The sequence below is a fragment of the Methylobacillus sp. MM3 genome (assembly GCF_001645185.1).
GTDB lineage: Bacteria > Pseudomonadota > Gammaproteobacteria > Burkholderiales > Methylophilaceae > MM2.
This window is the reverse complement of the sequence record NZ_LXTQ01000057.1, coordinates 57,672-173,014: the sequence shown is the minus strand read 5'-3', so window position 1 is coordinate 173,014 and position 115,343 is coordinate 57,672. Positions and strand designations below refer to the sequence as shown.

Genomic DNA, 115,343 nt, shown 5'->3' with positions numbered 1-115,343 from the left:
CCCAGCTGGCGCAGCCCGACGCAATGCTGGGACAAGCGGCGCGCCGGCGGGTGGAGCAAAGCTACAGCTGGGAAAGCAATCTGCAACGAGTAAGTCAGCTGCTCGCACAAGCCCCCGCGGAGCCCACTCCGGCCGGGCAACGGAGGCTGGCGTAATGCAACGCGCCGCCCCATTGCTCACCTCGCGCCCGCCCGGCCGTCATTGGCGCGGCTATCTGACGCTGCTGATCGTGGCCCTGGTCGTTCTGGTATGGATCTATCGGGAAACGGCCTGGTCGCTGGTCGCCCTGTGGCAACGCTCGGAAACCTATGCGCATGGTTTCATGATTTATCCGGTCAGCCTGTATCTCATCTGGCGCGAACGGCGCTACCTGGGCTCGATCACCCCTTGTCCCAGCGCGCTGGCGCTCGCCGTCTTCGCGGCGCTCGGGCTGGGATGGATGGTGGCCCAGTCCGCTGGGGTGCAGGTCGTCGCGCAATACATGTTCGTGGCGATGATTCCCGCGCTCACCGCCGCGATCCTCGGTTTGCGCCTCGCCCGCGCCATCGCTTTTCCGCTGGCCTTCACCCTGCTGGCCGTCCCTTTCGGTGAGATATTCATTATGCCGCTGATCAATTTCACCGCGGACTTTACCGTGCTGGCGCTGCAATTGACCGGCATTCCGGTGTTCCGCGAGGGCAATCACTTCACCATCCCCAGCGGCAACTGGTCGGTGGTGGAAGCATGCAGCGGGCTGCGCTATCTCATCGCTTCACTCACGCTCGGTTGCCTGTACGCCTACCTGACCTATCGCTCCCGGTTGCGCCAGCTTGTGTTCATCGCGCTGTCCATCGTCGTGCCCATCATCGCCAACGGCCTGCGCGCCTACCTGATCGTGCTGCTTGGGCATTTAAGCAACATGCGGCTCGCGGTGGGGGTCGATCATCTGATCTACGGCTGGCTATTCTTCGGCCTGGTCATGCTGGTGCTGTTCTGGGCCGGCAGTTACTGGCGTGAAGACGGACCCGTCACGGCAAAACGCAAGGCGGCTGCGCCCAACGGAACGGCCCGTATCGCCGTGGTTCCTCCCCGGAGAACCGCCGTGATTGCCGTCGCGGCATTGGCAATTGCCTGGGCGCCTCACGCCTATCTGCATCTGCTGGAACGGCAGACCTTCAATCCGGCCCCGGCCGCGCTGGCATTGCCTCAAGCCATAGGCCCCTGGACGGCCGTATCCCCAGTCGCGGAGCTGAGGCCCAGCTCCCCCGGCGCGGCCAGCACCGTAATGCAGGAATATCGCAGCGGCGATCGGGTCGTCGGTATTTACATCGCCTTTTTCCGCAATCAGCACCAGGGGGCGGAAGCGGTTTCCTCGCGCAATCTCCTTGTCGATGGAAACAGGCGAAGCTGGAGCGTGACCGGGGAATCCATGCGCAATCTGGCGTTGGCAAATGCCCCCGGCAGCGTCCGGCAAAGCCGCCTGCTGCGCGGCACGCGCTACCTGCTGGCCTGGCAATGGTATTGGCTGGGCGACGCGCAAACCGCAAACGCGTATCGCGCGAAATGGCTGCAAGCGAAACAGCGCCTGCTGGGCACCGGCAACGACGGCGCGAATATCGTTGTTTTCGCGCCGTATGATACCCACCCGTCACAAGCCGTTTCGACGATGGAAAGCTTTCTTGCAGACGCGGCGCCGACGATACGGCAAAGCCTGCAACAAGCCGGAGAACAGCGATGAGCCGCGCAAACGCTCCGCTGATCGTGCATGTCATCCACCGATTCGGCGTCGGCGGCCTGGAAAACGGGGTCGTCAACCTGATCAACCACATGCCCGAAGAACGCTACCGCCACGCCATCGTCTGCCTGCAAGGCTATACCGATTTCCGCAACCGGCTGACGCGGGAAAACGTTGCCATCCACGACATGGCAAAGCGGGATGGCCACGACCCGGGCGTTTATTGGCGGCTGCTCCGGACTTTCCGGCAACTGCAGCCCGCCATCGTCCACACGCGCAACCTGTCGGCCATGGAAGCCCAGACCGTGGCGGCCCTGGCCGGCATCCCTGGCCGCGTGCATGGAGAACATGGCCGCGACACCTATGATCTTCACGGGCAAAACCGCAAATACAAGCTGCTGCGCAAAACGGTTCGCCCCTTTATCGGCCACTACATCGCCGTCAGCCAGGATTTGCAGAGCTGGCTCGTATCCTCGATAGGCGTCAAGCGCAGCCATATCAGCCAGATCTACAACGGGGTGGACAGCACCCGCTTCCGTCCGGCGCAAACCCCGCGCGCGCAACTCGGCCCACCGGGATTCTTCAATGAAGACAGCATCGTCATCGGCAGCGTCGGGCGCATGGCGGCCGTCAAGGACTATCCCAACCTGACGCATGCCTTTGTGCGGCTGCTGCAACTGGAACCAACCCTGCGCGAACGCCTGCGCCTCCTTATCGTTGGCGAGGGAGAATCCCGCGATACCTGCCTGCGACTGCTGAACCAGCATGGCGCCGGCCAATTGGCCTGGCTCCCCGGCGAACGCAGCGATATTCCCGAATTGATGGCCGCGATGGATATTTTCGTCCTGCCCTCTCTCGGCGAAGGCATCTCCAATACCATTCTGGAGGCCATGGCGACCGGCTTGCCGGTGATCGCCACGCGCGTGGGCGGCAATCCGGAACTGGTGCAGGAAGGGGTCACCGGCCGCCTGGTTCCACCCGCCGATTCCGAGGCGCTGGCGCAGGCGTTGCTCGAATATGTGCACGATGCGAAACGGCGGCATGCGCATGGACGCGCCGCGAGAGAAATCATCGATCGCCAGTTCAGCATCCCGGCCATGGTGCAGGGCTATCTGTCGGTCTACGATCGCCTGCCGAGACGGGAAGGATAAGCAGCATGTGCGGCATTGCCGGAATTTTCGACACCCAGGGCCAGCGGGAGATCGACCGCGAGCTGTTGACGCGCATGAACCAGACGCAGTTCCACCGCGGACCGGACGAAGGCGGCATGCACCTCGAACCGGGCTTGGGATTCGCCCATCGCCGCCTCTCTATCATCGATCTCTCCAGCGGCCAGCAGCCGCTATTCAATGAAGACGGCAGCGTGGTTGTCACCTTCAACGGCGAAATCTATAACTATCCGGAACTAATGGAAGAGCTTGCCCGGCTGGGTCACACTTTCCGCACCCATTGCGACACCGAAGTCATCGTCCACGCCTGGGAAGAATGGGGCGAGCGCTGCGTCGAACGCTTCCGCGGCATGTTCGCCTTCGGCGTCTGGGATCGCAACAAGCGAACCCTGTTCCTGGCGCGCGACCGCATGGGCGTCAAACCGCTGTTCTACGCCCTGCTGGACGACGGTCACCTGATTTTCGGTTCCGAACTCAAGGTGCTGACCGCACATCCAGGCCTCAAACGCGAGATCGATCCCTATGCCGTGGAAGAGTATTTCGCCTACAGCTATGTGCCGGAGCCGCGCACCATCTACAAGCAGGCGCTCAAGCTGCCGCCCGCACACACGCTCACCGTCAAATGCGGCGCACCGCTGCCGGCGCCCAAGCCATATTGGGAAGTCTTGTTCCAAAGCAACGGCCCGATCAGCGCGCAGGACGCCCGGCACGAACTGGTGGAACGCCTGCGCGAAGCCATCGGCATACGCCTGATGTCCGAGGTGCCGCTGGGTGCGTTTCTGTCCGGCGGCGTCGATTCCAGCGCGGTGGTGGCGATGATGGCCGGGCTCATGGACGAGCCGGTGAATACCTGCTCCATCGGCTTCAACGATCCGGCCTACAACGAATCCGAATTCGCGGCGCTGACCGCCCAACGCTACGGCACGCGCCATACGCTGGACATCGTGGACACCGACGATTACGGGCTGATCGACACCCTCGCCGCACTGTACGACGAACCCTATGCCGACAGCTCCGCCATCCCCACCTACCGTGTCTGCCAACTGGCGCGGAAGCGCGTCACCGTAGCGCTGTCCGGCGACGGCGGCGACGAAACCTTCGCCGGCTACCGCCGCTATCGCTGGCACATGCACGAGGAGCGCGTGCGCGATCTGTTGCCTTTGTCGGTGCGCCGCCCCCTGTTCGGCCTGTTAGGCGGGATTTATCCCAAGGCCGACTGGGCGCCGAAAATGCTGCGGGCCAAGACCACCTTCCAGGCGCTGGCGCGCGACGGCATGGCAGCGTATTTTCATAGCGTTTCATCCGTATCGGACGAGCTGCGCGGACGCCTCTTCAGCACGCGCTTCAAGCAGGAGCTGCAAGGCTACCAGGCCATCGAGGTGATGCGCCGCCACGCCGCGCATGCGCCCGAGCACCCCCTATCGGCGATTCAATACCTCGATTACAAGACTTACCTGGTGGGCGACATCAACACCAAGGTGGATCGCGCCAGCATGGCGCACGCGCTCGAAGTGCGCGAACCGCTGATGGATCACAAGCTGATCGAATGGATGGCGAGTCTGCCGCCGGAACTGAAGCTGCATGGCACGGAAGGCAAATACGTGTTCAAGAAGGCCATGGAACCCTATTTACCGAATGAGGTGCTGTATCGGCCGAAAATGGGCTTTGCGGTGCCGCTGGCGAGCTGGCTGCGCGGTCCGTTGCGCATACAGGCGCGCGCGGCGCTGCTGGGGCCGCACATGATGGATTCGGGCTTGTTCGATATGAATTTCTTGAGCGAGATGGTCGATCACCACCAGCGCGGCCTGCGCGATTACAGCACCGAAATCTGGGCATTGCTGATGTTCGAGGCTTTTCTGCGCCAGCAGGCCAGCGCGCCCGTTCAGCCGCTCGCCCGGAAGGAGTATGCATGATGTCCGGGTACTATCTTCTGGATGATGCCAAGCGCTTTTTGCATGCGACGCTCAGCAACCAGATTGCCAGGGTCTCGCCCACGCTGTATGCCCGGCTGACAAAGCAGACCGGACGGGGCTTTGCGCCGGAATCGGTCGAGCAGGCAGCGGATTATTTTCAGACGTGTTTCAAGGATTATTTCGAGACTCTTGGCGTGCCTGAGCATGAAATCAAACGCTACCTGAACGGCAAACAGCTACTGGAATACGGCCCCGGCGATGTGCCGGGAGTGGCATTGCTGATGATCGCCCACGGCGCGGAACGCGTGACCTGCGTAGACCGCTTTGCACTGGTGTCCATGACGCAAAAGAACGCGGACATCCTGCTGGACCTCCTGTGGCATCTGGATAACAGTGCCAGGGCGCGCGCAGCGGAATGTTTTCGCCAGCCCGGCAATCCCTTCAGCGGATTCAACCCCGAGCGCATCCGCTACCTGATCCAACCAGACGGACTATCGGAACTCGAAGGCGAGGTGGATATTGTTTTATCGCGCGCCGTGCTGGAGCATGTCAATGACCTCGACGCCACCTTCGACGATATGGCGCGGGCGCTGAAGACCGATGGCATCCTGCTGCACCAGGTGGATTTGAAAAGCCATGGGCTGCATCGCCGCAATCCCCTCGATTTTTTGACCTGGCCGCCGGCCTTGTGGTCGTGGATGCATTCGCACAAAGGGGTACCCAACCGCTGGCGCGTGGACCGTTATCGCGATGCCATGCAGCGCAACGGTTTCGAAGCCCTGCTGCTGAAACCGACCGATGTGGTGGATGCCAGCGTGGTCAGCGAGGTCCGCCCGCATCTGGCAGGCCCGTTCAAATCGCTGAGCGATGCCGATCTCTCCTGGCTGGGATTCTGGCTGGTGGGCCGCAAAACCGACTCTGGCGGGCATGGCACATGAGCCCGATCAGAATCCTCACGTTCAGCTCGCTCTACCCTAACGCGGCGCAACCCACGCATGGCATTTTTGTCGAAAACCGCCTGCGCCATCTGCTGGAGAGCGGCGAAATCGAGGTCAAGGTCGTGGCGCCTGTCCCCTGGTTTCCGATGGCACATCCGGCCTTTGGAAAATACGGAAAATTCGCGACAGTGCCGGAGCATGAAATCAGGCACGGCATCGAGATCTGGCATCCGCGCTATTGGGTGCTGCCGAAAATCGGCATGAGCATCGCGCCGCTTCTCATGGCGCGTGCCGTAAAAAAAACGGTGCGCAAAATACGGGAACAAGGCTTCGATTTCGACCTGATCGACGCTCATTATTTTTACCCCGACGGCGTGGCCGCGTGCATCGTGGCAAACAGCCTGGACAAACCGTTTGTAGTGACCGCCCGGGGCACGGATATCAATCTGATTCCGCGGCATAGCCTCCCGAAACGATGGATATTGTGGGCGGCCAAAAAAAGCCGCGCGATGATCAGCGTCTGTCAGGCGCTGAAAAATGAAATGGCCGCGATCGGCATCGCCGCGGACAAAGTCACGGCGCTGCGCAATGGCGTGGATCTGGATTTTTTCAACCCCGGCGATCGGGAAGAAATCCGCAGGCAGCTCAACATTTCAGGCAAAACGCTGTTGTCGGTCGGCTACCTGATCGAACGGAAAGGCCATCACCTGATCATCGAGGCGCTGTCCCGCTTGCCGGACGTCAGGCTCTACATCGCGGGGGAAGGCGAAATGTCCGCCCAGCTGCGCAAATTTGCCGCCGACAGCGGCGTGGCCGACAGGGTGGTATTCCTCGGCGCACTGGATCGCGTATCGCTGCGGCGTTACATGGTCGCCGCGGATGCATTGGTGCTGGCTTCGAGCCGGGAAGGCATGGCGAATGTGCTGCTGGAATCCATCGCCTGCGGCACGCCGGTGGTGGCGACGCCATTGTGGGGGACGCCGGAAGTCGTCGCCGTGCCCGAGGCCGGGGTATTGACCCGGGACAGAAGCGCGGCAGGCATCGCGGAAGGCGTGAACCGGCTGTTTGCGTACTATCCAAGCCGGGAAGCCACGCGGCGCTACGCAGAGAAATTCGGCTGGGACGACACCACGCGGGGCCAGCTTGAAATTTTCCATCGGATTCTCGCCGTATGAAGATCCTCTACCACCACCGCATACGCTCCAAGGACGGCCAGTACGTGCATGTCGAGGAGATGATCGCCGCGCTCAAGGCGCTCGGCCATGAAATCGTCATCGTCGCGCCAACAGCGATGGAGAAAGAAGAATTCGGCGCGGATGCCGGCATGGTGGCCTGGATGAAACGGCATCTGCCCCGCATGCTGTATGAATTGCTGGAATTCGCTTATGCGGTATTGGCTTATCTCCGCTTGCGGCGCGCGGTGCGCGAGCATCGCCCGGATTGTCTGTACGAGCGCTATAACCTGTTCCTCCCGGCCGGCATCTGGCTCAAGCGCCGCTACGGCCTGCCCATGCTGCTGGAAGTGAATGCGCCTCTGTATGAGGAGCGCGCGCGTTATGACGGCATTGCGCTGCGGCGTCTGGCGCAGTGGACGCAGCACTCGACATGGCGCGGCGCAGATTACGTATTGCCGGTCACTCGGGTGCTGGGCGACATGGTGGCTGCAGCAGGCGTATCCGAGGCACGTATCCGGGTGATCCCCAACGGCATCGATCCCGCACGTTTCAGTGCCGCGCCCGATACCGCGACGGCAAAACGCATGCTCGGCCTGCAAGACAAACTGGTGCTGGGCTTTACCGGCTTTCTGCGTGACTGGCACGGGCTGGATGGCGTGATCGACTTGATTGCCCGCGACGCCGATGCGGCGCGCCATCTGCTGGTGATCGGCGACGGGCCGGCGCGCGCCACCCTGGAAGCGCAGGCGCGACGGCTGGGCATCGCCGACCGGCTGACAATTACCGGCATCGTCGGCCGCGACGATATCGCACACCATGTCGCCGCGTTCGATGTGGCCTTGCAACCGGCGGTAGTCGCCTATGCGTCGCCGCTGAAACTGTTCGAATACCTGGCGCTCGGCCGCGCCATCGTGGCGCCGGCCCAGCCCAATATCATGGAAATATTAAGCGACGGCCAGAACGCGGTACTGTTCGAACCCGGCAACCCGGACGCACTGGCCGCAGCGATAGAACGCGTGAGCCTCGACGCCGAACTGCGGCAGCGCATCGCCGCCGGTGCGCGCGCCAGCATCGCCGAGCAGGGGCTGACCTGGCACCGCAACGCCGAGCGGGTGAGCCAGCTGTTTCATGAACTGCTAACCGGCAAGGCGGATCATGGCGTGGACAGTGAAGCGGCAATGCCGGAGTCCTTTACCACCATGGGCCGGGGTTGATCATGCGCGACCTGCTTCTTTTTGCCGTTGTGTTCCTGGTGCTGCTGAAGGTCTTTTCCCGCCCGCATATCGGCATTTATCTGTGGACATGGATAGGTCTGATGAACCCGCACCGGCTGACCTGGAGTTATGCCTATGAATTTCCATTCGCGGCCCTGACCGCCGGCGTGACACTGCTGGGTCTGCTGTTCTCGAAGGCACCGAGAAGAATGGTGTGGTCGCGCGAGACCTGGCTGCTCATCCTGTTCATGCTATGGATGATACTCACCACGTTGTTCGCTTTCGATCCTCCGGCGGCCTATGAATATCTGCGCCGCGTACTGAAAATCCTGCTGTTCGCGTTTCTTACCATTTACCTGATCACCGACAAGGAGAAACTGGTCGGCCTGGTGTGGGTCACGGTGGCCTCGTTGGCATTCTACGGCGTCAAAGGCGGCATTTTCACCGTGACCGGCGGCGGCATACATTGGGTGCTGGGGCCCGAAGGCTCTTTCATTGGCGGCAACAACGAGATCGGGCTGGCGCTGATCATGACCATGCCGCTGATGTTTTTCCTGCTGCATCAGATAGAAAAAAAATGGGCGCGCTACGCCATGATGCTCGCCATTTTCCTGACGGGGCTGGCCATCGTCGGCAGCCAGTCGCGCGGCGCCTTTATCGGCGTCATCGCCATGAGCGGGTTTCTGTGGCTGAAAAGCAGGCACAAGATCAGCGTAGGCATCCTGATCCTCGTGCTCGCCGTTGTCGTCGCCCTGCTCATGCCGGAAACCTGGTGGGAACGTATGGAAAGCATCCGCAATTACAAGCAGGATCCTTCCGCCATGGGCCGCATCAACGCCTGGTGGACCGCCTGGAATGTCGCGTCGGATCATCTGCTGGGGGGTGGATTCAAAATGTTCACGATCGCCACCTTCCATCTCTATGCACCGGACCCGCTTGATATCCACGATGCGCACAGCATTTATTTTCAGGTGCTGGGAGAGCACGGCTTTATCGGGCTGGGTATTTTCCTGCTACTCGGCTTCTCGACCTGGCTGAAGTGCGGCCGGATGACACGTCTCGTCCGGAACAACCCGGAGATGAAATGGATAGGCGACCTGGCCGCCATGCTGCAGGTGAGCCTGATCGGCTACGGAGTCAGCGGGGCTTTCCTGGGGCTGGCCTACTTCGACTACTACTACCACTTGATCGCGATCACGCTCATCACCTGGAGCCTGGCGCGGGAAGCGGCCGCCTCCAGCCCGGTGCCCGCAGCACTTCAGCACGGGAAGAATCGCGCGCCTTCCGGGGAGAAAATGGCGCTGGCCGCTGGCTCTCGTGTTTCCCGCGCTCAATCCGCAAGCCGCATGACGCCGGACAAGCGAGGCTGAACAGCTGGCGCCTCTGCCGTTGCGTCAGTGGCATGCCGCTCCGACCATTCCTCCAATATCAGAATCACCCACAGCATTTTTCCGAAATACGTGGCGTGGCCGGTCATATGCTCGGCGCGAATGTGATCGATATAGGTCGGCTGCAACCAGCCGCGCTTCCTGAAATCGGACAGTCTATCCTCGATCCGTTCGCGCAGCGGCGCATAATCCCGCGCCCAGACGCCAAACGGCAAGCCGAAACCGTGCTTGCGCTTGCGGATGATTTCATCCGGCAAATACCCTTTCAGCGCATTCTTGAAGAACCAGCGCAGAGTGTGTCCCCTGACCTTCCAGTCCGGCGGCACTTCTCCCGAAAAAGCCATCAGCGCATCGTCGAGCAAGGGATAGCGCACCTCGATGCCGGCGGCCTCGGTCATGCCGTTCACCTTGCGCAGGTCGTTGTCCGCCAGCGTGAATTTCAGGTCCAGATGCATCATGCGGTTGATGTATGAATCGGACTGCGTGCGGTCGTATGCGTCCCTGAGCCAGGCGGCAGGCAGGCCGGCATCCACCTCTGCCAGAAAATCTGCCGCAAACATCCCATCGAGCGGCTGGCGATAGAGATAGTTGTACGATTCCATGCGCTCCGGCAGCGGAATATTGGCCTGGCGCAAATAACTCTGCAGCTTTCTGGTGGGCGGGAATCGATCCAGCCCCGGCAACGCGGCAAAAGGCTCGATAAGGCCGCCGCGCAGAAAGCTCGGCAAGGCATGGTACGCCTCGAACATCTTTTGCTTCGCATAGCGCACATTGCCGCCGAACAGCTCGTCGCCGCCGTCGCCGGCGAGCATCACGCGAAAGCCGTCCGCTTGCGCCATGCGGGCGCAAAACCAGGTGGGCACGGCAGACTCGTTGGCAAAAGGTTCGTCGTAATGCTGCGCGATGACGGGAATGGCCCTGAGGATATCCTCCGGTTTCAGGTAATACTCGCGCATATCGAGACCGAAATGACTGGCCGCGATGCGCGCGTACCCCATCTCGTCGAAGCCCTCGGCGGAAAATCCTATCGAATAGGTCCGCGCCGGCTTGCCGCGCAATTCGGTCAGCACGCCGGCCACCGTTGAGCTATCCGTGCCGCCGGAAAGAAAGGCGGCGGGGTCATCGCCATCGGCCGCACGCGCGACGCTTTCCCGCAGTATGCTGCGGAATTGCGCCGACATCCCGGCAAAGTCGCTGCGCGACGCGTCGCGGTAGTCGAGATGCCAGTAATAATCGCGCTCCAGCCGCCCATCCGCAAACCAGACATATTGCCCCGGCAGCAATTTCTCTACGCCTTCGTAGATCGTGCCGGGGGCAGGGATGTCATGAAAATAAAAGTAATTGAACAGCGCCTGGATAGAGAGGCGTTTTCCCACTGCAGGATGGGCAGCCACCGCATCGACCCGGCTGGCAAACACAAGGGCTTTGCCGCCGACGGATGCAAACGCCAGTGAGTGCACGCCAACCCGGTCTATCGCCAGCAGCGCGGTGTTCGCCTGCGTATCGACCACGGCCAGCGCAAACGGCCCATGCATTTTTTGCAGCGCCTCCCGCCCATGCTGCCGCCAGAGTGCAAGCACTTGCTGCGCAGGCGAAATCGATGACGATACGCCCTCCATTCGCGGCCGGCCGACCAGGGCAATGCACAGGCCGTTTTCCTCCGCCACGCCGGCCTGCTTGTCCGAAGCGAGCGCACAGCCCCCATGCAGCAATGTTGCCGCCGGCCCGGCGAATCCCATCGCGGCCAATAGATCCCGGTCATTCCGTGTTTCGACGGCATGGCCTCCCAGCCAGCCCCACAGCTTTCCCATGTCCACTCCAGAAGTTGTTATTGCTATTCCGAGTTTCCGACCATATCGATTATCACGGCGCAAGCGCTGCCGCGGCCTTGTGCCGGTAAGCCCATACGCGGAAACCGGACGCAGAATTGCTGATGAAGATATACACATTCGCCACCGGATCGTAATCCAGCGCGTGGTACGCCTGCGTGCCTATCTTGCCCCCGCCTTCGGCCCGGATGGCAGTCGCGGTCCATTCTCCGGTTGCCGGATCGAATGCGTGGAATTGATCCTTGTGCACTCCGCCGCCAATCACCTTGCTGGCGGCATCGTAGGCAAAACCGGTTTCCGGCAGCTTCGGCCCCAGGCCACTGCCCACTTCCTTGACCGCGGCCTGGGTGACCTTGTCGCCACTGCGCGTCAGACTGACTTCCCACACGCGCCCCGCGCTGCTGTGAAAGTAATAAAAACGGTCGTTGGGCGGAAAGTAGACGAGATTGTTGGCGTACCCCATGTTGGCATCCTTGAGAGACAGCAACTTGACGGGCGCCATGCCGGCGACCGGATCGTAGGACCAGATGCCGCTCTTGGCATCCAGTACGATGATACGCCCGGACACGGGATCGAGCTCGGCCGCGGAGTAGCGGTTCCATGGCATTTTGACGGTGAAGCGCCAGGTCTTGGTGTCGATGTCATAGTGCGCGATCCTGCCGGTGCTGGTCGCCGCCTTGTAACGCGGCTTGGTACATTGATTTCCGGGAATATCGCCGGGTTTCAGGATCACCAGCTCCGCGCCATCCCTGGTCACCACGCGCAAATCGTAGGTGTGGCGCGAGGTGGCATGGCCGGTGCTGATCCAGCGGCCGTCGACTTCATCGAAATTGTCCTCCGGCCCGCTGACCCACATGACGTCGCACGTGGTCGAGACATTGGGGTTGCCGCTCGCGCTTTTCCATTTCAGCGTTTTGAAGCTGAATTCGTCCACATCGTCGCGCATGGTTGCCGAGTGGCCGCCCCCGAACATGAGCATCTGGCGGCGCTTGGCATCGTAAGTGAAACCGCTGAAAGAGGTGATGGTGCGGCAGCTGATGCCATCCCGCGCCACATTGGCGCAGTCATAGGCGCCGAGATCGCGCGCGGTGTTGTCGGCTAGCGTGCTCAAGTCCGTGAGCGATGCAGGCGGCGGTGCCGCAAGGGTACCGGCGGACCCCAGCAAGGGCGCCAGAAAAATCATGGCCTGCATCGGGAATGGTCGCATGGCGGATACCTCGGACGCACTTCAACAGAATGAAGCGATACCCTGCAATGTACCTCCACATGATTCACCGCGTCCAGAAGAAGTGGGAGCGCTCCATCTCTCTGCCGGATTCACGCGATGGCAATGGGTGTATACTCGTTCTGTTCGGCAGATTCCCTTGACGGTTCATGCACTTGCTCCGTCGTACCCGGTGATCGTTTCCGGGAATATCGAAGGATAGTCAGTCAACAAAATGAGACTCGCATCTGTTCGTAAAGACGCTTCCCCCGACACCCCGGGATTCGTTCGCCTGACCGGCGCCGTTGAGCGGGAATCCGGCGAGGCTTTCGATATCTGGTACGAAGTGCCGTCCGAACTCGAAGCCGACCTGTCGGAATCGAGCAATCCCTGGCTAGTTGCGATGCTGCCATATGCCTTGCCGAACGGTGAGACCATCGTTTCCGACCTCCCGGCTGACGCCACTCTCTTGGAAAACCTGAAAGGCCTGATCGCAGTGTGGTGCGACTGGTATCCGCAATACAAACCGCCCACGATCCGCATTCCTGCTGCGCCCCTCGCTGCGGAGGAACCCTTCAACCCGAAATCTGCCGCATTTTTTTCTGGCGGCGTGGATTCCTGGTTTACCGTTTTGCGGCATGCGCCGGAACGGGAAAGCGCCGCGATAGGCCGGGTGGACGATCTGATCACCGTGCACGGTTTCGATATCCCGCTGGACGCACAGGATGAATTTGCAAAATTGCATGCAACGCTGGCCCAGGGCGCGCAAGCGCTGGGCCGTAAGCTCATCGTCGCCAGAACGAATCTGCGCAGGAATGGCTCGCTCTGGGTCAAGGGCTGGGGATGGCTGACCAATGGCGCCGGGCTGGCTTCCGTCGCTCTCATGCTGGAAAAACGCTATGGCAAGGTGTTGATCGGCTCTTCCTATCCGTACGGCAGTCTCTTTCCGTGGGGTTCGCACCCGATGACGGACGGCCTTTTTTCGACCCGCTCACTGACCGTGAAACAGGATGGCGCCCCCTTCACTCGAACGGAAAAAACGGCGCTTATCGCGCGTCACGCCATTGCCCTGGCCCATCTGCATGTGTGCTGGAAAAACGGCGCGGCGTCGAATTGCGGCATCTGCCCGAAATGCATCCGCACCATGGCGACGCTGCAACTGTTGGGCGCGTTCGAGATTGCCAACCCCTTCCCCGTGGCGTTCCGGCAGGACAGGCTTGCCGGCCTGTATATCGAAACCGGTTATGAGGAGGCGTTCATCCGGGAAATCCACGCACTCGCCGCCCAGACCGGGCACCTTCCTATCCAGACGGCAGCCGCGCATGCCTTGCGCCGCTCGCGACGCCTCCGGCCTCTGGTCAAGCTGGCGGACAATTTGGGCCGCGTCCCGGTGATGTGGCGCTTCGGGCCGAGAATACGCCAATGGTGCGTGAATTGAGCCATTCCCCTGACTTGCGCCAGATTTTCGAACGCCATCGCGAGCGCCCCTGGCTCTTCGTACGTCCCGGCGGCAACTGGGGGGATTACCTGATCTATGCCGGTGCCGAGAAAATGGCCGATGCGGCGGGCCTGACCTGGTCGAGCTGCGACTCCGCCGAACTGGAACACCAAGCCACGACACCCGACCACTGCATCTACCTCCATGGCAGCGGAGGCTATAACAGCTGGGGCAGCGGCCGCCCTTTCTTCGATCTGGAACGGTCTGTCGCCCGCGAAGTGCATCTCGTCGTGCAAGGGCCGCAATCGAGCGAAGCCGCGCCGGAGAAGCTGAAAAACCGTTTTGAACGCGCGCTCGCCGCCGTGCGCTGCCGCGACCTGATCTTTTTTGCACGGGAAAAAACCTCCTTGCAGGTGTTCCATGACATCGATCTCAGTCGATATGGCGTCACGCCGGGCCTGGACCAGGATACCGCCCTGGCCCTGGAACCAGCCGATCTCTGCGCCATTGCCGGATTGCGTGAAATGCCGCGCGGCAATTACGACCTGATCGTCTTCCGCGAGGATAACGAACGCCTCCCGCCCGCAGTGCATGCATTGCATCCCACCGGCGTGGTCATCGACCCGGCGGGTGCTGCCAGCAGCTTCGCGCACTGGATGCGCATACACCTCTACAGCCGCACCATCACCACCAACCGATTGCACTCGGCCATTGTCTGCGCGATCGCCGGCAAACCGGTCACCATCGCCCCCGGGGCCTATCACAAGAATCGAAGCGTCTGGGAGTACAGCCTGTCGGAGAAAGGCGTGGCGTGGACAGACGCCATCCGTCCGCAGGAAAACCCTTTCTGGGAGCGATTGCCCCCCTTCATACGCAACAGTTACAAGGTCGGCCGCATGCGGCTCATGCTGCATCGCGTACCCATTCGTTAGCCAGGAAAGACGTAGCGGAGGAGATGACCATGCCTTTGCCCGCAGACGTGACCGTAATCGTACCCACCCTCGCCACGCAGGAGCGCGCGAACTCCTTGCTGCGCGCGCTGGACAGCCTGGCTCAGGATGAGGAACAGCAGCCGTCGATCCATGTCATCGTGGTGGTCAACGGCAATCACTATCACGCCCCTTTGCTCGAAGCGCTGTCGCAGTCCAAGGTCGAACTGATCAGCATTCGGCAAGCCTCCCTGCCCGCCGCGATCCTGGCAGGACGCAAAGCCGTGACCTCAAAATATTTCTGCTTTCTCGACGACGACGATCTGTATCTGCCCGAGGCGATACCGTTGCGCATGGCCGCAATCGAAACGCCGCCGGCAGCGGACCTGGTCATCACCAACGGCCTGCGCCGCTCGGCGAACCGCGAAGAAGCCGCCATGCATCGGCTCGACAAGGTGGAAGCCGACCCGCAGCTCGCCCTGTTCCATGAAAACTGGCTGGCTTCGTGCGGCGCGCTTTTCCGCTCGGAATCGGTACCGGTTTCGTTTTTCGAAGACCCGCAGGCCTATCTCGAGTGGACCTGGCTTGCTTTTAGGCTAACGTGCGCCAACTGCCGCATACGCGTGCTGGACCTTCCCACCTTCGTCATCAACGACACGCCGGGCTCGGCCTCGAAGTCGGTAGCGTACGTCGAAAGCCATGTCTCGCTGTACCGGCGCATGCTGAAGCTCGGCGACCGCCGGGATGTGCGAAAAATCGTGCAAAAACGTTTGGCGGCGGCTCACCACACGCTCTCCGGCCAGCAGTTGCGCGCTTTTCATCTCGGCCCGGCCTGGGCTAGCCATTTGCGTAGCCTGGCATGCCGCGGAGGATGGCGCTACATAGGGTTCTCCCATCGGCTTCTCCGCGCCACGCTAGGCTTCTCCAGCAGGAAATAAGGCCCATGGCGCGCGAACCGGGTGTCATGTCGATCGCGCAGGGTGCCGCAGTGGTCGTCGCCATGCGCTGGACCGACAGGCTGATCGGCATCGTCAGCACCCTGATCCTTGCCCGGTTGCTCACGCCGGCAGACTTCGGCGTCATTGCCATGGCATCGATTGCGATTGCCCTGGCGGACGTGTTGCTCGATCTCGGCGTCAATGTCGCCCTCATCCAGAACAGCCATGCCACGCATGCGCACTACAACACGGCCTGGACCTTGCGGTTGCTGCAGACGTCGACCGCCACGCTGATCCTCGTGTTGTCCGCGCCGCTGGCCGCCGCGTATTTTCAGGACGAGCGCGTCCAGACCGTACTGCAAGTACTGCCCTTTTCCCTGATGATCGCCGGATTCGAGAACATCGGAATCGTCACCTACCAGAAGCACATGCGATTTGGCGCCGAATTCCGCTTTCTTTTCCTGCGGCGCATGGCCGGGTTCATCACTACCATCATCCTTGCATGGCTGCTACGCTCCTACTGGGCGATGGTGATCGGTGCGTTGGTCGGGCGTACCGTCGGGGTCGGGCTCAGCTATTGGCTGCACCCGATGCGGCCACGACTCAGTCTCGAAAAATTCGGCGAAATCTTCTCTATATCGCAATGGATGCTGCTGCGCAGCATCGGCAACTACCTACACCAGAACTTGCACAAAATCCTGGTGGGTCGCTGGACGCAGGCCGCGACCATGGGTGCTTACTCACTCGCCGACGATATCTCGGCCATGCCTTCGGGCGAGCTGCTCGCGCCACTCAACCGGGTGCTTTTCCCGGCATTTGCCGCCGCCAGGGAAGACCCGCAGGAACTCAAGCGCATTTTCCTGCTGGCGCAAGGCGTGCAGACCCTGGTCGCCATTCCTGCAGCGGCAGGCCTGGCACTGGTCGCGCATGAAGTGGTGCTTTTTCTACTCGGCGAAAAGTGGATGATCGCCGTGCCCTTCATCCAGATTCTCGCCTTGGTGAATATCATCCAGTCGCTGACGACCAGCGGCGGTTATGTATTGATCGTCCTGGGTAAAATCGGCATCAGCGTCATCGGCATATGGATTCGGGTGGCCGTGTTCGGCGTGCTGGCATTCACGGTCATTCCCGGCAGCGATGCACTCGAGATCGCCTGGCTCAGGCTCTTCGTGGTTGCCATAGGCGTCTGGCTATCGTTCTGGCTCCTGGTAAGAACGCTTCCCGGGCTGCGGTTTCGGGAAATCATACGCTCCTCGATCCGCCCGCTTCTCGGCGCTGCCGCGATGACTGCCGTGCTATCGGCCAGCGTGGGCCATCTCGCCCTGCTGCCGGGAGCGCTGGCCGCTCTCAAGATATCCATGGGTGCAGCGACCTACACTGTCACTGTACTTGGCCTGTGGTGGATGGCCGGACGTCCGCCCGGTGCGGAATCCTATCTGCTGAAGAAATGTCATGCCGCATGGTCAGCCGTGCGCATATGGCGCCCGGCCAACTGAGAGCTGTCTTGAATTCGCAATTCCGCAGGCAACCTCCGCAGCAATAATGGTAAAGACTATCCCTGAGACTTGCGTCCCTCAAGGCTGACGGGCGCACTGGTGGGCAAACCCATCTTTTTTTCATGCGCGAACGGCCGAAAGCAGCATTTGCCAAGTGCCGCCAGTAAATAAAACAAGGGCTTCGGGCGCATGCCCGAATGTTTCATCGACTCGCGGAAAGCGTGCGCGGCGATACGCGGGTCGCCGCAGCGCAAATGCCGCAGGCCATGCAGAAAACACGATTTGGCCAGCCGCGCGGAAACCGATCCCGCCGGCGTTCGCCCATCCGGACCGGCCTCTCCCCAATTGGCGAGGGCACGCGTCAGAATCAGATATTCGTAGTTGATTGCCTTGACGGCGCTCGTGATGTGGTCCGGATGGATGCGGTAAAGCGCGGTCGGCTGCTCCAGCCCCAGCATTTCGATCTGCCGCGACAGCCGCAGCCAGAGATCGTAGTCCTGCCCCTTGCGCAGGCTCTCGTCGAACAGGCCGGCCTTTTCGATCTCGGCTTTTTCCACGAGAACGGACGATGTCCATACGATGCAGTCCAGCAGCAAGTCCGCATACGTCCAGCCCGTCACGATTCTGGCGGAAGTGGTGTCGGGATGGTGCGGAGTCCCGAACAACGAATCCGGCGCGGCATAGCGCCCTTGTGCGTCGGGATGCCAGCGAATAAAGCTGCTGTAGGCCATCTTGTAGCCACTGCGCCGCAGCGCGTCGAGCTGGAGACTGGTTTTATTTTTGTGCCAGACATCGTCGGCATCCAGAAAGGCGATGTATTTGCCATGCGCATGCTGTATGCCCAGATTCCTCGCGGCGCCGGAGCCCTTGTTCTGCTGCGTTAACAAGTGCACCTTGTCGCCATAGCTCCGGACGATATCCCGGGTGTTGTCCTCGGAGCCGTCGTCCACTACCCAGATTTCAAGCGCGGAGTAATCCTGCTGCAATACGCTGTCGATGGCATCGGCAATGTAGCGTTCGCTGTTGCACGCCGGGATGACCACCGATACCAGCGGGAGAGTATCGTTTTCGGCTATGGAGTCGGCGACCTGCATAAGGGGTGGTGACGTTACGGGCAGAAGCGGCAATATTTCTTCGGGCCGGGCGGTTCCGGCGCGGCGGGCTCCGGCAATGGCGAGGCCGCGTCTCCCGGCCGCCGCAACGGTTGGGGCACCGCCGCTTCCTCATCCGCGGACTTTAATTCGCCGGCCGAAGGCGGGGGCAGTTGCGCGGAGGCTTCCGGCTCTTCCGCTTTCGCTGCAGGCTCCGGCGCCGGCTTGGCCGGTGTGGCGACCGGCTCCGACGGATAAGGCTTGGTTCCGCCCAGTTCATCGTACATCTTCTTGAGGGCGTGGGACGCCGGGTTGTGCCTGATTCCCTCCGTGGCCGCTTCGAGCGCCTTGTCTTTCTGCCCCATCGCGATATAGGTATTGACCAGCAGCACGTAGCCCCGGGTGAAAGCCGGATTCAGCTTTATCGCACTGAGCGCCTGGTTCATGGCCTCCGGTAATTTCTTGTCCACCAGATACATTTCGCCTTTTTCCGCATGCATCATGGGCATATAGGGCCAGGCGGGATCGGTGTTACGGATCACGTAGTCCATTTCATCGTAGAAATCTCCCATGTAGGCGCGCCGCTGCTGCTCGGAGCGGGCGGCATAGTAGCGCATCCTGGAAATGACGGCCCGGCACCAATGATGGACGTGGTAAGCGTTTTTCGCCATGCGGTATTCCGGCCGGTCGAACAACGCCGCGTTTTTTTGTTGCGCGTATCTGTCGATGTGCGCGTTGGGCTTGTCGACCACGATCAGCTTGCATAACGGCGGCATGGTCGCCGTTTCGGCGGCGGTGACTGTTTCGCCGCGAACCACGGCGGCCTGGCCGGGAACTGCGACGGCCCCAACGATGCCGACCAGGAAAACAGCGAGGAATGGATAGCTGGGCTTCATAGTGGTACCCGTCAAGTTAGCCTGTTTTTCGTAACGTCCTCACGATGATACGGAACAGCTTTGCGATACAACCAAGAAAAAAGAAAGGCATCGAATACAGGAATGGCATCGGATCCAGCCAGTCCCAAAGTGCATCCTTTTTGGGCCGGATCAGATATTTTGCGCCATCGGCGAGAGACCATCTGCGCTTCAAGAGATTTTCGGCCAGAACCGGCAGCGCGTGTTCGATGTCATGCCAAATGTAGGCCGATGTCTGCATGTTGTCAAACGGCAGGCTGGCACCCGTCAAATCATTGTAGGCGGCCATTGGAATGTTCACGCCATTGATGCCGCACCCCATGATCCACCAGTCGCAACGCCCGACAGTGACTTCAATGAATCGCGCCTCGCCGGGCGGCAAACCTTTGTATTCGATCGAACACAGGCCCCAGCAACCGAGGCCTCTCAGAAAACGGCACCCTTCATCCAGCCGCTCGCCGATGTCGTAGCTTTCGGTCGCGGCGGCATGCCCGGTCAGCGCAGGATAGCTCATCAGCTTTCGCCCGGAGTAACGGGCCAGGCAGTCGCCGTTGCTGGCGATGTAATAGGCGCCGAACAGGATCGCCCGGTCGTCCCCTTCTATCCATTCCTGCACGATGAGGGGCTCGCGCACCAGCGCGCTTACCTCGACCTGCGCCGCCAGCGCGGCATAGTCGTCGCAGCGACGGCTCTTGAAGCTCATCATCGGCATGGCGGGTTTGACGGCGACCGGAAAACGGAGCTGGTTGCGTACCCCCTCCAGCTCGTCCAGCCCGGCAATCGAAAACGAACGCGGCACATCGAGTCCGGCTTCGGAGGCCAGGCGGTTCAGCGCCGGTTTGATGACCAGACGACGCAGCAAATCGCCCTCCGGGAAAGGCAGTCGGAAATGCTCGCTGAGCACGCTGTAGTGCGCCAGCAGCCCCTCCACCATGCGATCGTTGGTGGGGAAGATCGGCGTCGCCGCGGGCACCCATGGCTTGAGCGCCAGCAGCGTGTCGACCAGCGCAGTTCCGTGCAGGTCCGGGCAGAAAATCTTGAATCCGTACCGGGTGTGCGCCGAGGGCTGGCTGAAGTTGCTCTCGATAGCCAGCACCGGGATGCCGTGCCGGGCGAAATTGCGCGTCAGATAGAGACCGTGCTTGCAGAGACCGAGCACAATGGCCGGTGTAAGCGCATGCTTCGCCAGATATGCCCGCGCCTGCTCAGCCCGCGATGTCGTGAGTGCGTATGGCTGCATGCAGTTTGTACCTCGCCTGTTTCGCGACGTTCTCGATCTGGAACCGAACCTTCTGCTGCCTGAGCGTCAGCCAGTACATCATGCCTTCTTGCGTGGACAGGCTGCGCTTGTACTGACTATCGCCCATCAGAAAGTCATATGACTTGTTCCCCAGCATGATATTCATCTCGATGGCCAGCGTGTGGCAGACGAGCCCAGGCTTGAGCTTGGGGTCTTCTCCGTAGACCAGCCCGGCCTGATAGTTGCAAACGTGATTCTGGTGGGTGAAGTTATAGAGAATGCCGATCGTGTCTTCGCCGGCCGTGATCCTGGCGAGCTGTATCTGGTTGTTGGCGAAGCCGTCGGTGACAAGATTGCGATGAAAACGATTGCTGAACCCGGTTGAAAACGCGCCCGGCAGGCCTTTTTTGTTCCAATATGCCTGATGCAACAGTTTCAGCTGGTCGAGATAAGACAATGCCTCTTCCTGCGAACCGGCCAGCGATATTTCGAGCGGCCCTTTTTCGGCATAGAGCTTCATGGCCCGCCGAATCTGCTGCCGCGTATTGCGGCTCAGGGCGCGCAGATACTCCTCCCGGTTCGGTCGCATGCCTTCGAGGTCCACCCAGAAATAGGGCTTGCTGAATTCCGTTTGGGGAATCAGCCCCATGGCCTGCGCATACTGCTCGATCGAAATGCGCGATATGGCGTTGGTAATGCCGGAAATGCGGATTTCATCCCACGCCTGCTTGTGCCTCATCAACTCGTCAATCGCGGCAGGCCAGACGCGGTTTTCCCAGCCGCGGGCAATCAGCAGGTTGTTATGTTCGATAGTGAGCGTATCCAGCGCGGGGCTGCCGGACTCCGATAGCCACAGCACGCGGGAACGGATCAGTTTATGGCGGGTTTGCGTGGATTTGCCGAATAGCCCGATGCCGACCAGTTCTTCACCGTTCCAGATATCGAGCCGGTAGATTTCCGTGGCATCCGGCAGCGCCTCCAGCCACGACTTCATCCAGCTCCAGGACTGAAAAATGGAGGCGTCGCTTCTCGCTTCCAGCGCAGTCCAGGCGGCTTGCAGCCCATCGTCCGGCAATCGACTCATCGATGTCAGCTCGGCGCGCAATGCGGCTCGCATCGGAAAAACTTCGTTAGTGCCTGTCTCCGCATGCAGCGCATGGGTAAAACAGGAGTGCGCCGTCACCTGCGCCACCTGATCGCGGAATTTCCGCGTGGAAAAGGTGTGATCCGCCCCGGGAATATCGAGAAAGGTGGCAGCCTGGCACGCCTGCTGCCAGCGCCGGTCGTGCTCCACCTGGGTACGGAAGATGCCGGCGGTCAGATCTTTCTCGCTCATGATGAATAGCACCTGACCGCCAAACTGCCCGAGTCCGGCCAGCATGTGTTCATCGGCGATGCTGTTCACCGAACTGCCGGACTTCCCTTGCCAGTGGAAAGTCGATTTCAGGTCATCGAGAAAGCCGCGAACAGTAACGGGAATGTCCACCTCCAGCGCCAGCAGTTTCGCCCAGAAATTCATCTGCCCCAGGCGCGCCGGGTAATACAGCCGCAGGCGCGTCCGCGCCACGTTGGGCGAGCTCTGCAGCCAGGGATTGAGCAGGATAAGCTGCTCGACGCGCCCATCCGTGGGCGCATAGCACATAGCCGCGCTGGCGGCATCGCACAAGCCCCAGAGCGCAACGCGCTCGATGGCCGGGGCAAGCTGCAAGAAGGTCTCCAGTGCGGCGCCGATGTCCGCATTGATCTGGTCGAAGGACCGCTTCTCCCCTTCGCTATCGCCCATGCCGCGATAATCGAAGCGCAGCGAGGCGATGCCAAGCCCTGCCAGATGGCGAGCCAGCAGGGTGAATTGCCGGTGGCTGCCGGCACGATACTGCGGCCCGCCGACGATGATGAGCACGCCTGTGGCGGCAGGCCGGGCCGGAAGTGCCGCGATGCCGACAAGACGGCTGCCTTCGCACTCGAAGACGACCGGCGTTTCATTCCATGTCAGCGTCTTCATGGTTCCAGGCTCTTCAGCGTTGCGGTCACCAGTTCCGGACACTCCATGATTTCCTGCGTCGTCCAGAAAGGCTCGCCCGCCAGAACATGGCCGCGCACATCCACGCCCGCGCGGCGCCAGGTGTCGATTACCCCTTGATTGGCCGGGCTCAATACGCCTCCGCCCTGCGGGCTCACCTCGAACCATTCCACCGGACAGGGTGGCGCAAGATGGTCGAGTTTCAGCGCCTGCAACGCGGTGGCCATCTCCGGGGCCAGCAGATAGCCGCCCACCTCGATTGCCACGCCTGCCTTCAGTCTGGCGACGAGCCCATTCGTGCCGCTATGCGACTGGCCTGCGCTCAGCATTTCATTGGCGAGCTTGATGCGCAGAAACTGCTGCAGAAATAGTTCGCCGTTGATCATGGGCTGCCAGAGCAAGAGGCGCGAGACGCCGGAAAGCTCTCCTGCCATCACGACCGCCAGGGCGGCGCCGCTGCGCAGGCCCCACAACATTACCGGTCCGGGAGCCCGCTCCGTCAGCCAGACATGCGCACGTCGCGCATCGTCGCGCCAGGTTTCCCAGCGGGCATCGCCGAAATCGCAGGCACTGTCGCCGCAACCGGTGAGATCGACCTGCAGCACCGCGTAGCCGTTTGCCGCCAGATGCCGGGCTTGCAGCGCCGCCATGCGCCGGGACTTGTGCATCTCTTCCGCAAAGGGATGGAGGTAGAGTATGGCGGCTTTCGGTACACGGCCGTGGGGGGCGAGATAAAGACAGAATAATGCGCCATGCCTGCCGGTCAGAAAAAAGGGTTCCATCTGAAAACCCGGCTGGCGCATATTTATTGCCTGAGTTTCCGGTCGACAAACCTGGTGAGGGAACCTAGCGTGGCGAAAGCCTCGGCAGTGATTTCATCGTCCTGCACCACGAATCCGAACTGCTCCTCCATGGCGGTGATCAGGTTGACGACGGCCATGGAGTCGAGTTCGGGCATGGCGCCCAGCAAGGGAGAGTCTGCCGTGTATGCATCGGCACGCCGTCCGATCTGGAGCGTATGGGCAAGCAGGTCTTTCACGACGCCGATCGTATCCATGTTTGAAGTCCCGCAAGGTGAGTGCGATAATCCTTCTACAGCAATAGTTTATGTCATTTTTCGCGTCCTCACCATTTGGCGTCGGTTTCGATGGCTTCCGGCTGATGAGAGATGCAGATCGCGAGGCCCGGCATGAGCGAAATCTTCAGTTGGCGCGGAGCATCAAACGGATCGATAGCCCGCCCCGGCGGCCCGGCGGCAGCGTTTGCTCGCGCCTTCTGATGGCCATCTCCACCATGACGCGGACGGCGAGTAACTGCGATGAAAACGCCGACTCCCCCAGCGCATTTACCATCCAGCGACTGGACGATTTCAGGTCGCTATCGCCGGATAGCCGCGATTTGTTCGATCAGGCCGAAGCGACCAGTTTCGATCTGGGCCTGGAATGGTTCCAGCTCCTGGCTGCCACGGCCATGCCGCCTTCGACCGAGGTTTGCCTCTATCGGGTAGCGGACGCAACCAGCGGCCATACGGTGGCAATGCTGCCGGTACGGCAAGAGCGAGGCGAGAAGCGACTCCTGGCACTTGCCAATTACTACACTGGCCTCTTCGCCCCCTTGCCGCGAAGCGAATTCGCCGAACCGGCGCTGACCGCATTGTTCCGGGTGCTTCGGACCCAAGACGCCTGCCCTTCGATCACGCTATTCCCGATGGCCGCCGACCAACCGGAATTTTCCGCCACGGCGCGTGCATTGCGACAGGCGGGATGGCTGGCGTTCGAGTATTTCTGTTTCGGCAACTGGTTTCTGCCGGTCGAAGGACGTTCCCACGCGCAATACTTCCAAACCCTGCCGCCGCGCCTGCGCAACACCTTGCAGCGGAAAAGCAGACTGTTTCTGGGCATGGCGGGCGGGCGGCTGGAGATCGTGGCCGGTGGCGACAGGCTTGAGCCGGGCATCGCCGCCTATGAAAAACTTTATCGGGCGCGCTGGAACAAGTCCGAGCCGTTCCCGGATTTCATTCCCGGACTGATCCGGCTGCATGCAGGCAAAGACCAATTGCGGCTGGGATTGGCGTATCTCGGCGAACAGCCGGTGGCGGCCCAGATCTGGCTCGTCAACGATGGGCGCGCATCCATTTACAAGCTGGCGTACGATACGAATCATGCGCACCTGTCCGTCGGGTCACTCCTGACGAACCACCTGATGCAGCACGTCATCGACGTGGATCGCGTGCGCGAGGTCGATTTTCTGATCGGCGACGAGCCGTACAAGCAGGACTGGATGAGCCATCGGCGGGAGCGCTGGGGTATCGTGGCCTACAACCCTCGCACCTCGAGTGGGCTAGCAGGGGCGGCGAACGAAATATCCCGCCGCGTCGCGAAAAAGGCGCTGGCTCTGTTCAGACATTATTTCCGCGCCGCATCGGGCATCATCGGAGGGAGGCATCCACGGTGACAGGCATGTTGATCCATGAGTTGATCCGGCAGCAAGCGGAAGTTGCGCCACGACGCACCGCCCTGCGCGATCACGCGCGTGAAGTGGATTATGTCGCGCTGGCGAAGGAAGTCGCGTGTGCGGCCAACCTGTTTCTCGATCTGGGGCTGGGCCGCCGCGATCGCGTGGCCGTGTACATGGACAAGCGCATCGACACGGTTGCCGCCCTGTTCGGCGCCGCTGCCGCGGGCGGTGTGTTCGTACCGGTCAATCCGCTGCTCAAGCCCGAGCAGGTCGGGCATATCCTCCAGGATTGCAATGTCCGCATCCTCGTCACCACGCCGGAACGCCTGGAATTGCTGCGCCCGGTTTTTCCCGCCTGTCCGGATTTGCGATGCGTGGTTGCGGTTTCCGACCAGGCGCTGCCGCCGATGGCAAATCTGGCCTGCGTAAACTGGTCCGAGCGCTCGAACGTCGCGCCCGTGCCGCCGCACCGAACCATCGACGCCGACATGGCGGCGATCCTGTATACCTCCGGCAGCACCGGCAAGCCGAAAGGCGTGGTGCTGTCGCATCGCAACCTCGTCGCGGGTGCGGATAGCGTTTCGCATTACCTGGAAAACCGGCCGGAAGACCGCATCCTTGCGGTGCTGCCGCTGAGTTTCGATTACGGCCTGAGCCAGCTCACCACCGCTTTCCGTGTCGGGGCCTCTGCTGTGCTGATGAATTATCTTTTTCCGCGCGACGTGATCCAGACCGTGGCCCGCGAAAGAATTACCGGGCTGGCCGCCGTGCCGCCGCTTTGGATACAGCTCGCGCAACTGGACTGGCCCGTCGGCATAGAAGCGCATCTGCGCTATATCACCAATTCCGGCGGCGCGATGCCGATTGCCACGCTGACCGCACTGCGCACCAAGCTGCCCAAAACCCGGCCCCATCTGATGTACGGCCTGACCGAGGCGTTTCGCTCCACCTGGTTACCGCCGGACGAATTGGATCGCCACCCCGGCTCCATCGGCAAGGCGATCCCCGGTGCCGAGGTGCTGGTGGTGCGCAAGGATGGCACGCTTTGCCAGCCGAACGAACCGGGCGAACTGGTACAGCGCGGCGTGCATGTCACGCTGGGGTACTGGAACGACCCCGAGAAAACCGCTGAGCGCTACCGGCCCGCACCGGGGATGCCTATGGGGCTGCCCATGCCGGAAATGGCCGTCTGGTCCGGCGACACGGTAAAGATGGATGAGGAAGGTTTTCTGTACTTCATCGGACGGCACGACGACATGATCAAGACTTCCGGCTACCGGGTCAGCCCGACCGAGGTGGAGGAAGTGATCTACGCCACCGGCCTGGTGGCGGAAGCAGCGGCGGTCGGGATGTCTCACCCCGTGCTGGGCCAATCGGTAGCCGTGGCGGTTTACACGTCGGATCAAGACGGCTCGATCAGCGAAAAACTCATGGCCGCATGCCAGCGGCAATTGCCGGCCTATATGGTCCCGGACCGGATCGCCGTCCGGGAGGAGCCCTTGCCGCGCGGCCCCAACGGCAAATTCGACCGCAGACAACTGGCCGAAGAGCTGGCTGGCCTGTGCGAGAAGGCGCCATCATGAACCGTCCCGTCCACCACCTCCAGAATCCGCCCTTCCCGGTCGAGGATAACTGCCTCAACATCGGCGGCATGCCGCTCACCCTGCTGGCAGAACAGATTACCGGCACGCCTTTCTATGCCTATGACAGCCACCTGATCACCGAGCGCGTTGCCCGCTTGCGCGCCGCATTGCCGCCGGACATTCATTTGCATTACGCGATCAAGGCCAACCCGATGCCGGCCGTCGTGCGGCATTTTGCCGGGCTGGTAGACGGTTTCGACGTGGCATCGGAGGGGGAGTTGAAGGTCGCTCTGGATACGCCCATGCAGCCAGCCGGCATCAGTTTCGCCGGACCGGGAAAGTCGGACCGGGAATTACGCGACGCGGCGATAGCCGGCATCGTGGTGAGTGTGGAATCCGAACACGAGGTGGAGCGGCTGGCGCGATTAGCCGCCCCCCTTGGATTGCGCCCCAAAGTCGTGGTGCGGGTAAATCCGGATTTCGAGTTGCGTTCGTCCGGCATGCAGATGGGAGGCCGCGCCAGCCAATTTGGCGTGGATGCCGAGCGGGTGCCCGCGTTGCTCGCGTGCATGCCGGAATTGCCTCTCGAGTTTTACGGCTTCCATATTTTTTGCGGCTCGCAGAATTTACGCGCCGAATCGTTGATGGAAGCGCAGCGCAACACGTTCGATCTGGCCCGGCGCCTGGCCGCTCATGCGCCAGGGCCGGTGAAACTACTCAACCTGGGCGGCGGGTTCGGCATCCCTTACTTTCCCGGCGAGCAGCCGCTGGACCTGGAGGCGGTGGGAACCCATCTTGCCGGATTGATGCCGGATGCGCGGCGCGATTTCCCCGAAGCCCGGTTCGTGCTCGAACTGGGCCGTTATCTGGTCGGCGAGGCGGGGATATACGTATGCCGCGTCCTCGAACGCAAGTTTTCGCGCGACCAGCTGTTTCTCATCACCGACGGCGGGCTGCATCACCATCTTGCCGCCTCCGGTAATTTCGGCCAGGTGATCCGCAAGAATTATCCGGTCATTGTCGGCAACCGGGTCGTCCCCGAAAGCGCGGCGGCACTCGCGTCCGTCGTCGGACCGCTTTGCACCCCGCTCGACCTGCTGGCCGACAAGATGGAACTGGGGCATGCGTGCGAAGGCGACCTGATCGTAGTCTTGCAATCAGGAGCCTACGGTCTGACGGCAAGCCCGACTGCTTTCCTCAGCCATCCGGCGCCGGCAGAGATTTTTCTATGAGCCGCTTGAAACAGGAATAAACCAGTACTCCCCCACAACTTGACGAAGGAAAATCAAATGCCCGAGACAAAAGTGAGTCGTGAATGGGACGCTACCCGGCATTACAAGAATCCGGATATTGCGCAGGAATACGATCGGGTTCGTTTTTCGAGTCTTCCCGGCCGCGTATTCAACAATCAGGAAAAAAGCATCATTCGCGAGTGTTTCAGCAGCTTGCCGCGCGACACCGTCGTGCTCGATTTGCCTTGCGGCACAGGCCGCCTGGCAGAGACACTGCTTGAATCCGGCCTGCGCGTGCATGGTGCCGACATTTCCGATGAAATGCTGGCGGTAGCAAGAAAACGACTGGCAAGCCATGGCGACCGTTTTACTACCGAGGTCACCGATGCCTTCAAGCGTACCGGTGGCGAACCCCTGTTCGAAGCCACTCTGTGTGCCAGGGTGCTGATGCATTTCCCTTTGGAGACACAGATCGAGTTCCTTCGTGGCGTAGCCTCCATGACGCGCAATTTCGTGGTCATCAATCACTCGCTGAATTCGCCCTACCAGCGTTTCAGGCGTCGGATCAAAAAACTGCTCCACCACCAGCGGCCGGCACGCCATCCCATTACCAACAACGAGATCAAGCGCCTGCTGTCGGAAGCCGGGCTAAGGGAAATTGGAAGGCGTCGTATCAATTCGCTCATAAGCGAAGCGGTTTATATCGTCGCCGAGAAGATTCGTTGAATGTGGCAAAAGCTGCGTGCCCGGCGCTGGGAAAGCTTCGACTTCTGGGGCCTGGCATGCGCCGCATGTGGCAGCCGCAAAGGGTGGCGCGTTTTCAATGGCTCGCGGCGGCTGTATTCCTACGTGGCCGCAGCGACATGCCGGGAATGCGGCGCGAAATATTTTCTTAAAAAATACCGCCGTGCCGGCCCGGAAAAGGAATGCGAAGCGCTGCGCGAATACCGGGTTTTGCAGCAGCTGGAAAGCGATCAAAGCAATCCGCCGCTGGCGCCGCATGTCTACGATATTTCCTCTGCAACCTGCGCCTTTTCCATGGAGCTCTTGACCGGGCAAACCCTGGATGCGCACATAAAACAGATACCCCGGTATCAGGCGCTGGACGACAGCCTCCGCCTCGCGGCAAGCTGGCTGCGCAAACTGCATTCTTCGCCGATTCAGTGCAAAACCGGAAAACCCTATGCGCAACTGCTCGGTCAAATCGAAACGAGCGGCGCCCCACTGGCGGTACGGAACAAAGTGGCCCGCAACGGATTTGAGTGGATGCGCCAAGACCTGGCCGAGATCGAACAGCATCCCGCCGAGCAAGTCCCCTTGCATGGCGATTTCAAGGCATCCAACCTGATCCAGACGAATACCGGCGTCTATGGCATCGATATCGGTTTGCGCTTCATGAACGCGGGCGCCATGGACGCTGCCCAGTTCATGGCAGACCTGCTGCTTAATCGCAGGATAAAACGGTACGGCAACCATGATATTGCGCATATGGTGGAAGTATTCATGCAGGCTTATGGCGACAACTCGCCGGAGAGCCGCCAACGCACGGTATGGTGGCTTTTATACTTCCTGCTCTCGTGGTGGGAAAGAGCACTGGAAGGATGGGCGCCCGCACTGCTGGCGGATAGGCTTTATTCCGGCGCCCTTGCGGAGGTGATCGCATTTCGCGAAGAGTGTGATGGATGCGATAAATCCCGCGCTGCGTGATGGCAGATATTGTCACTCGCTTCTTGACCAAGGAGATGCCCATGAAGCTCTTTTCGTTCATACGCTCCCGCCAGATCGCCGGAGGCGACAATGATTAAGATTCGCACGGGCCAGGCGCCCGCCCAACTCGATCGTGCGGAATTTGGCACCCGGTTTCGGGCCGTCTTCCGGGATCCGGCCTTTGCTGCGGAAGAGCAATCCATCGCAAGACTTGAAGAGATCGCCTGGCAAGCCTATACCGAAGAACGCAAGTCTCCTTTCAAGCAAAAAGCAGGGCCGGGATATGCCGATCCGGACTATGAGTTGTCAGCCGAATGGGTTGCCACGAAACATCGCATCGATGCGGCGCAAGAAAAATGGGCCGACCCGGCCAGCCCCTCACGCGTATTGCTGATCTGCGGCTCGGCGCGCAACGAGGGCACCTGCTCCAGCGAGATGTCCAAAACATTCCGGCTATTGGGAATTGCACGCGAAACGCTGGAACTGGTCAACATCCAGACCGATGTGCTCGACCTGAGCCTGCTCACCTCCGAATACGGCCGCAACATCCACCCTTGCAAAGGCTGCGTGTCCACGGCGATGCCGCTATGCCACTGGCCATGCAGTTGCTACCCCAACCACGCGCTCAACCAGACCAACGACTGGATGGCCGAAATCTATGAGCGCTGGACCGCCGCGCACGCGGTCATCATTGTCACGCCGGTATATTGGTACCAAAGTCCCAGCCCGTTGAAACTGATGATCGACCGCCTGGTATGCGCCGACGGCGGAAATCCCGATCCCACCACGACGTCAGGCAAGGATGCCGACAAGGCGAAAGCGCTCGAAATGGCCGGATGGGACTATCCCCAACATTTGGCCGGGCGTGTATACGGCCTGATCGTGCACGGCGATGTGGCCGGCATTGAAAGCTCGCGTCAGGCTCTCACGGACTGGCTGGACTGGATGGGTTTCATCGATGCGGGCGCGCAAGCGCGATTGGACCGCTACATCGGTTATTACGAACCCTACGCAAGCAGCCACGAAGCGCTGGACCGTGATGTGTCCGTGCAGGAAGAAGCACGCAATGTAGCTCGCGCTGTAGCCAAAGCCGTGGCCGAGTTGCGCGCCGGCAGGCTTCAGGCGGTACAACCTGCGCTATCGCGTCCGCGCCCGAAATAGAAGCTGGTGTCAGCGGGCATTATTATCATTTGAGCGAGAGTGACAAAGGCCCGCACCACATGACGGTGTTGCAAACCAGGAGTTGGTTGCTGAGGAAGCCAAGGCTTACACCCAAAAATCCCACGATTGTTGCTAAAGGGCTGCCAACGAAGACATGGCGCTTTGATATGCTCGCAGCAATGAGGGCCCCGATCAATGCACCGGGCAATGAGAAAAGATGTCCTAATCCAAGTAAGCCATCTGGGCGAGAGGCTCCCCAGTTAATGAGCAAGTAGGAAATAAACGTGATGGATAAGGCGAGAGAGGCACCGAAGAAGAAGAAAGGTTTGGGCCGAATAATTGCGCAGAGGCCAAGAATAGCAAATGGCACAAATAGGTAGTACCAAAGGCCAATGTAGAGAGCATCACCTTCAATTAAGACAAATGCAGCCATGGCGAATGCAACTATAGCCGCAAGGCAGATATCGATTGGGCGGGATGGTGTCATGAAAGGCTAACGTTCGACATAAGGAGCCGCGTTTTAGACGCTCCGCTTGATGGTTGAGTTAGGCATCAATTCATAGCCCTGTGAGGCTAATTCCGAACTTGGCATTTGTAACCACGAAATCTTTATGAATAAGAGCAAGTTGCCATCGCCTGGACACAAGCACTCCCACCAGTTTTTCTAAGTCACAGTACAGGAAATCATGACGACCCTTGATGCCTGAAAATGTACTATTCGGTACCCAATGGCATTTGAAGCCTTTTTCTTCAAGGATAGGTTTCGCTTGTCTCGCATCAGAACCTAATGGGGCTAGCAAGAGAAGCTGATTTTTAGCTTCTGTTTCTTCATGGCTAAAAGGTCCATCACACCCTGCAAGAAGCAACAGCCCCACAATACTTAGCCAAATTCGCATTGGAGGTGCCTAACGTCGAAAGTAAGGGGCTGGCCGCCCGGAGCGATGGCCGGAGCCGAAAGAGTTGAAGTCACCGTTCGCCGTAAAGACGTAGCTATTCGGCCAGGCCCGCTTGACTGCGGGGTTAGGCTGTAACCATGAAGCGACAAGCATGAATAGCCGGAAACGTAGTGGTGCGTACAGAAACATTATGAATATTTAAAAGTAACCAAAATTAATGCAAAAATTAAAGCTACAAATAGTAGCCCAATAATTGCACGCATAATGCGCACCCAACGGTGACGCTTGGCGACCTTGTCAATAGCTATGTCAGCCGATGCTGCGACGGCAATTTCAACTATATCATCAATCATTTGGCGCCTAACGCGGGCATAATGGGGACACTTTAGCGCGTCCCCATTGATGAATGGGAGGCATGCACATCTTCAATTTCTGTAAACCACAGCGAGCCGAATTTCTCCCAGCTGAATGTGTAGCTTTTGTTGAGATTTACCATCACGGGCTTCCCCCCTATGGGAACAGATAGTTGACCACTGGGAAATGTATAGCCATGTGAAATATCGTAAGCCCAGCACTTACCACTCTTTAACTTTGGCGAGCACAGAAAGATCAGCCGCAAGCATTGCAGCATCTTCATGAAAACGCAAGGCGGTCACCAATTAAATTGATTAAATACATTAACTTATGCGTATCGCATAAGCTTGTTGATATCCCAAAAAACACAGATTTATGGTGCGCCTAGTCGATGAATTATGAGAGCGCTGACTCGGTAACCGCTTCATATCTTCGTCGCAAGATTGCCTAACAACGATGGGATGAAACGATATGCGTTTCTGCTCCATGGGGTGAATCGGGGCAACTGGAACGGATCGCTTGTCCTGACGGCGACACCCGGCTGTGTGGAAAGCGCACCCTCGAAGCCCAGCTTGCGGACAATCGCCGCCTGCTCTGGCAAATAATCTTTTCCGGGCTTGCCGTTGGGGTAGGCAAACAGTCGTATCCGCTTTCCCACCGTCGCTTCGAGAAACGCCTTGCCCTCGGCAATCTCCTTGCGCACCGCGTCGTCGTCCATTTTGGCGAGGATGGGGTGGCGGGCGGTATGGGCGCCGATGTCCATGCCGGTGTCATGCAGGCTGCGGAGCTGATTGGTGGTCATCATCATATCTTCCGGAAGCGGGCCGCAATCGGCGAGATCGCAAAGCCGCGCGACGGTTATCTCGCGCTCATCCGGCGGCAGGGGTTTTACCTTGGGCAATATCTGGCCAATGGCACGGGCCCGGGCTTCGGACGAGCCCAGATCGTGCTGTCCCAGGCCGAGTGCATTCAGATCAAGCTGATCGTGCGGGGTGCGGCGGATAGCTTCGATCACCGTATCGTTGAACATGCGGCCGCCATCGAGATAGGCCGTGGCAATGAAAAACGTCGCCGGCAGGCCGTGCCGCTGCAAGATGGGGAGCGCGATGGTGACGTTGTCCGCATAGCCGTCATCGAAAGTGATGCTGGCGGCACGGGCGGGCAGCGAGCCTGTTTTCAGCCGTTCGACCGCCTCGGCAAGCGGCAGCACGTTGAACACGGCTTTCAGCAGGGACATATGGGCGTCGAACGTATCGGCGGTGGCTTCGTGCGGGAAGAGCGGGTCCGGCGTCGCGAGCACGCGATGAAAGATCAGGATGCTGAGACACCCCTCCGGCCCCTCCGGGGCGAGCCGGTTTCCGAGTAATCGGTAGAGCGGATTCGCGAGCGTGTCGATCATCGGCTGCGGAACGGATCACTCATGCTCATACGCCCCCACGTCGATCTTGCCTGCCACGGGGCGCGGCTCACTGCCGGCCTTGTGCACGTATTGCTCGGTGGGTTGCAAAGAGAAACCGTTCGCGGTTCCCGGCTCGATGCCGGCATTCAGGGCTTCGGCTTTCAGTCGCAGGTGGTAGTCGTAGGCCAGGGGTGAAATCAGCTCGTTCTTGTCGCCCCGGACATTGTTCGATTGCTCCGCCCCCGCGGCGTTGATCACGCCTCTTCCGATAAACAGATTATTCACAATGCGCGCCGGGTTGGTGCCGGGTTTGACGAAGACGAACGCCCCGCCTTGCGGACGATCATTGACCACGGTGTTGTTGACGAGATAAAACTCGTTGGCGTCGTATTTCAGGCCTTCCGCGCCGTAACTGATGATGCCGGAGTTCTCCGATATCTGGCCTTGCTGGACCAGGTTACCGATCACGTAGGCGATGCCGCCGTTGGAGATATCGATGTTGTAGCTGGAATTGCCGTCATATTCATCCGTGATGCGGTTGTACAGGATGTAGTTGGTCTGGGCGCGGGTCTTGACGGTGTGGCCGATGCGCGAATGATGGCTGTAGCTGTATTTGAGCGTGAAACTGCGCACCGCGCCGATATACATGTTGTGGGTCTTGCCGTCGCCGGCTCCGTTGTTGGCGAACTCGCTGTTTTCGACCACGATGTCGCTGTTTTTATTCGAGCCGGTCAGGATGCCGTTCTGGTTATCGTGAAAGTAGCAGTTGCGTATCGTAAGGCCGGTACCTTCCGCCCGAACCCCCGAACCGTTTCTGTCCCGCACCCTGGCGCCGGAAAACTCGATGTTTTCGATGGTGATGTTATTGCCCTTGATCAGCCAGATGCCCTTGCCTGCCACACTCGCGCCATCCGCCTGCATATGCGCCATGCCGCCGACCCCGCGCAGCGTGAGGTTGTTATGCTTCCATAGGGCGACATCCTTGGGATAAACGCCGGCATCGATTTCGACGATATCGCCGTCTCGCGTGTATTTCGCCGCAATACTGGGAGACAGGTATTTCTTGCCCACTCCCACTTGCAGCGTGGCGGCGTCCGCCGCATTGAAAAACCCGGAAATCGCCAGCAGCAGGCTGCCGCAAACCAGAAAGCGCATTCGTGCAAGATTTTGGTTCATTTCAAGCTCCTCGATCATTCCCTGAAGGCTCGCGCCAACGCGTATTGCAGCCCATACCAGGCCATGCCCAGCCATTCATGGGCCGCATACCGGGAGCGGCGCAGCCCCTCGGAACCCGGCAGAAAATCAAGCACTTCCAATCGCTCCCGGCTGAAGAACAGGGTGGGAGCGCCGATCACCTCCAGGCCTTCGTGGGCGAACGCCACCCGGGAGCGGCGCATATGCATGGCATCGGTCACCAGCAATATGCGGCGCACGCCGGCTTGCCGAAGAATCGCCGCCGAAAATGCTGCGTTTTGCGCTGTATTGTCCGATTTGTCTTCGATCCATTGCACAGGCGTCGCGAAATCTTCCTGCAGGACGTGCGCCATGCCGCTTGCCAACGATATGTCGCGCTTGCCCGTCTTTCCGTAACCGCCTGAAACCAGCAGCGGGAGACCGGTTTCCCGTTGCAGTTTCGCCGCGTAGCGCGCCCGGGCGAGCCCGATATAGTCCGGGATATCCAGGCCGCCATACTCCGGGCTGTTTTCGAGCCGTCCGGCGGATAGCACGACGATCGCCTGTGCCCCGTTCGCGGATTCCAGCGGCGGTTCGAGGTTTTCCAGCGGGCGCAGCAACAGCCATGCCCCGGCGTTGGTACACAATACAAATAGCAAGGCGAGTGCTCCGCCGCACACGATGCGCCCAAGCCGCAGCCACCAGAATCGCAATATCCATCCTGCGCCATAGAGCAGGAAGAGACTCAGCGGCGGCAACACCAGCATCCGGACGACATCCATGGCGCTCGTGCTCATGGATGCCGCACGGCAGCGCTGCAAAACGATTTACTTGATTCCATGGCGGCTCATCAGGTCGTAAAGCGTCGGGCGGCTGACGCCGAGCAACTCCGCCGCCCTGAGGATATTGCCGTCCACGCGCGCAAGCGCCTTTACCAGCGCCTTGTATTCGGCCTCATCGCGCACTTGGCGCAGATTGATCGGCATTTCCGGCGCGGATACCGTCGGCAGTCCGAGATCCTCCGCAGTGATTTGCGGCCCTTCGGCCATGATCACGGCACGCTTGATGCAGTTTTCCATCTCCCGCACATTACCCGGCCACGGATAGCTCTCGATCAGGGCCAGCGCCTCGGCGCTGAAACCCAGCGCGTAAGATCCTTCCTGGGCACTGAACTTGTTCTTGAAGTGATGCGCCAGCAGAGCGGCGTCCCCCACCCGGTCGCGCAGCGGCGGGATCGGGATCACGATCTCGCTCAGCCGGTAATACAGGTCTTCGCGGAAACGCTTCTCCGCGATCAGCTCTTGCAGGTTCTGGTGCGTAGCGCAGACAACGCGCACGTCGACGGGGATTTCCTCGCGCCCGCCGACGCGTTCAATGACCCTTTCCTGCAAAAAGCGCAACAGTTTCGCCTGCAGGGGCATCGGCAGATCGCCTACCTCGTCGAGAAAAAACGTACCGCCGCTGGCCAGTTCGATTTTGCCCAGGGTCTGCTTGGCAGCACCGGTATAGGAGCCCTTCTCATAGCCGAACAGCTCGCTCTCCAGCAGGTTTTCCGGGATAGCCGCGCAATTGATGGCGATAAAGCGCTTGCTCGCACGAGGGCTCAATTGGTGCAGCGCGCGCGCCAGCACCTCCTTGCCCGTTCCGCTGTCACCCAGCAGCATCACGGCGGCATCCGCAGGCGCCACTTTTTCCACATTGCGGCAGACTTTGAGCATACCCGGATCGCGGCTGATGATGCCGGACATGGGGGAATCCGCCTGCGACTGCAACAGCCCGCGATTTTCCTGCTGCAAGGCATGGAGGAAAAACGCCCGTTCGATCACCAGCCCCAGCAGTTCCGGGTCGCAAGGCTTCTGGTGAAAATCGTAAGCGCCCAGGCCGATGGCCTTTACCGCATTGGCGTGATCCTGATTGCCGGTCAGCACGATCACCTTGGTATCCGGCGCGAGCGCGAGTATCTGTTGCAGCGTGGCCAGCCCTTCGGTGGCGCCATCCGGATCCGGCGGCAGCCCGAGATCCATGGTCGCCACGGCCGGCTCGTACCGCCGCACCATCGCCAGCGCACTTTCGCGGTCCTGCGCCACCTGCACGCTGTAGGCGTCAAAACTCCAGCGCAGCTGCTTTTGCAGGCCCGGGTCGTCTTCGATGATCAGCAGATTTCTTTTGTCCTGTTTCATTTAGAAGCCTATTTCAGTAGTAAACAAAAGTGCGCCGGCCATGCAGTGCGCGCAGGCCAGGCACGAGTCGCGACTCCAGCCTCTTACCCGTAAACGGCTTTCTCGACGGCGTCATTTCCGCTGTACAACGGCAGAATGACACGGAAAGTGGTACCGTTAGTCTCGCTGCTGGCCACTTCAACCTGACCACCCAGCTCATGGATATATTCCCTGCTTTCGAACACCCCTATCCCCATGCCTGCCGCTTTCGTGGACTCGAAAGGCTTGAACAGGCGTTCATGCATGAACTCCGCGCTCATGCCATGACCGGTATCCCGCACCTCGACAATGGCGGTACCCTCCTTTTTGGCAAGGCTTACCACCACTTGCCCGTCCTTGGGCGTCGCTTCAATCGCATTCTGGATCAGGTGTCCGATCACCCGTTCGAGGCTGGCCCGGTTGGCCAATACTTCCAGGCTGCCGTCCTGTATCTCCAGCACCGGCTTCGGCTCGGCGACCGATTTATCGGCCACGGCCTGCTGCAAGACCTTTTCGATCAGCAGCGGCACCGGCTGCTCCATGCTGTTTCCGGCACTGAGCTTCTGCAGCAATCGCCGCATCTTCTGCACCGAGAGGTCCACCGTTTCGAGCATGTCTTTCTGGAACTCCGGATTGGCCTTGTGCTTTTCGGCATTGGATAGCAGCAGCGACAACTGGGAAACCAGGTTTTTCAGGTCATGTACGACAAAGGTCGACATCCGATTAAAGGATTCGAACTGGCGCGCCACCAGCAGCGCATTCGCCGCTTCCTGCTGCGCCAGATAGCTGGCGGCCTGGTTGCCGGCGATCTTGAGCAGGTCGCTCACTTCCCAGTTCAGCTTGACCTTGCTTCTGGGCTGCGTCAGCACCACGAAACCGAACAGTTTCCGATGCAGCATGAGCGGCACTACCAGCCATGCCTTGGGAATCGACGACAACCACTGCGGCATGGGGCAGGCGCCATAGCGCTCGGGGCTGGCCTGATATTCCTGCAGGTCGATGACCCATTGCCGGGTTTCCAGAAACCGGCAGAACGCGCTCTCGGCTGGCTCGATACGCTGTCCCACCGGAATATTCCAGTGCGTCACCGGTTCGTAATTGCCGGGCTCCCGCAATATCCACAAGCCGCCGCCGGGGCTCTCCACCAGCTCGGCAATGGCTTGGACGGCACGTTCGCCCAACCCTTGCCCGTCATCGGACAAGGTACGGGTGAAGCGCAGCCATTCTTCCCGGTAATCGTAGTTGTAACTGTAGAAATGCTTGCTGATGAATACCTTCAGCCAGGAGCGCAAGGTGCCCGAAAACAGCACGCTCGCCAGCAGAATCACCGCGCCGAACAGGAAAACCGCTTGCAGGAAGGTGCCCCAGCTCCCTCCGAAAATCCGCAACAAATAACCAGCGGCGGCCATGGCGAGCAAGTAAAAAGCCGCGCCGAACAAGGCTGCGGAATGAAACAGGATGCGGCGCGATACCGAGATGCCCAACGACCAGCGCGGATTGCGCGCGGCCGCGATAGCAATGAGAGGCACGATCAAGGCATTGACGGCCCCGCGTGCCGCCCAGATTTCAGGATTGAGCTGCCGGAAAAGCATGGCGTCGCTGTACAGATAGAAATCGTAAGCGAACATTCCGCCTATGCCCAGGCAGAGGTATTTGATGCCCCAGCGCTCCTTCGGCGGCGTATTGCGGTATAGCTGCTCCACCAGGATCATGCCGATCACCGCCATCGCCACGCGCCCGACGATACTGGTCACAAAGGCGACAACCCCGTAGGGATTCAATCCCGCCCAATAGAAATAAACGGTCGCAACAATGAGCAACAGGTAAAACGCGGCGATGGCCACCACGAACGGCCGGTGCCTGGCCACTGAAACCGCCTCTGCCGGCTTCAACGGCCCCAGCAGCATGATCAGGAAAACCGCCCAGCCCGCATTCCGCAAAATTCCAAAGGCATCGGTCAGGAAGGACAAAGGCAGACCCGAGGCGACATGATAGGCAATGGCCGTCGCCCAGGCCGCGGACAGCAGGCAGGCCGATGTGAGCATCATGCCGTGCAAGCGGCCGCGCCAGCTGGTCAGCAGCAGCACGGACAAGAACACGAACGCCACGGCCGCCGTGGCGTAGCTGAATACCGCTATGTTGACCAACATGGCATGCTGCGCTCCGGAGTCATCTCCCGCCCTTGCCAAATATCACTACGCGGATGGTATCGATCAGAATAATGATGTCGAGGAACAAGCTGTTGTTCTTGACGTAAAACAGGTCGTACTGGAGCTTCTGTATGGCATCCTCGACCGAAGCCCCATAGCGATAACGTACTTGCGCCCAGCCGGTAATCCCCGGCTTGATGCTGTGCCGCACGTGGTAATAAGGAAGTTTCGCCGAAAGTTGCTCCACAAAATACGGCCGTTCGGGCCGGGGGCCGACGAAGCTCATTTCCCCTTTCAGCACATTGAGTATCTGGGGGAGTTCGTCTATCCTCAACTGGCGAATGATCCGACCAACCCGGGTGGTGCGGGGGTCGTTCTCGCATGCCCATTGGGGCTTTCCTTTTTCCTCGGCGTCATTGCGCATGCTGCGGAACTTCAGAATCATGAAGTGCTGGCCGTCCTTGCCCACTCTTTCCTGCCGATACACGATGGATTTACGGTCTTCGAGAAAAATGCACAAAGCCGTTATCAGCATGATCGGGAGCGTGACGATCAGGAGCGCCAGGCTTGCGAGCAGATCGAACGTCCTTTTGATGCTGATTCGCAACTTGCTCTGGTCGAAGCCATCGTTGAACACCAGCCAGCCCGGCTGGAGCGAATCCATCAACACCTGCCCCATCTCGCGCTCGAAAAATGTTTCCGTATCGCTCACGCGTACTCCATGCAACTTGCATTTGAGAAGCTCCTGAATGGAAAAATGCTCGCTGCGCCGATTCCGGACCGCGACGACGATCTCATTGATGCGATATTTGCTCACCATCGACATCAACGGCGACCCATCCGCCGACAAAACCATCGCGGGCGACACCTGACACACTTCATTCGGCATCGGGATAAAACCGACAATCTGGAATTTATCGAATGTGGGGTTCTTCTCGACCAGGATGCTGCACTCCTTGGCCAGCCGGCCCGTGCCCAACACCATGATTCGATTTTTCTGGAGGTGAGCATTGGACCAGCGGTAAAAGATGAGCCGCGTCAGAAAAATTCCCGTCGCGGTAATCAACATGACGTTTCCCAATATCCCGCGGCCGACATAAGTCTCCGGCACCCAATAGAAAATCAGGACAATGAACCCCAGTCCGAACGCCATGGCACGCATCAGGCGGAGCAGGGTTTTGCGGAAATCTTCCCGGTACCCGAGTTGATACATCCCCACCGCGGCCATGCTCAAGAGCATCACCAATGCAAAGGCACTGGCATATGGAAATATATTGATGAGCGGTTCGGCGACTACGTAGGGAGGGCTAAAGAATAATTCGAAAAAACGGATGGACACACCAAGGTAAACTGCGGCCATCATGATAACGGCCTCGGTTACCAGCAGCATGGTCCCTGTAACGGCTACGTAGTGATGGAAACTTTTATACACTGTTTTCCTCCCGATTGTTTCGGGCTCATCGCAATCCGGCAAAATTGCGATCCATCGCGAGCGTTATTCCGCTTTTTCGCCCGTTAACCGGGCAAACTGCTTTTTATGTAGTTATTTTTGTGTTTTCTGTACTTAATCTATAAGGAAATACATCCCGCTGTTGCCGTAATACATGAAAGCCCATTGCTACCACGTCACAATTGAGCCGTCAATAGCCTTATATAATTTGTGCGTAACCACCAAGGTTGTCGATAGCCGCACCGAATTTCGATTCAGATATCACGGCTCCTTTTTTTTCTGCAGGAAATCACGCAGATAGCTGCTTGGAATGGCATAGGTGATTCCGCTTGGCTGGGCGAGCGCCGACTCTTTCAGGCCTTTGATCAAGACCATGTTGATGATTCCGTAAACGATGCCGGTATCGGGATCGTACAGAGGGCTCCCGCTGTTGCCGGGATATGCGGTTCCATCGAGTTGAAATACCGGGAAGGCCGACTTCTTGAGCTGGAGGATACTTTGCGAATCCAAACGCCTGGAATTGGCAGCAGGCAGAACTATCGGCGTAATCGAAGAAAGCATGCCTCGATGCGTGACCGGATGGAACCCGAGTATCATGCCTATCGGAAATCCGGTAAACGCAAACACTTGCCCCTCCCGAGCCGTGCCGGAATCCCCAATCTCCATCGCGGTCAGGGGCGGGCCGCTGATTTTGAGCAGAAGCAGATCGTGTTCCCTGTCCAGCCCCACCCGCGTGGTAATCCGCAGCTCTGTTTCCGTTTCGTTTTTGGCGACGATGACGACCAGGGCTTCCACCTTGCTGCCCTCCCCGCCATCGGGAATCACATGAGCGTTGGTGATGACCAGCGTTCCATCCCCCACCGCAAAGCCTGTTCCCAGGAAATTCACCGCGGGGCTGCGAGTTTTCTGATAAGTGCCTATGCCAACAATGGATGGCTTGAGCCGTTCGATGGTACGCGGTAACTCATCCCCCCATAGCGAGCCTGCAAAAATAAATCCCTGAAACAAAAATAAATATAGGAAAAAACTTTTAACGCCGAAAGCAACCCTCGCGAAGTCCATAACCTCCCCCCATGCGAATCTGAACCCGGAACACGCCTCCTGCTGTCAATCCTGAACAAAACGCACTGCATACACTGGCGGCAAATGACAGGGCACTGCGTTCCAGGCTACGCCGCCGTTTTCGCTCACCCAGAGATTGCCCGTGGTGGAGCCCATCGCCAGGCATTCGCCCCGCTCATCGACTGCCAGACCGTGGCGATATACCAGATCGTAGCTTTCCTCCTCCGGCAAGCCGGCAGCGAACGATGCAAAAGTTCTTCCGCCATCCTCGGTGCGGGTCACAACCAGTTTGCCATCCACAGGATACCGCTTCTCATCCTTGACCGCCGGGACAAACCACGCCGTATCCGGTTGCCGCGGATGCACGGCGACGGCAAAGCCAAAGCTTGAAGGATGGGCATTTATCTGGCCCCATGTAGCAGAACCATCAGTAGAGCGGAAAATGCCGTTGTGGTGTTGAATCCAGAAATTGTCAGGTGCGCCATGGCATTGCACCATGCGGTGAGGATCCTGGATGGCGGGGTTTTCTTCCTGGCCGGGCGGCATATACGCGGCCCACAAGCCTTTGGTCGCGGTACGCCAGTTGTTGCCATTATCCTCGCTCAACCATACACCGCCGCAGGATACGGCGATAACGATGCGATCGGGATTGCGGGGATCGACACAGATGGAATGGATGCCGGGCTCGTCGTAGCCTCCGCCCACCCATTGCTTGCGCAAGGGGTCATCCCACAGGCTTTGCATCATTTCCCAGCTCGCCCCGCGATCAGTGCTTTTAAACAAACCTCCGGGGATAGTGCCTGCCAAAAGCGTGCCTGGCGCGCCCACTTCCATCGACCAGATCATTTTCAGGCTGGGAGCATCCTCGCCGCCGATAGCGGCATAGGAAGGCACGCTCACCTCTTCCCAGTGCTGGCCATCGTCGTCGGAGCGATGCAGTTTGGTGCCGAAATGTCCAAGCTCCAGCGAGGCGTACAGCGTCTTGTCGTGCTGGTCTTGCAGCACCATGCCCACCGGTTCGCCGAGAAAACATCGATTGTGAATCGCCCAACTTCCCGGCTCGCGCCGACGAATATCGAACAGCCCCTTACGTGTCGCAACCAATACTCGATTAGCCATTGCCTGCTCCTCCACGTTGTTGATCAACCGCCGGATAGCGCCTGCATGATATAGAGATCATCCGCGTCGCCGAGCACGGTATCAAGCACGGTCTCGCGCGGCTGCATGGATCCACCCACAAAAATCGCGACATGCTTGCGCACCCGGCCCTGATCATCCAGCACATAATTCTTCAAGCGCGGGTAATCCACAGCGGCGGCATCGAGTACATCACGGACGGTCTCACCGCGATAAGTAGCCGGTTCCAGCGGGCCGACATCACCAAGCCTCTGCGCACATACGACATTCGCCATGCACTGTCCCTTAGAGCCTATTACAGTTGATCTCATCCCCGCATTGCTTGCACAGGCGCGAAACCCCATAAACGACGAAGCGGAAGTGGAGCAATCTCGCACTTCCGCTTCGCATTGACAACTAATATTCCCTATTTGATTTCAATTTTATTCTCGACAGATGTAACACCTTCCACTTCACGTGCGAGGGCTACCGCCCGGTCGGCTTCTGCCTGACTCTTGGCTGTCCCGCTCAAATACACAACCCCGGCTTTATCCGTATCCACTTTGATATGCATTGCGCTGACGTCTTTTTCCTTAGCCAATTTTGCTTTGATTTTGGTAGTGATGACCGAGTCTTTGACAAACTCCTTGGCGGATTCCTTGGCAGATGAACTGCGATCCGACTCACTACCGCCCCCGGTGTAATCGCTCGTATATCCAGCCACCGGTAACGCCAAGGCTCCCATCAATGCCAGACTGATCGCTAATTTGCTTTTCATGATGACCCTCCTTCTGATTTAACCATTAGGAATTATTTAGAACCTTGCGTTTCGCGGATCGTTCCGCATTGATTTCTTTCTTCTTTCTGCCATAACTTGTGAAAACTCGCACTCATCCAGGCAATTCGGCGTGAAACTCGGGTCTGGCGGAAGCCGCGATTCACTTTCCTGATACTTTCGCCCAACCTTTTATACGTCAGGAAGTTGCCCTGTGAGCTTGAATCCGCGCTATGATTTTTATGAACACTGCAACAGAACATGAAAAACACGATTCTCGCAAAAACTGGGAGTCTGATATGTTATTGCAACCCGTAATTCTCTCAGGCGGCTCCGGCACGCGCCTGTGGCCACTCTCCCGCGAAAAATATCCCAAACAGCTATTGCCGCTGATCGGCGAAGAATCCCTGCTGCAAGGCACCGTGCGCCGCGTCGACGGCATCCGCCTGGAACTGGCGCCGACCATGGTGGTATGCAATGAAGAATATCGCTTCGTCATTGCCGAGCAATTGCGCCTGATGGGCAAGGATGGGGTGCTACTGCTGGAGCCTGTCGGCCGCAACACCGCGCCCGCCCTGACAATGGCGGCGCTGGAAGCGAACCGCGAGGGCAAAGATCCGGTGTTGCTGGTCATGCCGTCGGACCATGTGATTCTCGACACGGCCGCATTTCAGGAAGCCGTCAGGCAAGGTGCCGCGCTGGCGGCGGCGGGCAGCGTGGTCACCTTCGGCATTACGCCGGACTGCCCGGAAACAGGCTATGGTTATATCCGGATGGGTGAAATGCTGGATGGCGCAGGCGACGGGGCCTGCCGCATTGCCAATTTCGTCGAAAAACCGGATCGCGAGACGGCGCAGCGTTACCTCGATGAAGGAAGTTATCTCTGGAACAGCGGCTTGTTCATGATGCGTGCCTCGGTGTGGCTGACGGCTATCGAGCAATGCCGGCCCGATATTCTGGCCGCCTGCCGCGCCGCCTGGCAAAGCAGGCTGGAAGACGGCATCTTCGTGCGCGTCGACGAATCCGCTTTTGAACAATGTCCGAGCGACTCCATTGACTACGCGGTGATGGAGCGCGTTGCCGCCAGGCAGGAGAATCTGCCCGCGGGGGCCATGATCCCGCTGACTGCGGGCTGGTCTGACGTCGGCTCATGGGATTCGCTATGGCAAGCACTGCCCAAGGATGCGAACGGCAATGTATCGCAAGGGGATGTCCTGCTGAGCGATTGCAGCGACACCCTGGTCCTCTCTGGCGGCAGGCTGGTCACCTGCGTCGGCGTCAGCGACCTGGTTGTCGTGGAAACGGCGGATGCGGTGCTGGTCGCGCACAAGGACAAGACGCAGGATGTGAAAAACATCGTCGATACCCTCAAGCGGCAAGGCCGTCCGGAGAGTTTGCTGCACCGCAAGGTGTATCGTCCGTGGGGCTGGTATGACAGCGTGGATAACGGCGAACGCTTTCTGGTGAAACGCATCGTCATCAAGCCCGGCGCGATGCTGTCGCTACAATTGCATCACCACCGCGCCGAACACTGGGTTGTGGTCAGGGGTACGGCCAAGGTCACGCGGGGCGATACCTGCTACCTGGTGACCGAGAACGAATCGACCTTCATTCCGCTGGGAACCAAGCACCGGCTGGAAAATGTCGGGAAACTGCCGCTGGAGATCATTGAAGTACAATCCGGACCCTACCTCGGCGAAGACGATATTGTGCGTTTCGACGATCATTACGGCAGGAAGTGAAGTTGCGGGCGACAGGCAAACCCCGCACCACCCATCATGCGCAGGAAAGCCTTTCGGCCATCCTTTCGTAATAAGCGGCTTCCAGTTGCAGGTTGCCGGAGCGGGAAGCGCTCATCTGCATGGTCAGAAGACGCAGCTTCTTCAGCGCCACGCTACGTTGCATGCCTTCGGATGCATGGACCAGGCGCTCCAGTTCGGCGACATCCTTCAATATCTGCACCTCGGGAGGCACATACCCGGCATTCTTGAGAATGCGGTAGGCGATGCGCAGTTCCTCAGGAATCAGCCTGTCGTCGTCCAGTTCCAGCGGCTGCCCGGTGCCGGGCAGCCCGTCGAAATCGCCGCGCCGTGCAGCCTCGACGATGCGCTGTTCCACGATGGCTTCAAACCCTTGCATGATCCAATCAGGCGGCAGCTTTGGATTTCAGCGAGTCCGTCAGGTGCGGGCTGAGGGTTTGCAGAATTTGTGAAAAGACCTTGGGGTTGCCGGCCACGATGTTGCCGCTTTCCAGCCAGCCTTCGTTACCTTCGAAATCGCCTACCAGGCCGCCAGCCTCATGCACCAGCAAGCCGCCCGCGGCGATATCCCACTGCGACAGGCCGATTTCCCAGAAACCGTCGTACCAGCCGGCGGCCACATAGGCCAGATCCAGCGCTGCGGAACCGGGACGGCGCACGCCGGAAGTTTTCTTGATCATGTCCTTGAACATCGCGACATAGGTATCAAGATGCGCGAAATCACGGAAAGGAAAGCCGGTGCCGATAATGGCTTCCTGCAAGCGGGCGCGCGAGCTGACGCGGATGCGGCGGTCGTTGAGGAAAGCACCGCGACCGCGCGTGGCGGTAAAGAGATCATTGCGATTCGGATCGTAAATTACGGCCTGCGTGATCTGGCCGCGCTGCTTGAGTGCGATGGAGACGGCGTATTGCGGAAAACCGTGCAGGAAATTGGTCGTGCCGTCGAGCGGGTCGATGATCCAGACGTTTTCACTGTCGCCTTGCGCCCCGCTCTCTTCGGCGAGAATGGAATGGTCAGGATATGCATCCAGCAAGGTCTCGATAATCGCGCGTTCGGCCGCGTGATCAACCTCACTGACAAAGTCGTTGTATGTCTTGCTGCGAATCTTGATAGCACCCAAATCCTGGGAAGCACGATTGATGATGGCGGCAGCCTGGCGCGCGGCCTTGACTGCAATATTAAGCATTGGATGCATATTCTGATGTCCGTACCCGCAAGGGGAAAGTTAAAGAGCTGGTAAAATAGAATCCATCTCAGGAATAATCACATGTGCGACGGGATGCTTTGGGATGCAGCGCTAGGCGCGAGCCGCGCGGTTTGGTTATCCAAACAAGCGGTGAGCAACAACGCGATGCGCCCAAAGCACCCCGTCCCTCCGGGTTGCAACATGCGATTATTCCTGAGATGGATTCTAACATTTTACTGCCTACACCCCATGAGCTCCAAACTCGAATCACTTGCCAACATCCGCATCGTTCTCTGCCAGACCAGCCACCCGGGCAATATCGGGTCTACGGCACGCGCGATGAAAACGATGGGACTCACCCAACTGGTGCTGGTACGACCCAAAAAATTCCCGCACGAGATTGCCGAAGCCATGGCTTCCGGCGCGAGCGATATCCTGGCCGCAGCGCGTGTTTGCGATTCGCTGGAAGAAGCGCTGACCGGATGCACCTTCGTCATCGGCCTCAGCGCCCGCAAGCGCGAGCTTTCACACCAGCTGGTCACGGCACGGGAGGCTGCGACAGAGGCAGTACAGCTTGCCGCGACCCAATCCGTAGCCCTGGTTTTCGGCACGGAAATGAGCGGCCTGTCCAACGATGAGCTCATCCGTTGCCAGCTTCTGGCGATGATCCCTGCCAACCCCGAGTACTCCTCCCTCAATCTGGCCTCGGCAGTACAGGTCCTGGCATACGAAATCCGCACGGCAGCATTGGGAGAAGCAACCGATACCGTCGACAACGATTTCAATTTGGCGAGCCATGAAGATGTCGAAGGATTCTACCGTCATCTGGAAGAAACGCTGATCGGCACCGGCTTTCTGGACCCCGCCCTGCCGAAACGATTGATGTCGCGTCTGCGGCGCCTGTTCACACGGGCACGATTGGAAAAAGAAGAGGTCAATATCCTGCGGGGCATTTTGAAATCGATACAGTCGCCTCGATAAGAGGTCTGTATTTATGGCAAAATACTAGACTTTTCATTCAACTAGCGTAGCTAACGCATGTTCAATCATTTGCGCGAAGACATCGCCGTCGTGTTCGAACGGGACCCGGCCGCACGCACGCATTGGGAAGTGCTCACCACTTACCCGGGCGTCCATGCGCTCATTCTCCACCGTTTCTCGCACTGGCTCTGGCATTGCAAGTTGCGCTGGATGGCACGCTTCTCCTCGCACATCGGCCGCTGGCTGACCGGCATCGAGATCCATCCTGGCGCCACCATCGGACGCCGCGTATTCATCGATCACGGCATGGGCGTCGTCATTGGCGAAACGGCGGTGATCGGCGACGACTGCACGCTGTATCACGGGGTGACGCTGGGCGGCACTTCCTGGAAAAAAGGCAAACGCCATCCGACGCTTGAAAGAGGCGTCGTCATCGGCGCGGGCGCCAAGGTGCTCGGCCCGATCACGGTGGGCGAAGAAGCCAAGATCGGCTCCAATGCCGTCGTCGTGAAAGACGTACCGGCAGGCGCGACGGCAGTCGGTATTCCGGCGCGCATCCTGGACCAGGAAAAAGCCCGGCAACGCGACGACATGGCGCAGAAAATCGGCTTTTCCGCCTATGCCGTTTCCGACGATATGAACGATCCGATGGCGAAGGCTATCCACGCCCTGCTCGATCATGCCGCGGAACAGGACAAACGCCTGCAGGAAATGGCGCAACAGCTCGCCAAACTCGGCGGCGACGTCGAGACCGACAAGGAGGTCGCCGAGGCCTTCGACGTCAATTATCTGAACAAGATCGTCGACTGAACCCGGGCCGGTAATAGTTGACTAAATAACTAAGGTTTTGTAGAATTTAGTCCTCTCGCATCCCTTACCGGAGTAACTTTTATGCGCCTGACCACCAAAGGCCGTTTTGCCGTGACAGCCATGCTCGACTTGGCCTTGAACGAAGTCGACCGCCCCGTCACGCTGGCAGGAATCAGCGAGCGGCAGGAGATTTCCCTGTCGTATCTCGAACAACTTTTCAGCCGTCTGCGCCGCAATGGATTGGTCAAGAGCGTGCGTGGGCCCGGTGGCGGCTATCGCATCGCCAAGCCGCTCGACAGCATTTCGGTCTCCGACATCATTACAGCCGTGGACGAGCAGATCGACGCTACCCAGTGCGGCGGCAACGAAAACTGCCACGACGAACACCGCTGCATGACCCATGACCTGTGGGCCAGCCTTAACGTCAAGATTCTTGAATACTTGTCCGGCGTCAGCCTGGCCGAACTGGTAGCTTCGCAAAAGAGCGGCGGCAAGATTGTCATCCCCGAGCCGAAGCGCCGCGAGCGTACGCCGCAGGCAGTCGCTGCCTGAGGGTAGCCGGCCGCATTGCCATGAGCAACTCCGCCGTATATCTCGACCACAACGCCACGACTGCGCTCGACCTTCGTGTTCTTGATGCCATGCTGCCCTTTTTGCAGCATCCGCAAGGCAACCCGACCAGTCGCCACAGTTTTGGAAGGCATGCGCGGCAAGCCGTTGAGAATGCGCGCGCTCAGGTCGCGGATACGGTAGGCGCACATCCTACTCAAGTAGTATTTACCAGCGGCGGAACCGAAGCGGATAATCTTGCCATACAAGGGGTTGCGGCGGCGCAAGCGCCTACCAGCATTGCGGTAAGCACTATCGAGCATCCTGCGGTTTATCGCCCGGCGCAGTACCTGATGGGACGCGGATGGAAGATTGCCAGAATCCAGGTGGATGAAAACGGTCGCATCGCGCTGGATAGTCTGAATGAAGTATTGCAGCAGAAAACGGCTCTGGTTTCCGTGATGGCAGCCAACAACGAGACCGGCGTGCTCCAGGACATTCCGGCCATCGCCGAAATATGCCGTCGGCATGGTGCCTTGTTGCATACCGATGCTGTGCAGGCGCTAGGCAAGATAGCGCTGGATTTCAATGCGCTCGGCGCGAACGCGATGAGCCTGTCGGCGCACAAGATACACGGTCCGCAAGGTGCAGGTGCACTGGTGCTGGACAAGCGGGTAGATATCAGGCCGCTCCTGTATGGCGGCGGCCAGGAAAAAGGCCTGCGCAGCGGAACGGAAAATATTGCTGCCATTGTCGGCTTCGGCCTGGCATGCGAATTGGCGCAGCGCGAACTGAATGATCGCATCGCCACGATCGAAAACCTGCGCAATCGCCTGGAAACAGGGTTGCGCCGCCTGGGTGCCACGATTTTCGGCGGCGAAAGCGCACGATTGCCGAACACCAGTTTTTTTGCCTTCCCCAACATCGAAGGCGAAACGCTGGTAGTAGCGATGGACAAGAAAGGCTTTGCGATTGCGAGCGGTTCGGCCTGTTCCAGCGACAGCACCGAGCCCAGCCATGTGCTGCTGGCGATGGGTGTAGACCCGGAATTCGCACGCGGTGCGGTACGCGTCAGTCTCGGGGCGGACAATACCGCCCAACAGATCGACGGCTTTTTGCTGGCGCTGGAAAACGAGCTTTTACGATTGAAACGAATGGCCGCATTGGCGGTTTGAGGAAGAAGCATGAGTGTAAAGACCCCGATCTACCTGGACTACTCGGCCACCACCCCGGTGGACCCGCGCGTTGCGGAAAAGATGATTCCGTATCTGACCGAACAATTCGGCAACCCTGCCAGCCGCTCGCATCCGTTTGGCTGGGCAGCGGAAGAAGCCGTGGAAAACGCGCGCGTGCAGGTCGCGGCGCTGGTCAATTGCGATCCGCGCGAAATCGTCTGGACTTCCGGCGCAACCGAGTCCGACAACCTCGCGATCAAGGGTGCCGCGCACTTCTACTCGGGCAAGGGCAAGCACATTGTCACCGTGCAGACCGAACACAAGGCCGTGATCGACCCGTTCCGCGAACTCGAACGCCAGGGCTTCGAAGCGACCTATCTGCAACCGGAGCCCAACGGCCTGGTGGATATCGAAAAATTCCGTGCCGCTCTGCGCCCGGACACCATCTTTGCCTCGGTGATGATGGTCAACAACGAAATCGGCGTCATTCAGGACATCGAAACCATCGGCAACCTGTGTCGCGAACGCGGCATCATCTTCCACGTCGACGCCGCGCAAGCCACCGGCAAGGTGGAAATCGACCTGGAAAAACTGCCGGTCGACCTCATGAGCTTCTCCGCGCACAAGACCTACGGCCCCAAGGGGATAGGCGCGCTGTATGTTCGCCGCAAGCCCAGAGTCCGCATCGAAGCGCAAATGCACGGCGGCGGCCACGAGCGTGGCATGCGTTCCGGCACGCTGGCGCCGCACCAGATCGTCGGCATGGGCGAAGCCTTCCGCATCGCCAAGGAAGAAATGGAACTGGAAAACGCCCGCGTCCGCCGCCTGCGCGACCGGCTGCTGGCCGGCCTGCAAGGCATCGAAGAGGTCTACGTCAACGGCGACCTCAAGCAACGCGTGCCGCACAACCTGAATATCAGCTTCAATTTCGTCGAAGGCGAATCGCTGATCATGGCGGTAAAGGACATCGCGGTTTCGTCCGGTTCGGCCTGCACTTCCGCCAGCCTGGAGCCCTCGTATGTGCTGCGCGCGCTGGGCCGTTCCGACGAACTGGCGCACAGCTCGATCCGTTTCTCCATCGGACGCTTCACCACCGAGGAAGAAATCGACTACACCGTAGAACTGATGAAGAGCAAGATCGGCAAACTGCGTGAGCTTTCCCCGCTGTGGGAAATGTTCCAGGATGGCATCGACCTCGAATCCGTCCAATGGGCCGCTCACTAAAAGATTCACGGAATTAAGGAAAACATCATGGCATACAGCGACAAGGTCCTGGACCACTACGAAAACCCCCGCAACGTCGGCGCGCTCGACAAGAACGACCCGCATGTCGGCACCGGCATGGTGGGCGCGCCCGCTTGCGGCGATGTGATGAAGCTGCAAATCCGCGTCGGCGACGATGGCGTGATCGAGGACGCCAAGTTCAAGACTTATGGTTGCGGCTCCGCGATCGCATCCTCATCGCTGGTGACCGAATGGCTTAAAGGCAAGACGCTGGATCAGGCAATGGAGATCAAGAATTCTGCCATCGCCGAAGAACTGGCCCTACCGCCGGTCAAGATTCACTGCTCGGTGCTGGCGGAAGATGCGATCAAGGCCGCGATCGCCGATCTGAAACAAAAATCCGGCGGCGGCGTCGATATCGAACCCGCCAAACAGGAAGCTTGAAGCCATGGCAATTACCCTGACTGAATCCGCGGCCGACCGCGTGCAGAAATTCCTCGCCAACCGCGGCAAGGGCGTAGGCTTGCGCCTAGGCGTGAGAACCTCCGGCTGCTCGGGCATGGCGTATACGCTGGAATTCTCGGATGAAATCCTGCCGGAAGATGTGACTTTCGAAAGCCACGGCGTCAAGGTGCTGATCGACCCGAAAAGCCTGACGTATCTGGACGGCACCGAACTGGACTACACCAAGGAAGGCCTGAACGAAGGCTTCAAATTCAACAACCCCAACGTCAAGGACAGTTGCGGCTGCGGCGAAAGCTTCACGGTATAGGCATAGGGCGATTAGCTGTCAGCGCGCAGCCCGGACGCATCGCTGACAGTGGCACGCGGATGGCTAATTGAATGCTTGATATCCACCAGAACCACTTCGAACTGTTCGATCTGCCGACGAGCTTTGCCATTGACCGGACGCTGCTCGACCAGAGCTACCGCAAGTTGCAAGGCGAAGTGCATCCCGATCGCTTTGCTGCGGCAACGTCCGCCGAACGGCTACGCTCGATGCAATGGGCGACGCACGCCAACGAGGCCTATCAGACGCTGAAGTCTCCCGTTTCTCGCGCCCGCTACCTGCTGCAATTGCAGGGAATCGACACGCAGGAAGAAACCAATACCGCGATGCCCGCGGACTTTTTGATGCAGCAAATGGAGTGGCGCGAAGCCATTGATGAAGCGCGCTCTGCGCTCGACATCTCTGCCCTCGAGAAATTATTGCTGGAAATAAACCGCGAAGCTACCTCGCAGGAATCGGAATTGCGGGCCGCCATCGACGAGCAGCGCGATTATCCGCGCGCCGCAGGCATCGTACGCAAGCTGCGCTTTCTTGATAAAGTGCAAGACGAAATCGAACGCGCCATCGAGGCGCTGGAAGAATGAATATCTTGAATCGTCAACGCGCCGGAAGCGTCAAGCCGGAAACCGAATTGAACTGCAAAAAATCGTACTTTTTCGCGAACCCCTCGATCGCTATCGAGCCCCTGCTTTTCTCGGCGCCCCTGGCGTCCTGGCGGTAAACAAGTTATGGCCCTATTGCAAATCTCCGAACCCGGAAAAAGCGCCGTCCCGCACCAGCATCGCCTGGCGGTAGGCATCGACCTCGGCACGACCAACTCGCTGGTCGCCACCGTGCGCAGCGGCATGAGCGTTGTGCTGCATGACGAAGAAGGCCATGCCTTGCTGCCGTCCGTCGTGCATTACCTCGCATCCGGCGTTGATGTCGGCCATGCGGCGCAAGCCCAGCAAAGCCGCGACCCGCAAAACACCATCGTTTCCGTGAAGCGCTTCATGGGGCGCGGCGTGCATGACATCGCCGACATCGGACACTATCCCTACCGTTTCGTCGATGCGCCGGGCATGTTGCAACTGAGTACCGTCGCCGGCATCAAAAATCCGGTGGAGATTTCCGCCGAAATTCTCAAGACACTGAAAGCCCGGGCCGAAAAATCGCTGGGCGGCGAACTGACCGGCGCGGTGATTACCGTTCCGGCCTACTTTGACGACGCGCAACGCCAGGCAACCAAGGACGCGGCACAACTTGCGGGACTCAATGTACTGCGCCTGCTGAACGAACCCACCGCCGCCGCCGTCGCTTACGGACTGGATAACGCCTCCGAGGGCGTGTTTGTCATCTACGATCTGGGCGGCGGGACGTTCGACGTCTCTATCCTGCGTCTCTCCAAGGGTGTGTTCGAGGTGCTCGCCACCAACGGCGACTCCGCTCTCGGCGGCGACGATTTTGACCGTCGCATCTTCTGCTGGATGCTGGAAAAAGCGCAGGTGCCGCCAGTGGGCCCGGAAGATACCCGGCTGCTGCTGACCAAGGCCCGCGAAGCCAAGGAACAGCTCACCGACCATGCCGAAACGCGCATCACCTGCGTGCTCTCGACCGGAGAGGTCATCGACCAGACGCTGGATAGCGCGACTTTCAACGAACTAACGCAGCATCTCGTCAACAAGACACTGACGCCGACCCGCAAAGCCTTGCGCGACGCGGGCATCAGCATCGAAGATGTACAGGGCGTGGTGATGGTGGGCGGTTCGACGCGCATGCCGCAGATCCAGCATGCCGTCGCTGAATTCTTCAAGCGGGAACCGCTGACCAATCTCGATCCCGACAAGGTCGTGGCGCTCGGCGCGGCGATCCAGGCAAACGTGCTGGCCGGCAACAAGAACGAAAACGAACTCCTTCTGCTCGATGTGATTCCGCTCTCGCTCGGGCTCGAAACCATGGGCGGCCTGACCGAGAAAGTGATTCCGCGCAACTCCACGATTCCCGTTGCCCGCGCGCAGGATTTCACTACCTTCAAAGACGGTCAGACTGCGATGAGCATACATGTGGTGCAAGGCGAGCGCGAGCTGGTGTCCGATTGCCGCTCGCTGGCGCGTTTCGAATTGCGCGGGATTCCGCCCATGGCGGCAGGCGCTGCGCGCATACGCGTGGCTTTCCAGGTCGATGCCGACGGCTTGCTGTCGGTTTCCGCACGCGAGCAGACCTGCGGCGTAGAGGCGCATGTCGTGGTGAAGCCGTCTTATGGCCTCTCCGACGACGCCATCGCCAATATGCTCCAATCCTCGTTTTCTCACGCCGAAGAGGACAAGCTGGCGCGCGCGTTGCGGGAAGCCCAGGTGGAAGCCGAGCGCTTGCTCGAAGCGATTCGCGCGGCCTTGGAGCAGGATGGCGATGCATTGCTCGAAGCCACTGAACGGGCAGAACTGGAGTCTCACATGCAGGCTCTGCACAATGCAATTTCCGGCACCGATCCTCAAGCGATTACCGCAAGCATGGAGGCGCTCAACCACGCCTCCGAAACCTTTGCCGGCCGCCGCATGGATGCTTCCATCAAACAAGCCCTGACCGGCCACAAACTCGACGAAATAAAGGTCTGAAATGCCGCAAATCATCGTTCTGCCGCACGAGGAACTCTGCCCCGAAGGCGCCGCCTTCGAAGCCAAGCCCGGCATGTCCATCTGCGACAACATGCTCGAACATCATATCGACATCGATCACGCATGCGAAAAAGCCTGCGCCTGCACCACTTGCCACGTAGTCGTGCGCGAAGGATACCAGTCGCTGAACGCTCCCGAAGAAAAGGAAGAGGATCTGCTGGACAAGGCATGGGGCCTGGAGCCCACCTCGCGCCTGTCCTGCCAGGCCATCGTCGATACCACCGATCTCGTGGTGGAAATTCCCAAATACTCCATCAACATGGCCAAGGAAGGCCATCGCTAGAGCAACGCCCGCGTTCCCGGCAGTCAACATCACCCCGGCTCAAGGGCTCGCTGCCAGCAGCGCCTGCCCCAAGGCTATGCCTTGTAGGAAGCTCATATCTGGTCTACCCTGAATAAAAACAGTCAGGGAAGACCCATTCATGTTGAACTTCGACTTCATCGTCATCGGCAGCGGACCCGCAGGTCAGCGCGCCGCGATCCAGGCCGCCAAGCTGGGCAAGAGCGTCGCCCTGATCGAGAACCGCAACGTGGTCGGCGGCGTCACCGTCCATACCGGCACGATCCCCAGCAAGACCTTGCGCGAAGCCGTGCTCTATCTCACCGGCTGGACCCAGCGCGGCCTTTACGGCCAGAGCTACCGGCTCAAGCAAAACCTCACCATCGACGATCTGATGCAGCGCCTGCAGATCACGATACGCAACGAAGTCGGCGTGATCGAGAGCCAATTGGCGCGCAATGGCGTGACCGTAATGCACGGTATCGCCGCCTTTCATGATCCGCATACCCTCCATGTCACCGGCCACGATGGCGAAATAAGCGAGCTATCGGCGGAAAAGATGGTCATTGCCACCGGCACCACGCCCTCGCGGCCCGCCGATATTCCGTTTGACGATGGCTACATCATCGACAGCGACGGCATCCTCAACCTTAAAAAGATTCCCAGGACCATGGCCATCGTCGGCGCCGGCGTGATTGGCGTCGAGTATGCCGCGATGTTCAGCGCGCTGGATGTCAAGGTCACGCTGATCGACAGCCGCCCGCAGATGCTGGACTTTCTAGACCGCGAAGTCGTCGATGAATTGATGCACAGCCTGCGCGCGCGGCAAGTCACGCTGCGGCTGGGCGAGAAGGTCGCTTCGATGCGGCGTAACGGCGACGATGACGTCGAGATGATCATGGCCAGCGGCAAGCGCGTGGTCGCGGACATCGTCATGTTCGCCGCCGGGCGGCAAGGGGCCACGGATGCATTGAAACTGGAAAACGCCGGGCTGACGGCGGACGAACGCGGCCGCATCAAGGTCGACTACTGCTACACCACCGAGGTGCCGCATATTTATGCCGCCGGCGATGTGATCGGCTTTCCCAGCCTGGCCTCGACATCGATGGAGCAAGGGCGGCTGGCCGCGTGCCATGCATGGGACAAGACCTCGGCCTGCGTGCCGGAACACTTTCCCTTCGGCATCTACAGTATCCCGGAAATCAGCATGGTGGGTGCGACCGAGCAGCAGCTCACCAAGGACAACATTCCTTATGAGGTAGGCGTGGCCCGCTTCCGGGAAACGGCGCGCGGCCAAATCCTGCGGCTGGAAGAAGGCATGCTGAAGATCATCTGCGGACTGGAAGACAGACGCGTGCTCGGCGTACATATTTTTGGCGAGAGCGCGACCGAGCTGATACATATCGGCCAGGCCGTCATCAGCCTGAACGGTACGCTGGATTACCTGGTGGAAGCGGTATTCAACTATCCGACCCTGGCGGAAACCTACAAGATCGCGGCGCTGGATTGCTGGAACAAGATGCGGGTTTAGAGCACCACCTCAAGCCGCCGTTATCCGCGCAAGATAACCCGGATCGAGCAGCCGGACGAACTCCTCGGCAGGCACGGGCGGACTCATCAAATACCCTTGCACCTGGTCGCACCCCTGCTTGCGCAGGAATTCGAGCTGTTCCTCGTTTTCAACACCTTCGGCAATCACGGTCAAATTGAGGCTATGCGCCATCGCGATGATGGCCTGGGTGATCGCCACGTCATCGCTATCCCTGGGTACATCGCGCACGAACGAGCGGTCGATCTTGAGCGAATCGATGGGGAAGCTCTTCAGGTATCCCAGGGAAGAATAGCCGGTGCCGAAATCGTCGATGGACACCTTCGTGCCCATGTCGCGGAAACGCTGCAAAATCTCGATGGCCCGCTCGGCATTCTGCATGATCATGCTTTCGGTAATCTCCAGCTCCAGATAAGCCGGAGGCAACCCACTGCCGCCGAGTGCTTCGGCAATGGTCTGGCGCAGCCCCTCGTCGCGGAACTGATGGGCGGAAAGATTCACCGCAACACCGATCAATGGCAGCCCGGCATCCTGCCAGGCGCGGTTCTGGCGGCACGCCTCGCGCAACACCCAGGCGCCGATCGGCACGATCAGGCCGGTTTCTTCCGCCAGCGGGATAAACTGCGCCGGCGGTACCAGGCCCAGATCCGGATGATTCCAGCGGATCAGTGCTTCCGCGCCAACCAGTTCATTGGTGGCGAGATCGATCTTCGGCTGGTAATAAAGCACGAATTCGTTGCGCTCCAGCGCGCGGCGCAGGCTGTTTTCAAGCGCCAGGCGCTCGAAGCTGTGGACATTGCTTTCCGAAGCGTAAAACTGGAAGGTATTCTTGCCCCGCTCTTTTGCGCGATACATCGCGACGTCGGCATTTTTCAGCAAGGTATGGAGATCGGTGCCGTCTTCCGGGTACGCGCTGATGCCGATGCTGGCGCTGACATACAACTCCTGCCCCAGCAGGTAAAACGGCTGGCCCAGCGCATTCATGATCTTGCGCGCGACATTGCCGAGATACTGGGTATCGGCGAATTGTTCGATCAGCACCACGAATTCGTCTCCACCTTGCCGCGCAATGGTGTCGGTCTCGCGCAGGCACTGCTGCAGGCGCTCGGCTGCCGTCTGCAGCAGCATGTCGCCGGCGTGATGCCCCAAAGTATCGTTGATGACCTTGAAGCGGTCGAGATCGATGAACAGCACCGCCAGGCGGCCATGTTCGCGCTGGACGCGACGCAAGGCATGCTCGATGCGCTCCTGCAACAGCGTGCGGTTGGGCAGGCCGGTCAGTGCATCGTGATTTGCCAGAAAATGCAGCTGTTCCTCGGACTGTTTGCGGAGAGTGATGTCCGTGAACACGGCCACGTAATTCAGGACATTTCCCTTGCTGTCCTTCACGGCGCTGATCGACAGCCATTCGGGATAGATTTCACCGCTCTTGCGCCGATTCCAGATTTCGCCCATCCAGCGCCCTTCCGCCTTGATGGACGCCCACATCGTCTCGTAATAGTTATCCTCATGTTGGCCCGAGCTCAGTATCGCCGGGCTTTGACCGATGATTTCCTCGCGGGAAAAGCCGGTGATATTGACGAAACCCTGATTCACCTCCAGCACCTTCAGGTTGGCATCGGTAATCATGACGCCTTCGGCGGTGTTCTCGAATGCCTGCTGGGCCAGCGCGAGGCGAGCCTCGGCTTCCTTGCGCGCGGTGATGTCCAGCATGATGCCTACCAGCTCAATCGGTTCGCCCTTCGTTCCCGGAATGACCCGCACGATGTCGTGCAGCCACAGAACACGGCCATCGGCCGCGATCATCCGGTAGTCGAAACTGTGCCCTGCCAGTTTCTCGGATTCTTGATGGCAAAACGCAGGTGCCCAATTCCGGTCGTCCGGATGCATGTGATCCGGCCAGAAGGTAGGCGACTCGGTCCACTCGTGCAGAGGATAGCCCAGCAGGGACTCCGCCTCCGGGCTGACATAGGTAAAACTGCCGCCCGGAACTGCGCGCCAGATAATGGCCTGTGCGGATTCGACCAGTTCGCGGTACATCTGCTCGGTTTCCTTGAGCGCTTTCTCCACGCGAATGCGGCCGCTGTAGGTGGCAGCAAGAAACAGGCTGGTCATGGCCCATATCGCCATGTAGGCCCAGTAATTGATCATCCCGGCGCCCATGACTTCGTTGAAATAGCCACGTTCGTCCAGCAGGCTCCAGATCGCCACGCTGAAAACCAGCGCCGTGGCGAGCACCGCTCCGCGCAATTGAAAGCGCACGGCGGCCCATATCGCCAAGGGGAACAATGTGAAGGATCGCGGCTGATATTCCTCACCGAACGGCAGCCACTGAAAGAAAATCATCAGGCTGCCCAGCAACAGCAACAACCCTAGCAGGCCCGCTTCGAGAATGCGTTCCCGACCAAGTGTAAAGGGATGTCGTTGCGCAAACACCAGCAGCAAGGGCGCAAACACCAGATCGCTCAAGGCGTCCCCCATCCACCAGTTCATCAGCGCTTTAAGCAAGGCATCAGGGGCGATGACTCCAATGGAAAGCAAACTGGCAACGCCTATCGTTGCGCTGATCGTCGTACTGAAGCCTGCGCCCAGCAACACCAGGAGGACAATGTCTTTCGGACGGTCGAGTATTCGCTGGAATCCAAAGCGATTCAAAAGAGTCGCGCCAACCACTGCCCCCAGCGTATTGCCCAGCGCGATGCTCGACGCAGCAGGCAGAGGAATGCCGGTGCCCAATTCGGCGACCAATGCCCCGAGCAGCACGCCCGGCCATAAGCGTCGCCCGAAAATGATCAGTGCCGCCAGGGAAAGCCCCGCTGGCGGCCAGATCAACGTAATGGTCCCGACATTGGAAAAATACAAGCCGATTTTCGAGCCCGCCCAATACAACGCAGCAAGCCCCAGCATCAAGGCGATCTGTTTTTTGCCCAGTTCAGGCAACATGGCCAATATACCTATTCATAGCAGGCTGATTGTAATGGGATTCCTGCACGGAGAGATACTTTATCAAGAAAAAAGCCCGCACAAGGCGGGCTTGAAGACGGCTGGATGCCGTGAGGAGAGAGCTAAACTTTTTTCTTAGAAGTCGAACTGGGCGCGGAAGGTCAGGGACTTTTCGCTATCCTCGGTCACATTCCCGATCGTGACATCACTGTCGAAATCGGTATCTACATAGTTCAACAGGAAGCGGGTATTCGGATTTGGCAGCCACTTCAAACCAACTGTCCAGGAATCAGCCTCGTTGGTACGGCCGGCAGTCAGACGACCAGTAGTTGCAGAATTGGCCACAGTGAAATCGGATGCGTCAAAATCACTGAAGCGGACGCCAACTTCCCACGCGCCCCAACCTTGCCCCTTGGGATTGAAATTGTTCTTGGGCTTGATGCGGTCATACTTGCCACCCTTGTAGGAATCGGCGTAGCTTTCGCCGGTGATCAGCCACAGCGCTTCGGCATACCACGCCTTGATTTCACGCTCGTAATCAACGACGCCGCTCTGACCTTCATATTTGGCCATAGCGTATTCGCCTTGCAACTTGACAGGACCGTATGCGAAGGAGCCTTCAACGCCTTGACGAGTACGCTCTACGGAACGGCCATCGTCCGTCAGGGCGCCGGATGCGAAGAACTCGACACCACGACCTTCAGTGCGCTGCGCACTTACAGACTTGGTAGACGGCTGATCGCCATTCGCATAGCTGGCACCGACATGAATGACGGCATCCTTGATATCGGCAATTTCAGCGAAGTTGGCATCTGCGTGAGCAATCCAGTCTTTGCTGTCTTCACGAACATCGGTTTCATCCGTGTTCTTGCCCTGGCCCGTGGAGTAGGCCAGTGCGTAGTTGATACCCTTGAATGGAGTTCCATGCACCATTACGCCCTGCTCCTTGCCCGGAGTAATGTTGGAGTTGTTCACGAAGGAACGCTCCTGGAAATCAATGAAACGCGAGCTGGTTCGCTCTTCCAGGCTGAACGGCATCTTGAACTGACCGAACTGGAATTGTGCTTCTTTCCACCAGTGAACATTCAGGTATGCAACATCCAGATCAGAGCCGTTTTGCGCGAAGTCAGCAGTGGCTTCGAAGCTGTAGTAATCCCAGAACGTACCTTTGACGCCGAGGTATGCACGGCGGATATCGAAGGTATCGGCAGAGTTAGCGTTGGCTTCGGTACCGCTCGAGCTCTCGCTCCAGTCAGAGGTGCGAGAATCCAGTTGGATACGGCCGTTGACAGACATCTTGGTAGACTTGTCGCCGGATTCCCAGGTAATACCGTCCTTGAACGAAGCCTTCACTTCGCTGGCCTTCTTCTTCTCGGCGGCTTCCTTTTCACCTGCGCGGCCCTTTTGCAGCAATGCGCCTTCTTCTTCAGTCAGCACACCCTTGCCGATCAGCGCATTGATGATGTCGTCAGTGGAATCGGCCAGCGCCAGCGGCGCCGCGCCCAGCAGCAGGGCTCCCGAAACGGCGGCAGCGATACCGCGCAATTGAATACTTTTCATGAATCACTCCCGTTAATAAAAATCGAACAAAGCCTTGGATGGCGATGAGTTTCAACTCGGGAGCGATTGTGCGTTTTGAATATGACATTTTTATGACGATAGACGAAATAGCCACAGCCATGTTGTAAAAATACAACACAATGCGGGGCATGGGCAGCCAGATATTCCCTCTTATCGGTGCGTCGCAATATCCGTCGGCGATGCGATATAGCGCGCGTCTGCTGCGGTACGCTTAGTCCCCAGCCCGCCGTCGGTCATGGCTACGTCGGAAGAAACCGCGTGTGCGGAAACGGCGATAACGGCAAGGACTGCCGCCCAGAACAGGGAAACCTGCATTCGATCACTCCTCAGAAAACAGTCAAGCTAGCTGAGGTGCATTGCCAATTTGTGACAGGCAGCAGGCACGGCATGCCCGCCAGAAACAGATTATGGGTGAGCCAGGCTGGGCTTGATCATGATCAGCCCTTCCGCAAGCACTTGCGAGAGCTCCGAGGCCGGCATGGGCTTGCTGAAGAGGAATCCCTGGATATGATCGCAGCGCCGCTCGCGCAGGAAGTCGAGCTGCTCGGCGGTTTCAACGCCTTCGGCCACGCTCACCAATGACATGTTTTGCGCCAGGCCGATCACGGCGGATGCAATCGCGGCGTCTTCCGGATTGGCAGGCACATTCAGCACGAAAGACTGGCAGATCTTGAGCGTATCGATAGGGAAATGCTTGAGGTAAGTCAGCGAGGAAGCACCGGTGCCGAAATCGTCGATGGCAATGCTGACGCCCAGTGCCTTGATGCGCCTGAGCGTATCGACGTTGTGATCGATGTTGTCCATGAAGATGCTTTCCGTCAGCTCCAGCTCAAGAAATTTAGCGGGAAGGCCGGTATCAAGCAATATGCGCTCGACCTTGCCGGCGAGGTCGGATTGCTGGAATTGACGCACCGACAAATTCACGGCGACACGCACCGGATTGCCCTCATCCAGCCATGCCCGGGCCTGACGGCAGGCTTCGCCCAGCACCCAGTCGCCGACGGGCAGGATAAGGCCGGTTTCTTCCAGCAAGGGAATAAATTCGATAGGCGAGACCAGCCCCAGCTCGGGATGCTGCCAGCGGATCAAGGCTTCGACGCCTATGATGCGGTGCCCGTCCATTGCCACCTGCGGCTGAAAATACAGCAGGAATTCGTTGCGCTCCAGCGCGCGGCGCAGGTTGTTTTCCAGCACCATGCGCTCGTAGGCGACCGCGTCCATTTCCGGCATATAGAGCTGGAAGGTATCCTTGCCCAGGCTTTTTGCGGAGTACATCGCCACATCGGCACGCTGCAACAGCATCTCGGCCATTTCGCCCGAGGGTGGGCAGCAGGCGATGCCGATACTGGCGGTGATATAGATTTCATGGCCTTCGACCTCGAATGCCGGCCGTAGCGAATCCAGCATTTTCTGCGCCACGACCTCAGCATCTTCGGCTTGCTGCACATTGGTCAGGATCAGGGCAAATTCGTCCCCGCCCAGCCGTGCCACGGTGTCCGTACCGCGCACGCACGCGCCGATGCGGCCGGCAACCTGCTGCAAGAGCTTGTCGCCTATCGTATGGCCGAGCGTGTCGTTGACGTTCTTGAAGCGGTCGAGATCGACGAACAGCACGCCCACCAGATCGCCCACGCGTTGCGCATTGGCCAGCGCCTGATAGAGCCGCTCGTTGAACATCAGCCGATTCGGCAAGCCCGTCAATGGATCGTGGTTGGCGAGAAAATGCAGGCGCGCCTCGGTCTGCTTGAGCGCGGTAATTTCGGCGAAGACGATGACGCGATGCGACACCTCCCGCGCCAGCCCCAGCACATCGGTAATGCTCATCCAGACGGGAAAGCGCTCGCCACTTTTCCGGCGCAGAAAGGATTCGCCGCGCCAGCCGTTGCAACCTTCGTGGCTAACGGGCACGGCTTCCAGGACATCGCCCCAGATCATGTTGCGGTGATGCCCCGTGACCTCTTCGCCGCTGAAGCCGGTCATCGCGCAGAACGCGGGATTGACGCTCACCACGCGATTCTCGGCATCGGTAATCACGATGCCTTCCATGGTGCTCTCGAACACCTGCGCAGCCAGCCGCAAGCGCTCTTCGGCGCGCTTGCGTTCGATGGCATATCGCATCGCGCGCGCCACCCAGCGCGCATCGACACTGCCTTTGACCAGAAAGTCCTGCGCGCCGGCTTGCACCAGCTCGGAGGCGAACGCCTCGTCGTCCAGGCCGGTCATGACCACGATGGCGACATTGGGCGCTTCGGCGTACACCTGCCAAAAGGTGCGCTTGCTTTCGGAATCAGGCAGGGAAAGATCCAGCAGGATAATGTCGAAATCATGCTCGCGGATCTGGCGCGTAGCCTCCTGGAGCGATGCGGCTTTTGCCAGCGTATATTCCGGCAGCGCTTCCATCAGCATGAATTCCAGCAGGCGGGCGTCGCCCGCGTTGTCTTCGACCAGCAATACCCGCATCAAGTCTCCCTTGCCAACAGGGCGTCTACCGTTCCGCCGCGGCGCAACAGTGCCGAAGCGTCCGCAGGGACCAGCGGACGGCTATAGAGATAGCCCTGGGCATCGTCGCACGACATGCCGCGCAACAAGCTGAGCTGTTCTGCGGTCTCGATACCCTCGGCAAGCCCCTTCATCTTGAATACATGCGCGACCTGGATGACCGCGCGTGCAAAATTGGCGCCTTCCGCCGAAGAGGATGCATCTTCGATCATGGAGCGGTCGAGCTTGATGGAGTCGAAAGGGAATTTGCACAGATAGCGGAAAGAAGCACGCCCACTGCCGAAGTTATCCAGCGCGAGGCGTACACCGAGTTGATGCAGGCGGTTGAGCACCACCAATGCGCGATCCTCGTTATCGGTGAGGGCGGATTCGGGAACTTCGAGCTCAAGCAGTTGCGGAGGCAGCCCACTCTTTTCAAGAGCCGTGGCAACGACATCGGCAAAGTTGTGCTGCAATAATTGTCGCGACGCAAGGTTGACCGACAGGACGAGCGGCTCTGCGTTTTCTTGCTGCCATGCGCGGCCCTGCTTGCAAACCTCGTCCAGCACCCACTCGCCGACGGCAAGAATCAGATCCGAGCCTTCCAGCGCATGCATGAACTGCCCCGGCAACAGCACGCCGCGTTGCGGGTGCTGCCAGCGCAGCAGGGCTTCCATGCCGATGATACGGCCGCTGGCGATATCCACTTGCGGCTGGTAGTTGACCAGGAATTCCTCGTTCTCCAATGCACGGAAAAGCTGGCCGCGCATACCGCTGCTCTCGCCGGCTTCGATGTTCATCGTAGGCGAATAGAAGCGGCTGGCGCTCAACGCCCCGGATTCCGTCTTGGCCTGGTACATCGCGATGTCGGCATTGCGCAGCAGGTCTTCCATGCCGTCCGCATCATTGGGATAAATGCTGATGCCGACGCTGACATGCACATGCAGCATGCGGTCGTGCACCGTGTAGGGCGATTCCATGAAACCCAGCAACTTCTGCGTAACGGCCATCACATCATCCACGCCGCGTACGTCATGCAGGATGAGCACGAACTCGTCGCCCCCCATGCGCGCGATGAAATCCGTTTCTCGCACGCACTCGCGCAGGCGCTCGGCCACTTGGCACAACAACTGGTCGCCGACGTGGTGGCCGAAAATATCGTTGATCGGCTTGAACCCGTTCAGGTCCATCAGCAACAGCGCGATCTGGCTTTCATTGCGGCGCGACCAGGCCATCGCGTTCTTCAGACGGTCGTAAAGATGCTTGCGGTTGGCGAGGCCCGTCAGGCTGTCATGGTGCGCAAAATAATGCAGGCGGTCTTCAAGACGCTTGCGTTCGATGGCGTACTGCAAGGCGCGCGTCAGCAAATGCGCGCTGATATGGTTCTTGACCAGGAAATCCTGCGCACCGTGCTGCACCGCGCTGATCGCCAGTGCCTCATCGCCTATGCTGCTGAGCACGACGACCGGGATTTCCGGTGCGATGGCGTGAATCTTGAGCAACGTGTCCAAACCGGAACCATCCGGCAACTGAAGGTCGAGCAGAATGACCGTCAGGTCTTGCTCCTTCATGATGCTCATCGCCGCTTCCAGCCTGTCGGCGACATGCAGAACGAATCGCTGGTGCTTGTCGTCCACAAGCATTTCATGCACCAGGCGCACATCGCCCGGATTGTCTTCCACCAGCAACAGATGTATCGGCGTTTGGGTCATGGCAGCCTCGCTGGGAACTAGTCCGACGTCACGCTCGACGGCAGAGTGACGATCGTCAGCCAGAAGGTTTCGATGGACTGGATCACCTTGATGAACTGCTCCAGATCGACCGGCTTGGTGACATAGCAATTGGCATGCAGCTCGTAGGTTCTGAGCACATCCTGCTCCGCTTCGGACGAGGTGATGATGACCACCGGAATCAGGCGCAGATTGGGGTCGGCCTTCACTTCAGCCAGCACTTCGCGACCGTCCTTCTTCGGCAGATTAAGATCCAGCAGGATCACGTCGGGGCGGGGTGCGTTGGCATAGTTGCCCGTACGGCGCAGAAATGCCATCGCCTCGACACCATCCGGCACCACGTTCAGGTTGTTGCTGATCTTGCTCTCGCGCAAGGCTTCCTTGGTCAAACGAACGTCGCCGGGATTATCTTCCGCCAACAAAAACTCAACCGGCCTACCCATTGCTCTTGTCTCCATAGTTACTCCTTCGCTTTAGGGGCGGCGGACAATGTAAAAAGAAAAGTCGCGCCCTTTCCGGATTCGGATTCAACCCAGATTGCGCCGCCGTGGCGCTCTACAATTTTTTTGCAGACGGCAAGGCCGATCCCGGTTCCCGGGTACTCCTGCTTGCCGTGCAAACGCTGAAAAATCACAAAAATGCGGTCAAAAAACTCCGGTGAAATACCGATGCCGTTGTCCCGGACCGAAACTACCCATTCGTCGTTGCGCCGCACGGCCCCGATATGGATTTGCGGTTTTTCGCCGCCGTGAAACTTGAGCGCATTGCCGATCAGGTTTTGCAGAAGCTGTGTCAGTTGCGATACATCCGCCACGACCCGAGGCATCTCGTCATGCGTCACGGTCGCGCCCGACTCCGCGATCGCCATGCGCAAATTGATCAGCGCATGTTCCAGCGCCAGGCCGGATTCGCACGGCTGCAGCGGCTTGCCGCGCGTACCGACGCGCGAAATCATCAGCAGGTCGTTGATCAGCGCCTGCATACGCATCGCGCCATCCACCGCGTAATGGATGAACTCGTTGGCGTCTTCATCCAGATTGTCCTTGTAGCGCCGCGCCAGCAATTGCGTATAGCTGGCGACCATGCGCAGCGGCTCCTGCAAATCGTGCGAGGCGACGTAGGCAAACTGCTCCAGTTCGCGGTTGGAGCGGGCTAGTTCGTCGGTACGGTTGACCAGCGCCTCTTGTGTTTGCTTGAAGGTCGTGATGTCGGAGAACTCGACAATGACGTGGGTCACCACGCCCTTCCCGTCTTTCGCGCCGGTGACGTTCATCCAGGAGGGGAATTCTTCGCCGGAATGGCGCTTGAGGATCGTTTCGCCCTGCCATTGCCCGCCGGCCTGCACGGTCGCCAGTATTTCGTCGAAAGCCCCCTGCGTCGAATCGGCATGCAGCGCGCGCAAGCTCTTGCCGATGATTTCCTGCGGCGTATAGCCCGTCACGGCGGTGACGCTCTTGTTGCCGTGCAGGATCACGCCGTGCAGATCGGCGATCACCACGCCTTCGAGATTGGTCTCGAACACCGTCGAAAAGACGCGCAGTTCTTCGCGGTCGGCGTGCACGAACGCCGAAACGGTGAGGGCGATATCGAACATCGCCAGGCGCGTCAGAACGCGGTAATACTCGGTCAGGCGTTCGGTGTCGCCCTCTGCCAGCTGCAAGACTTCAGGCAACAACCGATCGAGATAGAAGGCGAACGAACCGAGAAACCAGCGCAGACGCAGCTGGTGGCTTTGCTGTATGACGCCGGCACGCACGCGTTTGCGCACGTACTCCTCGTCGAGGTTGCTGGTAATGAATTCTGAAAAATAGTCGCGCTGCTGCTGGCGGATGCTTTCCATGCGCGAGGGATCGTCGAAAACCGCACTGATGCCCTGAAACTTGCCGAGATAATCATAGAGCGCATCGACCAGTGCCGGTTCGCGGCTGGCGAGCTTTTGCTCAAGCTCCTTGATGACGGCGATTTCGTGCTCGCCCAGGCCGAAGATTTCCTTGCGGGCGGCCTGCTCTTCCGCCCCGGGAAAGATACGCTCGATCAGGGCATCAAGTTCGGAGGGATAGTCGGTCATGACCGGATCGGACGAATCACAGCAGACCGTTGAGGTGATTCAGGCGTGGAGATGCTCCGTTTCGCGGCGCGAAAAACGCACAAATAGATAGCCAACCCACACCTCCAGAGAATTCGTAGTAACGTACCGCTCCGGCCTTTGGCGAGGCTCTTGTTTTATTGTTTTTATCAGATCGGCAACGTGGTGTCAGGCTGCCACGCCACTCATTTTTTTCTATTTTTTCACATGCTTTTAGCTACCAAACCCATTCGCGGCTTGCTACATATACCTCAAATGGGGGATTCCGGGCGCATGTGGGGGAACAATATCACATCACGGATACTAGGGGAATCGGTCAAAAGCATGACCAGCCGGTCGATACCGATGCCACAGCCGCCAGCCGGAGGCATGCCGTATTCCAGTGCGCGAATGTAGTCGGCGTCGTAGTACATCGCTTCGTCGTCACCCGCCTCTTTGGCCTCCACCTGCTGGCGGAAACGTGTCGCCTGGTCTTCCGGATCGTTCAATTCCGAGAAGCCGTTGGCGATTTCGCGGCCGGTGATGAACAGCTCGAAACGCTCGGTAATGCCTGGCAGCGTATCGGAAGCGCGTGCCAATGGCGACACTTCGACCGGATAGTCGATGATATAGGTCGGCTCCCACAGCTGCGATTCGGCGGTTTCCTCGAACAGCGCCAGTTGCAGTGCGCCCAGGCCCAGGTGGGGCAGCGCCTCGATGCTCCACTTGCTCTTGAGTTCCGCGCGAATGAATGCCGTATCCTCGAGTTGCGCATCGGTGTATTCCGGCGCGTATTTCTTGATTGCGCCGACAATGGTCAGGCGTTGAAATGGCTTGGCCAGATCGACTTCACGCCCCTGATAGGTCACGGTTGCGGTGCCGCAAGCGGCAATCGCCGCCGCACGGATGCACTGCTCGGTGAAATCCATCAGCCACTTGTAATCGGTGTATGCCGCGTAGAACTCCATCATCGTGAATTCGGGGTTGTGGCGGACCGACAAACCTTCATTACGGAAATTGCGGTTGATTTCGAACACACGCTCGAAGCCGCCCACGATCAGGCGCTTGAGGAACAGCTCCGGCGCGATGCGCAGGAACATCCGCATGTCCAGCGCGTTGTGGTGCGTGGTAAACGGCTTGGCCGCCGCGCCGCCCGGGATCGGATGCAGCATCGGCGTTTCGACTTCCAGGAACTGGTTGCCCAGCATGAAGCCGCGGATCGCCGCGACGATTCGACTCCGCGCGATGAAAGTCTTGCGCGTGTCCTCGTTCATGATGAGATCGACGTAACGCTGGCGATACTTGGTTTCCTGGTCGGCCAGGCCGTGGAATTTTTCCGGCAGCGGACGCAGCGACTTGGAGATCAAGCGCAGCGCGTCGACCTTGACCGACAACTCCCCGGTCTTGGTCTTGAACAGCACGCCTTCGGCGGCGAGGATATCGCCCATATCCCACTTCTTGAACGCGTCGTAAAGCTCTTCGCCGATACTCTCGCGGGAAATAAACAGCTGGATGCGGCTGCTGGCGTCCTGCACGGTGGCAAAACTGGCCTTGCCCATCACGCGCTTCAGCATCATGCGGCCGGCGACGGCGACGCGAATGCCCTGCGGTTCCAGCTCTTCACCCGTTTTCTCGCCGTGCTCGGCATGCAGATCAGCCGCGCGGTGCGTGGGGCGCACGTCGTTGGGGAAGGCCACGCCCTGCTCGCGCAATGCCTTCAGCTTGTTGCGGCGCTCGGCAATAACGTGGGACTCGTCCTGGACTGGTTGATTTTCTTCCATCATTTAACCCTATAAATCTTTAACCACGGAGCACACGGAGAACACAGAGAAAACCTCTAGAGAACAAATCTGCGTAGCCCGTGTTTCAGTAATTTTTCGTTGAAGTTGATTAATAATCCCAGCTTGCAATTGGCAAGCCTCATGTATGTCATCAATTGCGCATCGTGAATCGGCAGTAATGTATCCACTGCCTTGATCTCGATAATCACCGAGTCATTCACCAGCAAATCCAGTCTATATCCGCAGTCCAGTGCCAGCTCCCGATAATGCAGAGGCATTGGCTTCTGACGATCGATCCTGAAACCGGCATGCTCAAGCTCATACGCTAGACAAGTTTCATAAGCAGATTCCAGCAATCCTGGCCCAAGTCGTTTGTGTGCACCTCGATCGCACAACCAAGAATACCCTCGGAAAGCTCCTTGAGAACCAAATCTCGGTGTGCTCTGTGCTCTCCGTGGTTCAAGAATTTACACGCCCTGCTTCAGACTTTCGGTGATGAACGGGTCGAGATCGCCGTCCAGCACGCCTTGGGTATTGCCGATTTCGACGTTGGTGCGCAGATCCTTGATGCGTGATTGATCGAGCACGTAGGAACGGATTTGATGGCCCCAGCCGATGTCGGTCTTGGAATCTTCCAGCGCCTGCTTTTCTTCGTTGCGCTTGCGTAGTTCCAGCGCGTACAGCTGCGCCTTCAGCATGTTCATCGCCTCGTCCTTGTTGCGGTGCTGCGAGCGGTCGTTCTGGCACTGCACGACGGTATTGGTCGGGATGTGCGTGATACGCACCGCAGAGTCGGTCTTATTGATGTGCTGGCCGCCGGCACCGCTGGCACGATAGGTATCGATGCGCAGATCGGCGGGGTTGATGTCGATCTCGATGGAGTCGTCGACTTCCGGATAGACGAAGACGCTGGCAAAACTGGTGTGACGGCGGTTGCCGGAATCGAACGGCGACTTGCGCACCAGCCGGTGCACGCCGATCTCGGTGCGCAGCGTGCCGAACGCATATTCGCCGGAAACCTTCAGACTGGCACTCTTGAGGCCGGCCACATCGCCCTCGGACTCTTCCAGCACCTCGACCTGGAAACCCTTGCGCTCGCAGTATTTCAGATACATCCGCAGCAACATTGATGCCCAGTCCTGCGCCTCGGTACCGCCGGAGCCCGCCTGGATATCGATGAAACAGTTGTTGGGGTCCATCGGGTTGTTGAACATGCGGCGGAATTCCAGCTCCGCCACGCGCGCTTCGAGCGCCTCCGAATCGGCTTGCACGGAGAGCAGCGTGTCGTCGTCGTTTTCTTCGCGCGCCATCTCGAACAGCTCCCGGCCGTCGCGCAGGCCGCTGTCCACTTCAATCAGGGTATTGACCACCGCTTCCAGGTTGCGACGTTCGCGGCCGAGCTCTTGCGCGCGCTTGCTGTCGTTCCAGATGGCCGGATCTTCCAGCAATCCGGAAACTTCTTCTAGCCGATGCTGCTTGTTGGCGAAGTCAAAGATACCCCCTGAGCGCGTTGCTGCGCTCGGAGAGGTCCGCCAACCGATTGGCGATGAGATTGATCTGTTCTGCTTCCATGGTGACAATTTGCGCCGAAAAGGGCGAAATTATACCGCAAAGCCCTGCCACTCCGGGGATATCAAGGAACGATGGCGCCTTTTTCAAGCAAGCGCGCGAAATCGTCGGCAGGAACGGGGCGGCTGTAGAAATAACCCTGCAGCTGATCGCAGCCGAGACGCGTCAGGAACTCCGCCTGCTCGCGCGTTTCCACACCCTCGGCCACGGTTTTCAGCCCCAGGCTTTTCGCCATATTGGCGATCGCGCTGACGATGGTAATGGCACTCTTTTTATCCGGCAGGTCGCAGACGAAAGACTGGTCTATTTTCAGGATATTGATCGGGAAGCGCGTGAGATAGCTGAACGACGAATAACCGGTGCCGAAGTCGTCCACCGACAGCATGAATCCCATACCGCGCAATTCATGCAGCAGGGCGATGGTCAGCTCCACATCCTTCATCAGGGTGCTTTCAGTGATTTCCAGTTCCAGCCATTCCGTGACCATGTCCGATTTGGCAAGCATTTTTTGTAGTTGCGGCTTGAATTCGGGATGATGCAGCTGCATGCCGGACACATTGACCGCTACCGGCACGAGTTGCAGCCCCTGCCGTTTCCATTCGCGGATTTGCTTGCTGGCCTGCTTCAACACCCATTCGCCGATGGGGACGATCATGCCGGTTTCTTCCGCCAGAGGGATAAAGTCGGCAGGCGAAACGAAGCCCATGGCCGGACTTTGCCAGCGAATCAGCGCCTCAGCGCCGATGATGCGGCCATTGTTGCCATCCACCTTGGGCTGGTAATGCAGCACGAACTCCTCGTTTTCCAGCGCCTGCCGCATTTGTCTTTCCATCTCGCGCCGCCGGCGCACGCGGTCGTTCAGGGTTTCGGTGAAATAGCTGTAACGGGCGCGCCCCTCTTCCTTGGCCTGATACATCGCCAGGTCGGCGTTGCGTATCAGTTCATCGACGGAACTCGCATCGTCCGGAAAGACGCTGATACCGATGCTGGTGGTGATGTGCACCGTCTTGTCGTCGAGAGCAACCGGCCGGGCGACGATTTCGAGCAGCTTTTCCGCAACCAGCGCCACATCCTCGATACGCTTGGGCTCGACCAGGCCGATGACGAATTCGTCGCCGCCGAAACGCGAGACCACGTCGCTGCGGCGCACCACTTGCCGGATGCGTTGCGCCACTTCCTGCAACACCTGGTCGCCCAGGGGATGGTTATAGGTATCGTTGACATGTTTGAAGCGGTCAAGATCGAGAAACAGCAGCGCGAATTTACGCTGCGAACGCTGCGAGAACAGGGTTGCCTGCTCCAGCTTGTCGCGGAGCAAAGACCGGTTGGCGAGTTCGGTCAGCGGGTCGAAATAGGCCAACTGTTCGATTTTTCGCTCTCTCTCCTTGGCTTCGGTGACGTCGGTAATCAGGCCGAAAATCCCCACGCGCTCATCGCGCGCGTCGAAGAGTGGCGCGCCCTTGAACAGCCCCAGCCTGGATTCGCCGTTGGCCCCCTGAAAGCCGATTTCAGCGCTGGCGGTACGGCCTTTTTCCAGTTTGGTTACCAGGCCTTCTATCGTTTTCTTGTCGCGACCGTCAAACAGCCGGTCAAAACGGCTGTCCAGCAAATCCATCGCGTTACGGCCGCACATGGCCTCGAAGGCGGGGTTAATATCCGTGATCATGCCGGAAGCATCGATCAGCACATAGCCTTCCGAAGTGTTGTGAAGAATGGACCGCACCAGCCTCTGTGCATCCAGCATCTGCTCCTGGGCACGATTGATCTCGGACAGGTCGCGGAACAGGCAGACGCAGATTGCCGCATCGCCCAGCTCCGTTCTGCATACAAGGAAATCCGCGCGATTCGTCCCGCCGTTGCGCTGGCGTAAGGTGACGGTGCGTTCGCCGTTCGGCCCGCGCGGGATCATCGCGTATTCGGATAACGCCAACTCGACATTGGGGGCGGCGGCCAGTTCCTCGACCCACTCGGCCAGGCTCGCGCCCGCAATTTCTTCTCCGACAATGCCAAGCATGCGCTGCGCCGACAGGTTGATATGCACCAGATGGGCCAAACGATCCGTGACCGCCACCGCTTCGCCCAGCTCTTCAAGCAATGCCACCAGCTGATAAACCGGGTTGTTACGCTGGCGCGCGAGGTCGATCACTTCCATGTTACCCCCTGTCATAACTACACTCCCGAATGCTGGATATTCATAGCAAGAAATGCAATGCCCATGCGCCACCCAGCCCGGCCACCACGGCAATCACTGCCGGCAGGCAAAGACGCGCCAGAGCCATGCTGCCCACGACCGCCACCAGGCCGAGCTTGAAACCCATATTGGCAATGTAGGCAATAATGATGGCGGATACCGTCTGCATTGGGTCCAGCTTGCCTTGCTCGAACAATCTCAGGCTGGATAATGTGATGGCATCGACATCGGTCAACCCGGACACCAGCGCCAGGGCATAAAGCCCGCCAGTACCCGCATAATCGGACAGCCATGCAGCGGTCACCAGAACGGCGGCATAAAACAACCCGAACCCCAACGCAACCTTGATCTCGGTGGGATTGGTAATTTCCGGCATCGGCAATTCACCTTCGCGATTGATTTTTCGCCAGATAAGATAGGTCACCGCTCCGCCCATCACCAGACCGCCCGCCAGCACCGGCAGGAGATAAACCACGATGCGCGGCGAAACCACGCTGCCCAGCACTGCCAGCCTGACCAGCACCACCAGGCTGGCGATCAGGATGACGACAGCCGCCAGCCGGGTGAACTTCTCGCCGCCCTTGCCGTGACGCGCATAGACCAGCGTCGTGGCGGTACTGGAGGCCAAGCCACCGAACACTCCCAGCAAAGGAGCGCCATAACGCTGGCCGGCAATACGCAGCGCCGCATACCCGGCGAGGCTGACACCGGAAATCAGCACTACCATCACCCATATCTGATTGAGATTGAGCGCGTTGTACGGACCGAAATCGCGGTCGGGCAATATCGGCAACACGATGAAGGAAAGCACCGCGAATTGCAGCACCGACTGCACATCGGTGCGCGACAGGCTTTTGCTGAGGTTCTGCAGCTCGGGCTTGTAATGCAGGAGTATGGTGGTGACGATAGCCAGCATGACCGCCAGGGTCGTCTCGCCATACCAGACCATCGCCCCCAGGCCGAAGCAGAAAACAAGCGCCGTCTCGGTCGTGGTGCCGGGGTCCTCGAGCTTGCGGTCTTCCAGATAGGCGCTTACGATCAAATAGGCAACAACAATAAAGCCGGCGACGAGAATCCACGGCGATCCGGCTTTTTCCGCCAGCATGGCGGACAGCGTTCCCAGCAGTGCCGTCAACGTAAACGTTCGCAGGCCCGCCTTTGCCACGGGGCTGCGCTCGCGTTCTAGCCCGATCAGCAGGCCGATTGCCAGACTGATCAGGAATGCCGGGACATGTTGCAAGTCATTGCCTTGACTAAAAAAGTCACCAATATCCATAAGCGCTACGCATATACAGGATGCCTGCAATACTACTTCTTTGCGCTGCGCCGGGAAAGCGCCGGATGTTGGATCGGAAACGCTCAATTAAAATGACAACTTGTCACAAATCTGTAACACATACCCATTACAGTGGCGCAAGTTTCAGTTCCAACACTATCAATCACGGAGATTGCCATGCAATTCAAGTTCGCTAAAACCTTGGGCGTCGCAGCCGCTGTTGCCGGCCTGTATGCCGCTCCCGCAACCGTCCTGGCAGCCGAAAAGATCGTGAAGATCGACGGTTCCAGCACGGTCTATCCGATCACCGAAGCGGTGGCCGAAGAATTCCAGATTTCCAAGAAGGGCGCCGTCAAGGTTACCGTCGGCATCTCCGGCACCGGCGGCGGCTTCAAGAAGTTCTGCCGCGGCGAAACCGATATCTCCGGCGCTTCCCGTCCGATCCTGCAAAAGGAAATGGACGCCTGCAAGGAAGCCGGCATCCAGTACATCGAACTGCCGGTGGCGTATGACGCCCTGACCGTGGTGCTCAACCCGAAGAACGACTGGGCCAAGAACATCACCGTGGCTGAACTCAAGAAAATGTGGGAACCGGCCGCACAAGGCAAGGTGAAGACCTGGAAGCAGGTCAATGCCGCATGGCCCGACAAGCCGTTGAAGCTGTTCGGCGCAGGCGCCGACTCCGGCACCTTCGACTATTTCACCGAAGCCATTGTCGGCAAGGCGAAATCCAGCCGTGGCGACTTTACCGCCTCCGAAGACGACAACGTGCTGGTGCAGGGCGTTTCGCAGGACGTGAACGCCATCGGTTATTTCGGCTATGCCTACTATGAAGAAAACCAGGACAAGCTGAAGGCTGCCGCCATCGTTGAGAAAGCCGGCAAGCCTGCCGTTATGCCTTCGCCTCAAACCGTGATGAACGGCACCTACCAGCCGCTGTCCCGTCCGATCTTCATCTACGTCAATGCGACCGCTGCCGCCTTCAAGCCGGAAGTGAAGGAGTTCGTCAATTTCTACCTGAAGAACGCGCCGGAGCTGGTCAAGGAAGTGAAGTACATTCCGCTTCCGGCCAACGAATACGCTGCGGTCAATGCTCACTGGAAGGCCCTGAAGCCGGGTACCGGTTTCGGCGGCGTACCTGAAGTCGGCGTCAAGATCGAAGAGCTGCTGAAGCGCATCAAGTAAGCCTTTTCCAACCGCCGGGACAAGCGTTCCGGCGGTTGGTCTAACCCCCTCCGTTCCGTTACAATGCACGGGTTAAAACAACTATGAGCATGGCAACCGAAGTGCTGAATAATCCACTGGAACTTCGCATCAGCGACCGTCTCGCCAAGAATTTCCGGCGCCACTTCAAAGAGCGGGTGATTGAGTTCATTCTCATGATGGCCGCCCTGTCGGCTGTCGCCACCACAGTTGGCATTGTCGCCATCCTGCTTTACGAATCCGCCGGCTTTTTCGCGCATGTCTCCATTGTGGACTTCCTCACCGACACGCAATGGACACCGCTGTTCGAAGATGCCCACTACGGTATCCTGCCGCTGGTAATGGGCACTCTGGTCACGTCGGGCATCGCATTGATGGTGGCGGTACCGCTCGGCACCATCGCCGCCATTTATCTTTCCGAATTCGCTTCGCACCGCGTGCGGGAAATCTGCAAGCCCATCCTTGAGTTGCTGGTAGGCGTGCCTACGGTGGTGTTCGGCTACTTTGCGCTGCTGTTCGTCACGCCCATGCTGCAAAAGATTTTCCCCGAACTCCCCGGCTTCAATATGCTGGGCCCAGGCATCGTCATGGGCATCATGATCATTCCTTACATCAGTTCGATGGCGGAAGACGCAATGCGCGCCGTGCCGATGAGCATGCGCGAAGGCTCCTACGCCATGGGCGCAACGCGCTTCCAGACTGCGGTGCGCGTGGTTGCGCCAGCCGCCACCTCGGGGATTATCGCCGCCTACATCCTCGGTATCTCCCGCGCCGTGGGCGAAACCATGGTGGTTGCGATCGCCGCCGGCCAGCAGCCGACGATGACCATCAACCCGATGGAGGGCGCCGCCACCATTACCGCCTATATCGTGCAGGTGGCCATGGGCGATCTGCCGCACGGCAGCATCGGCTATCAGAGCATTTTCGCCGCCGGCCTGGTGCTCGCCTTCATGACCTTATTCTTCAATCTGCTGGGCCACCTGGCTCGCAAGAAATACCGCGAGGCTTACTAAAATGACGACCCAACAGCCAGCCGTGCTGAAAAACCTGGACGAAGTGCGGGCGATGATTCGTCGGCACAAGCTGAACGACTATATTTTCTCCATCATTGGCCTGATCGCCTTGATGGTGGGGCTGTTGACGCTGCTGACGCTGTTTGTCGACCTGGTCATGGACGGCTACCCGCGTTTCAATCAGGAGTTTCTCAGCAACTTCCCATCGCGCCGGGCAGGCAGCGCCGGGCTGTTGACTGCCTGGGTAGGTTCCTTGCTAGTCATGACGGTCACCTTTGTTACGGCCGTGCCGCTGGGCGTAGCGGCGGGCGTCTATCTGGAAGAATATGCTCCGAAGAACTGGTTTACCGACCTGATCGAAATCAACGTCAGCAATCTGGCCGGGGTCCCTTCGATCATCTACGGCCTGCTGGCGCTGGGTCTGTTCGTCTACATTCTCGATCTGGGACAAAGCATCCTGACCGCGGGCCTGACGCTGGCGTTGCTGATCCTGCCGGTAGTCATTGTCACCACGCGCGAATCCATCCGCGCGATTCCGGTCAGTATCCGCGAAGGCGCTTACGCCGTCGGTGCAACCAAATGGCAGGTCGTTTCCGATCACATCCTGCACTACTCGTTCGGCGGCATCCTGACCGGCATCATCATCGGCATGGCTCGCGCACTGGGTGAAACAGCGCCCGTGATTACCATCGGCGCCCTGACGTTCATCGCCTTCCTGCCGCCGGCACCGGTTATGGCCGAACCGCCATTCCTCAATTTCGAATGGCTGCAATCGGGCTTTACCGTGCTGCCGATTCAGATGTTCAACTGGCTGTCGCGCCCGGATCATGCGTTCCATACCAACGCTGCGGCAACCGGCGCGATCATCATCATAGTGACGCTGCTGATGAACGGCACGGCGATCTGGCTGCGCTACCGCATCCGCAAGAACATCAAATGGTAAGTCTGCGCGGCATGTACTGTCTGCGGCTCGCCGTCGCGTCTTCGCCCGATTGCCGCACAGACACACTCTATATTCTGGATTTCCTGAGTTAAGGACGAATTTCATGCAACCCACCGAAACGCCCATCAAGGCCGAAGCCCGCAACCTGAGCTTCTATTACAACGGCGGCCACAAGGCGCTCAAGGGCATCAACCTGCCTGTCCATGAAAAAAAGATCACCGCGCTAATCGGACCTTCCGGCTGCGGCAAATCGACTTTCCTGCGTTGTTTCAATCGCATGCACGACCTCTATCCCGGCAATCAGTACGAGGGCGAGATCGTGATGCATCCGGATAACACCAATATCCTGCAAAAGGCGGTGGACCCGATTGAAGTGCGCATGCGCATCAGCATGGTGTTCCAGAAGCCGAATCCCTTCCCCAAATCGATCTATGAGAACGTTGCCTACGGCCTGCGCGTGCGCGGCGAGACCAACAAGCGCGACATGGACAACAAGGTGGAAGAAGCGCTGCGCGGCGCGGCAATCTGGAACGAAGTAAAGGATAGACTCCACGAAGTGGCGTTCAATCTCTCCGGCGGCCAGCAACAGCGCTTGTGCATCGCTCGCGCGCTGGCGACCGACCCCGAAATCATGCTGTTCGACGAGCCGACGTCCGCGCTGGACCCGATTGCCACCGCCAGCATCGAGGAACTGATGTCCGAGCTGAAGAACAAGGTCACCATTCTCGTCGTCACGCACAACATGCAGCAGGCGGCGCGCGTTTCTGACTACACCGCCTATATGTACCTGGGCGAACTGATCGAATTCGGGAACACCGACACCATGTTTACCAAGCCCTCGCGCCGCGAGACGGAAGACTACATCACCGGCAAGTTCGGCTGATCCCACCGATCACCCAAGCGACAACGCCCGCCTCGCGCGGGCTTTTTTGTATCTGCAATTTGTCCCTGGCATTCATATTCAGTGCATTGGGTGGGTCCATCCTTTGTTACAATTTCGTGACATTTGAGACAGCGCACAAAAAGGGATATTTCGTCATGTTTAGCGGCCTGATGCCAAAACGTAAAGAGTTTTTCGACCTGCTCATTGCACATTCGGACCGGGTCGTTGCCAGCGCGAACGCCACTCTCCGCCTAGTCAACAATCTGGGAGCAGAAAGCCCCGAGGATATCGAGCTCCTCGCCAAGGAGGTCGATTTCAACGAAAAAAGCGGCGACAAAATCAAGGCCGAGCTTATTGCGCTGCTGCACAAATCCTTTATCACGCCCCTGGATCGCGACGAAATCCATAACCTGACGCTGGAACTGGACAAGATACTGAGCGCGCTGCGCAATGTCGCAAATGCGGTCGGCATGTACCACATTCAGGAATCGACGCCGGAAGCACGCGAACTGGCCGCCCTGGGTGCTGACGCCAGCCTGCGGCTCAATCGCGCGATGATCAGCCTCGCGGACAAGGAACGCCGCAAGGAGACTGCGGCATTCTGCCAGGAGATCGACGAGATCGAATCCAAGGGAGACAAGGTGCTGAAAAAAGCGATCACCCGGCTGTTCCAGGAGGGGACCGATCCGTGGATGGCAATGAAGCTGCATGAATTCTATTTCCTGCTTGAAACCGTGCTGGATCGCTGCGAGGAAACAGCCAAGACCATCGAAGAAATCCTGATCGAGAATTCATGATGGAGGCGTTGACTATCAACGTCTGGATCCTGGGGCTGCTGATCCTGGTGGCGCTGGCGTTCGACTTCATGAACGGCTTCCATGACGGCGCGAACTCGATTTCCACCATTGTCGCCACCGGCGCGCTGACTCCCAAGCAGGCGGTGCTGTTTGCGGCATTCTTCAATTTCGCCGCTTTGTGGGTATTTCATCTGCACGTCGCCGCCACCATAGGCAAAGGCACCGTCGATCCGGCTTTTGTCGATTACTACGTGATTTTCGGCGCCTTGTGCGGCGCGCTATCGTGGAATGTTATTACCTGGATGTATGGCATTCCTTCGTCCTCGTCCCATGCGCTGATCGGCGGATTGGTCGGCGCCACGATCACCAAGGCAGGCGGGATCGCCCCCATCATCTGGAGCGGTTTCGGCAAGATTCTGCTATTCATCTTGATTTCGCCGTTGGTGGGCTATCTGTTCGGCGGATTACTGATGGTGCTCGTCGCCTGGCTGTTCCGCAACCGGACGCCCGGTCAGGTCAAGCACTGGTTCGACCGCATGCAGCTATTCGCCTCCGGCGCCTATAGCCTGGCGCATGGCGGCAACGATGCACAGAAAACCATCGGCATCATCTGGCTGCTGATGATCAGCGCCGGTGTCGCGACCACCGATGTCGCCACCCTGCCGGACTGGGTGGTCTATTCCTGCTACTTCGCGATTGCTCTCGGCACCTATATGGGCGGTTGGCGCATCGTCAAAACCATGGGCACCAAGATCACCAAGCTGAATTCGGTCAGCGGCTCGTGCGCTTCGATGGGTGGAGCGTTGAGCTTGGGCCTTGCCACCCTGGGCGGCATCCCGGTTTCCACTACGCACACGATCTCCGGCGCCATTGTGGGCGTCGGTTCGGCACGCCGGACGCGCGATGTGCGCTGGGGCGTGGCCATGAACCTGGTGGTGGCCTGGGTGCTGACCATTCCGGCCAGCGGACTGATTGCAGCCTGCTTCTGGTGGCTTGGGACGAAGTTTCTGTAAATCAGTCCCTGGCCGTCAGGCTCACACCGGAGCGCTGCGTCTTGTATGACGCGCCATAGGCGGTAATCGCCTTCCTGTAGAAATGCGACATGCGATCCGCCATGCTGCCTGCAGACCAGTGCAATGCATAGCCGTGCGCCCGTTCGCCCAGGGTGTTGCGGTAGCCGGAACTGGCAAGCACTCCCAGCACGCGCTCGGCAAAGCCGCGCTCATCCTGCGGTGCAATCAGGGCTCCGTCGCCTTCGCGCAGGATGGATTTCGTCCCCATTTCAGCAATCGCCACAACCGGTACGCCCTGCGCCATGGCTTCCAGCAGCACCAGCCCTTGCGTTTCGGTCAGCGAGGAAAAAACAAATACATCCGCCATCCGGTAGCAGTCGTTCAGCTCGGTTTTACGGTCGAGATAGCCGATAAACAGGGTGTTATCCTGCAAGCCCAGCATTTCCGCCTCCCGGCGCAGGCGCTCCAGAGCAGGCCCTTCGCCGGCGATGACGAACAGGATATCCGGCCGGCTTCGTTTCACCTCGACCGTCATGCGCAGCAGGAAACCGATATTCTTTTCGTGCGCGACCCGTCCGACATACAGCATCACCGGCCGATCCGGCGCAATGCCGTAACGCTGGCGGAAACCCGGCCCATCGCCCGGGGTAAAGCTGTACTCCTGCAAGCCCGTGGGGATCACCTCCGCATGCGATTCCACCCCGTAGCCGCGCAGGGCATCCAGCATGGGCTGCGACGGCGCGACCACGGCATCTACCGCATTGCACTGGCTGCGCGAAAGGCGCCGCGCCAATGCACGCAGCATAGGTTTCGGCAGGACAGGCAAATAGTGATGCATGTAGTCTTCAAAAAACGTGTGATAAGTCTCCACACATGGGATCCGCAACCTGCGCGCCAGGCGCAAGCCGAGGTAATGCGCGACGAAAGGCGTATGTACGTGCACGACGTGGAAATCCTCCTGCCGCAATTCCGCGGTCAGCGATAGCGCCTTGCCGTAGCGCATCAGCCGGTCTTCCGGATCGAACAGCAGGTAATGCGAGGGCACGCGGGTGATCCAGCTCTCGTCCTCGCTCGGGCTATAGTAATCGGGAGCCAGCAAATGCACGCGATGCCCTTGCGCCGCAAGTTGCTGACGCAAGGTGTTGATGGAGGTGGAAACGCCGTTGATACGGGGAAAATAAACATCGGAGAGGAAAAGGATATTCATGCGCCGCCTTTCAAAAAAGGTATGCACATATCCTAGAGCGGCAGTGTGACACTTCGATGAAATGTCACATTCAGATGCGCCGGCAATCTGCCGAGCCCCTTACCGCCCGGTTTCTCGCTGTCAAATTAGTGTCACAAATACTCGCTAATGTGGCGTTTCGAATACCCAGAACGAGTAAATCCATGTCATTACTGGCTGAAGCCTATCCGCGCTTTACCTGTGTCGAAGCCGTTCCGGCTGAAAAAACCACATTGGAGCGCCTCGAAGCCATACTTCGCGGCCGACAGTTATGCGCGATCTTCCAGCCCATCATTCATATGGGAGGTGCCGGAATTGTGGGCTACGAAGGGCTGATTCGCGGCCCGTCGGATAGCCCGCTGCATTCTCCATTGATGCTGTTCCAGGCCGCCCGGGAATGCGGCCTCGCCCTGGAAATCGAATACCTGAGCCGCTGCATCGTCCTGGAATCCTTCGCAAAACTGGGCGTTTCCGGAAAACTGTTCCTGAACGTCAGCCCTGAAACGCTGTTGATGGAAGGCTGGCGCAGCGGCCAGACCCTGAGTTGCATCGCCGAATCCGGCTTGCAGCCTAACCAGGTGGTGATCGAACTGACGGAAAATGCCCCCACGCTCGAATATGCCACGCTGCGCGAGGCGACCCGGCATTACCGTGAAATGGGATTCGAAATCGCGATGGACGATCTAGGCGAAGGGTTTTCCAGCCTGCGCCTGTGGTCCGAGTTGCGGCCGGATTACGTCAAGATCGACAAGCATTTCATCCAGAACATCAACCTCGATCCGGTCAAGCTGCAGTTCGTGCGCTCGATCCAGGAAATTGCGCGCAATGCCGGTTGCCGCGTGATTGCGGAGGGCATAGAAACACACGCGGAACTGCTGATGGTGCGCGATCTTGGTGTGGATTTAGGCCAGGGCTACTATTTTGCGCATCCGCAATCGCGGCCGGAAGTCGTGATGCCGTCCGGCGTTATGGAGACATTGAAAGGCGTGCGTGAAATGGTGCGCTCTTCGCCCTGCCAATACGTCAAGCGCAGCACCACGGTCGCGAACCTGCTGAAATGGGTCGCACCGGCCTCATCGAGCTCGACCAACGAAGAAGTCTTTGCCATGTTCGAAAACGATGCGGGCCTGTACTCGATCCCGGTTGTCGACGAAGGCGTGCCGGTCGGATTGATCAGCCGCTACACCATGAGCGATCGTTTCGCCCGTCGCTTCAGCAAGGAGCTGTTCGGCCGTCGCCCTTGCACGATGATGATGGACGAGACGCCGCTCATCGTCGAAAACACGGTATCGCTGCATGAGCTGAGCAGCATCATTCTCGAAATGGAACCGTATCACCTGACCTCCGGTTTCATTGTGACCGACCGCGACACCTACCTCGGCATGGGCAGCGGGCACGACCTGCTGCGCGAGATCACGCAGATGCAGATTGCCGCGGCACGCCACGCCAATCCGCTGACGCAGTTGCCGGGCAACGTTCCGATCAACGAACAGATCGACCGCCTGCTGCAAAACGGCAGCGGATTCTGCGTATGCTATTTCGACCTGGACAACTTCAAGCCTTATAACGATGTCTACGGCTTCCGCAAGGGTGACGAAGTCATCAAGGACACCAGCAAGTTGTTACGGGAAATGATCCATCCGGAGCTCGACTTCATCGGCCATATCGGCGGCGACGATTTCATCGCACTGTTTTGCAGCGAGGATTGGGAATCGCGATGCCATGCGCTGCTGGAGAAATTCGCAGCCTCCGTCTCCGGACACTATCCGGCCGAGGACATCGCCCGAGGCGGCATCGAAGCGGAAGACCGGCAAGGCCGGCGGACATTCCACGCGCTGCTCAGCCTGTCCGTGGGCGCGGTCCTGATCAACCCCGATCATTTCGCCTCGCATCACGAAGTAGCCGCGGCCGCCTCGCTGGCAAAAAAGGAAGCCAAGAAAACACCGGGCAATGCCTTGTTCCTGGATCGCCGCGACTTGCCGCCCTGCCGTTACGATTGAACTTGCACGCATAGGGCTAGCGAGCGATATCCAACGCGGCCTCAGCCATGAACCTATCGGTTGCCGGCCTGCCATATCTCCATGAAATCGATTTCTTATCGATGCTACCATTACGGTCATTCCCCTGGAGCGCTCATGGATAATCAAGCCACAACCCCATTACTCACGGAAGAAGAAACCCTCGCCATCCATGCCTATTGGCGTGCGTGCAATTATCTCGCGGCGGGGATGATCTACCTGCGCGACAACCCCTTGCTGAAAGAGCCGCTCAAGCCCGAGCACATCAAGGAACGCCTGCTCGGCCATTGGGGTGCGAGCCCCGGCTTGAGCTTCGTGTATACCCACATGAACCGGCTGATCAACAAGTACGACCTCAACGCGATCTTTCTCGCCGGGCCGGGTCACGGGGCACCCGGCGTGCTGGCCCCGGTATATCTGGAAGGCACTTACAGCGAAACCTATCCTGAAAAAAGCGAAAACGAAGCCGGCCTCAAACTGTTCTTCAAGGACTTTTCCTTCCCCGGCGGCATCGGCAGCCATTGCACGCCCGAATTACCGGGCTCGATACACGAAGGGGGCGAACTGGGCTATAGCGTGTCGCATGCGTTCGGCGCGGCTTACGACAACCCTGACCTTCTGGTGACGGTCGTGGTCGGCGACGGCGAAGCCGAAACCGGGCCGCTGGCGACTTCCTGGCACGCCACCAAATTCCTCAACCCGATCCGCGACGGCGCGGTGCTGCCGGTGCTGCACCTCAACGGCTACAAGATCAACAACCCCACCCTGCTCTCGCGCATCTCGCACGATGAGCTGGAAAACCTGTTCAAGGGTTACGGCTGGGCGCCGCACTTCGTCGAAGGCGACGATCCGCTGACCATGCATCGTCTGATGGCGGAAACGATGGAACGCTGCGTGACGGATATCCGCCGCATTCAGCAGGAGGCGCGTGCCAGCGGAAAACCGACACGCCCGCGCTGGCCGATGATCGTACTGCGCTCGCCCAAGGGCTGGACCGGGCCGAAGGAAGTGGATGGGCACAAGGTGGAAGGCTATTGGCGCGCGCATCAGGTGCCTCTGGCCGGCGTGACGAGCAACCCGCAGCATCTGGCGCAATTGCATGACTGGCTTGCCGGCTACCGCCCGCAGGAATTGTTCGACGAAGACGGCACACTGCGCCCGGAGCTCAAGGCGCTTGCGCCAAAAGGCCACCGGCGCATGAGCGCCAACCCGCACGCCAACGGCGGCCTTCTGCGCAAGCCGCTGCATCTGCCGGATTTCCGCCAATACGCGGTTCAACTGCCGGGACCGGGCACCGAAATGGAAGGCAATACCCATCCCCTCGGTCAGTTCCTGCGCGACACGATGGCGGCGAACATGGATCGCTTCCGCATGTTCGGCCCCGACGAAAATACTTCCAACAAGCTGGATGACGTGTACCAGGCCAGCAAGAAAACCTGGATGGCCGATCTGCTGCCTGAAGACCAGGACGGCGGCGAACTCGCGCCCGACGGCCGTGTGATGGAAATGTTGTCCGAGCATACGCTGGAAGGCTGGCTGGAGGGCTACCTGCTGACCGGCCGCCACGGCTTTTTTTCGACCTACGAAGCCTTCGTGCACATCATCGACTCGATGTTCAACCAGCACGCCAAATGGCTGGCCATCTGCAGCGACGTCGAATGGCGCGAGCCAGTGTCGTCGCTTAACCTGCTGATCACTTCCACCGTCTGGCGGCAGGACCACAACGGGTTCAGCCACCAGGACCCGGGCTTTCTCGATGTTGTGGCGAACAAAAGCCCTTCGGTCACGCGCATTTACCTGCCCCCCGACGCCAACTGCCTGCTCAGCATTGCCAATCACTGCCTGGAAAGCACCAATTACATCAATGTGATCGTCGCGGACAAGCAAAAGCATTTGCAATACCTCGACATGGAAGCAGCCATCCGCCACTGCACCAAGGGCATCGATATCTGGGGCTGGGCCAGCAACGACGAAGGCGAAGAGCCCGATGCCGTCATCGCCAGCGCCGGAGACGTCGCCACGCAAGAGGCACTGGCTGCGGTCGCTTTGCTGCGCGAGCATGTCCCCGACATCAGATTGCGCTTCGTCAATGTGGTCGACCTCTACAAGTTGACGCCGACCAGCCAGCACCCACATGGCCTCACCGACGAGGATTTCGACAGCCTGTTCACCGTGGATAAACCCATCATCTTCAACTTCCACGGCTACCCTTACCTGATACACCGCCTGGCTTATCGCCGCACCAACCACAAGAACCTGCACGTACGCGGCTACAAGGAAAAAGGCAACATCAACACGCCGCTGGAACTAGCGATAAACAATCAGATCGACCGCTACAGCCTCGCCATTGACGTCATCGACCGCGTGTCCAGGATCAAGACTACCGGAGCGCACGCCAAGGAGCGGTTGCGTGACAAGCAGATGGAATGCCGGACCTATGCCTACGAGCATGGCGTGGATTTGCCGGAAGCGGACCAGTGGACCTGGCCTTACCAATAATAGTGAGCCACGGAGGACACAGAGAGCACGGAGAAGCGCTTGAGTGGGCTTTGCGCGTGACGAAAATACACGTTATGGATGTTCGCTGAGCGATCCCCATATCTCGATGGAGGTTCTCCGTGTTCTCTGTGTCCTCCGTGGTGAGAAAAGGTTTTAATTTGAACATCCTCACCATCAACAGCGGCTCTTCCAGCCTCAAGGCCAGCCTTTTCCTTGAAGACGGCACGCGCCTGAATTTCCGCTACGAGCACATCGGCCACGGCTTTCCGCACGACCACGGCGAGGCATTCGCCGCCTTGCTGAGTGATCTCGGCGAGCATCGTCCGGACGCCATCGGCCATCGCTTCGTGCACGGCGGGGAAATCGCCGATGCCGCCCGCCTGATCGATGCAGAAGAACGCACGCGTTTGGACAACATCACGCATCTCGCCCCGCTGCATATGCCCGGCAATCTGCTGGGCGTGGATTTGTGCGCCAGGCATTTCGATGCCCCGCAGGTCGCCTGCTTCGACACCGCGTTTCACGCCACGCTGCCCGAACTCGCCTGGCGGCTTCCCATCCCGTCCGAATTCGGATTGCGTCGATTCGGCTTTCATGGCCTCAACTATTCGCATGTCGCGCGTCAGCTGCCCGCGCTGATCGGCGAACGCGCCACGGGCCGTGTCGTCGTCGCGCACCTCGGCAACGGCGCCAGCCTGTGCCTGCTTAAAAATCTGCAATCGGCGGATACCAGCATGGGCTATACCCCGGCGGGCGGCATTCCCATGGGTACCCGCAGCGGCGATCTCGATCCCGGCGTGATGCTGGAACTGGCGCGCCGCATGGACGAAACCGCCCTGATCGACACGGTTTATCACCGCATGGGTTTGTGGGCGTTATCGGGCGGGGAGGAAAGCGAAATGTCGGCGCTGCTGCAGAGCGCCAGCCTTGGCGCCCGCTTCGCCGTCGAATACTTCGCGCAACAAGTGCGCGCCGCCATCGGCGCTTATGCGGCCAAGGCCGGCGGGCTGGATGCGCTGGTATTTACCGGGGGAATAGGAGAGCATGCCGCCGAAGTCCGCGCCATGATTTGTGATCCGCTGGATTTTCTCGGATTCCGCCTCGAACCGGAGGCAAACCACAGCCATGCCGGAATGCTCTCCACCGGGGATTCAAAACCGATATTGAGAATAACTGCCGATGAAGAAGCCGAGATTTCCCGACTGACTTCGGCCTGCCTTGAAGGAAAGTAACCCGCCTCATCCAGCCGCGATCAGGCCGGCCGAATGAGTGCGGGGCCGTCTAGGAAACTCGGAAGTGACTGACGTTTCTGCGCAAGGTTTCTGCGATACCTTCAAGCTCCTCGGTCGCCGAGGTGTTGTTCAGCATCGATGCGCTGGTCTCTTCCGACATCCGTGCAATATTGCTCACGTTGGCGGCAATATCCGAAATCGCCGAAACCTGCTGGGCAGCCGCTTGCGATACGTCGCGCACCTTGGCCAGCGAATCCAGCGCCTGCGTGTGTATCTGATCCAGCACGGCCGTCGCTTCACGCGCCAGCGCCAGCCCGTTTTCAACTTGCGGCACGGCGGTTTCCATCGCGCTCACGGCGGTTTGCGTTTCGTTCTGGATCACTTCGATCATGCGGGCAATTTCCGCAGTGGCACTGCCGGTACGTTCGGCCAGCTTGCGCACCTCATCGGCCACCACCGCGAAGCCGCGCCCGGTTTCGCCCGCACGCGCCGCTTCGATGGCAGCATTGAGCGCCAGCAGATTGGTCTGGTCGGCGATCTCGCGAATCACGCCGGCGATGCCGCCGATATCCTGAGAACGCTGTTGCAACTGCCGGATCTGTCCGGCAGAAGACGTGACGGTCTGCGCGATGCGGTCGATTTCGGTTGCGGCGATGCGTACCGCTTCGCTGCCCTTTTCCGACAACTCGGCCGTCATCGCGGAGTTATCCTCGGTCTGGCGAGCGATCTGGGAAACTTCGTTGATGCTGACCGTCATCTCATCGATACGGGCGACTGTCGCCGAGGACGAGTCCGCCTGACGTTGAGCCGCCTTGCGCGCATCTTCGGAGGCGGCCGCCACGGCCTTGGCCCGCTGCGTCAGCTCGCCGGAAGAGGATGCAATGCCGGAAACGATGGATTTCAATTTATTCTGCATCTCCGAAACCGCGCCCAGCATGCTATCGGGATAATCCGACCGGATGTTGCGGCTGAGATCGCCGCCGGCGATTCGCGTGATCACCTCGGCAGCCTCGTTCGGCTCGCCTCCCAGGGAACGCGTAAGACCGCGAGTGATGATAAATGCCACACCGGCCCCGATCAGGATCGCGAGTCCGCACAGCACGATCATCAATCGCTGGAACCCGCTGGCAACCGCGCGTGCGCTCGGAGTAGCCTTCTGGTTCTTGGCTTCTTCGATATCGATCAGCTTGTTGATCTGCGCCAGCCATGCAACGAAAGCGGGACGCGCTTCTTGCAGCAGGATAGTCTGCGCCTCGGCAACGTTGTTCGCCTGCTTGGCGACGATCACCCGCTGTATGACCGGCAGCGTATGCGCTTCGATGCGCTTGATTTCCGCAAGCACGGTTTTTTCGTCTGGCGTCACGCCCTCGCCCGAAGCAATGACATCATCCAGGGGACCGGCGGATTTGGCATAGAACTCGGCCAGGCGGTCGATTTCACTGATCACCGACGGCAATTCGGCAGCATCCACCAGCACCGCATCGCGCAAGGCGATCGCCCGGTCATGCACACTGCCGCGGAAGTTGATCGCGTAACGCTGCTTCACGGCGTTGACCTCCGTGACCTCCTCCAGCGTATCGTCGATGAAATTGACTTTCTGTATGCCGACTACGGTCAGCACTCCGATCATGGCCAGCACTACGCCAAACCCCAATGCCAAGCGTTTTCCTATTGTTAGTTTTGACTCGCCGTTCATGGTTTCCCCTTTATTACCCATCCCTGCCACAAAAACATTAACGGGAGCAACAAGGCTCCCGTTAGTAGTGATTCCGTTTTATTGAATTAGCGATTGCAAACGTACATCGTCACTTCAAAACCAAAACGCATTTCAGTAGCTTCGGGCTTGGTCCACATGATGTATCTCCTCTAGTGATTTTATGGATGGATCCATTACGATCCGTATTGAAAATCACTATACCCGGCGCGCCGTCTGCAGTACTCAGGCTACTCATTAAAAACACCTCATGATTTTAATGAGCGGAAAATAGCGCCAGGCGCTTACGCCATTGCCAGATCCACCGCCATCGGCCGGTAATCCAGCGCGTTGAAGTCGTCGTGTATGCCGTCACCGAATTCGAGGATGGTGTCGTCCTCTTCGTCGTAATACCAGTTGAGGATCACCCGGTTGCTGGTGCAGGCCGATTCGTTCAGCAACTCGAACATGCTGTAGATCATTTTGGTCGCGGCGCTGTTGAAATACGTCAGGCGGAAATTGAATTCGATGTCGCGGCTGTCCACGGAATTGAGATAGCTTTCAAGCCCCATCAGCAGTGGATGAAAAAATTCGTTGGCGTTTTCCGGATAGGCTTCGCCGGTCAGCGTGAGCGTGTGCTCGGAAAAACGGAAATCAACTTCGGGCGAATGCGTGGTGCGGGCGAGATAGATGTCTTTCATGGTGACTCCTTATACGGTCGCTTTGAGATAGAAATAGGCGAGTTCGCTTTCGTGCCCGTCAACCGGGGTCAGCGAATACTCGATGGGTTCTGAGGCATCGCGTGCCAGCGTCAGGAAACCCAGTCCCGCGCCTTTGCTGACGCCGTCCTCTTCGCTGTGATGGTCGTTCTTGAGTTGCTCGCGATAAGCCTTCTTGATTTCGTCCATGGTCATGTTGCGCAGCGGCTCGATCTTTTGCCGGATGCGCTCCACGTGCTGCTGTTCCACCAGATTGCCGCACACGATGAAGTACTTGTCGTCGCGCTTTCCTACCGCAATAGCGCCGACCTTCTCGCCTGCGGAATCCGGCGCATCGGGCGAATAGTGCAGCGCGTTCTGCACCATTTCGATGAAACTGGAAAACAGCCTGCGCGACTTGGGGCCGCTGGTATCCTGGCTTTCGAGCCGCTGTTTCAGCGCGTCGCCCATGGTCGCAATGACGTTCTGCGACAAGCTACCGTTGTAATAGAAAAGCACGCCGTTGAAGTCGGCGGTGTTGCGGAATACGCTGAATAAATCGAGTTGCATGGTGATCCCTGATTAAACGGTAAAGCCGAGCAGGCTGACGTCATCGCGGCGGCGCTGCGTACCCTGATACTCGTAGAACGCCCGCATGATGATGGCTTCCTGCTCCTCCATCGGTTTGGCGCCGTGCTCCAGCAACAACGCCGAAAAGCGGCGTTTGCCGAACGCGATGTCCTTGGGTCCGCCGATCTGGTCGATGATGCCGTCGGTGGTCAGGTAAACGCGCGTCCCTTTGGACAGGGCAACCTCCCGATTGGTCCAGACATAATCCATCGGCGTTTCGACGTAGCCGACGCCTTTCTTGTCGCCGTCGATCAGCGTCACTTCAGTTGCACCGGGCTGCAGCAGGAACAGCGGCGTCTTGGCGCCGGCGTAAATCATCCTGCCCTGCTCCAGGCTGACCCAGCAGAACGCGGTATCCATGCCGTCGTCGGATTGTTCCTTATCGGTCATCTTGGCAAAACGCGACTCGTCGATAGGCACGATATTCTGTTCGCCGATCTGGCCCAGCGCCGTCTTTACCTTGCGGTTCATCAACGCCAGCGCACCGGCCGGGTCGTGGCGGTTATCTTCCAGCAGGAGGTGATCGAGGAAAGACGCCATGATCAGCGTCATGAAAGCGCCCGGCACGCCGTGGCCGGTACAGTCGATGAGTGCAATGAAAAAACCGTCATCGAATTTCTTGCAGAAGTAGTAATCGCCGCCGACCTTGTCGCGCGGCTCCCAGTGCATGAAGTAGTCGGACAGCGAGGCCGCCATGTCCTCGCGCGAGGCGCGCAGGAAGGATTTCTGGATCACGCTGGCGTAGTTGATGCTCTCCATCACCAGCCGGTTTTTCTCGGCCTGCAAATGCGTTACCACGCGCACCAGGTCTTCGCCGGTACCGACACCCAGGTATTGTCTTGCATCGCCGGTGATCACAAAGCCGTCGTTCAGCGTCTTGCCGCCCGCGCCGACCACCTTGAAACTCAATTCCTGGATGCTCATGTTCTCGTCGACGATCAGCGGCTGCTTGTCCATGAAGGCGATGCAGCTCTTGCGGCCATAGAGCTCGCGGCGAAACGGCTTGGCCAGCCCGTCCATGAAGATGTTGCGGTTGATGAGACCGATGGGCTTGCCGTTTTCCACCACCGGCAGGCCGATCACCTCGGGATGCTCGGTCAGGAGTTGCAGGACTTCGTCGTTGGTTTGCTGCGGGGTAACGATGGGGGCCGCCCGCAGAAGACTACGCGCAATGTATTCCGATTCGATCTCGGCCAGTCCGGCCCGGGATTCGGCAATTGCAGAAGCATTTAACATGAAGACTCCAAGGCGCTAGCGGCCTTAAACAATGAGTCGTCAAGATTAATGGGGAAATGTTACGGAAAAGTTACGGAGCGGCGATGCTACAGGAGACAAGTTAACGGCAATCTGTCGCGCTGGTGTTCGCGCCTGCGCATGCGATGCACTCAGTTCACCCCCATAGCACCAGCCCCCAGACCGCAGCCAGATTGACCAGGCTGACAAATACCGCCGCGCTGCCGATATCCTTGGCCCGCTTGGCCAGCAGATGATTCTCCAGTGAAATGCGGTCCACTGTCGCTTCGACCGCGGAATTCAGCAGTTCCACCATGATCACCAGCAGTACGCTGCCCACCATCAGCGCGCGGCCGATGGCCTCATGCTCAAGATAGAAAGCCAGCGGCAGCAGGACGATCGCCAGCCTGACTTCCTGCCGGAAAGCGTCCTCGTTCTGATAGGCGGCCTTCAAGCCTGCCATCGAATAGCCGAATGCATTGATCAACCGGCGCAGGCCGGTTTTTCCCTTGAACGGACTTTCCATTATCACCCCTGATTTCAATTCTCGCGGAGTATAGCAGCCCCGCGCTGTCACGATAAAATCACCCGCCTGTCACGGTATTTTCACTTCGGCACGGCACATTGCGGCTCATGAATGGACGACGCTATTTGTTGCTATGGCTACCGCCGCTTCTGCTGCAAAGCGCCGACGCCCACGCATGGGGCCTGCTGACACACGTTTATTTCGCGCAGTGGCTATTGTGGACGCTGCCGCTGGCAGACCCCAACCTGCGCCGCGCGGTGCAGAAATTTCCCGAACTGGTGATGGCCGGCGCCTGCCTGCCCGACCTCGCGCTGATTTCCCCCGCATTCCGAGACACCCATCGCTGGGATCATATCCAGGCACTCATGCGCGGTGCGCGCAACGACGAGGAATCCGCCGTGGCGTTGGGCTATGCCAGCCACCTGCTGGTGGATGTCGTGGCCCACAACCACTTCGTCCCGGCGCATGAAGCCATGTGGTTCGATAAGACCTTGCTCACGCATGTCACCAGCGAATGGGCCGTGGATGCGCATATCGCCGACATGGTGACGACCTCGCCGCACCGCCTGTTGCGCGACCATTGCGCCACGTTGGCGCCCATCGTCGCGCGCCGCTTCCGCTGCACGTCGCATCGCGCCGAGAAAGCGATCGTCCGATTGGCAAACGCCGATCGCCTGCTGCGCACCGCGCGGTTGCCTCACATCCTGTATAGCACCTTCCGGCGCCTCGACCGGCGCGTGTTCGAGCATTTCGTTTACTACGTCTCTCAAACGCAAGCGATGCTGGAGAAGATCGACGTCGTGCTTGAAGGGTCTCTCCCCTCCTGGGAAGCCGACCCCAGGCACGCGCCCGAAACGCTGCGCGAATTGCGCCATTTCAGCCTGGCACAACTGAACGAGCGCCATCCGGCGCCCGTGGCCCTGTTCATGCCGCAGGCGGGCGGAGCTGCCTATATCAGCAGGAAAGAAGCGCTTGCGATCAACGCGCCGATGACCGCACCCGCCAGCACATCGCTGGGATAATGCAGCCCGAGCACCAGCCGGGAAAGCGCCACCAGCACCGTAAACGGCAGCAGCAGCCAGGCCAGCGCCGGAAAGTACGTCAGTCCGACGCTACAGAACACCACCGCATGCAGGGTGTGGCCGGAAGGAAAGCTGAATCGGTCCAGCGGCGCGCCCGCCACATGGATGGCCTGGTGCACTTCGTAAGGCCGCGGACGCAAGGTCTTGCCCTTGAGCCATTTGTAGACCAGCGTGCCGCTCAATCCGGCCAGCGCCATATGCAATGCCGGCAGCCATCCGTCAACCGGATCGGCCAGAACGATGCCCAGCATCACGGTGTACCAGAACACCCCGTCGCCCAACCGGCTGATCAGCCGGAATGCCAGGCATACCCAACGGTGGCGACTGGTGCGGTTCAGGCTGACGCAAAGCGAAGCATCGAATGCATGCATGCGATGCAGGTATAGATTTACCCTATTCATTTCGACCTCCTTGCATCGCGAGATGCAGGTAGTTTTCAAAAATTCCCCCGACCGTCTCCCATGAATTGGCCATCACAGCCTCTCGTGCTTCGGCGCCCAGTTGACGAATCTGCCTCGCATCGCTCGCCAGGCCAGAAACGCGCCGCATAAAGGCTTCGGTATCGCCATAGGGCGCCAGCAGTCCGTTTTTGCGATGTTCGATATGCATCGCCGCAGCCGCATAGTCATAGGCCACCACTGCAAGGCCGCTCGCCATCGCTTCGGGTACGACGTTGCCATAGGTTTCCGTCAAGCTCGGGAAAAGAAAAATATCCGCAGAAGCGTAATGCTCGGCCAGATCGATGCCTCGCCGGGAGCCGGCGAAAATGTGCTGCGGATACCGCCGCTGCATTCTGGCAAGCTGTGGGCCTTCGCCCACCCAGACCATGCGGGCGTTGGGCTGACGGAGCAACAATTGCTCGAACGCCTGCGCCACGACGCCCAGATTCTTTTCCGGAGCCATCCGGCCGACATGGATGGCTACCGGAGCTTCACCCTCAACGCCCCAAGCTGCGCGCAATGCGGGATTGCGACGTGCCGGATCGAACAGCCCGGCATCCACGCCGCGCCCCAGCACGACCACATTGCAATAGCCTTCCTGCTGCAATGTCTGTCGCAATATCGCGTCGGGCACCATGGTATAGGCAGACTGGTTATGCAGCGTGCGCAGATGCCGCGTCACGGCGCCGCGCAACCAGCCCAGCCGGTAGTGCCGGCAATAGCGATGGAAATTGGTATGAAACGTCGTGGTGACGGGGATCTGCATGCGACGCGCCACTTTCAGCGCCGCCCAGCCCAACGGCCCTTCCGTGGCGATATGCACCACGTCTGGCCGGCGCGCCGACCAGGCGCGCTCTAGCCGCGCCGTGACCGGCAGGCCGAAACGCAATCCGGCATATCCGGGGATGGGCAGGCCGGGCACCAGCAGATGATTAAGGGCCGCCCCGTTCGGCGCGGCGGCTTCACCGCTCTGGCGTGGCCGGATGATATCGACTTGCCAGTTGCGCGCGACCAGCCCCTCCGCCAGCCGGGAGAGCGTCATGGCAACGCCATTAATCTCCGGCGGCCAGGTTTCGGTAACCAGGCTGAGATTGAGACTACCGCGCGCGAGCGCGGCGATGGAAGTTTCGAGTGTGATTCCCATGGGAGCGAGCATCCCATGGGAGTGTGAACAATTGATGTCGCTTAGAAGAAAGCCTTGTTACAGCAAGGCAGCACTACGAACAGCATCGGCGATCCGCTGCGCCAGGGCCTCGACCTGCTCGCGCTGCTGCCCCTCCACCATCACCCGCACCTTGGGCTCGGTACCGGAAGGTCGCAGCAACACACGGCCGCAGCCATTCAGTTCGCTTTCCGCAGCCATGACGGCCTGTTGAATATCGGCATTTCCATCCAGATCGATACGTTGACGCACCACGACATTGACCAGCACTTGAGGATAAAGCGTCAGTCCGGCAGCCAGCTCATGCAGGGGTATTCCGCTTTCCCGCACGGCATGCAGCACTTGCAGCGCGGAAATGATGCCATCGCCGCTGCTGTGCTTGTCGAGACACAGGATGTGGCCGGAATTCTCGCCGCCGAGCAGCCAGCCTTTTTCGTTCATCAGCTCCAGCACGTAGCGGTCACCGACCTTGGCGCGGGCGAAAGGGATATCCAGCCTCGCCAGCGCGTGCTCGAAACCGAGATTGCTCATCAGCGTACCCACCACGCCGCCGCCGAGCGTACCGGCCTGCTTGCGGTACGCGGCAATGATATACAGCAATTGATCGCCATCGAGCAGATGGCCCGCCGCGTCAACCATGATCACCCGATCGCCGTCGCCGTCGAAGGCAATTCCGAGATCGGCACCATGGCGCAGCACCTTGTCGCTCAGCGCATGCGGGTGCGTGGAGCCGCAGCCGTCATTGATGTTCACGCCGTCCGGATGGTTGCCGATGGAAATGACCTCCGCACCCAGTTCGTGGAATACGTCCGGCGCGACGTGATAGGTCGCACCATGCGCGCAATCCAGCACGATCTTGAGCCCGCGCAGATCAAGCATGTGCGGGAAAGTACTTTTACAGAATTCGACGTACCGGCCGGCCGCGTCGTTGATGCGGCGCGCCTTGCCCAGCTTGTCGGAGGGCATCACCTGCATTGGTTTTTCCAGCTCAGCCTCGATGGCATGTTCGATGGCATCGGGCAATTTGCTACCGTCGGCCGAGAAAAATTTTATGCCGTTATCCTCAAAAGGATTATGCGAAGCCGAAATGACGATCCCCGCCTGTGCGCGCAGCGCGCGCGTGAGATGAGCCACGGCAGGCGTCGGCATCGGGCCGGTCAGCAAGACATCCACGCCGGCAGCGGAAAGCCCCGCCTGCAATGCGGATTCCAGCATGTAACCGGAAATACGGGTGTCCTTGCCGATCAATACCGACGGATGCGCACCCGCCGCCAGATGGCTGTCGATGCCGGTCAAAACGCGACCGGCGGCATAGCCCAGACGCATCACGAAATCGGGCGTGATCGGAGCATCGCCAACCCTGCCGCGTATGCCGTCGGTACCAAAATATTTTCTGCTCATAAACCTTCCACTGCTGTAACAATTCGAAGCGCGTCCACGGTCGCCTTGACGTCATGGACACGCACGATTCTAGCGCCTTTCATTGCCGAGATCACCGCAGCGGCCAAACTGGCATGCAGGCGTGCGTCCACATCGTTGCCGGTCAGTTGCCCCAGCACCGACTTGCGCGACAGGCCGACCAGGAGCGGCTGACCCAGCTCGCGCAGGGTTTTCAAATCCCGCAACAATGCAACATTGTGCATGCTGCGCTTGCCGAAACCGAAACCCGGGTCGAGCACGATGCGCTCGCGGCCGATGCCATGCGCTTCGCAAGCCGCCATCCGGTCGCGCAGAAAATCATGCACTTCGCGCACCACGTCCTGATATTGTGGGTCGAGCTGCATGGTCTGCGGCGTACCCTGGCTATGCATCAGGCAGACGCCGGCATTGCTTGCGGCAACCACCTCCAACGCACCCGGCTGCTGCAAGGCGAAAACGTCATTGACGATGGAGGCACCCGCCCCAATCGCCGCTTTCATCACTTCCGGCTTGTAGGTGTCGATGGAGATAGGCACGCACGTCTTGGCAGCCAGGGCCTCGATCACCGGAATCACGCGGCGCAGCTCCTCGTCCAGCGGCACGGGTATTGCACCGGGGCGCGTGGATTCCCCGCCAATATCGAGAATGTCCGCGCCGTGGCCAACCAGTTCCATGCCATGTGCGACGGCCAACTCTGCCACAGCAAACTTGCCGCCGTCCGAGAATGAGTCCGGCGTCACGTTGACGATGCCCATCACGCGAGGCTGCGTGAGGTCGAGCTCAAATTTTCCGCAAGTCAGTTTCATCAATAAAAAAGGCGTGGGGATTACCCACGCCTGCATTCAAGTTGAAAGATCAGGCTTCCTGAGCCGGCCGAGCCGTTGGCGCAGCCGCCGAAGGACCGCCGCTATCGCGAGGCGTAGTCGGCGAACTCTGGCTCGGCTTGGGCGGACGCGGAGAGCGGCCAGCCATGATGTCATCGATCTGTTCGGCATCGATGGTTTCCCACTCCAGCAGCGCGGCGGTCATTGCCTCCACCTTGTCGCGGTTATCCTCGAGCAGCTTGCGCGCCAAGCCATATTGCTGGTCGATGATACGGCGGATTTCGCCGTCCACCTGGCGCATGGTTTCTTCCGACATGTTCTTGTGCGTCGTCACCGAACGGCCGAGGAATACTTCGCCTTCGTTTTCACCGTAGACCATCGGGCCGAGCGCATCGGACATGCCGTAGCGCGTCACCATGTCGCGCGCGAGTTGCGTGGCACGTTCGAAATCGTTGCTGGCGCCGGTAGTCATCTGGTTCATGAAAATCTCTTCGGCGATACGGCCGCCGAACATGATCGCAATGCGATTCATGAGGAACTCGCGGTCATAGGCGTAGCGGTCTTCTTCCGGCAACTGCATGGTCACACCCAGTGCGCGACCGCGCGGGATGATAGTGACCTTGTGCACCGGGTCGGACTTGGGCAGCAGCTTGGCGACCACCGCATGGCCGGACTCGTGATAGGCGGTATTGCGCTTTTCGTCCTCGCTCATCACCATGCTGCGGCGCTCGGCGCCCATCATGATCTTGTCCTTGGCGCGCTCGAAATCTTCCATGTCCACCAGGCGCTTGTTGCCGCGCGCGGCGAACAAGGCAGCCTCGTTGACCAGATTGGCAAGATCGGCGCCGGAGAAACCGGGCGTACCGCGCGCAATGATGTCGGCCTTGACGTCAGGTGCAATAGGCACCTTGCGCATATGCACCATGAGAATCTGTTCGCGGCCGCGGATATCCGGCAGCGGCACCACCACCTGACGGTCGAAACGGCCGGGACGCAGCAGCGCCGGATCAAGCACGTCCGGACGGTTGGTCGCGGCGATGACGATCACACCTACCGTACCTTCAAAACCATCCATCTCGACCAGCAGTTGATTCAGCGTCTGTTCGCGCTCGTCGTTGCCGCCGCCGAGGCCGGCGCCGCGCTGGCGGCCGACCGCATCGATTTCATCGATGAAGATGATGCAAGGGGCGCTTTTTTTGGCTTGCTCGAACATGTCGCGCACACGAGCAGCACCGACGCCGACGAACATTTCAACGAAGTCGGAGCCGGAAATGCTGAAAAATGGCACCTTGGCTTCGCCCGCAATCGCGCGAGCCAGCAAGGTTTTACCGGTACCCGGATTACCCACCATCAGCACGCCGCGCGGAATACGACCGCCCAGCTTCTGGAACTTGGACGGGTCACGCAGGAATTCGACGAGTTCGCCGACCTCTTCCTTGGCTTCATCGCAACCGGCCACATCGGCAAAAGTCACCTGATTGCTGTTTTCATCGAGCATGCGCGCACGGCTCTTGCCGAACGAGAACGCGCCGCCGCGCCCGCCGCCTTGCATCTGCCGCATGAAGAACACCCACACCGCGATCAGCAGCAGCATCGGGAACCAGGACACGAAAATGTTCATCAGCAGCGACGGCTCTTCATCCGGCTTGGCTTCGACGACCACGTTGTTCTTCAGCAAATCGGAGACCAGCCAGGGGTCGGAAGGCGCATAGGTGTTGAACCGCTTGCCATCCTCGGTTACGCCGCGCAGCACGCGTCCGTCTATTGTCACCTTGGCGATCCGCCCCTGCTTCACCTCATCGATGAACTGCGAATAGACGACCTGTGTCTCATCGGCCTTCTTGATGCCGAACTGGTTGAAAACCGTCATCAACACCAGAGCCACGATCAGCCAGATGGCGATGTTCTTCACGATATTGTTCAATGTCCCGTTCCTTGATATATGGGAAAAGCAGATTTCATTCTAAACTGAATTGAGAAGCCGTTTCAAAAATTACACTTTGAAACAATCTCAACGTTTTTTTAGGCCAAGCAGGAAAATTTCACTGCTGCGATCGCGCGATGCCTTGGGTTTTCGAGTCACAACCTGTTCAAAAATCTCTCGCATCGCCTTCAGGTTGTCGTCAAAACCGCTTCCTGCGAAAACTTTGACCAGCAAATTGCCACCCGGTTTCAGCCAATCCCTGGCGAACTCCAGTGCAAGTTCCGCGAGGTGTGCCACCCGGGCCTGATCGGTGACGTTGATGCCACTTATATTGGGGGCCATATCGGAAATTACAAGGTCTACCTGCCGGCCTTCCAGTTTGTTTTCGAGTTGCGCGAGCACACTGTCTTCGCGAAAATCGCCTTGCAGGAATTCAACGCCGGGTACAGGCTGCATTTCGAGAATATCAAGCGCAAACACCTGCCCCTTGCCCTGCAGGCGCTGCATCGCCACCTGTGACCAGCTGCCGGGGGCGGACCCCAGATCGACCACGACCATGCCGGGCTTGATCAGATGATCCTTGTCATCGATCTCCATCAGCTTGTAAGCCGCGCGGGCTCTGAAGCCTTCACGTTGGGCACGCTTCACGAATTCGTCGCTGACATGCTCCTGCATCCAGGCTTTGCTGGTCCGGGTACGCTTCATCTGCTAAAATCGAGACCTATGATTAAATTGAATTCCAAACAAACCAGCCACTTGCGTGGGCTTGGCCACAATCTCAACCCTGTTGTGATGATAGGCAACAACGGTCTTACCGAACAGGTATTACGCGAAATCGACATCAGCCTGAAAGCGCATGAGTTGATCAAAATCAAGGTCTTCGGTGATGATCGGGAACAACGCATACAGATGCTGGAAGAGATTTGCGCGAAACTGGACGCGGCGCCCATTCATCACATCGGCAAGCAACTGGTCATCTACCGTCCTGCCGAAACACCGAAAATCCTGTTGCCTAAATAAACAATGCAGGCGTTTCCGCCTGCATTCAAATACTCATCCCTGCGTCTCAGCTACGCGCCTTGAACACCAGCACCAGTCCCAGCAGGCTTTCGACCAGATAAGCAATGCTGGCCACGCCGTGCCAGGTCGCGAAACGATCGCGAAACACACTGTGCATGACATCGGCCGGCATGGCTTGCGCCTTCAATTGAGCGATCATCGGCTGAACGCCGAAATGCCCGAACAGCGCCAGCAATAACATCACGAGCGCTGTCCAAAAAAACGCTTGCTTGAATGCGTTAAGACCGTAACGCGCCACGCGATGCGCCAGCAGATAAATACCGCTGAACAGGCCGAGATAAGCAACCCAGGTAAACATCGTGCCGGCCAGGTTACCGGCCAGTTGGCGGTTTTCACCCAAGGTGTAGAACAACGCGGGCGCCGCCAGATAGCCAATCGCCCACAATCCGCCGACCCAGGCAGTAATCAGGACCAGCGCCAGGCTATCCGAAAGTGAAATCTTCATGACGTTACAGGTAACGCACTTCCAGCACCTCGTAGGCGCGTATCCCGCCCGGCGCCATCACTTCGGCCACATCGCCTGCATACTTGCCGATCAGTGCGCGTGCAATCGGGGAGCTCACGGAAATTTTGCCGGCCTTGATGTCGGCCTCATCGTCACCGACGATCTGGTACGTCACGCTGTCCCCGTTGTCCTGGTCCTCCAGTTCCACGGTCGCGCCGAACACGCAGCGTCCGTCAGCATCCAGCGTGGCGGGATCGATGACTTGCGCTTGGGAAAGCTTGGCCTCAACTTCGGCGATGCGGCCCTCGATAAAGCTCTGACGTTCCTTGGCGGCATCGTATTCCGCGTTTTCGGAGAGGTCCCCGTGCGAGCGTGCCTCGGCGATATCCGCGATCACCTTGGGACGCTCCACGCTGCGCAAGTGCAGCAGCTCGGCCTTCAACAGCTCGGCTCCGCGAACCGTCAATGGAATCTTTTGCATATTGTTTTCCTTACTAAAAATGAAAAACCACGCCGGGTTACAGCCGGTGTGGTTTTTGATATCGGTACTATGGTATTACTTAGATAGCTGGCGATGCAAGGCCTGGAGAGATTGCACTTCCAGCTCCTTCATGTGCGCCATGCCGATGCAGGCCGCCTTGGCGCCAGCCAGCGTCGTGTAATACGTCACTTTCTGTTGCAGGGCATTGCGACGGATCGCATAGGAATCCTGCATCGCGCGTTTGTCTTCAACCACGTTGACGATAAAGCTGATCTCGCCGTTCTTGATCATGTCCACGATATGCGGACGGCCTTCCGTCACCTTGTTGACCGGCGTCACATCGAGGCCTGCCGCTTGCAGCGCCGCAGCCGTGCCGCGCGTCGCCACCAGCTGGAAGCCGAGCGCCGCCAGATCCTGCGCGATCTCGACTATTCTCTCGCGGTCTTCGCGGCGCACGCTGATGAAGGCCTTGCCGCCATCCGGCAGCTTGGTTCCGGCGCCCAGTTGGGACTTGACGAACGCTTCCGCGAACGTCTGGCCAACGCCCATCACTTCACCGGTAGACTTCATTTCCGGTCCGAGTATGGTATCCACGCCAGGGAACTTGATGAAAGGGAATACCGCTTCCTTCACTGAATAATACGGCGGCACGATTTCCCTGGTGACGCCTTGCGATGCCAGCGACTGCCCGGCCATGCAGCGCGCGGCAACCTTGGCCAGTTGCAGACCGCAGGCCTTGGAAACGAAAGGCACGGTACGCGAAGCGCGAGGATTGACTTCCAGTACGTAAACGGTTTCGCCCTGAATCGCGAATTGCACGTTCATCAGGCCGACCACGCCAAGCGCCTTGGCCATCATCACGGTCTGGCGACGCAGTTCGTCCTGCAGTTCCTTAGAAAGGCTATACGGGGGTAGCGAACAGGCCGAGTCGCCGGAGTGCACCCCAGCCTGCTCCACGTGTTCCATGATGCCGCCGATAACGACCTCCTGCCCATCGGACAAGGCGTCAACGTCGACTTCCTTGGCATCGTTGAGAAAGCGGTCGAGCAGCACCGGGCTATCGTTGGAGACCTTAACCGCCTCGCGCATGTAGCGTTCGAGCTGGGCTTGTTCCTGCACGATTTCCATCGCACGGCCGCCGAGCACGTAAGAAGGGCGAACCACCAGCGGGTAGCCGATCTCAGTCGCGCAGCGCAGCGCTTCTTCCTCGGTACGCGCGGTACGGTTAGGCGGCTGCTTGAGGCCGAGTTCGTGCAGCATCTGCTGGAAGCGCTCGCGATCTTCGGCTCGGTCGATGGCGTCTGGGCTGGTGCCGATGATGGGTACGCCAGCCTTTTCAAGATCGCGGGCAAGCTTCAGCGGCGTCTGGCCGCCGTACTGCACGATCACGCCTTCCGGCTTTTCCAGCGCAACGATTTCCAGCACGTCTTCCAGCGTCAGCGGCTCGAAGAACAGGCGATCAGACGTGTCGTAATCGGTAGACACGGTTTCCGGGTTGCAGTTGACCATGATAGTTTCATAGCCGTCTTCACGCATAGCGAACGCGGCATGAACGCAGCAATAGTCGAACTCGATGCCCTGGCCGATGCGGTTAGGTCCACCGCCCAGCACCATGATTTTCTTTTTATTGTTCGGATTGGCCTCGCATTCCTCTTCATACGTGGAATACATGTAGGCAGTATTGGTCGCAAACTCGGCCGCGCAGGTGTCGACGCGCTTGTAGACCGGGCGTACGTTGAGCGCATGGCGATAGGCACGCATCGCGTGCTGGTCGGTGCCCAGCAGCTTGGCAAGACGGCGGTCCGAGAACCCGCGGCGCTTCAACTGGAACAGTGCGTCGCGGTCCAGGTCGGCCATGGATTTGCCCTTCAGCGCTTGCTCGCGCTTGATCAGGTCCTCGATCTGCACCAAAAACCACGGATCGATCTTGGAGTGGTCGTGCACTTCCTTGACAGTCATGCCGGCACGGAAAGCGTCGCCCACGTACCAGATGCGTTCCGGGCCGGCTTCGCCCAGTTCGGTGGCGATGCGGTCGTGGTCGGTGGTCTTCTCGTCCAGCCCGTCCACGCCAACTTCCAGCCCGCGCAGAGCCTTCTGGAACGATTCCTGGAAAGTACGGCCAATCGCCATCACTTCGCCCACCGACTTCATCTGGGTCGTCAGGCGCGAATCGGCCTGCGGGAATTTCTCGAACGCGAAACGCGGAATCTTGGTTACGACATAGTCGATGGACGGCTCGAACGAGGCCGGGGTCGCGCCGCCGGTGATGTCGTTCTTGAGCTCGTCCAGCGTATAGCCCACTGCCAGCTTGGCGGCGACCTTGGCAATCGGGAAACCGGTCGCTTTGGAAGCCAGCGCGGAAGAACGCGACACGCGCGGGTTCATTTCGATGACGATCATGCGGCCGTCGTCGGGGTTGATCGCGAACTGCACGTTGGAGCCGCCGGTATCCACACCGATCTCGCGCAGCACCGCCAGCGAGGCGTCGCGCATGATCTGGTATTCCTTGTCGGTCAGCGTCTGCGCCGGCGCGACAGTGATGGAATCGCCGGTATGCACGCCCATCGGATCAAGGTTTTCGATGGAACAGATGATGATGCAGTTATCCTTGCGGTCACGCACCACCTCCATCTCGTATTCTTTCCAGCCCAACAGCGATTCTTCGATCAGCAACTCGCTGGTCGGGGAAGCTTCCAGGCCGCGCTCGCAGATGGCGAGGAACTCTTCGCGGTTGTAGGCAATGCCGCCGCCGGAGCCGCCCATCGTGAACGACGGGCGAATGATGGCTGGATAACCGATCATTTCCTTCACTTGCAGCGCTTCTTCCAGGCTGTGCGCCACGGCGGAGCGGGCGGAGCCGAGACCGATCTTGGTCATCGCGACCTTGAACTTCTCGCGATCCTCGGCCTTGTCGATGGCTTCCTTGGTAGCGCCGATCAACTCGACGTTGTATTTTTCCAGCACCCCGTTGCGGTCGAGATCGAGCGCGCAATTCAGCGCAGTCTGGCCGCCCATGGTCGGCAGCAGCGCATCCGGGCGCTCGATGGCGATGATCTTCTCCACCATCTGCCAGGTCACCGGCTCGATGTACGTGGCATCCGCCATCTCCGGGTCGGTCATGATCGTCGCCGGGTTGGAGTTGACCAGAATGACGCGGTAACCTTCTTCCTTCAATGCCTTGCAGGCCTGGGCGCCGGAATAGTCGAACTCGCAGGCCTGTCCGATGACAATGGGGCCGGCGCCGATGATGAGTATGCTTTTGATGTCTGTACGTTTTGGCATGGTTTTAGTCGCTAGTTACAGCCGCCGGTCGTGAGCAAAAAGTCGCTAGCGGCCTTTTCAGGCAGCTTGCAACTTTGGCTTAAGACTTGCGGCTGTCCTCCATCATTTGGATGAAACGGTCGAACAAATAGCTCATTTCGCACGGGCCGGGACTTGCCTCTGGATGGCCCTGGAAGCTGAACGCGGGCTTATCGGTGCGGGAAATCCCTTGCAGGCTGCCGTCGAAAAGCGAAACATGGGTCGCACGCAGGTTCGCAGGCAACGAAGCCGGATCGACCGCAAAACCGTGGTTCTGGCTGGTGATGAAGACGCGCTGGTCGTCGAGATCCTGCACCGGATGGTTCGCGCCATGATGGCCGAACTTCATCTTGACCGTTTTCGCGCCGCTGGCCAGTGCCAGCAACTGATGGCCGAGACAGATACCGTAAGTTGGGACGCCCTTGTCGACGATCTTGCCGATCGTCTCGATGGCGTAATCGCATGGCTCCGGATCGCCCGGGCCGTTGGACAGGAACACGCCGTCCGGATTGAGCGCCAGCGCTTCTTCGGCGGTCGCTTGTGCCGGCAGCACGGTTACTTCGCAACCGCGCGCGACCAGCATGCGCAAGATGTTGCGCTTGATGCCGTAATCGAAAGCCACAACCTTGTATTTAGGTTGAGAATTGGCTTCATATCCCTTGCCGAGAGACCACTCGCCCTCGGTCCATTGATAAGGCTTGTCGGAAGACACGACCTTGGCGAGATCCATGCCAGCCAGGCCGGGGAAGCTACGCGCCATTTCCAGAGCCTTAGCTTCATCGATATCACCGGCCATGATACAGCCTGCCTGCGCACCCTTTTCTCGCAAGAGCCGCGTGAGCTTTCGGGTATCGATATCGGCGATGGCAACGATGTTGTTGCGCTGGAGATAGCTGTCCAGCGGCTCCTGGTTGCGCCAACTACTGGCCATCAACGGCAGGTCGCGAATCACGAGCCCCGCGACGTAAATCTTGCTGGACTCGACGTCCTCGGCATTGATTCCGTAATTGCCAACGTGCGGATACGTCAAGGTGACGATCTGCTTGGTATAGGATGGATCGGTGAGAATTTCCTGGTAGCCGGTCATCGAAGTGTTGAACACCACTTCGCCGACCGTCGCGCCCGTTGCCCCGATGGCAATGCCACGAAACACGGTTCCGTCTGCAAGTACGAGTATGGCAGGCGTATTTTGCGGCACGGTCTAACCCCTTGTCTTTATTGCGGTTTGTCGCTTGAGATAGCGGATATGCAAAGCGGGGCTGGCTACACACCGTCCCCGCTTCGAATTTTTAAGATTATAGCCTAAAGGCTGGCCGGCATCAATCAGCCGGGCGTCAGGAGAGACTTAATACATCCCGCATGTCGAACAATCCGGACTGCTTTCCTTCCAGGAACTTGGCGGCACGCAGCGCGCCAAGCGCAAAGGTCGCCCGGCTGGAAGCCTTGTGCGTCAGCTCTATGCGCTCACCGATGCCGGCAAACAGCACGGTATGATCGCCCACCACATCCCCGCCACGCACCGTCGCGAAACCTATTGTGGAAGGATCACGCTCGCCAGTGACGCCTTCGCGACCATATACCGCACACGAGTCAAGATCGCGACCCAGCGCAGCAGCGGCGGCCTCACCCAGCCGCAGCGCCGTTCCGGAAGGCGCATCGACCTTGTGCCGATGATGCGCCTCGATGATTTCGATATCGTAACCTTCAGCAAGCACCTTGGCGGCAGCCTGCACCAGATTGATCAGCAGGTTGACGCCCACACTCATGTTCGGCGCAAACACAATCGGGATCTCGCGGGCAGCAGCGGCAATCAGCTCTTTCTGCGCCGGACTGAAACCGGTGGTGCCGATTACCATTCCGACACCCGCCTTGCGGCACGCCTCAAGATAAGCCAGGCTGGCTTCGGGGCGGGTAAAGTCCACCAGTACATGCGCATCCTGCAACGCGGCCGCGAGATCATCGCTGACCTTGACGCCACACGCCGCGCCGAACAGTTCGCCTGCATCGCGCCCGAGCTGGGGGCTGCCTTCGCGGTCAATGGCGGCATGCAATTGAAGGTCGGCGTCGCCAAGGGTAGCTTCGAGCAAGGCATGACCCATGCGCCCGGAGCTTCCGGCAATGACAATATTCAACATCTGAAAACCCATTCTATTTAATTATCTGCACGCACCAGCACGAATCGGTGCGCATCTTCAAGCCCAGGCAGCGCGACAGAATGCCAACGGACACAAGCCGCATGCAACGATCAGAAACCGATCTTTCAGCTTCGGCTAACACGACTTGGCGCATTAGCCTGCACTGAAAAATTAAAAACCAATTTTTTCCAACATCCGCTCGAAATAGCCGGGGTCGTCCTCCGGCGGCAAGTCATCCGCCGGAATTGTCGCTTTCCTGGGCTCAACCTTGGCAGGTTCAACCTGCGCGGCCTCGGACTTGGCAGGCTGCGCCTCTACGGGTTTAGAAACCGGCTCGGACTGCTTCACAGGCTCCTGAGGCGATTGCTCGACCGCCTTTGGCTCCGCCACCGGCTGCTTGTTCTCGTCTACTGGCTGCGCCGCTTCGGGTTCAGCCGCAGGCGCGGCCTTGGCTGCCGGCTTGATCTCTTCCCGCGCGGGTTGGGGCTCAGGAGCTTTTGCCGGAGCGGGTTTGGGCTCGCTTATCCGCGCAGGCTGCGGCTCGACCTTGGCCGGAACTGCTTCTTCATCGTCTTTCCAGAACTTGAGCTTGTCGATCAAGCCCTTTTCCTTCTGTTTGGGTGCAACCGCCGGTTTTGCGCCTTCCACTCCGGCGCTTGCGGCCGCCTCACCGGTGCCCGCCGGGATCACATCCCCGCGCACACGTTTCAACTGGTCATTTTCGAAGTCGAGAATGACATGGCGCTGCTCGATGATTTTGCCGCCTTTCGCCATACGGTAGAGGTAATCCCAACGATCGGCATGAAAGCTGTCGGCAATCAGCGGAGTGCCCATGACGAAGCGCACCTGCGACTTGGTCATGCCCGGCCGCAGCTGCATCATCATCTTGGATGTCACGGCGTTGCCCTGCTGGATATCCATCTTGTAAGGCTTGATGGAAGGCAAATTCGCGGAATAGTTGGAGCAGGCGGCGCAAAAAAACGCCGCCAGAATAATTGCTTTACGCATCGTTATGACTTTGGCGGGAAATGGCGTTAATATACCACGACACAGTTTCTTGCCGACACACCATGAAAGAACCTCAAGACCTCAAGAATGCCGGCCTCAAGGCAACTCTCCCGCGACTCAAGGTATTGAGCCTGTTCGAGTCCAGCGAGCAACGCCACCTCTCGGCGGAAGACGTCTACAAGATGCTGCTTTCCAGCGGAGAAGATGTCGGCCTGGCAACGGTTTACCGCGTGCTGACCCAGTTCGAACAGGCGGGTTTGCTGATGCGCCACCATTTCGAGGGCGGCAAATCCGTATTCGAGCTCAAGCAGGATGGGCACCACGACCATATCGTCTGCCTGCAATGCGGACGCGTGGAAGAGTTTTACGACGAAGAAATCGAGAACCGCCAGAAAAAAGCTGCGACGGAGCGCGGATTCGCCATCCACGACCACTCTCTGCATATCTACGCTGATTGCACCAAGAACCCCTGCCCGCATAAGCACTGAAGTATTTCATTCGGCAAGCCGATACGCCGATCCTCATGGTTTCACGAACGAAAAGCTGGGGCGCTCTGCTGGCTTCAGCGATAGTTATATTGCTGGCGCTTCGCTACACAGCGCCCCATCTTCCCATCCCTTGGGAAACCAGCCTTATGGGAAGGCTGTCGGATGCGCGCACTGTCGGCCTCGATCGGGCAATGCTGGCAGTCACTTGGCTGGGGTCGCTTTTCGTTCTTGTCCCGGCCGCGCTTATCATCGGCATCCGGCTTGCGCGCCGCGGGCAAAAAAACCAGGCCCGCCTCCTGGCCAGCGCGCTCTTCGGCGCCGCCTTGCTGGGACGAATCGCAAAGTGGTGGATAGAGCGGCCGCGGCCTGACGTTCATACCTGGCTGAGCAGCCTTCCCGTCGATTCCTCCTACCCCAGCCTGCACACGATGCAGGCGGTAGCTTTTTTCCTGGCGCTGGCTTTGATTTTTGGCAAAAAAAGCTACTGGCCGATAGCGTTCGTCATGGCGACCGTCATCGCGATTTCGCGCCTGTATCTGCAGGTTCATTTTCCTACGGATGTTATCGCCGGAATGCTCGCGGCTGCCGTATGGACGCTGACGCTATACAAGTTGCGTGGAGCACTCTTTGAGAAATAAATTCCTTGGCACCGGCGACGGTTACCATCCGTTGCGGAAAATAAGAATTGCCTTGTCAGGCATGAAATACGCAATCCTGCTCGATTTTTCCGTCGCGTACAAAGTCGTCATTTCCGTGGCGGTGCTTGCAATCGCTTTCATCTTCCGTGCATGGGTCGACTTCCTGGTCATTTTGCTGGCGACGGGCCTGATGCTGACAGCCGAAATGCTGAACAGCGCCATTGAGGCGCTGTGCGATCTGCTCGTTAGCGGCTACAACGAAAAAATCAAGGTGATCAAGGATATCGCCGCAGCCGCGGCCGGCATCAGCATTGTCGTCTGGCTGACCGTGCTGGTCGTGGAGCTATCGGAAATTCTGCCGCTTTTGAGCTAAAACTAATTGTCGCGCCCGGACCGCCAGATCGAAAGGATCAGCCAGACCCCGAACAGCGACGCCATGAAGTAGCCGAGAAAGCCGAATGCGGGCAGTCCCAGCAGTGTCGGTCCGCCTTTGACAGTCATGACGATAGAGGAGCCGATGATCAGCGCTGCCGTCAGCAAAGCCAGCGTCAGCCGGTTGGTACTGTGATCAAGTTGATGCCCGAAGTGATCCAGACGCTTGAGGTCGAGATCGATTTTCACGCGTCCGCGTCGCGCTTCGCGCAGTAGCCGGGATATATCGCGCGGCAGGCCCGTTGCAACATCCAGCAAGTTGTTGATGTTGCGCCAGCCGCGTTTGACGAGTTGCGCAGGCAGGTAGCGGTCGACGATCACCTTTTTCACGAACGGCGTCAGATGATGGACGATCTGAAAATCCGGATCGAGCTGGCGCCCCAGCCCTTCCAATGTGATCAAGGCCTTGAACAGCATCGTCAGATCGGGCGGAACGACCAGGTGATTTTCGCGCATCACGGTGGTCAGGTCATTCAACAGCGCACCGAAGCGCACCTGCTTGAGCGGAATGCTTTCGTAATTGAAGATCAGCTCGTCGATATCGGCCGATAGCTTGTCGTCGTCGATCGGCGCATCGCCTGCCCACATAATAAGAGTATCGCGCAGTTCGTCGATATCCTTGCTGACCAAGGCCGCAAGCAGATTGGCAATCTGGTCGCGCCTATCCAGGCTGATACGCCCCACCATGCCGCAATCGATCAGCGCGATGCGGTTGTCAGGCAGGAAAAACACATTGCCAGGATGCGGATCTGCGTGAAAAAAACCGTCAATCAGCACCATCTTGAGCAGCGCATCCGCGCCGCGAGCACCCAACTTCTTGAGGTCCAACCCGGATAATCTCGCGCTGTCGAGATCGTTGCCGGGAATACCGTCGATGCGCTCCATTACCAGCAGGTCTTCGCTGGTATGTTCCCAATGCACTTTTGCAAAAACGATATGTTTATCGGCCGCAAAATTCCGGGCAAACCGATCCGTATTGCGCCCTTCTATTGCCAGGTCGAGTTCGCGGCGCAAGGATTTGGCGAATTGCGCGACGATCTTGCCAGGCTGGAAACGTCGCACCTCCGGCATCTCGGACTCCGCCAGCCGTGCCAGATGAGACAACAGGCGCAAATCCGCGTCGATGCGGTTACGCACATTGGGGCGGCGTATCTTGAGTACGACCGGCGTGCCATCTTGCAGCTTGGCCAGATGTACCTGCGCGATGGATGCACCGGCAATCGCCTCGGTCTGCAATTCCTGGAAGACCTCAAACGGCGATCGTCCGAGCGATTTTTCAAGCTGTGGCAGCAGTACGTCGAATGGCTCGGGCGGCACGCTATCCTGCAGCTTGGCGAATTCGGCAATCCAGTGCGGCGGAAAAATATCGGGCCGGGTTGCCAGCACCTGCCCGAGCTTCACGAAAGTCGGCCCAAGTTCCTCGATAGCCAGCCGCACGCGCACCGCCGGATCGAGATGCTTGATCTCCTCGGATTGCTGCCGATGCAGCATTGTGCCCGCACGCTCGGCTAGATTGCCCAGCCCGAGGCGTTTGACGATATCGCCCCAGCCGTAATAAATAAGAATACGGGCGATGTCGCGCATACGCCCAAAGTCACGCATTACGGAAAGGGTCTCGCGGATCATTTATCCTTCAGTGCCTGTGCTTTTTGTTCGATTTTTTCTGCAGCCTCTGCCAGCTTACGGCTGGCAAGCAGCGCGACACGCGAACCGATTTCGCGCGCGGCGTGCAATCCGGCATCGCTGGCTTGTTGCGCCGTGGCGCGCAAGCGGCTGCCAAATTCCTCGGCAACTTCTCGCACACGTTCGCCGGTACCGGTGCCGGTACGGCGCGCATGCTCGGCCAAGGCGGTCATTTCCTGCCGAACCAGCCCTGTCGCTTCTTGCGCGACGTGACTGACCGTTTCCAGGAACATGTCTTCCAGTTTTTTCAGATCGCCCAGGCTTTGCCGCAGATCCTGCTCCGCAAATTCCTGAGCGTGAGACGAGACCTCGCCCAGCGCCAGCCGCATCGCCTCGGCGGCATGCTCCAGCGCCTCGTCCATACCGCCCAGGGCGTTGCCGAGTGCCGCCCGGACTTCTTCCGCGCGCTCCGTGGCGCCCAGGCTGATCCCTTCGGTAATGGCGCCCAGCACTTCGCGGATTTCCTGCTCCGCAAGCTGGCGTTGCGTCAGCGCTTCAACCGTCAAGTCGTGCAGCTTTTCGCGGACATTCTCGCCGCTGCGCAGCAAGTCGCGTGCCTTTTCCTTGATTTCATCGAGTGAGAAACGTTGTTCGTCGTTCATGGCTAATCTCCCGCTGTGGTTGGTTGATAGAGCCCGGAGCGGCGACGTTTGTTCCGCCCCGCTTCTGTTCCAATTGTAATATGAAAGCCATTAGTCCGAATGGCTCAAACCGTTTTTGTAAAATCGCCTCAAAGGTTTACAAAAGCTTAGCGTTTCTTTTAGAATCCGGCGCTATGTCTTGCAAACAATACATAGCGGCCATCTGGCTGGCGGGTTTGTGCATGTTCTCCCACGCAGATGAAGCCATGCAGGAACCGGAAAAGTCCGAAGCCGGATGGGCGGATGCCGCGCAAGAAATTCTGATCAACGCCCTCAGTCTGACCGGTGTCAGATACAAATACGGTGGCAAATCCCCGGAAACAGGTTTCGATTGCAGCGGCTTCGTGCGCTATGTATTCCAGCAAGCGGCCAACCTGACACTGCCGCATGGCGCGCGTGCCATCAGCCAGCTCGGGCAATCCATTCCGGTCGAACAGTTGCAGCCGGGCGACCTCGTATTCTTCAATACGCTGAAAAGTGCTTTCTCGCACGTCGGCATCTACGTTGGCGACGGGCGTTTCATTCATGCACCCTCCAGTGGCGGCGGCATTCATGTCGTCAACATGAACGACAGCTACTGGGCAAAACGCTTCAATGGCGCGCGGCGCTTGCCGCCGACCGAGCAGCAGCCTGCTGAATCTTCTGCCGAATAAACGGCACCACGGCCTGCGCGGCCTTTTCACCTTCCAGTATTGCCTCGTGCTTGCGGGCAAAATCCGCTGATCCATAGCCTATCGTATTGGGGCGTATCACCACGTCCGCGCCAGCCAGCTCGGTCTTGCTGATTGCCTGCCCCATGATGCCGAAAGTTTGCAGCAGAATATCCGTCAGGCCTTCCACGCGCGCATAACGCGGTTTGGCTGAAATATCCACCGCGATAATCACGTCGGCACCCAGCATGCGCGCCACATTCACCGGCACCGGACTCACCAGGCCGCCATCCACATAATCGTGGCCGTTGATCGCCACCGGCTGGAACACGCCGGGGACACTGCTAGACGCGCGCACCGCCATGCCTGCATTGCCGCGTTGGAATACCATCATTTCCCCGCTTTGCAGATCGGTGGCAACCGCCGCGAACGGCCTTTTCAATTTCTCGATGGGCTGCTTGTTGACGGCCTGGTTGATGTATTTCTGCAGGGCCTCGCCCTTGATGAAGCCACGATCCGGCAGCATCCAGTCGCCCACGCTCTCCTCTTCGAGCCTGAAGGCAATCTTCTGCAATTCGAACCCACTGTATCCCGCGGCATAAAGCACGCCGACCACGCTACCCGCACTGGTACCGACCACCAAATCCGGCTGTATACCTTGCGCCTCCAGTACCTTGATGACGCCCACATGCGCGAAACCGCGCACCGCGCCCCCGCCCAGCACCAGGGCGACCTTGGGCGGCCCGGTTTTGATTATCGCGTCTGCCGGAGGCCTGGCTTCCACCGGCTGCGTATCGTGCATTGGCGGATGGCCGGCGCAGCCTGCGAGCACAAGGGCCAGCAGCCCAAGGAGAAATTCTGTCTTTACGTGGCTGATATTCATAAGGGCGTGAGCATAAATCGTGCGGCAGGAAAGTTCCAGCATGAAAAAACATGGTCGCCGCTGGTATTGATAAAAAAGCGGCACTTCCATAGTCAGGTTCACCATGGTCCGTGGCGGCCAAGCAAACGCTGGCTAAGTGGCTGGCGCCCGCAATGGTGCTTGGCACCCGATGCGCCCTGATGGCTACTGACTTACTATCTCAGGCTTCCGACGTGTTCACCTGGCTGGATGTTCACCCCTCGCACAATTATCCCTTGAAGACTTCCACATCGCCGGGTTTGCGCAGCATTTTATTGACCTCGCCCTGGTGCAATTCTTCGGCATAGATCATTTCGCGTGCGTATTCTTCCAGCATCACGGACTTGTCTTCGACCTCGGCCAGCAGGTCGCGGTACGCCTGCAGCGCAATGCTCTCATGCTCCAGCGACTCACGCAGGATATCGCCGATGTCGTGGTTGTGCGTTTCCAGCAGCGGCCCGATGGAAAGCGATGGATGTCCGCCCAGATGGGTAATCAGTTCGCCCGCCTTGCCGGCGTGCAGCAGCGACTCGTTCGCCTGCTCACGCAGCCAGCCGATAATGGGAATGCGGTTGTAGCCGAACACCATCAACGAATAGTGCGTATAGCGCACCACACCAGCCAGTTCGAGCTCAAGAATGCGGTTCAGCAGCTTGAGGACTTTAGGATTTGAATCCGATCCTTTGTTTTTAGCCATGACAGGCTCCTAACGTTGTTGAACATGAATATAGTCTATGCGGATTCTTTATTTCATCAAGTGTAGATGCGTGCGGCACATCGAATGGGCTGGGCTGCCGACCTGTAATTCCATACACCCGCTCCGCCGATCGAAAAAACAAAAAGGGCTGACAATGTCAGCCCTTTTTATTTAGACGCGCTAACTACAATCAGAAGTTATAGATCAACGTTGCGCGGCCGGTGAAAGGAGATCCCGGCGTGATGTTGTTATTGTTATGCGCGTCCAGCACATATTCCTTGTTGGTCAGATTCTCCAGATTGACCTGCAGGCGCAGCTTCTCGCTGAATTTGGCAAAAATAGCGGCGTCGTAGCGGGTATAGCCGGGAAGAACAGTACTTTGGGTCGCCGTCGGTACAGCCGCATACATTTCGGAACGGCTGATCACGCCCAATGCGACGCCCCACATTTCATTGATGTCGTAGCGATTCCATAGTGAGAATGTATGCTCAGGCGTTTGAGCAAGCTCGCTTCCCTTGTGGATATCATTGCTGGCATTACGCGTTCCATTGCTATTGAAAGCGAGGATATCCTCGGTGATTTCTCCATCCTGATAGGTATAGCCCCCAAACATGCTCCATTTACTGGTGATCTTGCCAGAAACTCCGAGTTCGAAACCTTTGGTTTCCTGATTGTCTGCAAGTGTTGATTCAGTCGCCGAAAGCACTACCTCTGCTTTTTCGCGCTTCAACTTATAAATTGCAGCCGTTACCGACAACTCAGGACTTACGTCCCACTTTGCGCCGAGCTCATGATTAATAAACTTTTCCGGATCAAGCGAGCTTTTCACAAAATTTAACGAATCAAGCTGATCACCGGCTCTTGGCACATATGTTTGGCTGTAACTACCGTAAAAAGATAGGTTGTTTATTGGCTTAAAAATCAGGCCTGCTCTTGGGGAAAGCATGTTGTCCGTGGCATCAAGCTTTGTTGTTGTATTGGAGCCTGTCACCGGCAAGCTTGTATGTTCAACCTCAAACTTGTCGTGGCGCACCCCGATGATTGCCTGCCACTTCGGAGAAAACACGATCTGATCCTGCGCATAGAACGCCGTAATATCCGCTTCGCTCTTTCGATTGCGGTTGATATTGGTAAAAGCGATCGAGCCTGTGAAAGTCGGGTCAGCTGCATTAACGAAGCCAACCGACTCCCCGCCGCCCGCCTTCAGGAAACGCATGTTATCAGTATCCTGCTTGCCCAACTCCATACCCAGCAACAGCTTGTGTTCGACCGAGCCGGTTTTGAGGTTGTAGATCAGGTCCGTCTGGTTGATCAGGTTTTCGCGGTCGGTTTCATCGCGATAGGCCCCAAGATCGACCGTTCCATTATTGAGTACCGGACCTCTTGCGAATACATTCTGATAGAACTTATCGTAATCGGCATAACGGGTACGGTTGCGAATGGTCAGTCCATTCTCGAATGCATGTTCGATCATTGCATTGAATGCGACGGTTTCCGTTTCGTTCGGACTCAGCCTTGCATTGCCGAAGAACGTTTCATGGTCGCCAATATCGTAAGCGCGGGTCTTCAATCTTGAGTTGCCCGGGCCATTTACGGAAGGCATGCCGCGGTCGCCGATATGCTCATCCTTGAAGTATTCGGCGCCCAGTACGATCTTCGTGCGATCAGTCGGACGAATCGTGAATGTCGGGTTGATGCCATGACGTTTGACCTCGACGCCGTCGCGATAGCTTTCGGAGTCTTCGACGACAGCGTTCAGGCGGAAGGCTGCCACGTCGTTGATGGAGTCTCCGATATCAATTGCCGCACGTTTGTGATCATATGCGCCGGAGCTGAGCGTCAGCTCGCGCACCGGATCCCAGCCCGCTTCCTTGCTGACGCGGTTGATCGCGCCGCCGGCTGCGCCGCGTCCAAAAATCATGCCGTTCGGGCCTTTCAGAACTTCGATGCGGTCGACATTGTAGAAATCGCGGTAGGTTTGCACGTCATCGCGGATGCCATCCAGATAAAAGTCGCCTGTTGTCACACCGCTGCCACGAAAATTCAGCGCATCGCGATTGCCCTCGCCTTGCGAAGAAGTGACGCCCGGCACGTAGCGAACGGCATCGCGCATGCTCTGAACCGATTGGTCTTCAAGCAGTTCTTGCGTGACAACGGATATGGATTGGGGAACATCGATCAACTCCGTCTCCGTCTTGGTCGCCGTCGTACTCTTCTTTGCGTTATAACCCTTGACTGGCTGAGTATCACTGATCGCCGGGGCTATGACCTCAACCTCGTCCAGCGTCACATGTTCTTTCCTGGTGTCAGCCGTCTCTGCAACGGCCATACCATTTATCCCAAATACCGCGCTTAATGCAGTCGCCAACATGCGCTTTTTCATGATCACCCCTTTAATTAATAACCATTAT

General features: G+C 59.0%; 104 protein-coding genes (1 of these 104 only partly in view). 45 read left to right on the top strand and 59 right to left on the bottom strand.

From position 1 onward, the window contains the following. The 8 genes in view from A7976_RS13995 to A7976_RS13960 are tightly spaced (at most 5 nt apart) and all read left to right on the top strand, a layout consistent with a single transcriptional unit that may run on beyond the window. On the top strand, positions 1-155 hold the final stretch of the coding sequence (locus A7976_RS13995; RefSeq protein ID WP_067113260.1) for a TIGR03087 family PEP-CTERM/XrtA system glycosyltransferase. Its footprint begins 1,078 nt before the window's first position; 155 of the gene's 1,233 nt are visible here — the last part of the coding sequence; the start codon falls outside the window, past its left edge; its stop codon occupies positions 153-155. Continuing rightward, a complete protein-coding gene (gene xrtA, locus A7976_RS13990) occupies positions 155-1,717 on the top strand; it encodes an exosortase A (protein WP_082878166.1) in 1,563 nt (520 codons plus the stop codon). The genes A7976_RS13995 and xrtA overlap by 1 nt, the downstream gene beginning before the upstream one ends. Then, positions 1,714-2,865 carry a TIGR03088 family PEP-CTERM/XrtA system glycosyltransferase gene (locus tag A7976_RS13985; protein ID WP_067113258.1) on the top strand — a complete coding sequence of 384 codons (1,152 nt, stop codon included), beginning with the start codon at positions 1,714-1,716 and terminating at the stop codon, positions 2,863-2,865. The genes xrtA and A7976_RS13985 overlap by 4 nt, the downstream gene beginning before the upstream one ends. Before the next feature lie 5 nt (positions 2,866-2,870). Further along, a complete protein-coding gene (locus A7976_RS13980; protein ID WP_067113256.1) occupies positions 2,871-4,796 on the top strand; it encodes an XrtA/PEP-CTERM system amidotransferase in 1,926 nt (641 codons plus the stop codon). After that, positions 4,793-5,734 (top strand): methyltransferase domain-containing protein, encoded by a 942-nt coding sequence (locus A7976_RS13975; protein ID WP_205633545.1) that lies wholly within the window; start codon positions 4,793-4,795, stop codon positions 5,732-5,734. Before A7976_RS13980 ends, A7976_RS13975 begins: the two co-directional genes overlap by 4 nt. Beyond that, on the top strand, positions 5,731-6,909 hold the full coding sequence (locus A7976_RS13970) for a glycosyltransferase family 4 protein (RefSeq protein WP_205633544.1): 1,179 nt from the start codon (positions 5,731-5,733) through the stop codon (positions 6,907-6,909). Before A7976_RS13975 ends, A7976_RS13970 begins: the two co-directional genes overlap by 4 nt. Then, positions 6,906-8,123 carry a glycosyltransferase family 4 protein gene (locus A7976_RS13965; RefSeq protein ID WP_067113244.1) on the top strand — a complete coding sequence of 406 codons (1,218 nt, stop codon included), beginning with the start codon at positions 6,906-6,908 and terminating at the stop codon, positions 8,121-8,123. Before A7976_RS13970 ends, A7976_RS13965 begins: the two co-directional genes overlap by 4 nt. Positions 8,124-8,125: 2 nt before the next feature. Next, complete coding sequence (locus A7976_RS13960) at positions 8,126-9,493, top strand: putative O-glycosylation ligase, exosortase A system-associated (protein WP_067113242.1); 1,368 nt, start codon at positions 8,126-8,128, stop codon at positions 9,491-9,493. On the opposite strand, the gene A7976_RS13955 is transcribed toward A7976_RS13960, so the two are convergent. After that, on the bottom strand, positions 9,454-11,322 hold the full coding sequence (locus A7976_RS13955; protein ID WP_067113238.1) for an asparagine synthetase B: 1,869 nt from the start codon (positions 11,320-11,322) through the stop codon (positions 9,454-9,456). The two genes, A7976_RS13960 and A7976_RS13955, sit on opposite strands and share 40 nt — an antisense overlap. Positions 11,323-11,374: 52 nt before the next feature. Further along, positions 11,375-12,547: a hypothetical protein gene (locus tag A7976_RS13950; protein ID WP_131801038.1), complete on the bottom strand. Its 1,173-nt coding sequence runs from the start codon at positions 12,545-12,547 to the stop codon at positions 11,375-11,377. Positions 12,548-12,779: 232 nt separating this feature from the next. Between A7976_RS13950 and A7976_RS13945 the strand changes: the two genes are divergently transcribed. Genes A7976_RS13945 through A7976_RS13930 form a run of 4 tightly spaced genes read left to right on the top strand, consistent with a single transcriptional unit; the run spans position 12,780 to position 17,345 of the window. After that, a complete protein-coding gene (locus tag A7976_RS13945; RefSeq protein ID WP_067113225.1) occupies positions 12,780-13,982 on the top strand; it encodes a hypothetical protein in 1,203 nt (400 codons plus the stop codon). Beyond that, positions 13,979-14,914 (top strand): hypothetical protein, encoded by a 936-nt coding sequence (locus A7976_RS13940; RefSeq protein WP_131801037.1) that lies wholly within the window; start codon positions 13,979-13,981, stop codon positions 14,912-14,914. Before A7976_RS13945 ends, A7976_RS13940 begins: the two co-directional genes overlap by 4 nt. Before the next feature lie 29 nt (positions 14,915-14,943). Continuing rightward, the gene (locus A7976_RS13935; protein WP_165601750.1) at positions 14,944-15,849 is read left to right on the top strand and encodes a glycosyltransferase family A protein; all 906 of its coding nucleotides are present in this window, start codon (positions 14,944-14,946) and stop codon (positions 15,847-15,849) included. 5 nt (positions 15,850-15,854) lie between these two features. Beyond that, positions 15,855-17,345, top strand: a complete 1,491-nt coding sequence (locus tag A7976_RS13930) for a lipopolysaccharide biosynthesis protein (RefSeq protein WP_067113216.1) — start codon at positions 15,855-15,857, stop codon at positions 17,343-17,345. A gap of 56 nt (positions 17,346-17,401) precedes the next feature. Here the strand turns inward: A7976_RS13930 and A7976_RS13925 are convergent, their stop codons facing one another. From A7976_RS13925 to A7976_RS13900, 6 genes are read right to left on the bottom strand one after another with little or no spacing between them, the layout of a single operon-like run. Next, positions 17,402-18,439 (bottom strand): glycosyltransferase family A protein, encoded by a 1,038-nt coding sequence (locus A7976_RS13925; protein ID WP_067113213.1) that lies wholly within the window; start codon positions 18,437-18,439, stop codon positions 17,402-17,404. 14 nt (positions 18,440-18,453) lie between these two features. After that, positions 18,454-19,332 carry a hypothetical protein gene (locus A7976_RS13920; protein ID WP_067113210.1) on the bottom strand — a complete coding sequence of 293 codons (879 nt, stop codon included), beginning with the start codon at positions 19,330-19,332 and terminating at the stop codon, positions 18,454-18,456. Between the two features lie 16 nt (positions 19,333-19,348). Beyond that, entirely contained in the window at positions 19,349-20,590 is a 1,242-nt protein-coding gene (locus A7976_RS13915; protein WP_067113207.1) for a hypothetical protein, read from the bottom strand. Beyond that, positions 20,556-22,634, bottom strand: a complete 2,079-nt coding sequence (locus A7976_RS13910) for a hydrolase 1, exosortase A system-associated (RefSeq protein WP_131801036.1) — start codon at positions 22,632-22,634, stop codon at positions 20,556-20,558. Before A7976_RS13910 ends, A7976_RS13915 begins: the two co-directional genes overlap by 35 nt. After that, positions 22,589-23,392, bottom strand: a complete 804-nt coding sequence (locus tag A7976_RS13905; protein ID WP_067113314.1) for a hydrolase 2, exosortase A system-associated — start codon at positions 23,390-23,392, stop codon at positions 22,589-22,591. Before A7976_RS13905 ends, A7976_RS13910 begins: the two co-directional genes overlap by 46 nt. Positions 23,393-23,415: 23 nt before the next feature. Beyond that, positions 23,416-23,667, bottom strand: a complete 252-nt coding sequence (locus tag A7976_RS13900; protein WP_067113201.1) for an acyl carrier protein — start codon at positions 23,665-23,667, stop codon at positions 23,416-23,418. A 221-nt stretch (positions 23,668-23,888) separates the two neighbouring features. Here A7976_RS13900 and A7976_RS13895 point away from each other — a divergent pair, with 221 nt between their 5' ends. The 6 genes from A7976_RS13895 to A7976_RS13870 all read left to right on the top strand — a co-directional run bounded on the left by A7976_RS13895 (position 23,889) and on the right by A7976_RS13870 (position 30,750). Beyond that, complete coding sequence (locus A7976_RS13895) at positions 23,889-25,064, top strand: GNAT family N-acetyltransferase (RefSeq protein WP_165601749.1); 1,176 nt, start codon at positions 23,889-23,891, stop codon at positions 25,062-25,064. A 5-nt stretch (positions 25,065-25,069) separates the two neighbouring features. Beyond that, positions 25,070-26,650, top strand: a complete 1,581-nt coding sequence (locus A7976_RS13890) for an acyl-CoA ligase (AMP-forming), exosortase A system-associated (RefSeq protein WP_067113195.1) — start codon at positions 25,070-25,072, stop codon at positions 26,648-26,650. After that, entirely contained in the window at positions 26,647-27,882 is a 1,236-nt protein-coding gene (locus A7976_RS13885) for a pyridoxal-dependent decarboxylase, exosortase A system-associated (RefSeq protein WP_067113192.1), read from the top strand. Before A7976_RS13890 ends, A7976_RS13885 begins: the two co-directional genes overlap by 4 nt. Positions 27,883-27,939: 57 nt before the next feature. Next, positions 27,940-28,608, top strand: coding sequence for a methyltransferase domain-containing protein (locus A7976_RS13880; RefSeq protein ID WP_067113189.1), 669 nt, complete (start codon positions 27,940-27,942; stop codon positions 28,606-28,608). After that, positions 28,609-29,589, top strand: coding sequence for a phosphotransferase (locus tag A7976_RS13875; protein WP_067113187.1), 981 nt, complete (start codon positions 28,609-28,611; stop codon positions 29,587-29,589). A 90-nt stretch (positions 29,590-29,679) separates the two neighbouring features. Further along, complete coding sequence (locus tag A7976_RS13870) at positions 29,680-30,750, top strand: flavodoxin family protein (RefSeq protein ID WP_067113176.1); 1,071 nt, start codon at positions 29,680-29,682, stop codon at positions 30,748-30,750. 25 nt (positions 30,751-30,775) lie between these two features. On the opposite strand, the gene A7976_RS13865 is transcribed toward A7976_RS13870, so the two are convergent. From A7976_RS13865 to A7976_RS13815, 13 genes are all read right to left on the bottom strand, one after another. Beyond that, positions 30,776-31,183 (bottom strand): hypothetical protein, encoded by a 408-nt coding sequence (locus tag A7976_RS13865; protein ID WP_067113166.1) that lies wholly within the window; start codon positions 31,181-31,183, stop codon positions 30,776-30,778. A gap of 124 nt (positions 31,184-31,307) precedes the next feature. Beyond that, positions 31,308-31,646: a hypothetical protein gene (locus A7976_RS15100; RefSeq protein WP_131801035.1), complete on the bottom strand. Its 339-nt coding sequence runs from the start codon at positions 31,644-31,646 to the stop codon at positions 31,308-31,310. A gap of 188 nt (positions 31,647-31,834) precedes the next feature. After that, positions 31,835-31,999, bottom strand: a complete 165-nt coding sequence (locus A7976_RS15235) for a hypothetical protein (RefSeq protein WP_165601748.1) — start codon at positions 31,997-31,999, stop codon at positions 31,835-31,837. Between the two features lie 425 nt (positions 32,000-32,424). Further along, positions 32,425-33,399: a polysaccharide deacetylase family protein gene (locus tag A7976_RS13860; protein ID WP_067113163.1), complete on the bottom strand. Its 975-nt coding sequence runs from the start codon at positions 33,397-33,399 to the stop codon at positions 32,425-32,427. Between the two features lie 15 nt (positions 33,400-33,414). Continuing rightward, positions 33,415-34,575: a right-handed parallel beta-helix repeat-containing protein gene (locus A7976_RS13855; RefSeq protein ID WP_131801034.1), complete on the bottom strand. Its 1,161-nt coding sequence runs from the start codon at positions 34,573-34,575 to the stop codon at positions 33,415-33,417. A 14-nt stretch (positions 34,576-34,589) separates the two neighbouring features. Then, the gene (locus A7976_RS13850) at positions 34,590-35,369 is read right to left on the bottom strand and encodes a YdcF family protein (protein WP_067113308.1); all 780 of its coding nucleotides are present in this window, start codon (positions 35,367-35,369) and stop codon (positions 34,590-34,592) included. 30 nt (positions 35,370-35,399) lie between these two features. Next, positions 35,400-36,752 carry a PEP-CTERM-box response regulator transcription factor gene (gene prsR, locus A7976_RS13845; RefSeq protein ID WP_067113159.1) on the bottom strand — a complete coding sequence of 451 codons (1,353 nt, stop codon included), beginning with the start codon at positions 36,750-36,752 and terminating at the stop codon, positions 35,400-35,402. Positions 36,753-36,835: 83 nt separating this feature from the next. Then, positions 36,836-38,920: an XrtA/PEP-CTERM system histidine kinase PrsK gene (gene prsK, locus A7976_RS13840; protein ID WP_067113156.1), complete on the bottom strand. Its 2,085-nt coding sequence runs from the start codon at positions 38,918-38,920 to the stop codon at positions 36,836-36,838. A gap of 19 nt (positions 38,921-38,939) precedes the next feature. Continuing rightward, positions 38,940-40,352: a TIGR03013 family XrtA/PEP-CTERM system glycosyltransferase gene (locus tag A7976_RS13835; protein WP_067113154.1), complete on the bottom strand. Its 1,413-nt coding sequence runs from the start codon at positions 40,350-40,352 to the stop codon at positions 38,940-38,942. A 279-nt stretch (positions 40,353-40,631) separates the two neighbouring features. Further along, positions 40,632-41,258, bottom strand: a complete 627-nt coding sequence (locus tag A7976_RS13830) for a serine protease (protein ID WP_240483896.1) — start codon at positions 41,256-41,258, stop codon at positions 40,632-40,634. Between the two features lie 219 nt (positions 41,259-41,477). After that, positions 41,478-42,551 (bottom strand): sialidase family protein, encoded by a 1,074-nt coding sequence (locus A7976_RS13825; protein WP_067113305.1) that lies wholly within the window; start codon positions 42,549-42,551, stop codon positions 41,478-41,480. Positions 42,552-42,574: 23 nt separating this feature from the next. Next, positions 42,575-42,844: a MoaD/ThiS family protein gene (locus tag A7976_RS13820; protein ID WP_067113148.1), complete on the bottom strand. Its 270-nt coding sequence runs from the start codon at positions 42,842-42,844 to the stop codon at positions 42,575-42,577. Positions 42,845-42,975: 131 nt separating this feature from the next. After that, a complete protein-coding gene (locus tag A7976_RS13815) occupies positions 42,976-43,326 on the bottom strand; it encodes a BON domain-containing protein (protein ID WP_067113145.1) in 351 nt (116 codons plus the stop codon). A 296-nt stretch (positions 43,327-43,622) separates the two neighbouring features. Between A7976_RS13815 and A7976_RS13810 the strand changes: the two genes are divergently transcribed. Next, entirely contained in the window at positions 43,623-45,065 is a 1,443-nt protein-coding gene (locus A7976_RS13810; protein ID WP_067113303.1) for a mannose-1-phosphate guanylyltransferase/mannose-6-phosphate isomerase, read from the top strand. Positions 45,066-45,099: 34 nt separating this feature from the next. Here the strand turns inward: A7976_RS13810 and A7976_RS13805 are convergent, their stop codons facing one another. Both A7976_RS13805 and A7976_RS13800 read right to left on the bottom strand, forming a co-directional pair. Further along, positions 45,100-45,462 carry a DnaJ family domain-containing protein gene (locus A7976_RS13805; RefSeq protein ID WP_067113142.1) on the bottom strand — a complete coding sequence of 121 codons (363 nt, stop codon included), beginning with the start codon at positions 45,460-45,462 and terminating at the stop codon, positions 45,100-45,102. Positions 45,463-45,469: 7 nt separating this feature from the next. Next, positions 45,470-46,279: an inositol monophosphatase family protein gene (locus A7976_RS13800; protein WP_067113139.1), complete on the bottom strand. Its 810-nt coding sequence runs from the start codon at positions 46,277-46,279 to the stop codon at positions 45,470-45,472. Positions 46,280-46,519: 240 nt separating this feature from the next. Between A7976_RS13800 and trmJ the strand changes: the two genes are divergently transcribed. From trmJ to sthA, 11 genes are all read left to right on the top strand, one after another. Next, positions 46,520-47,251 (top strand): tRNA (cytosine(32)/uridine(32)-2'-O)-methyltransferase TrmJ, encoded by a 732-nt coding sequence (gene trmJ, locus A7976_RS13795; RefSeq protein WP_067113137.1) that lies wholly within the window; start codon positions 46,520-46,522, stop codon positions 47,249-47,251. Between the two features lie 57 nt (positions 47,252-47,308). Then, positions 47,309-48,061 (top strand): serine O-acetyltransferase, encoded by a 753-nt coding sequence (cysE, locus tag A7976_RS13790; protein ID WP_067113134.1) that lies wholly within the window; start codon positions 47,309-47,311, stop codon positions 48,059-48,061. Positions 48,062-48,142: 81 nt separating this feature from the next. Further along, entirely contained in the window at positions 48,143-48,613 is a 471-nt protein-coding gene (gene iscR / locus A7976_RS13785) for a Fe-S cluster assembly transcriptional regulator IscR (protein ID WP_067113129.1), read from the top strand. A gap of 20 nt (positions 48,614-48,633) precedes the next feature. Beyond that, positions 48,634-49,785, top strand: coding sequence for a cysteine desulfurase family protein (locus A7976_RS13780; protein WP_067113127.1), 1,152 nt, complete (start codon positions 48,634-48,636; stop codon positions 49,783-49,785). A gap of 9 nt (positions 49,786-49,794) precedes the next feature. Further along, a complete protein-coding gene (locus A7976_RS13775) occupies positions 49,795-51,009 on the top strand; it encodes an IscS subfamily cysteine desulfurase (RefSeq protein WP_067113124.1) in 1,215 nt (404 codons plus the stop codon). Between the two features lie 27 nt (positions 51,010-51,036). Then, the gene (gene iscU / locus A7976_RS13770; RefSeq protein ID WP_067113122.1) at positions 51,037-51,453 is read left to right on the top strand and encodes a Fe-S cluster assembly scaffold IscU; all 417 of its coding nucleotides are present in this window, start codon (positions 51,037-51,039) and stop codon (positions 51,451-51,453) included. A gap of 4 nt (positions 51,454-51,457) precedes the next feature. Next, the gene (iscA, locus tag A7976_RS13765) at positions 51,458-51,781 is read left to right on the top strand and encodes an iron-sulfur cluster assembly protein IscA (RefSeq protein WP_067113119.1); all 324 of its coding nucleotides are present in this window, start codon (positions 51,458-51,460) and stop codon (positions 51,779-51,781) included. Between the two features lie 71 nt (positions 51,782-51,852). After that, positions 51,853-52,383, top strand: a complete 531-nt coding sequence (hscB, locus tag A7976_RS13760; protein ID WP_067113116.1) for a Fe-S protein assembly co-chaperone HscB — start codon at positions 51,853-51,855, stop codon at positions 52,381-52,383. A gap of 144 nt (positions 52,384-52,527) precedes the next feature. Next, positions 52,528-54,393, top strand: a complete 1,866-nt coding sequence (gene hscA, locus A7976_RS13755) for a Fe-S protein assembly chaperone HscA (RefSeq protein WP_067113113.1) — start codon at positions 52,528-52,530, stop codon at positions 54,391-54,393. Position 54,394: 1 nt separating this feature from the next. After that, positions 54,395-54,736 (top strand): ISC system 2Fe-2S type ferredoxin, encoded by a 342-nt coding sequence (fdx, locus tag A7976_RS13750; RefSeq protein WP_067113110.1) that lies wholly within the window; start codon positions 54,395-54,397, stop codon positions 54,734-54,736. Positions 54,737-54,875: 139 nt separating this feature from the next. Further along, a complete protein-coding gene (sthA, locus tag A7976_RS13745; RefSeq protein WP_067113107.1) occupies positions 54,876-56,264 on the top strand; it encodes a Si-specific NAD(P)(+) transhydrogenase in 1,389 nt (462 codons plus the stop codon). A gap of 9 nt (positions 56,265-56,273) precedes the next feature. Here the strand turns inward: sthA and A7976_RS13740 are convergent, their stop codons facing one another. The 12 genes from A7976_RS13740 to A7976_RS13690 all read right to left on the bottom strand — a co-directional run bounded on the left by A7976_RS13740 (position 56,274) and on the right by A7976_RS13690 (position 73,860). Further along, positions 56,274-59,225, bottom strand: a complete 2,952-nt coding sequence (locus A7976_RS13740; protein WP_067113104.1) for an EAL domain-containing protein — start codon at positions 59,223-59,225, stop codon at positions 56,274-56,276. Positions 59,226-59,360: 135 nt separating this feature from the next. Beyond that, positions 59,361-60,785: an OprO/OprP family phosphate-selective porin gene (locus A7976_RS13735; protein ID WP_067113101.1), complete on the bottom strand. Its 1,425-nt coding sequence runs from the start codon at positions 60,783-60,785 to the stop codon at positions 59,361-59,363. Between the two features lie 171 nt (positions 60,786-60,956). Further along, complete coding sequence (locus tag A7976_RS15230; RefSeq protein WP_165601747.1) at positions 60,957-61,121, bottom strand: hypothetical protein; 165 nt, start codon at positions 61,119-61,121, stop codon at positions 60,957-60,959. Between the two features lie 90 nt (positions 61,122-61,211). After that, positions 61,212-63,266 (bottom strand): bifunctional diguanylate cyclase/phosphodiesterase, encoded by a 2,055-nt coding sequence (locus tag A7976_RS13730; protein WP_067113098.1) that lies wholly within the window; start codon positions 63,264-63,266, stop codon positions 61,212-61,214. Beyond that, positions 63,266-64,996, bottom strand: coding sequence for a GGDEF domain-containing response regulator (locus tag A7976_RS13725; protein WP_067113096.1), 1,731 nt, complete (start codon positions 64,994-64,996; stop codon positions 63,266-63,268). The genes A7976_RS13730 and A7976_RS13725 overlap by 1 nt, the downstream gene beginning before the upstream one ends. 17 nt (positions 64,997-65,013) lie before the next feature. Then, on the bottom strand, positions 65,014-65,472 hold the full coding sequence (locus tag A7976_RS13720; RefSeq protein WP_067113094.1) for a response regulator: 459 nt from the start codon (positions 65,470-65,472) through the stop codon (positions 65,014-65,016). A gap of 2 nt (positions 65,473-65,474) precedes the next feature. Then, complete coding sequence (locus A7976_RS13715) at positions 65,475-67,082, bottom strand: protoglobin domain-containing protein (protein WP_067113091.1); 1,608 nt, start codon at positions 67,080-67,082, stop codon at positions 65,475-65,477. A gap of 269 nt (positions 67,083-67,351) precedes the next feature. Beyond that, complete coding sequence (gene lysS, locus A7976_RS13710; RefSeq protein ID WP_067113088.1) at positions 67,352-68,863, bottom strand: lysine--tRNA ligase; 1,512 nt, start codon at positions 68,861-68,863, stop codon at positions 67,352-67,354. A gap of 53 nt (positions 68,864-68,916) precedes the next feature. Then, a complete protein-coding gene (locus A7976_RS13705) occupies positions 68,917-69,255 on the bottom strand; it encodes a GxxExxY protein (protein ID WP_256365520.1) in 339 nt (112 codons plus the stop codon). 72 nt (positions 69,256-69,327) lie between these two features. After that, positions 69,328-70,432 (bottom strand): peptide chain release factor 2 gene (gene prfB / locus A7976_RS15020; RefSeq protein ID WP_106403882.1). Its coding sequence is split into 2 segments (ribosomal slippage): positions 69,328-70,350 and positions 70,352-70,432, totalling 1,104 coding nucleotides; the frame shifts between segments, so codons are not numbered across the junction. A 61-nt stretch (positions 70,433-70,493) separates the two neighbouring features. After that, positions 70,494-72,596 (bottom strand): bifunctional diguanylate cyclase/phosphodiesterase, encoded by a 2,103-nt coding sequence (locus A7976_RS13695; RefSeq protein ID WP_082878163.1) that lies wholly within the window; start codon positions 72,594-72,596, stop codon positions 70,494-70,496. 25 nt (positions 72,597-72,621) lie between these two features. Beyond that, positions 72,622-73,860 carry an MgtC/SapB family protein gene (locus A7976_RS13690; protein WP_240483894.1) on the bottom strand — a complete coding sequence of 413 codons (1,239 nt, stop codon included), beginning with the start codon at positions 73,858-73,860 and terminating at the stop codon, positions 72,622-72,624. A 213-nt stretch (positions 73,861-74,073) separates the two neighbouring features. Here A7976_RS13690 and A7976_RS13685 point away from each other — a divergent pair, with 213 nt between their 5' ends. The 6 genes from A7976_RS13685 (at position 74,074) to A7976_RS13660 (ending at position 79,748) form a co-directional block, all read left to right on the top strand. Then, on the top strand, positions 74,074-75,081 hold the full coding sequence (locus A7976_RS13685; RefSeq protein ID WP_067113079.1) for a PstS family phosphate ABC transporter substrate-binding protein: 1,008 nt from the start codon (positions 74,074-74,076) through the stop codon (positions 75,079-75,081). An 83-nt stretch (positions 75,082-75,164) separates the two neighbouring features. Further along, positions 75,165-76,112 (top strand): phosphate ABC transporter permease subunit PstC, encoded by a 948-nt coding sequence (pstC, locus tag A7976_RS13680; protein WP_067113077.1) that lies wholly within the window; start codon positions 75,165-75,167, stop codon positions 76,110-76,112. A gap of 1 nt (position 76,113) precedes the next feature. Then, complete coding sequence (pstA, locus tag A7976_RS13675) at positions 76,114-77,055, top strand: phosphate ABC transporter permease PstA (RefSeq protein ID WP_067113074.1); 942 nt, start codon at positions 76,114-76,116, stop codon at positions 77,053-77,055. A gap of 103 nt (positions 77,056-77,158) precedes the next feature. Beyond that, on the top strand, positions 77,159-77,938 hold the full coding sequence (pstB, locus tag A7976_RS13670; RefSeq protein WP_067113071.1) for a phosphate ABC transporter ATP-binding protein PstB: 780 nt from the start codon (positions 77,159-77,161) through the stop codon (positions 77,936-77,938). Positions 77,939-78,108: 170 nt separating this feature from the next. Continuing rightward, complete coding sequence (locus tag A7976_RS13665; RefSeq protein ID WP_205633543.1) at positions 78,109-78,735, top strand: DUF47 domain-containing protein; 627 nt, start codon at positions 78,109-78,111, stop codon at positions 78,733-78,735. Beyond that, positions 78,732-79,748 (top strand): inorganic phosphate transporter, encoded by a 1,017-nt coding sequence (locus A7976_RS13660; RefSeq protein WP_240483893.1) that lies wholly within the window; start codon positions 78,732-78,734, stop codon positions 79,746-79,748. The genes A7976_RS13665 and A7976_RS13660 overlap by 4 nt, the downstream gene beginning before the upstream one ends. Position 79,749: 1 nt before the next feature. Here A7976_RS13660 and A7976_RS13655 read toward each other — a convergent pair whose 3' ends face one another. Beyond that, a complete protein-coding gene (locus A7976_RS13655; RefSeq protein ID WP_067113066.1) occupies positions 79,750-80,955 on the bottom strand; it encodes a glycosyltransferase in 1,206 nt (401 codons plus the stop codon). A gap of 182 nt (positions 80,956-81,137) precedes the next feature. On the opposite strand from A7976_RS13655, the gene A7976_RS13650 reads away from it, so the two are divergent. The 3 genes from A7976_RS13650 (at position 81,138) to A7976_RS13640 (ending at position 86,722) form a co-directional block, all read left to right on the top strand. Continuing rightward, complete coding sequence (locus A7976_RS13650; RefSeq protein ID WP_082878162.1) at positions 81,138-82,973, top strand: GGDEF domain-containing protein; 1,836 nt, start codon at positions 81,138-81,140, stop codon at positions 82,971-82,973. Between the two features lie 135 nt (positions 82,974-83,108). Beyond that, positions 83,109-85,490, top strand: a complete 2,382-nt coding sequence (locus tag A7976_RS13645) for a phosphoketolase (protein ID WP_067113064.1) — start codon at positions 83,109-83,111, stop codon at positions 85,488-85,490. A 158-nt stretch (positions 85,491-85,648) separates the two neighbouring features. Continuing rightward, positions 85,649-86,722, top strand: coding sequence for an acetate/propionate family kinase (locus tag A7976_RS13640; RefSeq protein ID WP_067113295.1), 1,074 nt, complete (start codon positions 85,649-85,651; stop codon positions 86,720-86,722). Between the two features lie 49 nt (positions 86,723-86,771). Here the strand turns inward: A7976_RS13640 and A7976_RS13635 are convergent, their stop codons facing one another. From A7976_RS13635 to A7976_RS13615, 6 genes are all read right to left on the bottom strand, one after another. Then, complete coding sequence (locus A7976_RS13635; protein WP_067113062.1) at positions 86,772-88,418, bottom strand: methyl-accepting chemotaxis protein; 1,647 nt, start codon at positions 88,416-88,418, stop codon at positions 86,772-86,774. Between the two features lie 86 nt (positions 88,419-88,504). Further along, a complete protein-coding gene (gene pqqA / locus A7976_RS14925) occupies positions 88,505-88,576 on the bottom strand; it encodes a pyrroloquinoline quinone precursor peptide PqqA (RefSeq protein ID WP_013440845.1) in 72 nt (23 codons plus the stop codon). 144 nt (positions 88,577-88,720) lie between these two features. After that, the gene (locus A7976_RS13630) at positions 88,721-89,116 is read right to left on the bottom strand and encodes a DUF1987 domain-containing protein (RefSeq protein ID WP_067113060.1); all 396 of its coding nucleotides are present in this window, start codon (positions 89,114-89,116) and stop codon (positions 88,721-88,723) included. A 9-nt stretch (positions 89,117-89,125) separates the two neighbouring features. Continuing rightward, the gene (locus A7976_RS13625) at positions 89,126-89,683 is read right to left on the bottom strand and encodes a SiaB family protein kinase (protein ID WP_067113058.1); all 558 of its coding nucleotides are present in this window, start codon (positions 89,681-89,683) and stop codon (positions 89,126-89,128) included. A 12-nt stretch (positions 89,684-89,695) separates the two neighbouring features. After that, a complete protein-coding gene (locus tag A7976_RS13620; RefSeq protein WP_067113056.1) occupies positions 89,696-90,979 on the bottom strand; it encodes a SpoIIE family protein phosphatase in 1,284 nt (427 codons plus the stop codon). A gap of 154 nt (positions 90,980-91,133) precedes the next feature. Further along, the gene (locus A7976_RS13615; protein WP_067113053.1) at positions 91,134-91,502 is read right to left on the bottom strand and encodes a diacylglycerol kinase; all 369 of its coding nucleotides are present in this window, start codon (positions 91,500-91,502) and stop codon (positions 91,134-91,136) included. A 107-nt stretch (positions 91,503-91,609) separates the two neighbouring features. Between A7976_RS13615 and A7976_RS13610 the strand changes: the two genes are divergently transcribed. Further along, positions 91,610-92,524, top strand: a complete 915-nt coding sequence (locus A7976_RS13610) for a zinc dependent phospholipase C family protein (protein ID WP_067113051.1) — start codon at positions 91,610-91,612, stop codon at positions 92,522-92,524. Here A7976_RS13610 and A7976_RS13605 read toward each other — a convergent pair. From A7976_RS13605 to A7976_RS13580, 6 genes are all read right to left on the bottom strand, one after another. Beyond that, positions 92,452-92,985 (bottom strand): phosphatase PAP2 family protein, encoded by a 534-nt coding sequence (locus tag A7976_RS13605; protein WP_067113049.1) that lies wholly within the window; start codon positions 92,983-92,985, stop codon positions 92,452-92,454. The two genes, A7976_RS13610 and A7976_RS13605, sit on opposite strands and share 73 nt — an antisense overlap. Further along, entirely contained in the window at positions 92,978-94,168 is a 1,191-nt protein-coding gene (locus A7976_RS13600; protein ID WP_067113046.1) for a glycosyltransferase family 1 protein, read from the bottom strand. The genes A7976_RS13605 and A7976_RS13600 overlap by 8 nt, the downstream gene beginning before the upstream one ends. A 57-nt stretch (positions 94,169-94,225) precedes the next feature. Further along, positions 94,226-95,587: a phosphoglucosamine mutase gene (glmM, locus tag A7976_RS13595; protein WP_067113044.1), complete on the bottom strand. Its 1,362-nt coding sequence runs from the start codon at positions 95,585-95,587 to the stop codon at positions 94,226-94,228. After that, positions 95,584-96,411: a dihydropteroate synthase gene (folP, locus tag A7976_RS13590; RefSeq protein WP_067113042.1), complete on the bottom strand. Its 828-nt coding sequence runs from the start codon at positions 96,409-96,411 to the stop codon at positions 95,584-95,586. The genes glmM and folP overlap by 4 nt, the downstream gene beginning before the upstream one ends. Before the next feature lie 49 nt (positions 96,412-96,460). Then, positions 96,461-98,353: an ATP-dependent zinc metalloprotease FtsH gene (gene ftsH, locus A7976_RS13585; protein WP_067113040.1), complete on the bottom strand. Its 1,893-nt coding sequence runs from the start codon at positions 98,351-98,353 to the stop codon at positions 96,461-96,463. An 87-nt stretch (positions 98,354-98,440) separates the two neighbouring features. Next, positions 98,441-99,058, bottom strand: coding sequence for an RlmE family RNA methyltransferase (locus A7976_RS13580; RefSeq protein WP_067113038.1), 618 nt, complete (start codon positions 99,056-99,058; stop codon positions 98,441-98,443). Between the two features lie 18 nt (positions 99,059-99,076). On the opposite strand from A7976_RS13580, the gene yhbY reads away from it, so the two are divergent. Further along, a complete protein-coding gene (gene yhbY / locus A7976_RS13575; protein ID WP_082878160.1) occupies positions 99,077-99,373 on the top strand; it encodes a ribosome assembly RNA-binding protein YhbY in 297 nt (98 codons plus the stop codon). 46 nt (positions 99,374-99,419) lie between these two features. On the opposite strand, the gene A7976_RS13570 is transcribed toward yhbY, so the two are convergent. The 6 genes from A7976_RS13570 to bamE form a co-directional block, all read right to left on the bottom strand. Beyond that, positions 99,420-99,878, bottom strand: a complete 459-nt coding sequence (locus tag A7976_RS13570) for a DUF4149 domain-containing protein (protein ID WP_067113036.1) — start codon at positions 99,876-99,878, stop codon at positions 99,420-99,422. 4 nt (positions 99,879-99,882) lie between these two features. Then, positions 99,883-100,359 carry a transcription elongation factor GreA gene (gene greA / locus A7976_RS13565; protein ID WP_067113034.1) on the bottom strand — a complete coding sequence of 159 codons (477 nt, stop codon included), beginning with the start codon at positions 100,357-100,359 and terminating at the stop codon, positions 99,883-99,885. Positions 100,360-100,434: 75 nt separating this feature from the next. Beyond that, positions 100,435-103,641, bottom strand: a complete 3,207-nt coding sequence (carB, locus tag A7976_RS13560; protein WP_067113032.1) for a carbamoyl-phosphate synthase large subunit — start codon at positions 103,639-103,641, stop codon at positions 100,435-100,437. 79 nt (positions 103,642-103,720) lie between these two features. After that, positions 103,721-104,857, bottom strand: a complete 1,137-nt coding sequence (gene carA, locus A7976_RS13555; RefSeq protein ID WP_067113029.1) for a glutamine-hydrolyzing carbamoyl-phosphate synthase small subunit — start codon at positions 104,855-104,857, stop codon at positions 103,721-103,723. Positions 104,858-104,993: 136 nt separating this feature from the next. Beyond that, positions 104,994-105,794, bottom strand: coding sequence for a 4-hydroxy-tetrahydrodipicolinate reductase (gene dapB, locus A7976_RS13550; protein ID WP_067113027.1), 801 nt, complete (start codon positions 105,792-105,794; stop codon positions 104,994-104,996). Between the two features lie 171 nt (positions 105,795-105,965). Continuing rightward, entirely contained in the window at positions 105,966-106,802 is an 837-nt protein-coding gene (gene bamE / locus A7976_RS13545; RefSeq protein ID WP_240483892.1) for an outer membrane protein assembly factor BamE, read from the bottom strand. A gap of 62 nt (positions 106,803-106,864) precedes the next feature. On the opposite strand from bamE, the gene fur reads away from it, so the two are divergent. From fur to A7976_RS13530, 3 genes are read left to right on the top strand one after another with little or no spacing between them, the layout of a single operon-like run. Then, positions 106,865-107,290, top strand: a complete 426-nt coding sequence (fur, locus tag A7976_RS13540; protein WP_067113023.1) for a ferric iron uptake transcriptional regulator — start codon at positions 106,865-106,867, stop codon at positions 107,288-107,290. 35 nt (positions 107,291-107,325) lie between these two features. Continuing rightward, positions 107,326-107,928 (top strand): phosphatase PAP2 family protein, encoded by a 603-nt coding sequence (locus tag A7976_RS13535; RefSeq protein WP_082878159.1) that lies wholly within the window; start codon positions 107,326-107,328, stop codon positions 107,926-107,928. Further along, a complete protein-coding gene (locus tag A7976_RS13530) occupies positions 107,906-108,301 on the top strand; it encodes a diacylglycerol kinase (RefSeq protein WP_256365519.1) in 396 nt (131 codons plus the stop codon). Before A7976_RS13535 ends, A7976_RS13530 begins: the two co-directional genes overlap by 23 nt. A 2-nt stretch (positions 108,302-108,303) precedes the next feature. Here A7976_RS13530 and A7976_RS13525 read toward each other — a convergent pair whose 3' ends face one another. Continuing rightward, entirely contained in the window at positions 108,304-109,986 is a 1,683-nt protein-coding gene (locus A7976_RS13525) for an AarF/ABC1/UbiB kinase family protein (RefSeq protein WP_067113014.1), read from the bottom strand. Then, positions 109,983-110,645: a DUF6781 family protein gene (locus tag A7976_RS13520; protein ID WP_067113006.1), complete on the bottom strand. Its 663-nt coding sequence runs from the start codon at positions 110,643-110,645 to the stop codon at positions 109,983-109,985. Before A7976_RS13520 ends, A7976_RS13525 begins: the two co-directional genes overlap by 4 nt. 221 nt (positions 110,646-110,866) lie before the next feature. On the opposite strand from A7976_RS13520, the gene A7976_RS13515 reads away from it, so the two are divergent. Then, positions 110,867-111,337, top strand: coding sequence for a C40 family peptidase (locus A7976_RS13515; RefSeq protein ID WP_371440625.1), 471 nt, complete (start codon positions 110,867-110,869; stop codon positions 111,335-111,337). On the opposite strand, the gene A7976_RS13510 is transcribed toward A7976_RS13515, so the two are convergent. The 3 genes from A7976_RS13510 to A7976_RS13500 all read right to left on the bottom strand — a co-directional run bounded on the left by A7976_RS13510 (position 111,276) and on the right by A7976_RS13500 (position 115,315). Beyond that, the gene (locus A7976_RS13510; protein ID WP_240483891.1) at positions 111,276-112,322 is read right to left on the bottom strand and encodes a patatin-like phospholipase family protein; all 1,047 of its coding nucleotides are present in this window, start codon (positions 112,320-112,322) and stop codon (positions 111,276-111,278) included. The genes A7976_RS13515 and A7976_RS13510 overlap by 62 nt on opposite strands. Positions 112,323-112,464: 142 nt before the next feature. Continuing rightward, complete coding sequence (locus A7976_RS13505) at positions 112,465-112,932, bottom strand: bacterioferritin (RefSeq protein ID WP_067113004.1); 468 nt, start codon at positions 112,930-112,932, stop codon at positions 112,465-112,467. Between the two features lie 190 nt (positions 112,933-113,122). Next, a complete protein-coding gene (locus A7976_RS13500; RefSeq protein WP_067113002.1) occupies positions 113,123-115,315 on the bottom strand; it encodes a TonB-dependent siderophore receptor in 2,193 nt (730 codons plus the stop codon). Between the last annotated feature and the right edge of the window lie 28 nt (positions 115,316-115,343).

Bases quoted from the DNA above. Each gene is read 5' to 3' on its own strand.
- xrtA (WP_082878166.1), top strand. From the start codon at position 155: ATGCAACGCGCCGCCCCATTGCTCACCTCGCGCCCGCCCGGCCGTCAT.
- A7976_RS13985 (WP_067113258.1), top strand. From the start codon at position 1,714: ATGAGCCGCGCAAACGCTCCGCTGATCGTGCATGTCATCCACCGATTC.
- A7976_RS13980 (WP_067113256.1), top strand. From the start codon at position 2,871: ATGTGCGGCATTGCCGGAATTTTCGACACCCAGGGCCAGCGGGAGATC.
- A7976_RS13975 (WP_205633545.1), top strand. From the start codon at position 4,793: ATGATGTCCGGGTACTATCTTCTGGATGATGCCAAGCGCTTTTTGCAT.
- A7976_RS13970 (WP_205633544.1), top strand. From the start codon at position 5,731: ATGAGCCCGATCAGAATCCTCACGTTCAGCTCGCTCTACCCTAACGCG.
- A7976_RS13965 (WP_067113244.1), top strand. From the start codon at position 6,906: ATGAAGATCCTCTACCACCACCGCATACGCTCCAAGGACGGCCAGTAC.
- A7976_RS13960 (WP_067113242.1), top strand. From the start codon at position 8,126: ATGCGCGACCTGCTTCTTTTTGCCGTTGTGTTCCTGGTGCTGCTGAAG.
- A7976_RS13955 (WP_067113238.1), bottom strand. From the start codon at position 11,322: ATGGGAAAGCTGTGGGGCTGGCTGGGAGGCCATGCCGTCGAAACACGG.
- A7976_RS13950 (WP_131801038.1), bottom strand. From the start codon at position 12,547: ATGCGACCATTCCCGATGCAGGCCATGATTTTTCTGGCGCCCTTGCTG.
- A7976_RS13945 (WP_067113225.1), top strand. From the start codon at position 12,780: ATGAGACTCGCATCTGTTCGTAAAGACGCTTCCCCCGACACCCCGGGA.
- A7976_RS13935 (WP_165601750.1), top strand. From the start codon at position 14,944: ATGCCTTTGCCCGCAGACGTGACCGTAATCGTACCCACCCTCGCCACG.
- A7976_RS13930 (WP_067113216.1), top strand. From the start codon at position 15,855: ATGGCGCGCGAACCGGGTGTCATGTCGATCGCGCAGGGTGCCGCAGTG.
- A7976_RS13925 (WP_067113213.1), bottom strand. From the start codon at position 18,439: ATGCAGGTCGCCGACTCCATAGCCGAAAACGATACTCTCCCGCTGGTA.
- A7976_RS13920 (WP_067113210.1), bottom strand. From the start codon at position 19,332: ATGAAGCCCAGCTATCCATTCCTCGCTGTTTTCCTGGTCGGCATCGTT.
- A7976_RS13915 (WP_067113207.1), bottom strand. From the start codon at position 20,590: ATGCAGCCATACGCACTCACGACATCGCGGGCTGAGCAGGCGCGGGCA.
- A7976_RS13905 (WP_067113314.1), bottom strand. From the start codon at position 23,392: ATGGAACCCTTTTTTCTGACCGGCAGGCATGGCGCATTATTCTGTCTT.
- A7976_RS13900 (WP_067113201.1), bottom strand. From the start codon at position 23,667: ATGGATACGATCGGCGTCGTGAAAGACCTGCTTGCCCATACGCTCCAG.
- A7976_RS13895 (WP_165601749.1), top strand. From the start codon at position 23,889: ATGGCCATCTCCACCATGACGCGGACGGCGAGTAACTGCGATGAAAAC.
- A7976_RS13890 (WP_067113195.1), top strand. From the start codon at position 25,070: ATGTTGATCCATGAGTTGATCCGGCAGCAAGCGGAAGTTGCGCCACGA.
- A7976_RS13885 (WP_067113192.1), top strand. From the start codon at position 26,647: ATGAACCGTCCCGTCCACCACCTCCAGAATCCGCCCTTCCCGGTCGAG.
- A7976_RS13880 (WP_067113189.1), top strand. From the start codon at position 27,940: ATGCCCGAGACAAAAGTGAGTCGTGAATGGGACGCTACCCGGCATTAC.
- A7976_RS13875 (WP_067113187.1), top strand. From the start codon at position 28,609: ATGTGGCAAAAGCTGCGTGCCCGGCGCTGGGAAAGCTTCGACTTCTGG.
- A7976_RS13870 (WP_067113176.1), top strand. From the start codon at position 29,680: ATGATTAAGATTCGCACGGGCCAGGCGCCCGCCCAACTCGATCGTGCG.
- A7976_RS13865 (WP_067113166.1), bottom strand. From the start codon at position 31,183: ATGGCTGCATTTGTCTTAATTGAAGGTGATGCTCTCTACATTGGCCTT.
- A7976_RS15100 (WP_131801035.1), bottom strand. From the start codon at position 31,646: ATGCGAATTTGGCTAAGTATTGTGGGGCTGTTGCTTCTTGCAGGGTGT.
- A7976_RS15235 (WP_165601748.1), bottom strand. From the start codon at position 31,999: ATGATTGATGATATAGTTGAAATTGCCGTCGCAGCATCGGCTGACATA.
- A7976_RS13860 (WP_067113163.1), bottom strand. From the start codon at position 33,399: ATGATCGACACGCTCGCGAATCCGCTCTACCGATTACTCGGAAACCGG.
- A7976_RS13855 (WP_131801034.1), bottom strand. From the start codon at position 34,575: ATGAACCAAAATCTTGCACGAATGCGCTTTCTGGTTTGCGGCAGCCTG.
- A7976_RS13850 (WP_067113308.1), bottom strand. From the start codon at position 35,369: ATGAGCACGAGCGCCATGGATGTCGTCCGGATGCTGGTGTTGCCGCCG.
- prsR (WP_067113159.1), bottom strand. From the start codon at position 36,752: ATGAAACAGGACAAAAGAAATCTGCTGATCATCGAAGACGACCCGGGC.
- prsK (WP_067113156.1), bottom strand. From the start codon at position 38,920: ATGTTGGTCAACATAGCGGTATTCAGCTACGCCACGGCGGCCGTGGCG.
- A7976_RS13825 (WP_067113305.1), bottom strand. From the start codon at position 42,551: ATGGCTAATCGAGTATTGGTTGCGACACGTAAGGGGCTGTTCGATATT.
- A7976_RS13820 (WP_067113148.1), bottom strand. From the start codon at position 42,844: ATGGCGAATGTCGTATGTGCGCAGAGGCTTGGTGATGTCGGCCCGCTG.
- A7976_RS13815 (WP_067113145.1), bottom strand. From the start codon at position 43,326: ATGAAAAGCAAATTAGCGATCAGTCTGGCATTGATGGGAGCCTTGGCG.
- A7976_RS13810 (WP_067113303.1), top strand. From the start codon at position 43,623: ATGTTATTGCAACCCGTAATTCTCTCAGGCGGCTCCGGCACGCGCCTG.
- A7976_RS13805 (WP_067113142.1), bottom strand. From the start codon at position 45,462: ATGCAAGGGTTTGAAGCCATCGTGGAACAGCGCATCGTCGAGGCTGCA.
- A7976_RS13800 (WP_067113139.1), bottom strand. From the start codon at position 46,279: ATGCATCCAATGCTTAATATTGCAGTCAAGGCCGCGCGCCAGGCTGCC.
- trmJ (WP_067113137.1), top strand. From the start codon at position 46,520: ATGAGCTCCAAACTCGAATCACTTGCCAACATCCGCATCGTTCTCTGC.
- cysE (WP_067113134.1), top strand. From the start codon at position 47,309: ATGTTCAATCATTTGCGCGAAGACATCGCCGTCGTGTTCGAACGGGAC.
- iscR (WP_067113129.1), top strand. From the start codon at position 48,143: ATGCGCCTGACCACCAAAGGCCGTTTTGCCGTGACAGCCATGCTCGAC.
- A7976_RS13780 (WP_067113127.1), top strand. From the start codon at position 48,634: ATGAGCAACTCCGCCGTATATCTCGACCACAACGCCACGACTGCGCTC.
- A7976_RS13775 (WP_067113124.1), top strand. From the start codon at position 49,795: ATGAGTGTAAAGACCCCGATCTACCTGGACTACTCGGCCACCACCCCG.
- iscU (WP_067113122.1), top strand. From the start codon at position 51,037: ATGGCATACAGCGACAAGGTCCTGGACCACTACGAAAACCCCCGCAAC.
- iscA (WP_067113119.1), top strand. From the start codon at position 51,458: ATGGCAATTACCCTGACTGAATCCGCGGCCGACCGCGTGCAGAAATTC.
- hscB (WP_067113116.1), top strand. From the start codon at position 51,853: ATGCTTGATATCCACCAGAACCACTTCGAACTGTTCGATCTGCCGACG.
- hscA (WP_067113113.1), top strand. From the start codon at position 52,528: ATGGCCCTATTGCAAATCTCCGAACCCGGAAAAAGCGCCGTCCCGCAC.
- fdx (WP_067113110.1), top strand. From the start codon at position 54,395: ATGCCGCAAATCATCGTTCTGCCGCACGAGGAACTCTGCCCCGAAGGC.
- sthA (WP_067113107.1), top strand. From the start codon at position 54,876: ATGTTGAACTTCGACTTCATCGTCATCGGCAGCGGACCCGCAGGTCAG.
- A7976_RS13740 (WP_067113104.1), bottom strand. From the start codon at position 59,225: ATGTTGCCTGAACTGGGCAAAAAACAGATCGCCTTGATGCTGGGGCTT.
- A7976_RS13735 (WP_067113101.1), bottom strand. From the start codon at position 60,785: ATGAAAAGTATTCAATTGCGCGGTATCGCTGCCGCCGTTTCGGGAGCC.
- A7976_RS15230 (WP_165601747.1), bottom strand. From the start codon at position 61,121: ATGCAGGTTTCCCTGTTCTGGGCGGCAGTCCTTGCCGTTATCGCCGTT.
- A7976_RS13730 (WP_067113098.1), bottom strand. From the start codon at position 63,266: ATGCGGGTATTGCTGGTCGAAGACAACGCGGGCGACGCCCGCCTGCTG.
- A7976_RS13725 (WP_067113096.1), bottom strand. From the start codon at position 64,996: ATGACCCAAACGCCGATACATCTGTTGCTGGTGGAAGACAATCCGGGC.
- A7976_RS13720 (WP_067113094.1), bottom strand. From the start codon at position 65,472: ATGGAGACAAGAGCAATGGGTAGGCCGGTTGAGTTTTTGTTGGCGGAA.
- A7976_RS13715 (WP_067113091.1), bottom strand. From the start codon at position 67,082: ATGACCGACTATCCCTCCGAACTTGATGCCCTGATCGAGCGTATCTTT.
- lysS (WP_067113088.1), bottom strand. From the start codon at position 68,863: ATGATGGAAGAAAATCAACCAGTCCAGGACGAGTCCCACGTTATTGCC.
- A7976_RS13695 (WP_082878163.1), bottom strand. From the start codon at position 72,596: ATGACAGGGGGTAACATGGAAGTGATCGACCTCGCGCGCCAGCGTAAC.
- A7976_RS13685 (WP_067113079.1), top strand. From the start codon at position 74,074: ATGCAATTCAAGTTCGCTAAAACCTTGGGCGTCGCAGCCGCTGTTGCC.
- pstC (WP_067113077.1), top strand. From the start codon at position 75,165: ATGAGCATGGCAACCGAAGTGCTGAATAATCCACTGGAACTTCGCATC.
- pstA (WP_067113074.1), top strand. From the start codon at position 76,114: ATGACGACCCAACAGCCAGCCGTGCTGAAAAACCTGGACGAAGTGCGG.
- pstB (WP_067113071.1), top strand. From the start codon at position 77,159: ATGCAACCCACCGAAACGCCCATCAAGGCCGAAGCCCGCAACCTGAGC.
- A7976_RS13665 (WP_205633543.1), top strand. From the start codon at position 78,109: ATGCCAAAACGTAAAGAGTTTTTCGACCTGCTCATTGCACATTCGGAC.
- A7976_RS13660 (WP_240483893.1), top strand. From the start codon at position 78,732: ATGATGGAGGCGTTGACTATCAACGTCTGGATCCTGGGGCTGCTGATC.
- A7976_RS13655 (WP_067113066.1), bottom strand. From the start codon at position 80,955: ATGAATATCCTTTTCCTCTCCGATGTTTATTTTCCCCGTATCAACGGC.
- A7976_RS13650 (WP_082878162.1), top strand. From the start codon at position 81,138: ATGTCATTACTGGCTGAAGCCTATCCGCGCTTTACCTGTGTCGAAGCC.
- A7976_RS13645 (WP_067113064.1), top strand. From the start codon at position 83,109: ATGGATAATCAAGCCACAACCCCATTACTCACGGAAGAAGAAACCCTC.
- A7976_RS13635 (WP_067113062.1), bottom strand. From the start codon at position 88,418: ATGAACGGCGAGTCAAAACTAACAATAGGAAAACGCTTGGCATTGGGG.
- A7976_RS13630 (WP_067113060.1), bottom strand. From the start codon at position 89,116: ATGAAAGACATCTATCTCGCCCGCACCACGCATTCGCCCGAAGTTGAT.
- A7976_RS13625 (WP_067113058.1), bottom strand. From the start codon at position 89,683: ATGCAACTCGATTTATTCAGCGTATTCCGCAACACCGCCGACTTCAAC.
- A7976_RS13620 (WP_067113056.1), bottom strand. From the start codon at position 90,979: ATGTTAAATGCTTCTGCAATTGCCGAATCCCGGGCCGGACTGGCCGAG.
- A7976_RS13615 (WP_067113053.1), bottom strand. From the start codon at position 91,502: ATGGAAAGTCCGTTCAAGGGAAAAACCGGCCTGCGCCGGTTGATCAAT.
- A7976_RS13610 (WP_067113051.1), top strand. From the start codon at position 91,610: ATGAATGGACGACGCTATTTGTTGCTATGGCTACCGCCGCTTCTGCTG.
- A7976_RS13605 (WP_067113049.1), bottom strand. From the start codon at position 92,985: ATGAATAGGGTAAATCTATACCTGCATCGCATGCATGCATTCGATGCT.
- A7976_RS13600 (WP_067113046.1), bottom strand. From the start codon at position 94,168: ATGGGAATCACACTCGAAACTTCCATCGCCGCGCTCGCGCGCGGTAGT.
- glmM (WP_067113044.1), bottom strand. From the start codon at position 95,587: ATGAGCAGAAAATATTTTGGTACCGACGGCATACGCGGCAGGGTTGGC.
- folP (WP_067113042.1), bottom strand. From the start codon at position 96,411: ATGAAACTGACTTGCGGAAAATTTGAGCTCGACCTCACGCAGCCTCGC.
- A7976_RS13580 (WP_067113038.1), bottom strand. From the start codon at position 99,058: ATGAAGCGTACCCGGACCAGCAAAGCCTGGATGCAGGAGCATGTCAGC.
- yhbY (WP_082878160.1), top strand. From the start codon at position 99,077: ATGATTAAATTGAATTCCAAACAAACCAGCCACTTGCGTGGGCTTGGC.
- A7976_RS13570 (WP_067113036.1), bottom strand. From the start codon at position 99,878: ATGAAGATTTCACTTTCGGATAGCCTGGCGCTGGTCCTGATTACTGCC.
- greA (WP_067113034.1), bottom strand. From the start codon at position 100,359: ATGCAAAAGATTCCATTGACGGTTCGCGGAGCCGAGCTGTTGAAGGCC.
- carB (WP_067113032.1), bottom strand. From the start codon at position 103,641: ATGCCAAAACGTACAGACATCAAAAGCATACTCATCATCGGCGCCGGC.
- dapB (WP_067113027.1), bottom strand. From the start codon at position 105,794: ATGTTGAATATTGTCATTGCCGGAAGCTCCGGGCGCATGGGTCATGCC.
- bamE (WP_240483892.1), bottom strand. From the start codon at position 106,802: ATGCGTAAAGCAATTATTCTGGCGGCGTTTTTTTGCGCCGCCTGCTCC.
- fur (WP_067113023.1), top strand. From the start codon at position 106,865: ATGAAAGAACCTCAAGACCTCAAGAATGCCGGCCTCAAGGCAACTCTC.
- A7976_RS13535 (WP_082878159.1), top strand. From the start codon at position 107,326: ATGGTTTCACGAACGAAAAGCTGGGGCGCTCTGCTGGCTTCAGCGATA.
- A7976_RS13525 (WP_067113014.1), bottom strand. From the start codon at position 109,986: ATGATCCGCGAGACCCTTTCCGTAATGCGTGACTTTGGGCGTATGCGC.
- A7976_RS13520 (WP_067113006.1), bottom strand. From the start codon at position 110,645: ATGAACGACGAACAACGTTTCTCACTCGATGAAATCAAGGAAAAGGCA.
- A7976_RS13515 (WP_371440625.1), top strand. From the start codon at position 110,867: ATGTTCTCCCACGCAGATGAAGCCATGCAGGAACCGGAAAAGTCCGAA.
- A7976_RS13510 (WP_240483891.1), bottom strand. From the start codon at position 112,322: ATGGTGAACCTGACTATGGAAGTGCCGCTTTTTTATCAATACCAGCGG.
- A7976_RS13505 (WP_067113004.1), bottom strand. From the start codon at position 112,932: ATGGCTAAAAACAAAGGATCGGATTCAAATCCTAAAGTCCTCAAGCTG.
- A7976_RS13500 (WP_067113002.1), bottom strand. From the start codon at position 115,315: ATGAAAAAGCGCATGTTGGCGACTGCATTAAGCGCGGTATTTGGGATA.